Source organism: Acinetobacter sp. 778_lipA, assembly GCF_058242985.1.
In genome coordinates, this window is sequence record NZ_JBZAYT010000001.1 from 2,076,002 (window position 1) to 2,191,344 (window position 115,343).

Annotated in this window: 106 protein-coding genes and 4 pseudogenes (2 of these 110 running past the window's edge); 43 read left to right on the forward strand and 67 right to left on the reverse strand. The window is 37.2% G+C overall.

Going from position 1 to position 115,343, the window contains the following annotated elements; translation table 11 throughout:
- On the reverse strand, positions 1-587 hold the 5' portion of the coding sequence (locus AC4CUY_RS09885) for an alpha/beta fold hydrolase (protein ID WP_490774039.1). Its footprint begins 427 nt before the window's first position; 587 of the gene's 1,014 nt are visible here — the first part of the coding sequence; it begins with the start codon at positions 585-587; its stop codon lies off the left edge, out of view.
- 228 nt (positions 588-815) lie between these two features.
- On the opposite strand from AC4CUY_RS09885, the gene AC4CUY_RS09890 reads away from it, so the two are divergent.
- Both AC4CUY_RS09890 and AC4CUY_RS09895 read left to right on the forward strand, forming a co-directional pair.
- Complete coding sequence (locus AC4CUY_RS09890; protein WP_483771030.1) at positions 816-1,619, forward strand: oxidoreductase; 804 nt, start codon at positions 816-818, stop codon at positions 1,617-1,619.
- Between the two features lie 49 nt (positions 1,620-1,668).
- Positions 1,669-2,667: an NADP-dependent oxidoreductase gene (locus AC4CUY_RS09895; protein WP_490774040.1), complete on the forward strand. Its 999-nt coding sequence runs from the start codon at positions 1,669-1,671 to the stop codon at positions 2,665-2,667.
- Positions 2,668-2,784: 117 nt separating this feature from the next.
- Here AC4CUY_RS09895 and AC4CUY_RS09900 read toward each other — a convergent pair whose 3' ends face one another.
- Positions 2,785-3,486 carry an IS1 family transposase gene (locus tag AC4CUY_RS09900; protein WP_004282341.1) on the reverse strand — a complete coding sequence of 234 codons (702 nt, stop codon included), beginning with the start codon at positions 3,484-3,486 and terminating at the stop codon, positions 2,785-2,787.
- A 392-nt stretch (positions 3,487-3,878) separates the two neighbouring features.
- On the opposite strand from AC4CUY_RS09900, the gene AC4CUY_RS09905 reads away from it, so the two are divergent.
- From AC4CUY_RS09905 to AC4CUY_RS09915, 3 genes and pseudogenes are all read left to right on the forward strand, one after another.
- Positions 3,879-4,886 (forward strand): alcohol dehydrogenase catalytic domain-containing protein, encoded by a 1,008-nt coding sequence (locus tag AC4CUY_RS09905; protein ID WP_490774041.1) that lies wholly within the window; start codon positions 3,879-3,881, stop codon positions 4,884-4,886.
- A gap of 40 nt (positions 4,887-4,926) precedes the next feature.
- A complete protein-coding gene (gorA, locus tag AC4CUY_RS09910; protein ID WP_419328899.1) occupies positions 4,927-6,279 on the forward strand; it encodes a glutathione-disulfide reductase in 1,353 nt (450 codons plus the stop codon).
- Between the two features lie 67 nt (positions 6,280-6,346).
- Positions 6,347-6,457: pseudogene (locus AC4CUY_RS09915) on the forward strand (CysB family transcriptional regulator); the annotation flags it as partial.
- A gap of 300 nt (positions 6,458-6,757) precedes the next feature.
- Here the strand turns inward: AC4CUY_RS09915 and AC4CUY_RS09920 are convergent.
- Positions 6,758-7,096, reverse strand: coding sequence for a hypothetical protein (locus AC4CUY_RS09920; RefSeq protein WP_490774042.1), 339 nt, complete (start codon positions 7,094-7,096; stop codon positions 6,758-6,760).
- 414 nt (positions 7,097-7,510) lie between these two features.
- Here AC4CUY_RS09920 and AC4CUY_RS09925 point away from each other — a divergent pair, with 414 nt between their 5' ends.
- The 4 genes from AC4CUY_RS09925 to AC4CUY_RS09940 all read left to right on the forward strand — a co-directional run bounded on the left by AC4CUY_RS09925 (position 7,511) and on the right by AC4CUY_RS09940 (position 11,353).
- The gene (locus AC4CUY_RS09925; RefSeq protein WP_419359661.1) at positions 7,511-8,080 is read left to right on the forward strand and encodes a TetR/AcrR family transcriptional regulator; all 570 of its coding nucleotides are present in this window, start codon (positions 7,511-7,513) and stop codon (positions 8,078-8,080) included.
- A 144-nt stretch (positions 8,081-8,224) separates the two neighbouring features.
- On the forward strand, positions 8,225-9,244 hold the full coding sequence (locus AC4CUY_RS09930; protein ID WP_490774043.1) for an MBL fold metallo-hydrolase: 1,020 nt from the start codon (positions 8,225-8,227) through the stop codon (positions 9,242-9,244).
- A gap of 196 nt (positions 9,245-9,440) precedes the next feature.
- Positions 9,441-9,989 carry an RrF2 family transcriptional regulator gene (locus tag AC4CUY_RS09935; protein ID WP_483771024.1) on the forward strand — a complete coding sequence of 183 codons (549 nt, stop codon included), beginning with the start codon at positions 9,441-9,443 and terminating at the stop codon, positions 9,987-9,989.
- A 158-nt stretch (positions 9,990-10,147) separates the two neighbouring features.
- Positions 10,148-11,353: an NAD(P)/FAD-dependent oxidoreductase gene (locus tag AC4CUY_RS09940; RefSeq protein WP_490774044.1), complete on the forward strand. Its 1,206-nt coding sequence runs from the start codon at positions 10,148-10,150 to the stop codon at positions 11,351-11,353.
- A 428-nt stretch (positions 11,354-11,781) separates the two neighbouring features.
- Here AC4CUY_RS09940 and AC4CUY_RS09945 read toward each other — a convergent pair whose 3' ends face one another.
- The 7 genes and pseudogenes from AC4CUY_RS09945 to AC4CUY_RS09975 form a co-directional block, all read right to left on the reverse strand.
- Complete coding sequence (locus tag AC4CUY_RS09945) at positions 11,782-12,699, reverse strand: alpha/beta hydrolase (RefSeq protein WP_490774045.1); 918 nt, start codon at positions 12,697-12,699, stop codon at positions 11,782-11,784.
- Between the two features lie 37 nt (positions 12,700-12,736).
- Positions 12,737-13,663, reverse strand: coding sequence for an alpha/beta hydrolase (locus AC4CUY_RS09950; protein ID WP_490774046.1), 927 nt, complete (start codon positions 13,661-13,663; stop codon positions 12,737-12,739).
- 241 nt (positions 13,664-13,904) lie between these two features.
- A complete protein-coding gene (locus AC4CUY_RS09955) occupies positions 13,905-14,798 on the reverse strand; it encodes an AraC family transcriptional regulator N-terminal domain-containing protein (RefSeq protein ID WP_419328905.1) in 894 nt (297 codons plus the stop codon).
- 39 nt (positions 14,799-14,837) lie between these two features.
- On the reverse strand, positions 14,838-15,539 hold the full coding sequence (locus AC4CUY_RS09960; RefSeq protein ID WP_490774663.1) for an oxidoreductase: 702 nt from the start codon (positions 15,537-15,539) through the stop codon (positions 14,838-14,840).
- A complete protein-coding gene (locus AC4CUY_RS09965) occupies positions 15,533-15,973 on the reverse strand; it encodes an oxidoreductase (RefSeq protein WP_490774047.1) in 441 nt (146 codons plus the stop codon). The genes AC4CUY_RS09960 and AC4CUY_RS09965 overlap by 7 nt, the downstream gene beginning before the upstream one ends.
- A gap of 118 nt (positions 15,974-16,091) precedes the next feature.
- Complete coding sequence (locus AC4CUY_RS09970) at positions 16,092-17,006, reverse strand: AraC family transcriptional regulator (protein ID WP_336951118.1); 915 nt, start codon at positions 17,004-17,006, stop codon at positions 16,092-16,094.
- A 552-nt stretch (positions 17,007-17,558) separates the two neighbouring features.
- Positions 17,559-18,252 (reverse strand): annotated as a pseudogene (locus tag AC4CUY_RS09975) (type 1 glutamine amidotransferase domain-containing protein).
- A gap of 89 nt (positions 18,253-18,341) precedes the next feature.
- On the opposite strand from AC4CUY_RS09975, the gene AC4CUY_RS09980 reads away from it, so the two are divergent.
- The 3 genes from AC4CUY_RS09980 (at position 18,342) to AC4CUY_RS09990 (ending at position 20,845) form a co-directional block, all read left to right on the forward strand.
- A complete protein-coding gene (locus AC4CUY_RS09980; protein ID WP_419328923.1) occupies positions 18,342-18,755 on the forward strand; it encodes a MerR family transcriptional regulator in 414 nt (137 codons plus the stop codon).
- A gap of 93 nt (positions 18,756-18,848) precedes the next feature.
- Positions 18,849-19,646 carry a type 1 glutamine amidotransferase domain-containing protein gene (locus AC4CUY_RS09985; protein WP_336951117.1) on the forward strand — a complete coding sequence of 266 codons (798 nt, stop codon included), beginning with the start codon at positions 18,849-18,851 and terminating at the stop codon, positions 19,644-19,646.
- 164 nt (positions 19,647-19,810) lie between these two features.
- Positions 19,811-20,845: an acetoacetate decarboxylase family protein gene (locus tag AC4CUY_RS09990; RefSeq protein WP_336951116.1), complete on the forward strand. Its 1,035-nt coding sequence runs from the start codon at positions 19,811-19,813 to the stop codon at positions 20,843-20,845.
- Between the two features lie 295 nt (positions 20,846-21,140).
- Here AC4CUY_RS09990 and AC4CUY_RS09995 read toward each other — a convergent pair whose 3' ends face one another.
- The 3 genes and pseudogenes from AC4CUY_RS09995 to AC4CUY_RS10005 form a co-directional block, all read right to left on the reverse strand.
- Positions 21,141-22,208, reverse strand: coding sequence for a saccharopine dehydrogenase family protein (locus AC4CUY_RS09995; RefSeq protein ID WP_419359669.1), 1,068 nt, complete (start codon positions 22,206-22,208; stop codon positions 21,141-21,143).
- Between the two features lie 18 nt (positions 22,209-22,226).
- Positions 22,227-23,465, reverse strand: a complete 1,239-nt coding sequence (locus AC4CUY_RS10000) for an NADH:flavin oxidoreductase/NADH oxidase family protein (RefSeq protein ID WP_336951114.1) — start codon at positions 23,463-23,465, stop codon at positions 22,227-22,229.
- 198 nt (positions 23,466-23,663) lie between these two features.
- Positions 23,664-24,041, reverse strand: a pseudogene (locus AC4CUY_RS10005) (alpha/beta fold hydrolase); the annotation flags it as partial.
- A 404-nt stretch (positions 24,042-24,445) separates the two neighbouring features.
- Between AC4CUY_RS10005 and AC4CUY_RS10010 the strand changes: the two are divergent.
- The 3 genes from AC4CUY_RS10010 (at position 24,446) to AC4CUY_RS10020 (ending at position 29,760) form a co-directional block, all read left to right on the forward strand.
- The gene (locus AC4CUY_RS10010) at positions 24,446-25,891 is read left to right on the forward strand and encodes a coniferyl aldehyde dehydrogenase (protein ID WP_490774048.1); all 1,446 of its coding nucleotides are present in this window, start codon (positions 24,446-24,448) and stop codon (positions 25,889-25,891) included.
- A 65-nt stretch (positions 25,892-25,956) separates the two neighbouring features.
- On the forward strand, positions 25,957-26,943 hold the full coding sequence (locus AC4CUY_RS10015; protein WP_490774049.1) for an NAD(P)H-quinone oxidoreductase: 987 nt from the start codon (positions 25,957-25,959) through the stop codon (positions 26,941-26,943).
- Between the two features lie 555 nt (positions 26,944-27,498).
- Positions 27,499-29,760: an ATP-binding cassette domain-containing protein gene (locus tag AC4CUY_RS10020; RefSeq protein ID WP_490774050.1), complete on the forward strand. Its 2,262-nt coding sequence runs from the start codon at positions 27,499-27,501 to the stop codon at positions 29,758-29,760.
- 159 nt (positions 29,761-29,919) lie between these two features.
- On the opposite strand, the gene AC4CUY_RS10025 is transcribed toward AC4CUY_RS10020, so the two are convergent.
- Positions 29,920-30,549 (reverse strand): TetR/AcrR family transcriptional regulator, encoded by a 630-nt coding sequence (locus tag AC4CUY_RS10025; protein WP_490774051.1) that lies wholly within the window; start codon positions 30,547-30,549, stop codon positions 29,920-29,922.
- 59 nt (positions 30,550-30,608) lie between these two features.
- Here AC4CUY_RS10025 and AC4CUY_RS10030 point away from each other — a divergent pair, with 59 nt between their 5' ends.
- Together AC4CUY_RS10030 and AC4CUY_RS10035 are read left to right on the forward strand one after the other, a co-directional pair.
- Positions 30,609-31,481: an alpha/beta fold hydrolase gene (locus AC4CUY_RS10030; protein ID WP_490774052.1), complete on the forward strand. Its 873-nt coding sequence runs from the start codon at positions 30,609-30,611 to the stop codon at positions 31,479-31,481.
- Between the two features lie 597 nt (positions 31,482-32,078).
- Positions 32,079-34,280, forward strand: coding sequence for a TonB-dependent siderophore receptor (locus tag AC4CUY_RS10035; protein ID WP_336951108.1), 2,202 nt, complete (start codon positions 32,079-32,081; stop codon positions 34,278-34,280).
- 100 nt (positions 34,281-34,380) lie between these two features.
- Here AC4CUY_RS10035 and metC read toward each other — a convergent pair whose 3' ends face one another.
- The 8 genes from metC to AC4CUY_RS10075 form a co-directional block, all read right to left on the reverse strand.
- The gene (gene metC, locus AC4CUY_RS10040; protein WP_490774053.1) at positions 34,381-35,550 is read right to left on the reverse strand and encodes a cystathionine beta-lyase; all 1,170 of its coding nucleotides are present in this window, start codon (positions 35,548-35,550) and stop codon (positions 34,381-34,383) included.
- Between the two features lie 346 nt (positions 35,551-35,896).
- Positions 35,897-36,367: an Lrp/AsnC family transcriptional regulator gene (locus AC4CUY_RS10045; RefSeq protein ID WP_490774054.1), complete on the reverse strand. Its 471-nt coding sequence runs from the start codon at positions 36,365-36,367 to the stop codon at positions 35,897-35,899.
- Between the two features lie 181 nt (positions 36,368-36,548).
- Positions 36,549-37,442 carry a LysR family transcriptional regulator gene (locus tag AC4CUY_RS10050; RefSeq protein WP_419359674.1) on the reverse strand — a complete coding sequence of 298 codons (894 nt, stop codon included), beginning with the start codon at positions 37,440-37,442 and terminating at the stop codon, positions 36,549-36,551.
- Between the two features lie 48 nt (positions 37,443-37,490).
- A complete protein-coding gene (locus tag AC4CUY_RS10055; protein WP_419327200.1) occupies positions 37,491-38,843 on the reverse strand; it encodes an MFS transporter in 1,353 nt (450 codons plus the stop codon).
- Positions 38,844-38,888: 45 nt separating this feature from the next.
- A complete protein-coding gene (gene salA / locus AC4CUY_RS10060; RefSeq protein ID WP_490774055.1) occupies positions 38,889-40,175 on the reverse strand; it encodes a salicylate 1-monooxygenase in 1,287 nt (428 codons plus the stop codon).
- A 285-nt stretch (positions 40,176-40,460) separates the two neighbouring features.
- Positions 40,461-42,668 (reverse strand): TonB-dependent siderophore receptor, encoded by a 2,208-nt coding sequence (locus AC4CUY_RS10065; RefSeq protein ID WP_490774056.1) that lies wholly within the window; start codon positions 42,666-42,668, stop codon positions 40,461-40,463.
- A 159-nt stretch (positions 42,669-42,827) separates the two neighbouring features.
- Positions 42,828-42,938, reverse strand: a complete 111-nt coding sequence (locus AC4CUY_RS10070; protein WP_336951099.1) for a DUF6616 family protein — start codon at positions 42,936-42,938, stop codon at positions 42,828-42,830.
- A gap of 35 nt (positions 42,939-42,973) precedes the next feature.
- Positions 42,974-43,582 (reverse strand): TetR/AcrR family transcriptional regulator, encoded by a 609-nt coding sequence (locus AC4CUY_RS10075; protein WP_419327202.1) that lies wholly within the window; start codon positions 43,580-43,582, stop codon positions 42,974-42,976.
- Positions 43,583-43,760: 178 nt separating this feature from the next.
- Between AC4CUY_RS10075 and AC4CUY_RS10080 the strand changes: the two genes are divergently transcribed.
- The 3 genes from AC4CUY_RS10080 to AC4CUY_RS10090 are packed head-to-tail and all read left to right on the forward strand — an operon-like array spanning position 43,761 to position 46,632.
- A complete protein-coding gene (locus AC4CUY_RS10080) occupies positions 43,761-44,813 on the forward strand; it encodes a sugar phosphate isomerase/epimerase family protein (protein WP_490774057.1) in 1,053 nt (350 codons plus the stop codon).
- A 21-nt stretch (positions 44,814-44,834) separates the two neighbouring features.
- On the forward strand, positions 44,835-45,716 hold the full coding sequence (locus AC4CUY_RS10085; RefSeq protein WP_490774058.1) for an alpha/beta fold hydrolase: 882 nt from the start codon (positions 44,835-44,837) through the stop codon (positions 45,714-45,716).
- A 1-nt stretch (position 45,717) separates the two neighbouring features.
- Positions 45,718-46,632 (forward strand): alpha/beta hydrolase, encoded by a 915-nt coding sequence (locus AC4CUY_RS10090; RefSeq protein ID WP_419359679.1) that lies wholly within the window; start codon positions 45,718-45,720, stop codon positions 46,630-46,632.
- Positions 46,633-46,744: 112 nt separating this feature from the next.
- On the opposite strand, the gene AC4CUY_RS10095 is transcribed toward AC4CUY_RS10090, so the two are convergent.
- From AC4CUY_RS10095 to AC4CUY_RS10120, 6 genes are all read right to left on the reverse strand, one after another.
- A complete protein-coding gene (locus AC4CUY_RS10095) occupies positions 46,745-47,770 on the reverse strand; it encodes an enoyl-CoA hydratase/isomerase family protein (protein ID WP_490774059.1) in 1,026 nt (341 codons plus the stop codon).
- A gap of 15 nt (positions 47,771-47,785) precedes the next feature.
- Positions 47,786-48,559, reverse strand: coding sequence for an enoyl-CoA hydratase (locus tag AC4CUY_RS10100; protein ID WP_490774060.1), 774 nt, complete (start codon positions 48,557-48,559; stop codon positions 47,786-47,788).
- Positions 48,560-48,614: 55 nt separating this feature from the next.
- Positions 48,615-49,742 (reverse strand): acyl-CoA dehydrogenase family protein, encoded by a 1,128-nt coding sequence (locus tag AC4CUY_RS10105; protein ID WP_419820391.1) that lies wholly within the window; start codon positions 49,740-49,742, stop codon positions 48,615-48,617.
- Positions 49,743-49,815: 73 nt separating this feature from the next.
- Positions 49,816-51,468 (reverse strand): AMP-binding protein, encoded by a 1,653-nt coding sequence (locus tag AC4CUY_RS10110; protein WP_336951090.1) that lies wholly within the window; start codon positions 51,466-51,468, stop codon positions 49,816-49,818.
- A 103-nt stretch (positions 51,469-51,571) separates the two neighbouring features.
- Positions 51,572-52,462, reverse strand: a complete 891-nt coding sequence (gene mmsB / locus AC4CUY_RS10115) for a 3-hydroxyisobutyrate dehydrogenase (RefSeq protein WP_490774061.1) — start codon at positions 52,460-52,462, stop codon at positions 51,572-51,574.
- Positions 52,463-52,477: 15 nt separating this feature from the next.
- On the reverse strand, positions 52,478-53,995 hold the full coding sequence (locus AC4CUY_RS10120) for a CoA-acylating methylmalonate-semialdehyde dehydrogenase (protein WP_419327211.1): 1,518 nt from the start codon (positions 53,993-53,995) through the stop codon (positions 52,478-52,480).
- Between the two features lie 165 nt (positions 53,996-54,160).
- Here AC4CUY_RS10120 and AC4CUY_RS10125 point away from each other — a divergent pair, with 165 nt between their 5' ends.
- The gene (locus AC4CUY_RS10125; protein WP_490774062.1) at positions 54,161-55,042 is read left to right on the forward strand and encodes a LysR family transcriptional regulator; all 882 of its coding nucleotides are present in this window, start codon (positions 54,161-54,163) and stop codon (positions 55,040-55,042) included.
- A 180-nt stretch (positions 55,043-55,222) separates the two neighbouring features.
- On the opposite strand, the gene AC4CUY_RS10130 is transcribed toward AC4CUY_RS10125, so the two are convergent.
- The 12 genes from AC4CUY_RS10130 to AC4CUY_RS10185 form a co-directional block, all read right to left on the reverse strand.
- A complete protein-coding gene (locus tag AC4CUY_RS10130) occupies positions 55,223-57,127 on the reverse strand; it encodes a lipase family alpha/beta hydrolase (protein WP_490774063.1) in 1,905 nt (634 codons plus the stop codon).
- A gap of 2 nt (positions 57,128-57,129) precedes the next feature.
- Positions 57,130-58,137 (reverse strand): T6SS immunity protein Tli4 family protein, encoded by a 1,008-nt coding sequence (locus tag AC4CUY_RS10135; protein WP_490774064.1) that lies wholly within the window; start codon positions 58,135-58,137, stop codon positions 57,130-57,132.
- 55 nt (positions 58,138-58,192) lie between these two features.
- Complete coding sequence (locus tag AC4CUY_RS10140) at positions 58,193-59,200, reverse strand: T6SS immunity protein Tli4 family protein (protein WP_490774065.1); 1,008 nt, start codon at positions 59,198-59,200, stop codon at positions 58,193-58,195.
- Positions 59,193-61,934: a type VI secretion system Vgr family protein gene (locus AC4CUY_RS10145; protein ID WP_490774066.1), complete on the reverse strand. Its 2,742-nt coding sequence runs from the start codon at positions 61,932-61,934 to the stop codon at positions 59,193-59,195. Before AC4CUY_RS10145 ends, AC4CUY_RS10140 begins: the two co-directional genes overlap by 8 nt.
- A 185-nt stretch (positions 61,935-62,119) precedes the next feature.
- Positions 62,120-64,324 (reverse strand): OsmC domain/YcaO domain-containing protein, encoded by a 2,205-nt coding sequence (locus AC4CUY_RS10150; protein WP_419327215.1) that lies wholly within the window; start codon positions 64,322-64,324, stop codon positions 62,120-62,122.
- A gap of 248 nt (positions 64,325-64,572) precedes the next feature.
- Positions 64,573-65,163, reverse strand: a complete 591-nt coding sequence (locus AC4CUY_RS10155) for a TerD family protein (RefSeq protein WP_004720371.1) — start codon at positions 65,161-65,163, stop codon at positions 64,573-64,575.
- A gap of 17 nt (positions 65,164-65,180) precedes the next feature.
- On the reverse strand, positions 65,181-65,897 hold the full coding sequence (locus tag AC4CUY_RS10160) for a TIGR00266 family protein (RefSeq protein WP_336951080.1): 717 nt from the start codon (positions 65,895-65,897) through the stop codon (positions 65,181-65,183).
- Between the two features lie 14 nt (positions 65,898-65,911).
- Entirely contained in the window at positions 65,912-67,219 is a 1,308-nt protein-coding gene (locus AC4CUY_RS10165; RefSeq protein ID WP_336951079.1) for a VWA domain-containing protein, read from the reverse strand.
- 116 nt (positions 67,220-67,335) lie between these two features.
- Complete coding sequence (locus tag AC4CUY_RS10170) at positions 67,336-67,914, reverse strand: TerD family protein (RefSeq protein WP_336951078.1); 579 nt, start codon at positions 67,912-67,914, stop codon at positions 67,336-67,338.
- 2 nt (positions 67,915-67,916) lie between these two features.
- Positions 67,917-69,023 carry a DUF475 domain-containing protein gene (locus tag AC4CUY_RS10175; RefSeq protein ID WP_336951077.1) on the reverse strand — a complete coding sequence of 369 codons (1,107 nt, stop codon included), beginning with the start codon at positions 69,021-69,023 and terminating at the stop codon, positions 67,917-67,919.
- Positions 69,024-69,039: 16 nt separating this feature from the next.
- Positions 69,040-69,615, reverse strand: a complete 576-nt coding sequence (locus AC4CUY_RS10180; protein ID WP_004720366.1) for a TerD family protein — start codon at positions 69,613-69,615, stop codon at positions 69,040-69,042.
- A 57-nt stretch (positions 69,616-69,672) separates the two neighbouring features.
- Complete coding sequence (locus AC4CUY_RS10185) at positions 69,673-70,893, reverse strand: TerD family protein (protein WP_490774067.1); 1,221 nt, start codon at positions 70,891-70,893, stop codon at positions 69,673-69,675.
- Between the two features lie 363 nt (positions 70,894-71,256).
- Here AC4CUY_RS10185 and AC4CUY_RS10190 point away from each other — a divergent pair, with 363 nt between their 5' ends.
- The 5 genes from AC4CUY_RS10190 to AC4CUY_RS10210 are packed head-to-tail and all read left to right on the forward strand — an operon-like array spanning position 71,257 to position 76,190.
- Positions 71,257-72,213, forward strand: a complete 957-nt coding sequence (locus tag AC4CUY_RS10190) for an ATP-grasp domain-containing protein (protein ID WP_419359687.1) — start codon at positions 71,257-71,259, stop codon at positions 72,211-72,213.
- A 4-nt stretch (positions 72,214-72,217) separates the two neighbouring features.
- Positions 72,218-73,339: a phosphoribosyltransferase domain-containing protein gene (locus AC4CUY_RS10195; RefSeq protein WP_419327219.1), complete on the forward strand. Its 1,122-nt coding sequence runs from the start codon at positions 72,218-72,220 to the stop codon at positions 73,337-73,339.
- On the forward strand, positions 73,329-74,108 hold the full coding sequence (locus AC4CUY_RS10200) for an HAD family hydrolase (protein ID WP_490774068.1): 780 nt from the start codon (positions 73,329-73,331) through the stop codon (positions 74,106-74,108). Before AC4CUY_RS10195 ends, AC4CUY_RS10200 begins: the two co-directional genes overlap by 11 nt.
- Entirely contained in the window at positions 74,101-75,267 is a 1,167-nt protein-coding gene (locus AC4CUY_RS10205) for a cysteine protease StiP family protein (RefSeq protein WP_419359689.1), read from the forward strand. The genes AC4CUY_RS10200 and AC4CUY_RS10205 overlap by 8 nt, the downstream gene beginning before the upstream one ends.
- Positions 75,264-76,190: an HpcH/HpaI aldolase/citrate lyase family protein gene (locus AC4CUY_RS10210; RefSeq protein ID WP_336951071.1), complete on the forward strand. Its 927-nt coding sequence runs from the start codon at positions 75,264-75,266 to the stop codon at positions 76,188-76,190. The genes AC4CUY_RS10205 and AC4CUY_RS10210 overlap by 4 nt, the downstream gene beginning before the upstream one ends.
- A 27-nt stretch (positions 76,191-76,217) precedes the next feature.
- On the opposite strand, the gene AC4CUY_RS10215 is transcribed toward AC4CUY_RS10210, so the two are convergent.
- The 6 genes from AC4CUY_RS10215 to AC4CUY_RS10240 all read right to left on the reverse strand — a co-directional run bounded on the left by AC4CUY_RS10215 (position 76,218) and on the right by AC4CUY_RS10240 (position 82,920).
- Positions 76,218-77,747: a helix-hairpin-helix domain-containing protein gene (locus tag AC4CUY_RS10215; protein WP_336951070.1), complete on the reverse strand. Its 1,530-nt coding sequence runs from the start codon at positions 77,745-77,747 to the stop codon at positions 76,218-76,220.
- 43 nt (positions 77,748-77,790) lie between these two features.
- Complete coding sequence (locus AC4CUY_RS10220) at positions 77,791-79,668, reverse strand: PP2C family serine/threonine-protein phosphatase (RefSeq protein WP_490774069.1); 1,878 nt, start codon at positions 79,666-79,668, stop codon at positions 77,791-77,793.
- 146 nt (positions 79,669-79,814) lie between these two features.
- Positions 79,815-80,867: a TerY-C metal binding domain-containing protein gene (locus AC4CUY_RS10225; RefSeq protein WP_490774070.1), complete on the reverse strand. Its 1,053-nt coding sequence runs from the start codon at positions 80,865-80,867 to the stop codon at positions 79,815-79,817.
- 103 nt (positions 80,868-80,970) lie between these two features.
- Positions 80,971-81,606 carry a vWA domain-containing protein gene (locus tag AC4CUY_RS10230; protein WP_490774071.1) on the reverse strand — a complete coding sequence of 212 codons (636 nt, stop codon included), beginning with the start codon at positions 81,604-81,606 and terminating at the stop codon, positions 80,971-80,973.
- Positions 81,607-81,620: 14 nt separating this feature from the next.
- Positions 81,621-82,265: a TerD family protein gene (locus tag AC4CUY_RS10235; RefSeq protein ID WP_490774072.1), complete on the reverse strand. Its 645-nt coding sequence runs from the start codon at positions 82,263-82,265 to the stop codon at positions 81,621-81,623.
- Positions 82,266-82,281: 16 nt separating this feature from the next.
- Positions 82,282-82,920, reverse strand: coding sequence for a vWA domain-containing protein (locus AC4CUY_RS10240; protein ID WP_336951065.1), 639 nt, complete (start codon positions 82,918-82,920; stop codon positions 82,282-82,284).
- 275 nt (positions 82,921-83,195) lie between these two features.
- On the opposite strand from AC4CUY_RS10240, the gene yddG reads away from it, so the two are divergent.
- Positions 83,196-84,140, forward strand: coding sequence for an aromatic amino acid DMT transporter YddG (gene yddG, locus AC4CUY_RS10245; protein ID WP_490774073.1), 945 nt, complete (start codon positions 83,196-83,198; stop codon positions 84,138-84,140).
- Positions 84,141-84,246: 106 nt separating this feature from the next.
- Here yddG and AC4CUY_RS10250 read toward each other — a convergent pair whose 3' ends face one another.
- Positions 84,247-85,302, reverse strand: a complete 1,056-nt coding sequence (locus AC4CUY_RS10250) for a Rieske 2Fe-2S domain-containing protein (protein WP_336951063.1) — start codon at positions 85,300-85,302, stop codon at positions 84,247-84,249.
- 296 nt (positions 85,303-85,598) lie between these two features.
- Between AC4CUY_RS10250 and AC4CUY_RS10255 the strand changes: the two genes are divergently transcribed.
- On the forward strand, positions 85,599-86,531 hold the full coding sequence (locus tag AC4CUY_RS10255; RefSeq protein ID WP_490774074.1) for a LysR family transcriptional regulator: 933 nt from the start codon (positions 85,599-85,601) through the stop codon (positions 86,529-86,531).
- A 196-nt stretch (positions 86,532-86,727) separates the two neighbouring features.
- Here AC4CUY_RS10255 and hpxO read toward each other — a convergent pair whose 3' ends face one another.
- Complete coding sequence (gene hpxO / locus AC4CUY_RS10260; RefSeq protein ID WP_490774075.1) at positions 86,728-87,885, reverse strand: FAD-dependent urate hydroxylase HpxO; 1,158 nt, start codon at positions 87,883-87,885, stop codon at positions 86,728-86,730.
- Between the two features lie 213 nt (positions 87,886-88,098).
- On the opposite strand from hpxO, the gene alc reads away from it, so the two are divergent.
- Positions 88,099-89,106, forward strand: coding sequence for an allantoicase (alc, locus tag AC4CUY_RS10265; protein ID WP_419327228.1), 1,008 nt, complete (start codon positions 88,099-88,101; stop codon positions 89,104-89,106).
- Between the two features lie 4 nt (positions 89,107-89,110).
- Complete coding sequence (locus AC4CUY_RS10270) at positions 89,111-89,605, forward strand: ureidoglycolate lyase (RefSeq protein WP_336951058.1); 495 nt, start codon at positions 89,111-89,113, stop codon at positions 89,603-89,605.
- Between the two features lie 190 nt (positions 89,606-89,795).
- Here AC4CUY_RS10270 and AC4CUY_RS10275 read toward each other — a convergent pair whose 3' ends face one another.
- The 15 genes from AC4CUY_RS10275 to ureE all read right to left on the reverse strand — a co-directional run bounded on the left by AC4CUY_RS10275 (position 89,796) and on the right by ureE (position 101,083).
- On the reverse strand, positions 89,796-90,518 hold the full coding sequence (locus AC4CUY_RS10275) for an outer membrane protein OmpK (protein ID WP_490774076.1): 723 nt from the start codon (positions 90,516-90,518) through the stop codon (positions 89,796-89,798).
- Positions 90,519-90,663: 145 nt separating this feature from the next.
- Positions 90,664-90,984 carry a hydroxyisourate hydrolase gene (uraH, locus tag AC4CUY_RS10280; protein ID WP_419327229.1) on the reverse strand — a complete coding sequence of 107 codons (321 nt, stop codon included), beginning with the start codon at positions 90,982-90,984 and terminating at the stop codon, positions 90,664-90,666.
- 33 nt (positions 90,985-91,017) lie between these two features.
- Positions 91,018-91,539, reverse strand: coding sequence for a 2-oxo-4-hydroxy-4-carboxy-5-ureidoimidazoline decarboxylase (uraD, locus tag AC4CUY_RS10285; RefSeq protein ID WP_419327230.1), 522 nt, complete (start codon positions 91,537-91,539; stop codon positions 91,018-91,020).
- Positions 91,540-91,665: 126 nt separating this feature from the next.
- Complete coding sequence (puuE, locus tag AC4CUY_RS10290) at positions 91,666-92,631, reverse strand: allantoinase PuuE (protein WP_419327231.1); 966 nt, start codon at positions 92,629-92,631, stop codon at positions 91,666-91,668.
- A gap of 80 nt (positions 92,632-92,711) precedes the next feature.
- Positions 92,712-93,770: a hypothetical protein gene (locus tag AC4CUY_RS10295; RefSeq protein WP_483770994.1), complete on the reverse strand. Its 1,059-nt coding sequence runs from the start codon at positions 93,768-93,770 to the stop codon at positions 92,712-92,714.
- 15 nt (positions 93,771-93,785) lie between these two features.
- Positions 93,786-94,367, reverse strand: coding sequence for a histidine phosphatase family protein (locus AC4CUY_RS10300; RefSeq protein ID WP_490774077.1), 582 nt, complete (start codon positions 94,365-94,367; stop codon positions 93,786-93,788).
- 116 nt (positions 94,368-94,483) lie between these two features.
- The gene (locus tag AC4CUY_RS10305) at positions 94,484-95,101 is read right to left on the reverse strand and encodes a lysozyme (RefSeq protein ID WP_490774078.1); all 618 of its coding nucleotides are present in this window, start codon (positions 95,099-95,101) and stop codon (positions 94,484-94,486) included.
- Positions 95,102-95,282: 181 nt separating this feature from the next.
- Entirely contained in the window at positions 95,283-96,983 is a 1,701-nt protein-coding gene (gene ureC, locus AC4CUY_RS10310; protein WP_490774079.1) for an urease subunit alpha, read from the reverse strand.
- A 13-nt stretch (positions 96,984-96,996) separates the two neighbouring features.
- Entirely contained in the window at positions 96,997-97,305 is a 309-nt protein-coding gene (locus tag AC4CUY_RS10315; protein WP_336951050.1) for an urease subunit beta, read from the reverse strand.
- Between the two features lie 29 nt (positions 97,306-97,334).
- On the reverse strand, positions 97,335-97,637 hold the full coding sequence (ureA, locus tag AC4CUY_RS10320) for an urease subunit gamma (protein WP_336951049.1): 303 nt from the start codon (positions 97,635-97,637) through the stop codon (positions 97,335-97,337).
- A 99-nt stretch (positions 97,638-97,736) separates the two neighbouring features.
- Positions 97,737-98,606, reverse strand: coding sequence for an urease accessory protein UreD (locus tag AC4CUY_RS10325; protein WP_419820375.1), 870 nt, complete (start codon positions 98,604-98,606; stop codon positions 97,737-97,739).
- 43 nt (positions 98,607-98,649) lie between these two features.
- A complete protein-coding gene (locus tag AC4CUY_RS10330) occupies positions 98,650-99,216 on the reverse strand; it encodes a HupE/UreJ family protein (RefSeq protein ID WP_419327236.1) in 567 nt (188 codons plus the stop codon).
- Positions 99,217-99,276: 60 nt separating this feature from the next.
- Positions 99,277-99,891: an urease accessory protein UreG gene (gene ureG, locus AC4CUY_RS10335; protein WP_336951046.1), complete on the reverse strand. Its 615-nt coding sequence runs from the start codon at positions 99,889-99,891 to the stop codon at positions 99,277-99,279.
- A gap of 57 nt (positions 99,892-99,948) precedes the next feature.
- Positions 99,949-100,614 carry an urease accessory protein UreF gene (locus AC4CUY_RS10340; protein ID WP_419327237.1) on the reverse strand — a complete coding sequence of 222 codons (666 nt, stop codon included), beginning with the start codon at positions 100,612-100,614 and terminating at the stop codon, positions 99,949-99,951.
- Positions 100,601-101,083 (reverse strand): urease accessory protein UreE, encoded by a 483-nt coding sequence (gene ureE / locus AC4CUY_RS10345; protein ID WP_336951044.1) that lies wholly within the window; start codon positions 101,081-101,083, stop codon positions 100,601-100,603. The genes AC4CUY_RS10340 and ureE overlap by 14 nt, the downstream gene beginning before the upstream one ends.
- A gap of 638 nt (positions 101,084-101,721) precedes the next feature.
- On the opposite strand from ureE, the gene AC4CUY_RS10350 reads away from it, so the two are divergent.
- Together AC4CUY_RS10350 and AC4CUY_RS10355 are read left to right on the forward strand one after the other, a co-directional pair.
- Positions 101,722-102,183, forward strand: coding sequence for a universal stress protein (locus AC4CUY_RS10350; protein WP_004720286.1), 462 nt, complete (start codon positions 101,722-101,724; stop codon positions 102,181-102,183).
- Positions 102,184-102,218: 35 nt separating this feature from the next.
- Positions 102,219-102,662: a universal stress protein gene (locus AC4CUY_RS10355; protein WP_490774080.1), complete on the forward strand. Its 444-nt coding sequence runs from the start codon at positions 102,219-102,221 to the stop codon at positions 102,660-102,662.
- Between the two features lie 86 nt (positions 102,663-102,748).
- Here the strand turns inward: AC4CUY_RS10355 and AC4CUY_RS10360 are convergent, their stop codons facing one another.
- Positions 102,749-102,979 carry a hypothetical protein gene (locus AC4CUY_RS10360; RefSeq protein ID WP_336951041.1) on the reverse strand — a complete coding sequence of 77 codons (231 nt, stop codon included), beginning with the start codon at positions 102,977-102,979 and terminating at the stop codon, positions 102,749-102,751.
- 458 nt (positions 102,980-103,437) lie between these two features.
- Here AC4CUY_RS10360 and AC4CUY_RS10365 point away from each other — a divergent pair, with 458 nt between their 5' ends.
- Together AC4CUY_RS10365 and AC4CUY_RS10370 are read left to right on the forward strand one after the other, a co-directional pair.
- Positions 103,438-103,917: a CinA family protein gene (locus tag AC4CUY_RS10365; protein ID WP_490774081.1), complete on the forward strand. Its 480-nt coding sequence runs from the start codon at positions 103,438-103,440 to the stop codon at positions 103,915-103,917.
- A gap of 129 nt (positions 103,918-104,046) precedes the next feature.
- Entirely contained in the window at positions 104,047-104,520 is a 474-nt protein-coding gene (locus AC4CUY_RS10370) for a hypothetical protein (protein ID WP_004821699.1), read from the forward strand.
- Positions 104,521-104,712: 192 nt separating this feature from the next.
- On the opposite strand, the gene aroC is transcribed toward AC4CUY_RS10370, so the two are convergent.
- The 3 genes from aroC to AC4CUY_RS10385 all read right to left on the reverse strand — a co-directional run bounded on the left by aroC (position 104,713) and on the right by AC4CUY_RS10385 (position 107,238).
- Positions 104,713-105,807 (reverse strand): chorismate synthase, encoded by a 1,095-nt coding sequence (gene aroC / locus AC4CUY_RS10375; protein ID WP_336951039.1) that lies wholly within the window; start codon positions 105,805-105,807, stop codon positions 104,713-104,715.
- Between the two features lie 12 nt (positions 105,808-105,819).
- Positions 105,820-106,830: a 50S ribosomal protein L3 N(5)-glutamine methyltransferase gene (gene prmB, locus AC4CUY_RS10380; RefSeq protein WP_490774082.1), complete on the reverse strand. Its 1,011-nt coding sequence runs from the start codon at positions 106,828-106,830 to the stop codon at positions 105,820-105,822.
- A gap of 114 nt (positions 106,831-106,944) precedes the next feature.
- Positions 106,945-107,238, reverse strand: a complete 294-nt coding sequence (locus tag AC4CUY_RS10385; RefSeq protein ID WP_336951037.1) for a lysozyme inhibitor LprI family protein — start codon at positions 107,236-107,238, stop codon at positions 106,945-106,947.
- Between the two features lie 298 nt (positions 107,239-107,536).
- Between AC4CUY_RS10385 and AC4CUY_RS10390 the strand changes: the two genes are divergently transcribed.
- From AC4CUY_RS10390 to AC4CUY_RS10430, 9 genes and pseudogenes are all read left to right on the forward strand, one after another.
- Positions 107,537-107,941 (forward strand): transposase family protein, encoded by a 405-nt coding sequence (locus AC4CUY_RS10390; RefSeq protein WP_490773745.1) that lies wholly within the window; start codon positions 107,537-107,539, stop codon positions 107,939-107,941.
- 37 nt (positions 107,942-107,978) lie between these two features.
- A pseudogene (locus AC4CUY_RS10395) lies at positions 107,979-108,371 on the forward strand (transposase family protein); the annotation flags it as partial.
- Positions 108,372-108,644: 273 nt separating this feature from the next.
- Positions 108,645-108,950: a hypothetical protein gene (locus tag AC4CUY_RS10400; protein ID WP_336951036.1), complete on the forward strand. Its 306-nt coding sequence runs from the start codon at positions 108,645-108,647 to the stop codon at positions 108,948-108,950.
- 151 nt (positions 108,951-109,101) lie between these two features.
- Complete coding sequence (locus AC4CUY_RS10405) at positions 109,102-110,475, forward strand: ABC1 kinase family protein (protein ID WP_336951034.1); 1,374 nt, start codon at positions 109,102-109,104, stop codon at positions 110,473-110,475.
- Positions 110,476-110,733: 258 nt separating this feature from the next.
- Positions 110,734-112,020: an acyl-CoA dehydrogenase family protein gene (locus AC4CUY_RS10410; protein WP_483771070.1), complete on the forward strand. Its 1,287-nt coding sequence runs from the start codon at positions 110,734-110,736 to the stop codon at positions 112,018-112,020.
- 24 nt (positions 112,021-112,044) lie between these two features.
- Complete coding sequence (locus AC4CUY_RS10415; protein WP_419327243.1) at positions 112,045-113,244, forward strand: acyl-CoA dehydrogenase family protein; 1,200 nt, start codon at positions 112,045-112,047, stop codon at positions 113,242-113,244.
- A gap of 180 nt (positions 113,245-113,424) precedes the next feature.
- The gene (locus tag AC4CUY_RS10420; protein ID WP_336951032.1) at positions 113,425-113,913 is read left to right on the forward strand and encodes a GNAT family N-acetyltransferase; all 489 of its coding nucleotides are present in this window, start codon (positions 113,425-113,427) and stop codon (positions 113,911-113,913) included.
- Positions 113,914-114,169: 256 nt separating this feature from the next.
- Positions 114,170-114,619, forward strand: a complete 450-nt coding sequence (locus AC4CUY_RS10425) for a MaoC family dehydratase (protein WP_419327244.1) — start codon at positions 114,170-114,172, stop codon at positions 114,617-114,619.
- A 93-nt stretch (positions 114,620-114,712) separates the two neighbouring features.
- Positions 114,713-115,343: the 5' portion of an AraC family transcriptional regulator gene (locus tag AC4CUY_RS10430; RefSeq protein ID WP_004720255.1), read on the forward strand. Its footprint extends 401 nt past the window's final position; only the first 631 of its 1,032 coding nucleotides appear in the window; the start codon lies at positions 114,713-114,715; its stop codon lies beyond the right edge, outside the window.

The following is a 115,343-nucleotide window of genomic DNA, read 5'->3' on the forward strand; positions in this document are numbered from 1 at the left end:
ATTCCTGTTCCACCAGCGGGGCCAGTTCCCGATAGGATCATTTTTCGGATCAATTGCGGCTGTTTTAAAACAATCTCTTGCGAAATCATGCCGCCCATTGAAAAACCAAATAAATCGACTTTTTTGAATCCTTTCGCTTGAATAAAAGTAATAGCATCATCTGCCATTTGTTCAATTGACTTTGCGGGTTCACCCGTAGAAGCACCAACACCACGATTATCAAAAACCACCACGTGATGTTTCGCGGCAATTCCATCAATGATTCTTGGATCCCAATTGTCTAAGACAGCAGCTAAATGATTGAGAAAAATTATAGGCGTTCCACCATTTTGTTGACCATATTCTCGGTAAGCGAAGTTAACTCCGCCTGCATTAATAATTTGGGTCGGTACATTCTTCCAATTTGTATCTTGCTGAGGGTTCTGAGCAGCTTGCTGATTGACAACGAGGTTAGATGACACTTTATTTGCCTGAGTCACGGGGTCACGAAAAGAAATAGATGCCACCGTCTCTGCCTGAGTTAATGGGGAACTAAAGATAGAGACCACCGTTAATCCTATCGCAATTGTATTTAATAGAAATTTCATTTGTTTTGTTCCTCACATTCTATTCATTTAACTGTTTTTTATGAGCAATCTATTGAGATTAACGGCATATATTTACAGTCAGTACTTATTTAGTACTTAATATACTCCCCAAAAATTACACTGTCACTATCTTTTTAGTAGTAACTATTTTAATTTTAGATTATGATCAAAACATCAAGGTGAAATTGGTTATCCAATCACCAATATATTACAAGTGAGAAATTTGGTATGACGAGTAAAGTAGTTCTAATTACAGGTGCATCTTCTGGTATTGGTTTAGCAACAGCAGAGCTTTTACATGAGGCAGGATTTATTGTTTATGGTACGAGTCGACGTGCAAATAGTGCATCGAAATATAAATTCCATCTGATTGAGCTAGATGTAAATAATGATGATTCGGTGAATCATGCAATAGAAAAAGTAATTCAGAATGAAGGTCGAATTGATGTTTTGATCAATAATGCAGGATTTGCCATTGCACCAGCTGGCGCTGAAGAAAGTTCGATGCAACAAGCTCAAGCTATTTTTGATACCAATTTTTTTGGTGCTGTCCGAATGACCCGTGCAGTACTTCCTGTGATGCGTGAACAGAAATCTGGACTTATTCTCAATATCAGTTCAATTTTAGGGCTTTTACCAACACCGTTTGGTGCGCTTTATTCTGCTTCAAAACATGCACTTGAGGGTTATTCAGAGTCTTTAGATCATGAGTTAAGGTCTCAAGGCATTCGTGTTTCTCTTATTGAACCTGCTTACACCAAAACCTCATTAGGAATAAACTTACTTGAAGCAGATGCAAAAGTCTCAGCGTATGACCACATTCGTGAGAAGTTACATCAACAAATGATAAAATCAATTTATAAGTCAGATGATCCGAGTGTTGTTGCTAAGACCATTTTAACGGTTATCAACAGTCAAAACATATTACCCCGCTATACTTCAGGCAAGGCAGCAAAACATTTGAAAAATTTACGAAAATTTGCCCCAGTAAAGATCTTTGACACATTAATTCAACGCAGCTTGAAAGTTTAATGATGCTTATAAAACGTTAAAACAAAATTCAAAAAACAGAGGTCCTAATATGAAAGCAGCCTACATTAACCGCTACGGCAATATCAATGATGTACAACTGGATGAACAATCCAAACCAGTTCTAACAGAAAATGATGTACGCATTAAAGTTCATGCCGCAAGTATTAACCCACTTGACTTAAGAGTTTTAGAAGGTGAATTTAAGGCAATTCTGCCCGTTCAATTTCCTTTTATTTTAGGCAATGATTTTGCAGGTACGGTGGTTGAAGTTGGAGCAAATGTTACTCAGTTCAAAGTCGGTGATGAAGTGTATGCCAAGACAGATCTGAATGGTGCTTTTGCCGAATATACGGTCGTACATCAATCGTCACTTGCGCTAAAACCTAAAAATATTTCTATGGAACTCGCGGCTTCTCTTCCCCTTGTTTCTTTGACTGCATGGCAGGCTTTGGTCGAAATTGCGAAAGTTCGAGCAGGACAAAAAGTATTGATTCATGCTGGTTCAGGCGGTGTTGGCTCAATTGCTATTCAGCTTGCGAAACACTTAGGTGCAAGTGTTGCAACAACGACGAGTGGTAAAAATGCACAATGGGTCAAAGCATTAGGAGCAGATATTATCATTGATTACAAAACAACTGATTTTGAACAAGTGCTTAAAGACTATGACGTAGTCTTAGATACACAAGGTGGAAAAATTTTAGAGAAATCTCTAAATGTTCTTAAACGTGGTGGTCGAATTATCAGTATCTCTGGTCCACCTGATCGTGATTTCGTAGAAGCAATTCATGCAAATTGGTTATTAAAATGTATTATTCCTCTTTTAAGTTGGTCAATCCGGAATAAAGCCAAAAAGAGAGGAATTACTTACTCATTTTTGTTTATGCAGCCGAATGGTCAGCAGCTATCTGAAATTTCAAAATTAGTAGAGTTTGGGAAAATAAATCCAATCGTTGATAAGACATATACATTTACAGAGATTAAAGATGCTTTCCAATATGTGAATACTGGACGAGCAAAAGGTAAAGTTGTCTTAAAAATTGCAGAATAAATTCAGGGAAAAGAGAAAAAGGCATCTTTTGATGCTTTTTCCTCAATAAACGAGAGTAGGCCTCAATCGAATGAAAGAACTTATGGTTTTGGTGGTGTTTCAAAAAGTATGCTGGCATTAAACGAATCCATTATTGATATAAAAGAATACTAAATCAAAGGCTTTGAAATGATTTTCAAGCTTTTTGGAGAAGTTGCAGCTTCTCCTAAAGCCTCGCCTGATTCGATGCCGTAATCGACAATTATTGCCTTCTATACCCACAGTGAAAAATTTACCAATCAACTGTTTGCATTCTTTAAAGGTCGTAACAAAGCTATCCCAATGGTCACTTGATATACATGTATAGCTTACACCTAACTGCTTCAATTTTAATTTAAGTCGTTTTGCAGTGGCTAAATCTCGGTTACCCCATACATAAGCAACAATTTCACCTGTTTCTCGATGATAGGCATAAATTAGCCATTGTTTATTTTGCTTATGACCAACAAAAGTCCAAAACTCATCTACTTCAAGGGTTTCATAATGACTTTGCTGTGCTCGAAGTTGATATTTTGATTGGCTAAGTGTCCGTAGAACTTTACCGATACTTACTCTTTCAATTTCTGCTATATCCCTGACACCACTGCCTCGCACCATGAGGTGTAATATTTTGGTTTTGATACCTGAGTGACAGCCTTGATAACTGAGAGCATGATCACCAATAAATTGACGTCTGCATATTTTACATTGGTAATTTTGCTTACCATCTACTTTTGTGCCATTTTTCTTTATACTGTCACTTAGGCAGGCTGGACACTTGATTTCTAGAGTTATTCGCATTTCTCTATTTTATCAAAATCCAACCTGCTTTTTTTCAGCATACTTTTTGAAACACCACCATGGTTTTAAGCTTATTTTTAATAAAAATCTTAGGTTCATGAACCATCTTCTTTTAAGTAAATTAATTTATCCAAATAAACAATTGAAACTAAAAGATAAATTTTAATAATTTATTATGAACTAGAACTCAGGTGAACATAAGTTAAGTAAGATATCTAAGACTGTAGCCTACACAACACTGTTGTTGCTACAGCATTTTGCGCTTTCGCATTAGTCAATGCCTTGCTTTTTCATCGAAACATTTTCTTTCTAATCTAAAAAGAAAATATGCTTTGTTTACAAAATGGCTCAAGTCTATTTTAGATATCACTTATATTCTGAGCACATTAAATATGTATAAAGCCTTACAAGTTTCTGAAACTGGACAGCTAGAGCTGGTAAAGAAAGAAATATCTATGCCATTAAAAGATCAAGTTCTTATTAAAGTTGAAGCTTGTGGTATGTGTGGCGCAGATCTATCTGATATTTCAGGTGAAAATCAATTATTGCGTGTACCTGGTCATGAAGTTATTGGACGCATTATTGCATTAGGCGAAAATGTACCAACGATTTGGAAAATGGGACAGCGTGTCGGTGTTGGCCGATTAGGTGGACATTGCAATGAATGTGATCAATGCCGTCAAGGTGCTTTTGTCCACTGTACAAATCAAACGTATATTGGTAGCAATCAAGATGGTGGTTATGCAGAGTTAATGCTTGCAAAAGCAACAGGATTAGTTGCAATTCCTGAAGGTCTAGATTCTGTTGATGCTGCCCCCCTACTCTGTGCTGGTCTGGCAACATTCAATGCTTTAAAAAAATCTGGTGCTCAAGCTGGCGATTTAGTTGCAATTCAAGGTATCGGTGGTCTAGGTCATTTGGCACTGCAATATGCCCATAAAATGGGATTTAGAGTTGTTGCAATCGGACGTGGTGATGACATCTCAGATGATGTCAAAAAACTTGGTGCACATATTTATATTGATACCAATACCCAAGATACTATCGCCGAATTACAGAAACTAGGAGGTGCTAAGCTCATTTTAACAACCGTTGGTAATGAGTCAGTTGTTGTATCTCCTTTAATGGCTGGATTAGAACCTAAAGGAAAACTCATTCTATTAGGTGCAGGAAAAGATCCTCTTTCACTATCTTCTGGGAAATTAGTCGTTGGAGAGAATATTATTCAAGGCTCTTTAACAGGAACACCTCACGTTTCAGAAAAAACGCTCGATTTTAGTCTATTAGCAAATATTCTTCCTGAAATAGAAACTGTACCGTTAGTAGGTGTTAATGATGCTTTACAACGTTTAAGAGCAGGAGATGTTAAGTTTAGATTTGTCATTCAAATGAATGCTTAAGTCTTTAACTTTTTAAATCTAAAAAACAGGAATTTCATTTATGTCTAAACACTATGATTATATTGCGATTGGCGGAGGCAGTGGCGGTATTGCATCAGTCAATCGTGCTGCCATGTATGGTAAGAAATGTGCACTGATAGAAATGGGTGATATTGGTGGAACCTGTGTCAACGTAGGTTGTGTTCCTAAAAAAGTGATGTGGTATTCAGCTCAAATTGCCGATGCGATTCATAAATATGGTCCTGACTATGGCTTTAATACAGAATTGAAATCCTTTAACTGGAAGAAATTAGTTGAAAACAGACAAGCCTATATCAGCCGAATACATACATCGTATGACACAGGACTAGCTAAAAATAATGTTGATGTCATTCGAGGTTTTGCAAAATTTTTAGATGCTCAAACAATTGAAGTAAATGGTGAAACGTACACAGCTGACCATATTTTAATTGCTACGGGGACTCAAGCATTCAAACCTGAAATTGACGGTGCTGAATATGGTATTGATTCCAATGGTTTCTTCGAATTAGAACACTTACCGAAGCGGACTGCTATTGTTGGTTCTGGCTATATTGCTGTGGAGTTGGCAGGTGTTCTTTATGCATTGGGTTCGGATGTACAATTATTTATTCGTAAACATCAGCCTTTGCGTGGATTAGATCATTTCCTTGGTAAAACACTATTAGAGAATATGCGCAGTGAAAATATTAACGTGCATACTCATAGTCAGATTAACAAAGTGACTAAAGTTGAAGACAACTCACTTGTATTACACCTAGAAGATGGTAGAGAACATACCGTAGATTGCTTGATTTGGGCAATTGGTAGAAAACCTGCAACTGAAGCGATCAATCTTAATAAGACTCAAGTTCAATTGAACGAGAATCACTTTATTCATGTTGATGCATATCAAAATACAACACAGTCTGGCATTTATGCAGTGGGTGATATTACAGGTAAAGTCGAGTTAACTCCAGTTGCTGTGGCAGCGGGTCGAAGACTGTCTGAACGTTTATTTAACAATAAGCCAAATGAACATTTAGATTATGAAAATATTCCGACTGTGGTGTTTAGTCACCCACCTATTGGAACAGTTGGATTAACCGAAGATCAAGCGATAGAAAAATTTGGTAAAGATGCCATCAAAATTTATAGTTCTTCCTTTACATCCATGTATACAGCGATAACAGAACATCGACAACTCACAAAAATGAAATTAATTTGTGTAGGAACTGATGAGAAAGTGGTCGGAATTCATGGTATTGGATACGGTATGGATGAAATTCTGCAAGGCTTTGCTGTTGCTTTAAAAATGGGAGCAACTAAAAAAGACTTCGATAACACTTTAGCAATTCATCCGACTTCTGCTGAAGAATTCGTCACAATGCGTTAATCATTGATCATCTAAAAGAGCATTTATTTATATATTTGCTCTTATTTTTATATTCTATATCCAAATTATGAACTTTCAACAACTTAGAATTATTAGAGAACTCGCTCAACATAATCTCAATTTATCACAAACAGCACATGCTCTAAAAACATCTCAATCTGGTTTAAGTAAAAAAGTCTTCTTTCATTATTATATCTTTTTATTTTTCTGAAATATTTACTTTAAGATATTGAATAACAAAATAAAATAAATGACAGCTTATGTGTCACTAACTAATGTCATTGATTGTCACTAAATTCTATAACTCATTGATATTATTTAATCAGAAATGACAACTTATGTGTCATCTGTCGATATTGTTGCCACAGCTCAGCAACGTGAATCTAGATAATTTTATTCACGTTGCTGACTATTTTAAGCAACATAATTTAAGATATGCAGAAATCAGATCGCTACTCGACTTTGTATAGTTATGACTTCAATGTACTTTCATGTTTGCTTCAGTTAAATAAGCTTTCTTCGATGTCTTATTCCATAAACACAGTTCTTGTCCTGTTTTGTTTTTCATATGTGCTTGCGGATATTTTCCTTGAATCAAGAGTGCCGAATATCCAACACGATCATCAAAAAGCATGATATTACTCACTGTTTTGGCACTTTTAAGTTGACTGGCTTTTATACAAGCCGCTTTTATTTCCTGATCATGCTTGTTCCATGCCTTCTCGGAACTTCCGAAAGCTACGCTAGTTACAGCAGAACTTGCCATAAAACCTAAAATAGCAAGATATTTTAAAAATATACGATATCTCAATATCATGATGATTGTCCTGTAAATTTGAGTGTCTGGATCTATATTGAAACAATCTAATGAGAGAATCTAGCGATTTACACATGCTGTAACAGCAGATATTCAGGATTAAACATATCTCTGAAAAGTTGCCCGTGATTTAAATTTTAATATATAGATCAACGACTTAAAAATAGCTTTATTCAATAGAAGCATTAACTGACCATCTGATCCCCTACACTGATCAATAATTTCTCGTGTCTTATCGGTTGCGGAAACTATAATTATGAATACTCATTATAGTTCTAACTTTGCTGAGTGGATCCGTATATGTGATGCTATAGCTTATGATCTTGAAAAAGCCCATCCCTTTTAAAATATATATCTTGCGCTTTATCTATTTTTATGTATGATTGAGTAATCACTCAATTAATATATTTGTCTATGGCTCGTCCTCGTAGTGAAGATAAACGTAATGCGATTTTAAATGCTGCTATTGAAACATTGGCAGAACTTGGAGAGCGTGCATCTACTTCAAAAATAGCCAAAGTTGCTGGTGTGGCAGAAGGTACTTTATTTACTTATTTCAGTAATAAAGAGGAATTACTCAACCAATTATACCTTTCGCTAAAGGCCGAGCTGCGTCAGGTCATAATGCTGAATTATCCGAACAACTCAGGCCTACAAACCCAAATGTTTTATATATGGCAAAGCTATCTGGACTGGAGTTTAGATGCCCCACTCAAACGTAAAGTGATGGCGCAGTTGTCGACTTCAGAACAAATTACAGAACAGAGTAAACACATTGGTATGCAAACTTTTTGTGATTTTACTAAGACTATTCAAGAACATATTGATGATGGCAAATTAAGAGATTATCCACCTTTGTTTATCGGTTCAATTTTGGGTGCGCTTGCTGAAGTCACACTCAACTTTATTGCCCAAGACACTTCTCAAGCTGATCTTTATCGGAAGTCCGGTTTTGAAGCGTTTTGGCATGCAGTTTCAATCTAGATAAAGACTAAAATAAGAATGTGCAACATTCTTATTTTTAAATTAATTAATGAGTGATTAAATACTCATTTAAATAAATTAAAATAAGTACTTATCTCAAGTTCTTATTTACAGACATAGGTTATTCCACTCAAGGAAAATAAAATGACAATTTCAAATGCAACAGACTTGCCTTCTCCCTTCATGTCATCACAGCAACACAATGGGAAATTTAGCAATACACAGCCGAATTTGCATACACATTCTTTCGGAAAAACGCTAGGCTTAATGTGGAAATTTTTATTTAACAAACCCAAAAATACGGTGCCAAATCGAGAAATTCCTGTGTTAAGTTTATCAAAAGAACAACTGATGAGTGCCCCAGACCATTCTCTATTTCGTCTTGGGCATTCGACAATTTTATTAAAATTGCGTAATGAATTTTGGTTAACCGATCCTGTTTTTTCTGAGCGTGCCTCGCCTTTTCAGTGGATTGGCCCTAAGCGTTTTCACCAACCACCAATTAGTATTGTGGACTTACCTGCCATTAAAGGTGTGATTTTGTCGCATAACCACTATGACCATCTCGACTACCATGCAGTAATCCAACTCAAAGACAAAGTTGAACACTTCTTAACACCACTTGGCGTCGGTGACGCACTGATTAAATGGGGGGTGCCAGCAGAAAAGGTCCAGCAACTTGACTGGTGGGAAACAATCCATGTGGATGGTCTTGAGCTAATCGCCACCCCTGCCCATCATTTTTCAGGCCGTGGTATGAGTGATAGCAATGCAACGCTTTGGGCATCGTGGGTAATTATTGATAATGATTTACGGGTGTTTTTTAGTGGTGATACTGGTTATTTCGATGGGTTTAAAGAGATTGGAAATCGTTATGGTCCTTTCGATCTTACCATGCTAGAAACTGGGGCCTATGATCCAGAATGGCCAGATGTTCACATGCAACCTGAGCAAACATTACAAGCACATATCGATTTAAAAGGACGTCATTTGTTGCCTGTACATAATGGGACTTTTGACTTGGCGCTTCATGCTTGGGATGATCCATTTGAACGGATTGTTGCTTTGGCTCATCAAAACCAATTATCGATTAGTACGCCTCAAATGGGTGAAGTATTGAACTTAAACGAGCCAAATGTCGAAAATTATTGGTGGCGTTCATAATTTTTTCGATCATTTTTAAATTATTTACGTCCTTTAATTCTCTTTTAAATGTATTTATATTCAGTGATATAGCCTTATTATTTTCATCTATATTTTCTTTTCATAAAACTAGGACTAACTTTGTCTTAGTTCTATTGTTGACTTAAAACACAGACTACATTAGTCTGTGTTTGTAATTGATCAATTATGAAATTAAATGGCTTATATTACTAGTAGCGTCGAGTATGCGATTCACTGTCTTCTTTTTCTTGTGAACAATGAAGATAAACCTTTAAGTAGTAAGGATCTTGCTGAATTACAAGGAGTTTCTCCGAGTTTTATGGCCAAGATTTTTCCTAAACTTGAAAAGGCAGGTCTTGTTGTTGCTCAAGAAGGTATTCGCGGCGGATATTTACTCGCTCGATCTGCTCAAGAAATTACTTTTTTAGATATAGTGAATGCAATCGAAGGTGAAAAATCACTTTTTGAGTGCCAAGAAGTTCGTGGTAAATGTGCGGTCTTTAACAATGCCCCACCCGATTGGGCAACCAGTGGTGTATGTGCAGTACATGCAGTTATGTTACAGGCTGAAAAAGCCATGCGAGATGCTTTAGGTGCTCACACACTTGGTGATATTGCAGACCGTTTTGGTCGTTATGCACCCGACGTATTTTTTAGTGATGTAAATGGCTGGATTAATAAACGCATAGAAGGAAGAACAGCAAAAATGCGGAAAAGTAAAATATCACGGGATACTCCCGACTAATGAGCTTATAGGGCTTTCATCCCTAAGGTAAAACTTCTCTAAACGTTTTAAATGCCTTCTCAGATTTTTCGGACTGTCAGAGAAAGGATTCACTCACCCAAAATTTTGGGATGAGTAAGAATTTGTATGTCCGAAAAATCTATCAAAAGGATAATCAAATGAGTAAGCGTATTATTATTGCAGGTTCTGGCTTTGCTGGGTTATGGGCAGCACTTGCCGCACAACGAGCAATTTACTTGACTTCCCAACAACAAAACATTGAAGTGATGATGGTTTCCCCTAGTCCAAATGTGGATATTCGTCCTCGACTTTATGAAGCTGTACTTGAAAATATGTACCCTGATATTTCAGAGTTATTAAGTATAGTAGACGTTAAATATGTGGCTGGCTGGGTAAATGAAATTGATACTACTGCCCAAAATCTTGTAATTACCACAACTCACGGCGATAAACAGACTTTAAGCTATGAGCGTTTTATTCTGGCAACTGGAAGTACTACTTTTATGCCACCTATACTGGGGCTGACTGAATTTGGATTTAGCGTAAGTACATTAGAAGATGCTGAAAAACTTGACCAACATCTTAAAAGCTTAGCCAATAAACCTGCAAATGCAGCACGTAATACCGTCGTGGTTGCAGGCGGTGGACTGACTGGGCTTGAAACAGTGACCGAAATGCCTGAGCGCCTACGTAGCATTTTAGGTGAAACTGATATTCGTGTGGTTTTAGTCGATTCATCAGCAGAAATTGGTGCAACATTGGGTGACGAAGCTGCGGCGGTAATTCGAGAAGCGCTGAGCGAACTTGGCATTGAAGGTAAAGCTGGACTACGGGTTACTGCACTTGATGCTTTTGGGGTAACACTTTCTAACGGCGAAAGAATTGAAGCAGAAACTGTCATTTGGACTGCGGGCATGCGAGCGAACTCGCTGACCTCTCAAATTGCAGGTGAAAAAGATAATTTAGGTCGTATTTTAGGTGATGCTTATTTACATGCACCAGAGGCAAAAAATATTTTTGTGACGGGTGATACTGTAAAAGTTCCAACCGACAATATAGGTAATTTTAACGTGATGTCATGTCAGCATGCCATGAGCCTAGGCCGTGTAGCGGGTTATAATGCTGCAGCAGAATTGGTTGATTTGCCATTACATGCGTATAGCCAACCAAAGTATGTGACTTGCGTCGACTTAGGCCCATGGGGAGCACTTTACACTGAAGGATGGGATCGAAAAGTTCAATTTGTGCGCCATGAGGCGAAAAAAATTAAACAAGAAATTAATACGGTATGGATTTATCCGCCAGTTGCAGATCGTGAAGCTGTTTTTGCTATAGCAAATCCTGATTTTGTAATTGTTCCTTAAAATTAGTTTTATTAAAGCAGATCATTTTATTTAACTCTCCCAAAAGCAAAACTAGTGATGGTTTTGCTTTTAGTTTTTTTGAGACATTAAGTTATGAGTTTTTAAACTCTTTTATTATCGCTAAAGCCGTTTTTTTAGCAGAAAATGTGTTTTATCCTGTAAAACATCAATGCACCTGAAACGTTTTATCCAAATATCTACTGCTGTTCAACGCAAATATCAAGTTCAATATGATCACTGGGACGTTAACTTTGACCTCTAGCAATTACAGAGTCCCCTTGCTGAACCGCTGCTTTCACAATTTCAACACCCTTTCCGCGCGTTGTATTTATCACAAACCAAACACGTTTCCTTGCGTTACTCTAAACATTCAATAAAAAACAGGCCACTTTAAAGTGACCTATTGAATTACTTTAAATGCAGAGTAATTAAAGTTTTGTCGTAAAGAATGGAACAAGTTGACCAATTGCCTCATCAACAAAATTCAATTTGTCATACAGTGACATATGGTTTGCCCCTACAACGACATAGAGCTGTTTATCTGTACTCGCTGCACGATTAATTAGATCTTCACTCATCCACTTACTGCCCGCGTTACTCCCTGCAATTGCGAGTAAAGGTTGAGTAAAGAAGGCTTCTGCTTTGTTGTATGCATCATAAGTAATGATTTGGGTTAAACTACGTGCTGTTGCAAAACCCGGTGCATTTGGATGCTCTGCTCGTGGAGTATGGTAATACTCCCAAGCTTCACGCAATTCTTCGTTCAGTGCATCTTCTTCTTTCAATGGAGCAAGCGGAATAGTTACAATCTCTGCACCACTCGCATCTGAAGTTCGAGCATCTGTACCTGCTTGGATATAGGGAATTGCATCTGCGTCTTTGACATTGTTCTCCCATCCATTACGGAACATTTGGCCAATGTTGACTGCACTCACCATACCTACAGCTTTTATACGACGATCATTGATTGCTGCATTTGCGGTATAACCGGCACCTGCACAAATCCCCATCGCACCAATACGGTTATTGTCGACATAAGGTAATGTTGTTAAATAATCAATCACGACACTGACGTCTTCAGTACGGATATAAGGATTTTCTAACTGACGTGGTAAGCCTGTACTCGCACCTTGAAAAGATGCATCATAAGCAATTGTTACAAAGCCATGTTCAGCAATCTTACGAGCATATAAACCAGCCGTTTGCTCTTTGACACCACCGCCAGGATGGCTCACCACAACCGCAGGATAAGTTTTGCTTTCATCAAACCCTTCAGGGAAATTAATTACTGCTGCAAGTATAATTCCTTGACCATTTTGATTCTGAATACTGATTTCTTTTGACATTTTAATATTCCACTATTGAACTTTTTATATTTCAAAATTAAAGATATTCTTTAAAAAATGGGATTGCTTTCGCTAATGCTTTAGCAACAGGTTCTGGTTGGTCGTAGAATTCGTAATGTGATGTATTTTCTAAAACTAACAACTCTTTTTGTTTCGATGCTGCACGACATACAATTTCATGACCATCTCGGTAAGCTCCAAAAGCTCCTGGTTTGTCACCGATTACAACCAAAATCGGTTGGGTTAATAAGACTTCAGCTAAGTGAAATGCATCCCAACCCAAAGCCACACTCATACGAGAAAGTAATGCACTGGTTGCACCGTTTGGCTGCTGACCACGAGCAGTTTTGTAGTAGTCAGTCGCTTCTAATGGGTCAATATCGGTAATTCCAGCTTTTTTACCCTCCTCTACGGATGGAGGAAGTAAATCATTCACTAATAATTCTCCACCACGAGCTTCGGCAGTACGTTGTGATCCAATTGCCTCGAGCCCTTCAATCAAAGCCTCACCTGTTCCACCATAACCTTCACGGGTCATACGGCCAAAGTTCACGCCAGTGATTGAAGTCACTGCTTTAATACGTTTCTCTGTCATTGCCGTGTTGAGTACATAAGCACCACCACCACAGACACCTAAAGCACCAATACGATTTTCATCAACGAAATCTTGAGTGACCAAATAATCTACTGCATAACGGATATCTTCAACACGGTGATATGGATTTTCTATAAAACGTGGTTCACCGCCACTTTCACCTTGGAACGATGCATCGATTACTAGAACTACAAAACCTGCCTCAGCTAGGGCTTTACCATAAATATTGCCAGAAGTTTGTTCTTTACAACTTCCGATTGGATGAACACTGACAATGGCTGGATATTTTTTACTTTTGTCAAAGTCATTAGGAAAAAGGATATTAGCTGCTGATTCCCATGCTAGATTTTTATATTTTACAGTTTGCATATGGAGTACCTCATTCGTTAATTATGCTTAATTACCATCTACTTTAGGTTGGTTACCTATCTTTCTATGTATTCAGTATAGGATGACGAAACCTGATTGAATTGCCTAATTCAACGGATAATTTGCCTATTCTGTTATTTATATAATTTTTTTAAATTAAATATATTTTTCAATATTTTAAAAAAATAAAACCCCACTTCTTTCTTAGAAGTTGGGCGAATATAAAAAATTTTCTGTTAGTTCAAGCTAAGAGTAGGTTTTGGATATCTTTTTGGGGTGAAGAACCAAACAAGCGTGAGTATTCACGGCTAAATTGAGAGGCACTTTCATAACCTACTAAACTTGCTGCATGACCTACATCTACCTCACCATTTAACATCAAATGACGGGCTTCCTGTAAACGGAGTTGCTTTTGGTACTGTAATGGGCTCATACCCGTAATCTCCCGAAAATGTTGTCTAAACGTCGATGGACTCATAAAAACAAGATCCGCAAGATCATCCATTTGAATTTGTTTAATAAAATTATGCTTCAACCATGATACTGCTTTTTCGATCTTGCTATTCATAGAGCCAACTTTAATTAATTGACGTAGATAAACACCATTGGGCCCTGTTAATAAACGAATCATTATTTCTTGCTGAATAATAGGCGATAACTGAGATAATAAAACAGGCTCATCAATTAAATTTACCAAACGATTTATCGATTCGATTAGAGCATAGTCAATAACTTGAACACCGAAAGAGGGTTGTATTTTCTCCTTAAAATCCAATTGCCCCAGTTGAGAAACCATTTTCCTAATCATTGCTACATCAAGTGAAAGCATTAATCCCAAAAAAGGTTTATGGCCAGTAGTACAACGAGTATGACTAACAACTGGAATATCAATCGTTGTCAGCATTGATTGTCCTGATGTATATGTAAAAATTTCTTCCCCAATAATGACTTGCTTTTCGCCTTGTAGAACAATACCTAAACCTAAGTTATAAATACAATGTGTCGCACTTGGCTTGGAACGTCGATGCAAGGATAATGTAGAAATTGCTGTTTGGTGGTCGCCATCAGTTTGACTGAGGCGATCGACATTCTTTGCCAATGAAGTAATGACATCATTTGTAGTTTCATCGTACATTTTTGTCTCCTTGACCAGTCAATTCAAAATCTAGTCTGTTTAAGACTTCTCTATTTGCTTAATCGGAAACCAGCCTTTTGTTGCCTCGATCACCTGCTGTAACTTTTCAGGAATCACAAGTTCAGGCATTTTTTCTAAATCCAATTGAGTTTCAATTTCATCAGCACGATCATTTTGGGCTAACTGTACCCATTCTGGATTTATAATTAGCCCTTTACCTACAGCGACTAGGGGGAGACCCAAACCCAAAGCCTTTTCAGCTTGATCAGGAATTAGAATCATACCTGCAGCCATAATAGGTAATTGATCACCAACATAATCAATTACCTGTTTAATAATAAGTTGTTCATCAATAGTATCGACAGGTTTTGAGTTAAGTAAGTCAACTAATGAAACATGAAGATAACTAATTTCAGCATCTATTAAACGACCAATGAGCTGTAAACTATCAGCTATACCTAAGCCTTTTTCATCATATTCCTCAATAGAAATACGATTGCCTAAAACAAAAGGTTTTTTGGCACATTGCTTAATCACACGTTTTACTTCTCTAACAATCTCTAGAGGAAAATGCATACGTTTTTCTAGGGAACCACCCCATTCATCGTCACGCTGATTAAATTGTGGGGAAAAGAAATTTTGAATTAAAAACCCATGTGCTCCGTGCAATTCAACTCCATCAAATCCAGCTTCAATAGCTCGACGTGTCGTTTCACCAAAGGCATGGATTACCTCTAAAATAAAGCACGACTTTTCAGTTGACCATCATTAAATGGTCCAGCAGGTGCAGCTAAAGCGCTTGCACTTACCAAATCAGCATGAGGTATCAAACTAGGTACAGCTTTATTCCCTGCATGGAAAATCTGCAAAATGGCGGGAGCTCCTCCACTTTTAGCTGCTTGTGCAAGTGAGGTTAAACTTGGGATAAAATGATCGTCATACGCAGCAAATTCATTGGTAAAACCAATTCCATTTTCCTGAACATGCGTACAACCTGTAATAACAAGTCCTATATCTTGAGCACGATGTCTTATATATTCGAGTTCTTGCTCAGAAACCGTTGCATCTTCATTTCCAGACCACGTCGTCATAGGCGCCATGACAATTCGATTACGTAAAGAAATCCCATGAACTAACTCAAAAGGTTTAAATAAAGTAAGCTTGCTTAGCGACATCTCAACTGCCTTAAATAATAAGTTGAATATTTATAAGCAGTATAAAAAATGAGAAAACTTTAACATTGCCTAAAATGACGAGTTATTTGCCTATTATATTTAATTCGGCAAAATTCAATTATGAACTCTGCTTTAATCGCTGCACATCACGTTGAGGTGACTCTCCAAACAAACGACTATATTCTCTACTAAACTGAGAAGCACTTTCATAACCGACTAAACTCGCTGCACGTCCTGCATCCAAATTTTGATTTAACATCAAATGACGAGCTTCCTGTAAACGGAGTTGTTTTTGGTATTGTAATGGACTCATTCCTGTAATTTCGCGGAAATGTTGTCTGAAAGTTGATGGGCTCATAAATGCCCGTTCCGCCAAATCATCCATCCGAATCGGTTGTGTATAGTTATTTTTCAACCAACTCACAACTTGGTGAATCTTTTGATTTACAGATCCTGTTTTGACGAGTTGTCGTAAATAAATACCTTGTGAACTATTTAATAGTCTAACGATAATTTCTTTTTGAATTAAATGTGCTAGATGAGGAATCATAGCAGGCTCTTCGAGGACTTTAACCAATCTCAATACGGCATCTGTAAGAGGATCATCTACCCAATCTACTGAAAACGAATCATGAATATCCTCTGAAGATGAATGTTCATCTTCGATTGGCATATTTGCTACAACCTCATTCAGCATCTGAAGATCGAGTAAAAGTAAAACAGCTAAAAATGGTTTATGCGAGGAGGCTTGTACAACATGTGATGTTGCTGGTAAATCAATCGTCGTCAACATACTTTGTCCTTCAAAGCATTTATAGACTTTATCTCCAATCACAATTTCTTTTTGCCCTTGCAAGATAATACCTACACCTAAATTGTAGACACAATGAGTGCTCTCCGTTGGGCTTATTCTGTTATGAAAAGAAAGTCCTGAAATACTAGAAACATGATCCCCCTCTGTTTCAGCTAAATGTGAAACAGCGTGGATCAGTTGGGCTATATTTTTATTTCTTTTAGTAACGACGAGGGACATACATCTACAGCTCAATCAAGAATTTAAATTTTTTACCATGAATGCTTATTACAGTATATATTTTTTTAGTAACCATCAATGCTTAATTAGATATAAAAATCAATATCTTAAGTTTTATTTTATAATTTCCCCATGAATATGCTCCTTTCATCAATCTTTTAGCTGCAATAATTATTTCTTGTTGATTAGTTCCATCTCATAAAGTTAAATTTAAGTAATTAATTTAAGACCGATATTATTGAGTTATCTAAAATCACTAATTGAAAAATGAATAGTTATCAGTGTCCAATTCTTAGCCATTATTTTGGTTCAAACAGTACTTTACAGAGCAAGTTCATGAACTTAGTTTTTTATTATTTCAAATTTAAGACATTTATTATTGTTTTTTTAATATTTTTTAAAATAAAAATATGGATTCAGATTCAGGCAAACATAAGTTAAATAAATAACACGTGTCATTTTATACATTTCTTCTTATATAAATTAGTATTCATGCTTTCATCCGTCAGGCATTATCACTTTAACTCTATTGCACTATACTCAAATATAGAACTACATTTTTTGTAAATACTCGATAATTGCTCCAGCAGTAACACGTGCAGAAAATGGATTCTGACCAGTAATCAAATTTTGATCTTTAACAACATTTGGGGCAAAAGGAATGAACTTTCTTTCATAAAATGCACCATGTTCTTTTGCCCGTTGTTCTGCATTATATGGAACTTTTTTAGCCACACCTGCTAAGACTTCTTCACACCGCTCAAACCCAGTCAATTTTTTATTTCTAATTAAATATTCGCCATTCGAAAGCCGAATATTTAATAACCCGCAATAACCATGGCAAACACTAGATACTACCCCACCGTTTTCATAAATATTTTTGGTAATTTCTTGGAGTTCTAGATTATCCAAAAAATCCCACATTACCCCCATGGCCACCCGTGTAATAAATCACATCGTAATCTTGCTAATTGATTTCAGAGGGCTTCTTTGTATTCTCAAGTAATTTCATAAAGCTTGGATCATTTTTACGTTTTAATACTGATTGATCGGCAACAAAACGTCCTAATGATTTAGGTTCAATTGGTGAATTTCCACCGAGTGGACTTACAATATCTTGAACATAATGATTTTTTTCAAACTCATCGTAAGCATGAGTAAGTTCTCCCAACCATAACCCTGTAGGATAATTTATACCCTCATAGTTATCGACATTAGTGACAATATGTAATATCCGTTTTGTCATAGCAGCCTCTATTTTTCATTTTTATTGATCTTGCTTTTAACACACTATAAGTCTAAAGTTGGCTTTAATGTCAAGTGAAATTAAGTGAAATGAATATAAGCAAGCTATCAAAACAAAGTGGGTTAAGCACACCGACGATTCGCTACTATGAGCAGATTAAGCTGCTTCCAAAGGCAAAACGCAAAGCAAATGGCTATAGAGAATATAGCGAAAATGACCTTAAACAACTTTATTTAATTCAACAAGCTCAGCAAGTTGGTTTTTCTTTAGCAGAAATAAAATCATTTTTGCCATCTAACGTGACAACATGGAATCACGATATTTTGATTGGCTTACTGGAAAGCAAAATTAAAGATATTGAAGATTTAGAGCAAAAATTAGCAATGAGTAAAAATAATCTGCGTACTATGATTAATGCAATTAATAACAAACCTGATGAAATAACTTGTGAGGAAAATGCGCAACGTTTGCTGAATCTTTATTACGTTAATGATCAAGCCTAAGTATTCCATTTGTCGCTAAATCATAAAAACTATTGACCTTAAACCGAACTTTAAACATAGCATTGGAGACAGGTAATTTATGAGGAACCTGTCATGTTTAAATCTTGGACTCTTCAAAACTGGATCATTGGCTTTATTACACTAATTTTAGCCAATACTTTCGCTTATGCATCTGAACCAACTAAGCATTTAGCATCGAATGGAAAAATTTTAGTGGTGATGACAAATCACTTCGCCTATCCCAATCGTAAAGATACGACAGGCTTATGGTTGACTGAACTTACCCATTTTTATGATGTTGCACGTGCTGCTGGTTATGAAATGGATTTTGTAAGTCCTCGGGGTGGCAGTGTTCCGCTCGATGAGCGCAGTTTAAAAGTAATCTATTTAGATAACGCAGCAAAAATTCATTTAGCTAATCCTGAATTTATGCAACATCTCAAAACAACGCTCGAACCAAAAGCAATTGTGCCATCTAATTATAAAGCAGTGTATTACACAGGTGGTCACGGCACGATGTGGGATTTTCCTAATAACCAAGAACTAAAGAAGATCAGTGAGACAATTTATCAGCAAGGGGGTGTAGTATCTGCGGTGTGTCATGGAGTGGGCGGATTATTACCATTACAGGATCATAAGGGTCAATCACTAATTGCGGGGAGAACAGTAACTGGTTTTGCAAATATTGAAGAGACTCTATCAGGGATGAAATCTCAAGTCCCTTTTCTACTTCAGAACCAATTAATCGAACGCGGTGCTAAATATAAGCGTTCTTTGGTTCCGTTCACCTCTTATGTGATTGCTGATGATCGAATCATTACTGGACAAAACCCTCAATCAAGTAAAGAAATTGCGGAGGCTGTAATACAACGCTTAAAAACCATGCATTAATCCATTTTACACTCGTCATCAAAAACCAGATTATGTAAATCTGGTTTTTTTATTTTAATAACTGTAATAAACAAAAAAAAATCAATTAAAAATCATAAAAAGCTTGACCTTAAACCTTACTTTAATCTTAGCATTTAATTAATGTTAATAGGAGGAACACCATTATGTTCAATCAAATTAAATTCCGTCGCTCAACTGCTACTGCATCAATTGGTATATTCTTGAGTTTATCTGCTCATGCTACAACACCCAATACTACCTCTAGCAATGTTGAGAATAGTGATCAAAAAACCACCGTAGTTGAATTTGGACCATATAAAGTAAATGTACCTAAAGGTGGTTATTACGATCGTTTCCGCATGAATCCAGACTTGGATGAAGTTGCTAAAGACCCCGCTGCTGGAAATATCGATTATTTCCGTACTATCCCTAAAAAAATGGTAGAGACTCGTGTTGGTAAAGTTTGGTCACCAAATTTTTATTATCGTACCAGTAATGTACAACTGTTGATGCTTGCTCCAGTATCCAAGTTAAAAGCAAAACTTCCTGCTCCACTTGAGCCATTACAACCTTTCCCTGGCTATGGCTTAGTTTCTCTTACGTTCTTTTCTTATGCTGTAGGCGATGTCGATCCTTACGATGAAGTATCAGTCGCTGTAGTTGTTCGTCAACCTGGTGCGCATAAGTTTCACACTACAGAATTGTTAAGTTCAATGCGTAACCATAAATACTATGGTCATGTTTTAGCATTGCCTGTAGATACAGAAATTGCCCGTGTGCGTGGTGTGTATGGATATCAACTCCCTAAATGGCTGACAGCAATTGATATGACGATTGGTAATAAAAATGTTGAAGCTCAGATTTTGAATACTGATGGTAAACCAGATTTGAGTTTAATTGCACCGTTACCAAAGATTAAGCGTGTCAAACCACAATCTCATATCGAAACTAAAACGATGTTTAATTTAGTTGATGGCCAATGGCATAGTACATCTGTAGAATCTAATACACTTGCCTTTGGACAACAGCTATTTCCGAGAAATGTACAACTTGTTCGAAATGGCGGTCCTATAACTAACCTACTTGATGAGCTCGGTGCTGGTAAAGTATTACGTTTAGATGTGGTCAAAGATGCTCAGTTGGCTTTAAATATGCCAATACCATTGAAGTCTTTAGGTAATGAAAACAACAAAAAGTAATTCATATTCAAATTAAAGTACTTCCTAGCGAGGTACTTTTTTGTTTGATCTACCATTGATACTCATTTATTATTTTTCAACTAATAAATAGCTTTCAAGATGATTAAAATATTTTTAGTATTTTAATCATAGCGAGATAAGATAAATTTAAATAGCTATATTTAATATAAAATTTTCATCATTTAAAAACTAAAGTAATAAAAAAACCAATTCTAAATAAAATATTTGGAATTGGTTTAAATTAAGAAGGATCACAAACATTTAAGAAATATGATAGATCCTATCCCGAGTACGTCTAAGAAATTACAATATCACTTGAACCTTCGATCTGAGTCACTAGGCTGTAGCCCATTAACTTTGCTGGAGTATATGCTGCCCCCTTAACATCATGCTCAAGTAAATAACGAACGACTGTTAAAGCGCCATTTACGGTTAAGCTATAAGCATTTTGAGTTTGTATTCGTGCTGTTTTTATTACACCTTTTTCATTTCTTGCTTCGCCCCACACATAAGTCGGCAATTTAGCGCGTAATTCTTCATCAGGCCCTACCACAGATTTTTCAATAATTGATTTCATCAAGTTTTGTACTGATTTAAGTTTGAATATAGGACGTATGCAGTTCAACATTTTTGCACCAAAAATCATGGACGTTGGTGCTGGTACAAAAATCTCGATATTAGGAATACCAGTGGTATGAAAAGCTGTTGAAACATCCCCCCAAGGGACACTCATTGCGCTCTTCTTGCCATCACCAAAATCTATTTGACGTACGTGATGTGCTAAAGCTACGGTAGTGATTTTGCCATTTTTCCTTATTTTTCCGCCATCTGCCATGCCTTCTGTGCTGGTTTTGGCTGTGCCTGGTGAAAGTCCTGTTTTTGAATCAAAACCGAGTGCTAGATGAGTCGCATCGGGTAAAGCTTCTTTCAAGGCAGCAGCAACACAATCTGTTGGAATCACATCGAAACCTACACCTGGGCACAACACTATATTTGCTTGTTGTGCCTCTGACGTTAGTGATTGCGCTAATTCAAATACAGCAATTTCACCTGTAATATCCAAATAGTGAGAACCTGCTTTAATACAAGCTTTCATCATGGAATGTGAGGTTGCGGAAAAAGGGCCAGCACAATGCATGATTAGCTTAACACCATTTAATTGTTCGCTCACAGCTGTAACGTCATCTAGACCAAAAGCTTTGTATTCAAGGCCTAATTCTTGAGCAAGTTGTTGTACTTTGGCTTGTGTGCGTCCTGCTAAAATTGGCTTAAGACCTAAACGGACAGCTTCACGGGCAATTAACTCGCCCGTATAGCCATTTGCACCATAAATCATCCAATTGGAATCATTTGTATTTATCATGAAATCTGTCCTCGGTATTTAAGACGAAAATGCATAATCGCGCATTCGCTTTTTATATTGATGAGTACGACGTGCCATCGCTGCTTGTTGTATTAGTAATGCCCATAAAGGTGAGACTTTAGGGGTTGGTTTTTTGCCCAGACTTAACCTCCGTAGTTGGAATTTAACTGTCGCCATACTCGCAAGTGACGCTAAGGTTTTATTGTCCCAAGTAATTGGTTTTAATTCAGGTGCTACGTTTTGTCCTTGCCTCCATTTATTTGGTAAGTTTGGATCAATCGCCAATGCAGTCGCAATACCGACCATATCTACACCACTTTCAATTACTTTTTCAGCGACTTGTTTACGACGTATTCCGCCTGTCACCATGACAGGCATATTTGCAACTTTACCAATCTCTTGGGCAAATTCTAAGAAGTATGCTTCACGGGCTAATGTACGATCATCTCTTGATTGACCTTGCATCGCTGGTGCCTCATAACTACCACCTGAAAGCTCTACCAAATCAACAGCCAATTTATTAAGCATGCAAACGACTTGTTGTGCCTCCTCAGCACTGAAACCTCCACGTTGAAAATCAGCAGAGTTAAGTTTCACTGCAACTGTAAATGTTGGTGAAACCACAGCACGGACTGCTTTGACAATTTCAATTAGGATTCGTGCGCGATTTTCCAATGAGCCACCCCATTGGTCTTGGCGTTTATTGCTTAAAGGTGAGAGGAATTGACTCAATAGATAGCCATGTGCAGCATGGATTTCAACACCAGTGAATCCTGCTTGCTCACCTAAACGTGCAGTATTTGCAAAACGTTGGATGACTTCATCGATCATGTCTTGAGTCATTTCAATCGGAATACTAAAACGATCAGACATTTTCCCTAAATCTAGTCCTACAGCAGAGGGTGCCCATGTTTCCTGTCCTAAATTTGATTGCATTTGGCGACCGGGATGATTAATTTGCAACCAGACTTGCGCACCTTGTGAGCGCCCTATCTGTGCCCAACGTTTAAAAGTATCTATAAATTTATCATCTTCTAAAACCACACCACCTGGTCCTGTCATAGCACGACGATCAACCATAACATTTCCTGTAATGATGAGCCCTACTCCACCATTCGCCCATGCTTGATATAAATGCATCAGTTTTTCTGATGGTGCATGGTTTAAGTCAGCCATGTTTTCTTCCATGGCTGCTTTGGCAATTCGATTTTGAATTTGGGAGCCATTTGGTAAAACTAATTTATCAAACACTTTCATTTCGGTGTCCTGTTTTGGTATGGTTATACTTTAAGATTAAAGCCAACTTTAATGTCAATGGATTTTTTTGAATTAATTAATATAATTATCAAAATATTTATTAATTAATAGCTTATTAAAAAATTTGTGCTTTTAATTTAAAAAGATAGAGGCTTTATTTGCCTCTATCTTTTAACATGCTTAAGGTATGACTCATACTCACCATTCACGAATAAATGCTAATAAATCAGGATTAATAACATCTGCATTCACAGTGGGCATTCCATCTGAAAAACCTTTATAAATTTTTAAAGTTCCATTTTGTAAGAGTTTGGCAGACAAAGCCCCAGCATTTTCATAAGGTACGATTTGGTCATCATCACCATGCATTACTCATACTGGAACAGAGATCTTTTTTTAAATCTTCTGTAAAATCAGTCTGAGAGAATGCGACAATCCCATCATAGTGTGCTTTGGCCCCACTCATCATACCTTGACACCACCAATTCCAAAAATAGGTTCAGATGGGTCAACACCATCACGCTTGAACCCATAAAACGGCCCTGCTGGTAGGTTTTAATAAAACTCAGCACGATTTTTAAAAAGCTAATGATGCAAAAATTGCACAATTTGATTACTAATTTATGTTGTCGTCAATGTTGGTAAATTGGATAAATACGGCACTATCTCTTCAGATAGTTATTCAATATTAAGATTAAAGCTCACCTCAAGCTCAATGCTTTTAGTCAGTTTTGATTGCAAAAGTTTAAGTTTAAAAAATTGATTTTTTAGTCAGTGATTGTTGAATAGAAAAAGATTTATTTATTCCCCGTATTTCCTATCAAAGTTTGCTTATACATTTCCTACACCTCTACAAATTATTTTTTAATTTTTGATTTATTTCAGTTGACATTAAAGTTGACTTTAATCTTATAGTTATCTTAACGAGTTACACATTCATGTAGGCATTAATCGTTGTCTTCATATCGTGAGGTGAAAAAATGAATGCTTTAAATAAGACCCATCCAATTGAAAATTTGAATAAAATTTTGGATCAACAACGCCAAGCTTTTCTCCGATCAGAGCCAACAACTTTGTCCCAAAGAAAAGCAAATTTAAAAAAATTACGTGTTGCATTGCTTGCAAACCGCACTGAATTGCAGACCGCCGTAAGTGAAGATTTTGGACATCGTTCACATCATGAAACGGATGTGATGGAGTTGCTGGGTATCATTCAATCTATAGATTATCTGACTAAAAACTTAGGTCGTTTTATGAAAGCTGAACACCGCCATGTCAGTTTATTTTATCGTTCTGCGACTGCCCGTGTAGAATATCAACCTAAAGGTGTCATTGGTGTTATGGCACCTTGGAATTACCCAATATCATTGACATTGATTCCATTAGCGACTGCTTTAGCTGCTGGGAATCGAGTCATGTTAAAACCATCAGAATTAACGCCTCGTACCAGTGATGTCATTTATCGAATGTTGGCAGATATATTTCCACTAGATGAGGTTGCAGTTGTTCTTGGAGGGCCTGAAATTGGTGCAGAATTCAGCGCCTTGCCCTTTGATCATCTTTTATTTACAGGTAGCACACCTGTTGGTCGTAAAGTGATGAAAGCTGCAAGTGATAATCTTGTCCCTCTTACGCTTGAGTTAGGTGGGAAAAGTCCTGTGATTGTCGCTAAAGGTCATGTCAATTCAAGAACTTTGACGAGTATTACTTATGGAAAATTGTCTAATGCGGGGCAAACTTGTGTTGCACCAGATTACGCCTTGGTACATGAAGATGATCTAGAATCATTTATTAATCAATATGATAAAACAGTTAAAAAATTCTATCCAAATGGTCCTGATACCTTAGATTACACTTCCATTGTGAATGAACGACATTACAACCGTTTGCAAAATCTGATTAAAGATGCTGAGAAAAATGGTGCACGTATTGTTGAAGTAGGTATTAGACCTGAATCTGCAATTAATAGACAACGTACATTCACCCCAACTCTTGTTATCGGTGCAAAAGATGATGATGCCATTATGCGAGAAGAGATATTCGGTCCAATTCTTCCTGTTCGTACATATCGCAGTGTTGATGAAGTGATTAACTATATTAATACGAGAGATAGACCCTTAGCTCTTTACTATTTTGGTGAAAAAAATGCAGATTGCAAAAAAATACTAAGTCGTACTACATCAGGGAATGTAGGCATTAACAATACCCTTATCCATGTTGCGCAAGATGATCTTCCATTTGGTGGAGTAGGTCCAAGTGGCATGGGAGCCTATCATGGAATTGAGGGCTTTCGTTCGATGAGTCATGCCAAAGGTGTATTTGATCAAGGCCGGTGGAACTTTCCAAGTCTGCTCCATGCTCCTTTTGGTAAATTTATAGCATTTGCATTAGCGATCACTTTAGGTAAGAGACCTTCTTCAAATTAATTTTATTTAAAACGAGATTGACGATTCAAAATCCCATTTCCAACAATGATAAGGAAAAGACATTTATGAAATGTATTACATTTAATGGTGCAGGCGGTCCTGAAGTTATTACAGTAAGTGAACGTCCTATTCCTGAGCTAAGTAATGATGGCGTCTTAATTGAAGTGGTTGCTGCTGGTATTAACGGGCCAGATGTAATGCAGCGACAAGGTTTATATGCTCCGCCTCCAGGTGTGACAGACATCCCTGGTTTAGAGGTCTCAGGTGTAGTGAAAGCAGTAGGTTCATCTGTACGTAAGTTGAAAGTTGGTGATGAAGTATGTGCTTTGGTACAAGGCGGTGGTTATGCTGAATATGTGATTGCACATCAAGATAATGTTTTGTTTATTCCTGAGGGTTTAACCTTAATAGAGGGTGGAATTCTGCTGGAAACATTTATGACAGTTTGGTCTCATCTATTTCAACATGCAAAATTTAGAGAAAACAGTTCTATTCTAATTCATGGTGGCACTTCTGGCATTGGAACTACCGCAACTATGCTGACGCGAGCCTTTGGTGCTACACAAATTTTTACTACAGTTTCTAGTACTGCTCACCAACGAGCAAGTCTAGAACTTGGCGCTGATGTTGCGATGAATTATAAAGAACAGGATTTTGTTGAAGAAATAAAAAAACATACCAATGGCCAAGGTGTAGATTTTGTCTTAGATATTATTGCAGGCGATTACATTCAGAAAAACTATGAGGTTGCAGCTATGAATGGCACTATTTTACAAGTTGGTGTCCTAAAAGGGCTTGCAGAAAAAGTCAATATTTTCCCAATGTTGGCAAAACGTCTTACTCATACTGGCGCAACGTTACGTTCCCAATCTGCTACAGCCAAAGCTGAAGTTATGGCTGCCCTTCAGGAAAAAGTTTGGCCTTTAATTTCAAAAGAACAACTCAAACCGATACTTTATCAATCCTTTGATCTTGAAAATGCGCGGCAAGCTCATGAATTGTTACAGCAAGGAAAACATGTTGGGAAGTTAGCATTAGTTATCAAAAGATAATTTAAAAAAGGGAGTTAAGAGAAGATTCTCATAACTCCTTTAATGATCTTAGTCTAAGTGGCAGAGTGTGTTGAGCTCGTTATCGATGGATCAAAAATATCATAAATTATGTCGAATCAATGTTTAACTACAATCCGTTTTGAGTATTGTTAAATCATAGTATTAATATTTTAAAAAACTGATGGTATAAAATTTCTCTCACCTAAATAGATACTACAGTTCATGAACTTTGGTTTTTAATTTAAGGTATATTTTGTTATAAGCAATTGAATTAAAATGATATATATGGTTTTTAGCCTATAAAGTAGATTTTAGGTGAACATAAGTTAAATAAGCTTTCTTCCAAGTCTTATTCCATATACAAAACTCTTGCCCCATTTTGTTTTTCGTATGTGCTTGTTGATACATTAACTTTATTGAACACTTGTGTATCATTAATGTGGAGGAAAGATCAAAATTTTTAATATTTAAACTTTTTATTTAATAAACATATACATCCTTTTTATAAATTTTGTCTTATCTTTATTATAAATCCTTAACTTCAAGTGATCTCATATGACTAAAAGAACAATAAATATTTACGGAGCTAGGCAAAATAATCTAAAAAATCTTTCTTTGAAGATTCCCAAACATGAAATTGTTGTTTTTACTGGAGTCTCAGGTTCAGGAAAATCATCATTAGTTTTTGAAACTATTGGTGCTGAAGCGCAAAGACAGATCAATGAAACTCAAGACAGCTTTGTTCGCAACCGTCTGCAGCATTTTGGAGTTGCGGATGTTGACAAAATCGAGAATCTCAATGTTCCTGTGATTATCAACCAAAAACCATTAACAGGAAATATCCGATCAACCGTTGCAACAATTACAGACATTTATGCAAATCTTCGCCTATTATTTTCACGTATGGGTGAACCTTTTGTTGGTTATTCAAATGTTTTTTCTTTTAATCATCCCAATGGTATGTGCCCACAATGCGAAGGCATAGGTCTAGAGCAAATAATTGATATTTATAAAATATTAGATTTAAATAAATCCTTGAATGAAGAAGGTGCTATCAACTTCCCTACCTATCAACCCACTGCTTGGCGTTGGACGAGATATGCTGATTCTGGTTATTTCGATTTAGATAAAAAATTAAAAGATTATAGTGAAAAAGAATGGGATTTGTTTTTGAACGCTCCCCAGCATAAACCTTTAAATCCAAAAAGTGAATGGAAAAAAACGGCCCTTTATGAAGGACTGATTACCCGATTTGAACGTAACTTTTTAAAAGGTGAAGCACAAGAACGAAATCGTTATCGAGAAAAACTTGAGCAGATTATTAGCACCAAACCATGTTCTTTATGCCATGGACAACGGCTTAATCAAAAATCTTTATCTTGTAAAATTCATGGTAAAAATATTGCTGATTGTACTGCCCTATCTGTGTCAGCGCTTTTAGCGTTTATAGAGTCGATAAAAAGTGAGAAATTTGAAACTGTTTTATATGAGATCATTAACAAATTAATGAACTTAAACTTGGTCGGCCTCAGCTATTTAAATCTTAATCGTGTAAGCAACACCTTGTCTGGTGGTGAGTCTCAACGAATCAAGATGGTCAAACATTTAGGGAATAGCTTAGTCGACTTACTGTATATTTTTGATGAGCCAAGTGTGGGGCTGCATCCAAAAGATTTAGATAATATTATTAAAATCATTCAAAAAATTAGAGATAAAGGAAATAGCGTATTGCTTGTTGAACATGATCCTGATCTTATTAGAACTGCTGATCATGTTATTGATATGGGACCACTTTCTGGCGCAAACGGTGGTCAGATTATTTACCAAGGAACATTTGCGGAATTAAAAAACTCGTCTGGTTTAACAGGTCAATTTTTTAGAAGACCCAATACCTATAAGAAAATCCCACGTGTCAGTCATGAATGGATTTCGATTAAGAATGCCCATTTATTCAATTTGAAAAATATTGATGTAGCTATCCCTAAAAATTGCTTCACTGTTGTTACAGGAGTTGCAGGTTCAGGAAAAAGTACTTTAATAAGTAAAGTATTACCGCAACAATACCCTGAAACGAAAGTCATTGATCAATCTGCAATTACTGCAAGTATTCGGTCAAATTTACTTACCTATCTAGACCTTCTTGATCCGATTCGTCAACTATTTGCAAAAGCAAATAAAGTTAGCGTTAAGCTGTTTAGTTTTAATAGTGAAGGGGCTTGCCCTCAATGCAAAGGATCAGGTATCGAGAGAATTGAGTTGGCATTTTTAGATGATGTAGAAATGACGTGTGACTTATGCCATGGCTCGGGATATAAACCAGAGGTGTTAAAATATTATTATAAAGATAAGAATATTGCTGAACTTATGAAAATGACTGTCAGTGAAGCTAGTCATTTTTTTGAAGATTACAATTTACAGCAGCAATTTAATTCTCTAGTGAGCTTGGGTTTAGACTATATTGCAATTGGCCAACGCTTAAATACTTTCTCTGGAGGTGAGCGTCAAAGACTAAAACTCACAAAGCAGCTCAATGAAACAGATAATGTTTTTGTATTAGATGAACCAAGCACAGGCTTACATCCTTCTGATACTGAACGATTGATCGAGTTATTAAATAACTTAGTTGAAAAAGGCAATACCGTCATTGTTGTTGAACATAATTTAGATATCATGACTCAAGCAGATTGGGTGATCGATATTGGCCCATTGGCTGGAGATAACGGCGGTGAATTGGTATTCTCTGGAACAATTAGCGACTTACTCTCATTTGAAAAATCCTTAACGGGGCTCTATTTAAAAAAATATCTAGAGCTGTAAAAATATGAATAGTCACTTTCCAAATGTATGGTTTATATAGAATTTAGCTAACTAACACCATAAAGCCTTTAGGTGATGAACTAAACTTAGGTAAACATAAGTTAGATACTGTATGCCTAACTTATTAATTAATAGATTGTTATTTCGATTTAGCAAACATCACTCATTATTTTTATGTAGCATATTGGTCAGAAGCATGTTTAAACCTAACTCAAAAATTTGATCCTGATCTTCTATTGTCCAATAAGATTTAGCATCTTCCAGTAAAGTATATTTGTCTAATTTTAGATTTTTACCTGCTAGCTGATATCCCTTAGCTTCATCAATTCCTACACCTATTAAGTAATAATTTAAAATTCTTAAAAAATAACTCGCATTTTTTACACCTAAATTGGCATTCTTGAAAACAAGCAAAATACTATTCATAAAGTTATATCCAATATCTGTATTCAATGGATGAACAGCTAAGATAGGAAAAAATTTTGGATATTCATTAGATAATTTTCTCCATTGTTTTGCTATATACATCAATTGTTCTTTTGGATCGTCTACTTGCTTTTTTAAATTAATTTTTGAAATCAAAAAATCTACGATTTGATCAAGAATTTGTTCTTTATTCTTCATGTGATAATAAATACTCATAGCTTCACAATTGAGCATTTGAGCAAGTTTACGCAGACTGAAACCTTCTATACCGTTCGTTTCTATCATCTGTAAAGAGGTTTGAATAATTAAATCTCTCGACAAATTGACTCTTGTTTTTTTATGGTTCTCTGTTCGATTTGACATAATAGTGTTTACCTTATAATCTACCTTACAGTGTAAGTTTAGCAAAAAAAGGAATAAAAATGAAGTACACATTACATCGCTGGGAGTATGAAGGGAATTATTTGTCCTTTAAAAATTATAAAATCTTTTACAAGTTTTCACCTAAACTGAATGCCCAAACGATTTTATTAATTCATGGTTATCCCACAAGCTCATTTGACTGGGCTAAAATCTGGGATACTCTAGCTGAGAACTATCAAATACTTGCTATCGATTTACTTGGATTAGGATTCTCTGATAAACCAAGTAAATATATATATTCTGTTCAAGATCATGCCGATCAAGCTATTGCCTTGATTGAGTATTTGAAGCTAGAGGAAATTCATTTAGTCGGTCATGATTTAGGTGTAGGAATCATTCAGGAATTGCTCGATCGACAGCAGAACAACCTTTTAGCATTTAAAGTTAAATCTTCTATTTTTATGAATGGTAGTTTATTTCCTGAAGTATATCGCCCTCGCCTAATCCAAAAACTTATGGCGTCTATTCTTGGGCATATAATAATATATTTCTTATCTTTTCGTGTTTTCTCAAAAAATATGAAAAATATGTTTGATCAAAAGAATCAGCCAAGTGAGTTAGATTTAGAACAATGGTATCAACAATTAATTATGAATCATGGGAAAAAGAGCCTAGTTCAATTAAACCGTTCAATTTTCGAGAGGTTTAAACACCGTGATAGACTTGTCAATGCTTTGATTAATAGCCAGATTCCTTTATTACTCATCAATGGGAAAAGTGATCCTAATTCTGGTGAACATATGGCGCAAAGATATATAGAAATCATTCCTAATCTCAAAGTAATTGAAATTGAAGATTGCGGACACTGGACTCCTTGGGAGCAGCCAACCATCGTAGGAAAAGAAATAAAAACTTTCTTAGCTTCATTTTGAATATCGATTGATTGTTTGAGCTGCTTATCTGAAATCAATATTATCAAATGGTTATTTATTTTTTATACTGAGTATCTTCTTTATTGGAAGATACTCAATTTACAGTGTAAATTTATGAAATGTTAAGAGTATTATTAAGTTAATTCTTTGAAAGAACTCATCATAAAAGTAAGAAAGTAGATTTGAGCTAAACTTAAGTTAACTAAGTCTTTGGTAGCATCTTGTTTTATCAGTTTTTAATCGTTTTTAAATCTTATCTTAATTTAACTTTGCCATCAGTATCCAAGGCATTCGGATACTGATCATTTTCTAAAATATCCTTTACATATTACTATTATCTAATTTTTTCTATAATTACTTTATCTATATCAAAAATTCAAAATATCTCCGATTGCATTGTTTATAACCCAAAATCAAATGTAACTATTATCTTGCAAATAGTAATGATAAAAATTCCACTAAATAAATGAGAATGATTATTGATAATTAATTGTGCATATGTTACTTTTTGTAACGCTTTTTTGCCCGTAACAGGTTTAAAGCAATAGAAAGACAGAAAACCCGATAGCGCGCATTTTTTATTATGGAATTTATCTTATGTACACCTTCTTCCCTCTAAGACATGCATTCAAAATGCATCCTTTAGTACTTTCTATGGCTTTAACTATTCCATCTGTTGTTTATGCAGAAGAAAAAACAGAAACAGTGGCTTTACCAACAATCAAAGTACAAGCAGAAAGCGAAAATTCAGCTATTACAGAAGGAACTCAAAGCTATACAGCCAAAAAGACAAATACTTCAACAAAATTAAATTTGTCTCTTCGTGAAACACCTCAATCTGTCAAAGTTTTAACACGTGAATATTTAGATGACCGAAACATTGATTCTTTTCAAGATTTAATGAATACGATTACAGGTGTTTCAACATCGCGTACCGATGAACGTCAGTCTGTTTATGCTCGAGGATTTCAGGTCGATTACTATTTAATAGATGGAATGCCGAGTACCACAAACTTAGGTGCAGGTGATCTTGATTTAGATATTTATGATCGTGTAGAAGTTGTTAAAGGTGCAAATGGGCTTACCACAGGTGCTGGTAATCCTGCAATGGGACTAAATATGGTCCGTAAACATGCCAATGCAAAAGAGTTGACGGGTAATCTGAGCACTTCACTCGGTTCTTGGAATGCATGGAGTAGCTCTGCGGATATCTCTACGCCACTGAACGAAGATGGTTCACTTCGTGGACGTATGTTCGTCAAACATACTGATGAAAAATCCTTTATGGATTTTTATGAAAAAGAACGCAATGTATTTTATGGTGCGATTGATTACGATTTGAGTGATAAAACTAGTATGTCACTTGGTGCAACTTATCAAGAGTTACAACGTGATGGCATTCGCTGGGGAGGCACTCCAGCATTTTATGATGATGGAAGTCGTACTAACTTTGATCGAAGCTTAACGGTAACTGCACCTTGGACATTTTGGGATGTAAATACCACAGCAGTATTCGCCAATTTAAAACAGAATTTATTCAATGATGTTAATTTAAATGTTGCATATACCTTTCGTAAAGAAGATGTAAATACCCTTCTGCTTTACACTGGCGGTCAAGTAAACAAAGCAACCAATACCAGCCCACTAAAAAATAAACCTGATCCTAAGACAGGTAAAATCACAGATAATGTTTCAGTATATGGCTCAGAAGCAAGCAATGAAGAAAATAATATTGATCTTTTCATCAACGTGCCTTTTACACTATTTAACCGCCCACAAGAAATAATTATTGGTGGTTCATGGAACAAAAACGAGAAGACCAAGGATATTTTTGGGGGATCCAATACTAAAAATGAAGTCGAGAAGTATTTAGGCGGTCCGCTCGACTATAACAATATGGCACAACCACTACTTCAATCCGTCATTTTGAATGGTGTAAATGCTCTGAATCAAACGACTCAAACTTCGGCTTATATTTCTGGTAAATTTCAAATTCTCGATCCATTAAAAGTGATTGTAGGTACACGTTTATCTAATTGGAAATATGAGTCTGAAAATGGTGTAGGCAATCGTGAATTTAACAACGAAGTCACGCCTTATATTGGCGCTATTTACGATTTTGCAAAAGATCACTCAGTCTATGTCAGCTATACAGACATATTTAAACCGCAAAGCCGTAAAGATGTAAATGATCAATATCTAGATCCTGCGAACGGTAAAAACTATGAAACAGGATTAAAAAGTGAATGGTTTGGCGGACGTTTAAACACAGCTTTATCAGTATTCCGCATTGAACAATCTAATTTTGCTGAAGCGATACCAGGAGGATTTATTGTTCGTAATGGTGCACTAACCACTGATCAAGCTTATCGTGGTGTAGATGGAGTTGAAAGTAAAGGTTTTGAGTTCGAAGCAGATGGTGAAATTAATGATCACTGGGGCGTTAATTTTGGTATTGCTAATTTTGAAGCAAAAGATGCAAAAGGTGTAAAGGTTAATACAACGAATTCACGCACAACATCTAATCTATTTGTGAAATATAAAGTAGATCTATGGAGTGCTGGACTCGGTTTAAATTACAAGAGTAAATACTATACGGGTACTGGAAATACACGTATAGATCAAGATGCTTTTGTACTTGCTAGTGCGATGTTAGGTTATCAAGTTGATAAAAATATTAAGCTTCAGCTGAACGTTGACAATATTTTTGACAAGAAATACTACGAAGGTATTGGTGCAAACTCAATGAATTGGGGTACACCAAGAAATGCCACATTAAGTGTCCGCTATAATTTTTAATACATTTTAAATTAAACCCTCTATTTTATTAGAGGGTTTCTTCTATAGTCTTGCTATATTGGATATTTAAGGTCTCATTTTACTATAATGTATAATGAAATTAAGCTATCGCACGCTGAGCAATAGTTAGTGCCTCCTCCAAATCCGCTTTTAAATCGTCTACATGTTCAAGTCCAGCATGTAGACGTACCAAATATCCACGACTAGGCAAATGACTTTGAGTTCGATAAGGCGTTCCAACTGGCAAAATCAAACTTTCAAATCCACCCCATGACAAGCCAATGTGGAAAAGCCTTAAAGAATCAAAGAAAGCCTCAACAAAACATGGATTGTTTTGTTTTAAATAAAAAGAAAATAAGCCTGTAGACCCAGAAAAGCTCTGTTGCCATAGTTTGTGATATGGATTCATTGCTAAAGCAGGATGATTTACCACATCAATTGCTGGATGTTCATTTAGATAATGAGCAAGTATCACGCCATTCTCTTCATGTTGTTTTAAGCGGACAGCTAAACTCCTTAATCCACGTGAAGCTAAATAAATATCATCTGGACTTGTCGTTTCACCAAAAAAATGCACAACTTTGTTTAATTGCTCAATCGATGCTGCATTTGCTGTTGCAGTTCCCATGAGAATGTCAGAATGCCCACCAATATATTTTGTGACAGCCTGAATTGAGACATCGGCACCATGTTTTAAAGGTTGAAAAAACAATGGCGTTGCCCAAGAGTTATCTACTAAAACCTTGGCATTCATAGCATGGCTTATTTCTGAGATTGCAGCAATATCACTAATTTCAAAAGTAATTGAACCCGGTGACTCTACAAAGACCACGCTGGTTTTTTGATTAATTTTGCTCTTTAACTCGTTTAAATCACATGAGTTAAAGTATTCAACATGGATTCCCAGTTTGGGCAACATACTGTCTGCAAAACTTCGTGTTGGCCCATAAATATTATCAGCAATCAGAACGTGATCACCTGCTGCAACGAATGCCATTAATGCATGTGTACAAGCCGATAGTCCAGATGGAAAAACCATGCATCCTGCCCCACCTTCTAATGCATTAATTGCACTTTCAAAAGACTTTGCTGTAGCAGCACCAAAACGGCCATAATGTTTATAAACACCGCCATTTTGCTTATGATCTTCCCATTCTTTAAAACTATCGACAACAATAGTTGAGCCTCGATAAACAGGTGTATTCACCAAACCATCAAAACGCTGAGGGGTTCTTCCCAAATTTATGACTTGTGTACAAAAATGATTCATAGCAGCACCAGCATGATTTCTAAGAAATATTTCTACAACCAATGATAGATAAAATGCATAGAATTTTTATTTTAAATAAATCACTATTTTTTAAAAAATATAGAATATAAATCCGTATTTTAACATTTACTGGGAATTTTATTCCCTTAATGACATGATAAGGTAAATACTGATAATCTGGCTGAGTGATATGTTCAGTGCTTTATTGAATAATTTTTAAGGCTTATTTACCTTTCTATAGTCATTGAGATAGTTCGATTCCTTTGTAAAAAGCATTTCACAGATCAAAGCCTAAAAGAAATATAGACTATTGAGGACTTTGGTTTTTATGGAAAAAAATCAATGCTCAAAGAAAATTTAAAGGTAATTCAGTTGTATACTTAATTTGCTCCATTGCAAAACTCGAACTCACATCAGTAAGACCAGAAATTTGAATTATTTTTTTATAGACTTTGTCATACTCAAGAACATCGGGTACAGCGACTTTTAACAAATAATCAGTCTCTCCAGCCATCCGATACACTTCTATAACTTCATCGATTGTGTGGATATGATTGTGAAATTTTTGAATCCATTCTGCATTATGTTGTGCTGTTTTAATAAAAACCATAACAATCACGTTGATATTTAACTTTTTATGATCTAATAAAGCAACTTTAGCGCGAATAATTCCTTCTTCTTCCATTTTATGAATGCGTCGCCAACAGGCGGTATTACTTAATCCAATACGATCTGCGATATCACCAATTGCACAGGTACAGTCTTTTTGCAAGAGTTCCAAAATTCCACGATCATATTTATCTAGCTGTAATTTCATGTAGTTCACTTAAGTAAATTAAAAATAGTGACTGATTTATCGATGATTGGAATCGTATTCTATTTTTGACCAGATAAATAGATTTTTAATCCTAAATGATTACGCAAAAGCATAGTTTAAATAATGAATAGTTCTGACTCTATCCACTAATTTTTAACGCATTGTTCATAAGAATACGGCGTTACAACGCTTGGAAAAGTTCTTGTAACGTTTGTATAAACCAAGTTCGGGCTTCTATATCATCTCGATGGTTATACCAATTGGTACTCACATTAAAGGGTTTAACTGAAAATGGTAATTCAAAAATGTTCACATCACCATTACGTGCATATACTTTTGCTGCTCGTGAAGGCAAGGTCACCAATAATTCAGAACTGGTCACCACATCTTGTAAAACACTAAAATGAGGAAGCTCAAGCATGATTTTTCTTTTTAAGCCCAATTCCTTCAGCCTTTGATCAATTTCAATGTGACCCGTTGAAGACTTAATAGCAGCATGATTTTCTTGAAAATATTGTTCTAAACTCAGTGTATCCCTGATACGTGGATGGTACTTATGCGCAATGCACATATAGCGTTCTTCAAATAAATTACGTGATTCAATTTTAGGCATAACGGTATAACTACTATTGAATACAGCAACATCTAAAAAACCTTCAGTCAGCCAGTCTTCTACTTTATGCGATTGAATTTCTTCAATTTCCACCTTAATAAATGGTGCTTCTTTAGAAAGGTATTGAATTAAAGAAGGTAGTAAACATATTTCACCCAAATCAGATAAGCCTAAACGAAATATCCGAGTTGACGTTTTTGGGTCAAAGTATTTAGAAGCTGTAATTGCCATTTCAATATCGGTAATTGCTTGCCTAAAGCTCGGGTATAAACTTTGTGCCAACTTGGTCGGTTTGACTCCAAATTTGTCTCGTTCAAATAAAGGATCATTTAAAAATTTACGTAGGCGATTTAGATTGTAGGTGACAGATGGCTGGCTTAAATTGAGGCGCTCAGCTGCATGACTAATATTTTTAGTTTCAAAAACGATAATAAAAACTTTAATAAGACTTAGATCAATCAATTGTCATATCTCTATTGAATGAGGGAGGTAGACCTCCCTGCTCTACTTTTAGATTTGTACCGCTTTCACCGCCAATTTTGTTTTTTTCAACTGTAAGCGAATCATTGAAACACTCATTACCGCAATAATACAAGGGATTGATAATGCGATAAAATTATAATTAATGGGCAGACTTAAGCTTAACAGCCAACCACATAAGATTGGCCCTAAAATTGCGCCTAAGCGCCCCACACCTAAAGCCATTCCTAAGCCTGTTGCACGAATATTGGATGAATAAAATTGGGACATATACGCCAATAATAAGATTTGCCCACCAATTGATGCAGCTCCTGCAACCGCAATACAAAAATAAAGAATGACCATTGGTAAATTATAACTCAGTAAGATTAATGCGATCGCGCCACTTAAAAACAGTGAGCATAATACCTTTGCCAGATTAAAACGATCCGCTAAGTAGCCACCACAAATTGCACCAAGCATTCCACCAATATTTAAAGCCAATAGAAAAACCAGACTGGTCGATAAGTCATAGCCTGCTTCTACCATTAATTTAGGCAACCAATTACCTAAAGCATAGACCAGTACAAGCGCCATAAATACGCTGCCCCAGAATAAGAGTGTCACCATCCCACGATTTTCTGCAAATAAATCCTTGATTGGGGTTTTAGAGGTAGATTGATTGTCTTGATGAAGACCAATTTGAGTCTGAGACGTATAGGTAATATTGCCGTCAATTTGTTTAAGGATCTCAATGGCTTGGTCAGTTTTATCACGGCGCACCAAATAATCAATCGATTCGGGTAACAGCTTCCAGATTATCGGAATGAGTAAAAGTGGCGTTCCTCCTAGAATAAACATGATTTTCCAACCAAATTGCGGGACTAACCACATTCCTAATAAAGCTGAACACATCCCACCGACTGCATAACCACTAAACATTAAGGAAACCAAGGTTGAACGTAGTTTTTTAGGTGCGTATTCAGTCATCAAGGCGATTACATTTGGCATGACCCCGCCTAACCCCAAACCAGCCAAAAACCGAAAAACTCCAAAACTTTGTGGATTATTGGCATAACCACAAACTAAAGTAAAACCACTGAATAAACAGATACATAAAATAATTAATTTTTTGCGGCTAAATCCATAGCTTTCTAATTTATCACTCAGGCTACCGAAAATAATTGCACCAAACATCATCCCAAATAAAGCGACACTGCCCAGAAATCCAGCCGTAATACTGTCAATTTTCCATTCTGCCATTAACTTGGGTAAAGCAACACCGTAAATCACTAAATCATAACCATCAAAGATAATGATCAATGCACTGAGTAAAATCACCCGCCAATGAATGGCTTTTAATTTGGCATGATCAATAATTTCATTTGCATTTATGCTTTGCATAATAGACCTCCCTGGTCATATTGTCCTGTTTGTAATCTTTGTTGTTTAAGTCGTCATTTCAGTGTGCTGTAGTTGTTTTGCTAATGCTGCTTTGGCTGTCTGAATATCATTTTCAAGCGAATGCTGCCACAACCAGTCAAAACGCTGTGTCAAATGTTGGCCTATTGATTCAAAATCAGGATATTTCGATGAATATAGCTCATAGATTTCACCTGATTCACGCGAGGTATTTTGAACTTTCACGGCGCGCGCTAATCGAACTTGCTCATAGATTTCCGATACAGCTTTGATAGATTCAGATGTCAACCTAGGGTTTTCTAATAATTTAGCTAAAATCAAAGCATCCTCTAAACCTTGTCCAGCACCAGCACCTTGATGCGGTAACATGGCATGAGCAGCATCGCCAATCAAAATCACATTATTGTTTTTGTTTATATAGGTTTCTAAAGGTTGAATTTCATGTAATGCCCAAATGGTTGGTGAGTCGATCAGATCCAATAATGCCTTACAACTCTCGCTCCAGTCTGCAAAATCAGCCAGCATGGCTTGTTTTGAAACAGGAGATGTCCATGGTGTATTCTCTGCTAATACAGTTTGCGTGCGATCTGACTTAAACGCAACAATGTTAATTTCTTCACCCTGACGGATTGGGAAAGTTAAGATATGTTTATCTTTCCCTAAAAGCATTTGTGGTACATCGGCAATTTCTGCATCATTTCCCAGTTTTGCAATGGCTTGCTTAAAATCTTGAAATTTAATAATTCCACGATATGCCCAAGTCCCTGAAAACTGAGGTTCAACACGCGCTAATTGATTAGAGTCAAGCACATGATTTCGAACAACTGACCGAATTCCATCACAACCAATCACATAATCAAATGTAATATGTTGACCATCGATAAAGTGAATTGTCGCTTGTTCTTCATCTGCCTCAATTTCTTGTACACGTTTATTAAAATGTACATTTGTTAAAGGCACCAACGGAATTAAACGATCGAGAAAATCTGCACGATGTACCGAAGATTGTCCGACTTGTGGCGCAATCGATGCAGATAGATACTCATCGGTATAACCATTACGCCATTGAAACCAAATATCGGTGTATGGTGCCTTTACCTGATCGGCAATAGATTCATACTCTTGGCTTAAACCTAATAATTGAATGGCTTTAACTGCGTTGGCACCAAACGAAATCCCTGCGCCAATCTCGGAAAACTGTGATGCGGACTCAAAGAGATGTACATCCAAATGTTTATTTTTGACCAATTGAGTCGTGAGTGCTAATCCCGCAATACCGCCACCAATCACAGCAACTCTAATTTTTTTGTCCATTTTTAGCATTCCTTACTAAATTGCTTAGAATTCTATAATTGGTTATTTTTTAGAATAAATCCAATTTATATTTTTAGGTTTGTACTATCTATTTTTTTGATATTTATTTAAATAAATCTCTTTCATAAATGAAAAAGTGATCATGTAGCGTGAATCATATTGCGATTGAAAATCCCTTCTCCCTTTGGGAGAAGGCTAGGATGAGGGGGATTTTATGTTGATTTTTAGCTTTAAAAAAGTCTTATGAAATAATATTAAAATATTGATATAACTAAATTAGTTTAGTTAAAAACCCACAGTCCACGAGAGTTGCGCTGTACGTGGTGCACCAAGAAATAAATAGTCATCGCCTAAGAAACTCCCCGCATCGCGCCAGTATTTTTTATTAAACACGTTATCAACATTAAATCGAAGCGTATTGTCATAACCATAAGCACGGAAGTTATAAGCTGTACCTACATCAAACACGCTATAGCCTGATACTTTTACTGTACCTGTTTTATTGGCATATTTACTGCTGCTGTATTGCATGCCAGCCAATAAACGTAAGCCATCTACTTGTGGTACTCGATAAGATAGATGATTAGCAAAACGAACACTTGGTACATTCTGAGTTTGATGACCTTGATAATCAGCCACTTGTATTTCTTTTAAACGTGAACGAATTAAAGCTAAAGAAGAAGTCATATCTAAATTTTGCCCTAAGCGTCCTTGTAAGCCCAATTCCAAACCAAGATTATGTTGCTTACCATCCGTGACAAAGTATTTGTCTGCGTTGGTGTATTGATTGTCTTGGGTTAAATCGAACAACGCCGCGGTAAACAGTAATGTTTGCCACTGCTGCTTAAGACCCAATTCATACTGAGTTGAATTTATCGGTGCTAACGTTTTAAAAGCATTACCTTCAATACCTTGATCAGGAATACCAGTAGCAAACCAAGGGGCTTGTCCGCCATCCCTTAATCCTTTGGCATAAGAAGCATAGAGATGAGTCTGTTCCCAAGGTTGATACATCAACGCAAACTGCGGTAAGAAACGATTGAAATTGGTTTCTCGGATGTTGTTTGCATCTTCATCATAGGCATTTTCATTTAAGTGCATTAGTTTGCCGCCCAACAATACTGACCATTCAGCGTTAAAGTCAATCTGGTCAAGTAAGTTCAATGCAGTTTGTTGACTGTCTAATGATTTATAATGTTTACCTAAAGTTTTGTCAGTAGGCGCATACGTTATAGGATCATTATAAATATTTCCTGTACCGACCCATTCATTGATTGCATTATATTGTATATGCCGTTTCCCTGTATGTGACAGTTCTAAACTTAGCTTATGTTGCCAAGCCCCTGTGCTAAACTTGCCGTTTAAGCCTGCTTTAAATTGATTGGTTAAGAAGCTGTCGTCTGGATTACGGAAATCATAAATATCATAGTTACCATTTTGGTCAAAGGTATTACCTAAACTTGTCGTTTGACAAATACTGCTACCACAACCCCACGGAAATGCTGAATAATCATCAATCACGACACGGCTTTGTGAAGCAGACAGATTTGTTGTCCAGTGGTCATTGACTTGGTAAATATATTTTAAGCTGGCATTTAGACTTTCATTGGTCACTGGTTTACTCCAGCTTTGATAACCAAGTAAATGGTCCCATTTGACGCCAGTGGGTACAGTGGTACCATCCAGTAACTGATAACCTGCGACTGAGCGCTGACGTTGATGCTGTGATTCAATATCAAATTCTAATTTTGACTGATCTGAAATTTCCCAATCTAAAGCCAAAGCACCAAACAAACGCTTCCCATCTGCATGCTCAACATAAGGATGAATTTCTTCTTTGGCCAGATTCAGTCGATAACCAAACTGCTGATCGTCTCCGAACAAACCACCCAAGTCAGTTGCGACACGATTTCCACCATGACTATCCACTTCAACGGTGATAGCACGAATGTCTTCTGGACGTTTAGTGACATAATTGATAACACCACCCGGTGTTGACATCCCACTTTGGATTGCACTTATACCCTTTAGAATTTCAACTTGTGCCTTGTTCTCTAGTGCCACATTTTGCTCGCCACGCAACAAATGACCATTGAGTAAATAACTTGACCCTAAATTCAGGTTAAAGCCACGCATAATAAAGTTTGGATAATAACCAATGGGTGCATAGCCATCGCCGATGGCTGCATCATTTTTAACAACATCCGTCAGGGTTTTTGCATGTTGGTCAGCGATACGTTCCGCGGTGACTGTACTGATAGATGCAGGAATCTCAGCAAGATTTTGCTGAGTAAATCCTGATAAATTTACCTTGGGTTGATAATAAGCAGTTGGTGTTGTTTCTATTGTTTGAACGCTTACTTTAATCGTTTTAAGTTGTTGGGTATCTTTTTCAGTATCAGCATGTGCCAATGCTGAACTTAGCCCTAGACATGAAAATGAACCAACTGCCAATAATGCTTTTTGTAAACGAGAAAATGGATACGTTTTCACAGTAATTGTCTAACCCCAAAAGATAATTTTACAGCCTAAATTTATGCGCATGAGTATTCACAATTTTCTTCGATTGAACAAGCATTTCTATAAGATATTTAAGCTTTAAAGAACACCTTGATATGACCTTAAAAATAAATATGCATCTTAGAAGAAAAATTAAAACTTTGCTAAAGCATCAAGATGTTGCTGGAAATCACCTTCCGTCCCCGCAGCATTTACATGTTCGAAGTAATCATACCAACCACTTGCTTCAATACCTGTTAACAATGCATCACTTATACATTGTTACTGCTGATCTATGCCTAAGCTTTTGAAGATGAAACCAGATATTGATCTAAATTTTTAAGGGAAAAATCGATGATTTGCAAAAGCATTTGTTCTGAATAACCATCTCTAGCTTGAACAGATAATCCATGTAGCACTAGTCCGTAATATTGCCCTAATATTTCAGGTTCGGCATGTTCTAATAATTGTCCATCTGCTTTCGCCTGTTTAAAGCGCTTAACCAGACTTTGACCACGTTCAATACGTTGTTGCTTCATCCAGTCTAAAAGACCTTGATTTTCCTGACTTAATACACTTGCAGATGATACAACCATACAGCCATATGAATGATTATTCTGGGTATAAAGTTTGATTGCATCTTGAAATAATTGGCTGATCGCATCCTTAATATTTGCTTGTTGTAAAGCGTGGATCGCAAAGCCGCCTTCATTTTCTTCGTAATGTATAACAGCTTCTCGAAACAACGCCTCTTTCGAGCCAAAGGCTTTATAAATACGCGCTGAAGCAATACCTAAGACCTCGACTAAATCTGACATCGAAGTCCCTTCATAGCCATGTTGCCAGAAAAAATCACGCGCTTGAATCAGTGCTTTTTCTCTATCAAATTCTCTTGGTCTACCAGCCATAACGACGCTTCAATCCGATTTAGTATTTTTTATTATCATTCGAAAAAATAAATTTCGCAAATAAATCAATAGGATTTGTTGGAGAGGCTGCCCTTTTTCAGATTCTTTTTAAAAACTTGTTGTTTTTATTCAAAAGAAAGCCTATTGTTTGTCGATCGACAACTAATTGAGTTTAGCTATGCAAACCATCAAAGGTCCAAGTATTCATCTCGCACAATTCAGTGATGATATTTTCCCGTTTAATAATTTAGAGAGCATTGCCGCATGGGTTTCCGATAAAGGCTTTAAAGCTGTACAACTGCCAGCATGGGATAAGCGTTTATTTGATGTTAATTTAGCAGCCACAAGCCAAGATTATTGCGATGAAATACAAGGGGTTTTACAAAATAATGGTTTAGAAATTAGTGAGTTGACAACGCATATTTTTGGTCAACTTATGGCTGTGCATCCGGCTTATGATGCTTTATGTGATGGTTTTGCACCTTCACATTTACATGGAAATTCAGTAGCTAGAACTCAATGGGCTGAACAACAAATGTTGGCTTCTGTTCAAGCATCTGCCCGTTTAGGTTTACAAGATATGGGAACTTTTTCCGGTTCACTGGCATGGCCTTATATCTTTCCTTTTCCTCAACGCCCTGCTGGACTTATTGAAACCGCTTTTGATGAACTTGCACGTCGTTGGATGCCGATCCTCAATGCTTGTGATGAACATAATGTCAATTTGTGTTACGAAATTCATCCTGGTGAAGACTTACATGATGGTATTTCCTTTGAAATGTTCTTAGAACGAACACAACACCACCCACGTTGTCAGATTCTTTTTGACCCGAGTCATTTTATTCTGCAACAACTGAATTATGTGGAATACATCGATATCTATAAAGATTTTATTCGAATGTTCCATGTCAAAGATGCTGAGTTTAACCCGACAGGTCGCCAAGGGATGTATGGGGGCTATCAAAATTGGGGAGATCGTGCAGGTCGATTCCGTTCTACTGGAGATGGTCACGTTGATTTTAAAGCAATTTTCTCAAAATTGGCACATAACGACTATCAGGGCTGGGCAACTTTAGAGTGGGAGTGTTGTTTAAAAAATAAAGAGGATGGCGCAAGTGAAGGTGCTGAGTTTATTCAACAACATATTATTCATGTTACTGATAAAACCTTTGATGATTTTGCCGCAGCGCCTGTCAATCAATTGCAAATCAATCAACTTTTGGGTATCTAAGGCAGAGATTGAGAATTTACTATGACAACCATTACAACACATGAAAATTTGGTCGATCAATTTCAGCATCATTACATTCATATTGACGGTAAAAAACTTCATTATGTTTCTACAGGTCGTGGTCCTGTCGTATTACTTATCCCCGGTTGGCCACAAACATGGTACGCATGGCGAAATGTGATGCGTGTCTTGGCGGCCAACGGTTATCAGGCAATTGCTGTAGATCCACCGGGAACGGGATATTCTGTTCCGCTGAATGGGAGTTATGATACCGGGCGAATTGCGACAATTTTATCCAGCTTAATGTCAAAACTTGGACATGATACTTATTCAATGATTGGTCACGATATCGGGATGTGGGTTGCTTATGCACTTGCAGCTGATTTTCCCCAATCTGTCACTTCTCTGGCCGTGACTGAAGCTGTTATTCCCGGATTGGCAACACCACCGCCTATTTTTGTTTCACCTGATGAAAATATTTTTCTATGGCATTTCATGTTTAATCAAGTGATGGATTTACCTGAAGCTTTAGTCAGTGGCCGTGAAGAAACTTATCTTAATTATATTTTTGATAAGTGGTCATGGCATAGAGATAGAGTTGCCACTGAGACTTATATTGAGGCTTATAAAGTATCAGGGCGTTTAACGGCAGGTTTTAACTACTATCGTTCAATCCCGGAAACTATTCGTCAAAATAAAATCCGAGCAGCTAAAAATCTAGAAATGCCTGTATTGGCGATTGGTGCAGAACAGGCAACCAATGATGCACCTTATGAAACCATGAAAAAAGTTGCACCATATTTAAGCAGTGCAATTGTTAAAGATTGTGGTCATTTTATTATGGAGGAACAACCCGAAGCATTTTGTTCCCTGATTTTAGAATTTCTACAATTGGAGCAATAGGATGTCCTTAGATCATCAAATTGCAGACTGGCTTAACACTAGACCTGTTGTTACAGCAGTTGCAAATACACTTTGTGAATTAAGAGCGCAGGTAAATCATGACATCATACAACAGCAAGGTATTGAGCAAGATTCCAGCTATCAAACCAGTTTTTGGGTCACAACCTCTGATCAAGCTCAAATCCAAGTTCGGGTATATACGCCCTATGCTATGGTGCAGCTACAAAGCAATCCAGCTTTAGTATTTGCCCACGGCGGTGGATGGTGTTTGGGGAGTTTAGATGCATGGGATCGTTCATGCCGTTTACTGGCAGAATCAACACAGCATGTTATCTTTTCAGTGGATTATCGCCTAGCGCCTGAATTCAAATTTCCAGTACCGCTGACAGATTTTTTTACAGCACTTCGTTATATTCAAGAACATGCTTTAAGTTTAGGGCTTGATCAAAATCGTATTGCTGTGGGTGGTGATAGTGCGGGCGCCAATCTTGCAGCGGCTGCATGCTTACTCGCTAATGCGCATCCAGAAATCCAGATTAGTCAACAACTGCTATTTTATCCAGCCTTAGATGCTACGATGCATGGCACATCCTATGAAACTTATGCAGATGGCTATGGCTTAACCACTGCAACAATGACATATTGTTGGGATCAATATCTAAATAGTGATTCTGACAAAACCAATGAGTTGGTGAGCCCCCTACTGGCACAGTCATTACAAGGCTTACCAGAGGCAAAAATTTTTGTCTGTGAATATGATCCACTGCGTCATGATGGCGAACAATATGCTGAAAGATTGAGAAATGCTGGTGTCTCGGTGAAATTTCATTTTCTAGCAGGAATGATTCATGGTGCAATCCATATGACTGCAATCACAGATAAAGCCAATGCTATATATGATAAGATTGATTTATAGTTGGTTTTTGATCATTGTAAAATAAAAAGGAAATCACATGATTTCCTTTTTTGTTGCCATTAAAAGTACCTGAATGTTTGTAAAAACAAAACTGATATACGCATTAAAAATATTAACCTAATTCAGCCAAGATTTTATCTAGCGTTGCATTCTGTTGTTGCCATTTCGGCTGTTTATCTTTGTCAATAATTAATGCACGTACACCTTCAAGAATATCACCATGTTCAAACCAGATATCCTGTAAATTTCGTTCCAGTTGCATACATTGTTGTAATGACAATCCCCGTCCTAAGTATTGCAGTCTTAAACTGGTCTTTTTCGCCAACCAAGAACGTTGTTGCAAAGTGCTTAGTACTTTATTTGCCCAAGCTTTATGCTGTTGATCTTTTTCATTTTCAAGACTTTTTTCAATATCTTGCAAATTTTCAAAGCCAAAATGCTTCCGAATGTTTTCAACCGATGCACTGAGTTCACTTGCTACAGGACGGGTAATAAATTTAGAAATTATCTGTTCGATATTATCTTTGCTTAAGTTGCTTGATTGACTCAGGGCATCGAATAAAGCATTAAACTGTTGGCTAGGAACATGATAATCAATTAAATCTAAATACAAGGCATCACTGCTGCTGATCTGATCGCCTGTGGTTGCCAGATAAACCCCAATATCATCTAAACGCGACAAGAAATGGGTTGCGGCAACATCAGGAAAGAAACCAATCGCCGTTTCAGGCATGGCAAAACGTGATTTTTCACTGCTGACAATAATATGACAGGCTTGTGCCAGACCAAAACCGCCACCTAAGACATAACCATCTAACAATACCACAACTGGTTTTTTTGACGCGCGAATGCTATTCAACATGTCATATTCAGCGATAAAATAGCTCTTATGTCCATCTGTACCATTTTGATAACAATCGTAAAGATAACGAATATCACCACCTGCACAAAATGCTTTTGGGCTATTGGATTTGATCAGTATCGCTTGAATGCCAGCATCATTTTGCCAAGTTTCAACTTGTGTACGGATACCATTGATCATATCCAAAGTCAGTGCATTCAGGCTGGACACTCGATCTAAGGTAATCACACCCAGAGCTGCGTGCTGTTCGACGATTAAATGATTTTCAGTATTCATCCCATCTCCGTCCTGTTATTGGTTTTTAAAGTTGGCTTGGCGTTTATCAACAAAGGCTTGCATGCCTTCTTTTTGATCCAAAGTAGCAAAAATTGAATGAAAGGTTCGTCGTTCAAAACGTAAACCTTCCGCCAAACTCACTTCAAAGGCACGATTAATTGATTCTTTGATCATCATGGTCGCCACCAATGATTTTTCAGCAATTTTTTCAGCTGTACTTAAAGTCTGGGTTAAAAGATCTTCAGGGCTAAACACGCCGGCAACTAAACCACTCAGTTCTGCCTCAATTGCCCCCATTTGTCGTGCGGTTAAACACATTTCCATCGCTTTGGCTTTACCTATGGCAAGAGTTAAACGTTGGGTACCACCAATACCTGGAATCACGCCTAAAGTGACTTCAGGTAAGCCAAACTTGGCATTGTCTGCACAATAAATAAAGTCACACATCAATGCCAACTCACAACCGCCACCCAAAGCATAGCCACTGACAGCAGCGATTAAAGGTTTACGGCGTTGTGCAATACGATCTGCGAGATTGAAAAAATCATCAAAATAAATATTGGGAAAGTTCAATCCCGCCATTTCTTTAATATCAGCACCTGCTGCAAAGGCTTTTTCTGAACCAGTCAGCACCATACAGCCAATATCCTGATCTTTTTCTAAATCATCTAAAGCTAAATTTACTTCTTGGATTAATTTTGAATTTAATGCGTTTAAAGCCTTTGGACGATTGAGTCTAATTAAGCCTACGCCTTTGTGTTTTTCCAGTAAAATCGTTTCAAATTGCATATTCATTTCCTTATCTGTTTTATCCCATCATCTGATACACAGCGATTAACTCTATTTATAAACTTCGCGCAATCACTAAACGCTGGATGTCACTGGTGCCTTCATAGATTTGACAAATACGTGCATCACGATAAATTCGTTCAATTGGAAAATCTTTTAAATAACCATAGCCACCGAAGACCTGTAAAGCTGCTGAACACACACGCTCTGCCATTTCTGAGGCAAATAATTTTGCCATTGAGGCTTCATTAAGACAGGGCTTGCCTGCTTCTTTCAATCGTGCGGCATGATGAACCAATTGACGAGCTGCTTCGATTTCTGTTGCCATACTGGCCAAACGAAAAGCGATTGCCTGATGTTCAAAAATCGGTTTTCCAAAAGTAATCCGTTCTTTGGCATATTTGCTGGCTTCTTCTAAGGCAGCACGTGCCAAACCCACTGCTTGCGCAGCAATACCAATACGACCGCCTTCAAGATTAGACAGTGCTATTTTAAGCCCTTCACCTTCTTGACCTAACATTAAGCTTTTGTGTACACGCACATCAGTCAATGCAATTTGGCAGGTATCTGAAGCATGCAATCCCAGTTTTTCTTCAGTCCGAATCACTTCATAGCCCGCAGTTTCCCGTGGCACGATAAAGGCACTGATACCTTTTTTACCAGCATTTGGATCGGTGACTGCAAATACAATAATTGCACCAGCATTATTTCCTGAAGTAATAAATTGTTTTGCACCGTTAATAATCCAATCATCACCATCTTTGACAGCTCGGGTTTTCAGCGCTGCTGCATCAGAGCCTGTATGCGGTTCGGTCAATGCAAAAGCACCAATCATTTCACCTTGCGCCAAAGGTAATAAATATTTTTGTTTTTGTTCTTCACTACCAAATTTAGCAATCGGAACACAACCGACTGAGTTATGTACACTCATAATGGTGGAGGTTGCGCCATCGGCCGCCGCAATTTCTTCAAGTGCAAGGACATAGGCTAAGTTGCCGGTATCTGAACCACCCCATTGCTCTGAAATCAGCATCCCCATAAAACCTAATTGCCCCATTTGTGACAAGGTCTCTTTTGGGAAAATACTATGTTTATCCCATTCTGCTGCATTCGGTTTAATTTGTTTTTTGGCAAAGCTTTTCGCCATGTCCTGAATCAATAATTGTTCTTCAGTAAATTGCATTTCAGATTCCTTAGCATCATTAAACGTCCTACATTCGGCAAGATTGCTCTATATAGGACTCTACTCACCAGCTTTATGCGTTTAATTGTTGTTTAGCAATCTCTTGATTACGCAGTAAAAAGCGTTGAATTTTGCCACTTGGTGTTTTTGGCAGTTCATTGACAAATTCTACTTGTCTTGGATAAGCATGGGCAGACAGACGTTTTTTGACAAATTGTCCAAGTTGTTCAGCCAATTCCTCAGATGGTATTTTATTTTCTGCCAAAATCACAAAAGCTTTAACGATTTCCGTTCGCTCTGGATCTGGTACTCCAACAACAGCGGCTTCAATCACTGCTTCATGTTCAAGTAATGCACTTTCTACATCAAAAGGTCCAATACGATATCCAGAGGTGGTAATCACATCATCACTACGTCCAACAAAGCTCATACTCCCATCTGTATGTAATTCAGCAGTATCACCGGTCAAATAATAATTTTTGATAAACGGTGATTTACGACTTTCTTTATAGCCACCAAACCACATCATCGGTGATTGACTGATATCTACCGCTAAAATTCCAGCGGTATCGGCAGGCAACTCATTCCCTTGATCATCTACCACAGCGACACGATAACCTGGACTGGCAAAACCAGCAGCGCCAGCACGGACGTCATGGTTTAAACCATGATGGTTGCACACCACCATGCCCACCTCAGTCTGTCCATAATGATCAAAAATAGGTGCATCAAGCACTTGCTTAAACCAACGAAAAACTTCTGGATTTAAAGGTTCTCCTGCACTGCTCACAACACGAAATTTACCCTTTAGTTGTGCCATTTGAGTGGAATCTGCGGCCATCATCATCCGATATGCTGTAGGTGCACCTGCCAAATTGGTAATTTTATAATCATCAATAATTTGACATAAACTGTCTATGCTAAAACCACCTTCATAAAACAAAGTGGCATGACCTAACAACAAAGGTCCTGTGATACCGTAATAAAGTCCATACGCCCAACCTGGATCAGCAATATTCCAAAATGCATCATCTGCGCGTAAGCCGATCGCATCTTTCATATAGTTACCAAAAGCAATTAATGCTTTGAGTGGGACTTCTAAAGGTTTTGCAGGTCCAGTGGTGCCTGAGGTAAACATCAGTAAAAATGGATCCTGAATGCTTTGCATGACTAGATCACAGTGCTCAGCGTGTTGATTGAGTTCTTTCCAAAAATCTAAATCGCCTTGTTGTACACCATGACCCTGTTGATCAGCGACGGTCATAATTTGTGGACACTGTGCAACTTCATCCAGTTTGCTACGATTGCCGATATCAGTCACGACTAATTTACTTTTTGCCAGCTGAACTCGATGTTCAATCGCCTTTGGCCCAAATGCAGTAAACAGCGGTTGATAGACTGCACCAATTCTCCAAGCAGCTAGAATCACCACCAATAATTCGGGAGTTCTTGGTAATAAACCCGAAATACGATCACCAGCTTGAATACCCTGTGACTTTAAAAAATTGGCAAACTGACTCGACCATTTTTTCAGTTGAGTAAAGGTATATTGTTCTTTACGACCATCTTTACCTTGCCAATATAGCGCAACTTTTTCATGATCTGCTTCCGCATGTCGGTCACAGCATTCATAACAGGCATTCAATTGATCAACTGATCCTGAGAGCATTTCTTTAACAACACTATCTAAATCAAATTTTTTAGCAACATCCTGATAATTCAACATATTATATACTCCGGCCTGGATTTATTGTTATTCATGACACGAGTGAATCTATGGATTTTTCACCACCCATTGGTGGTGAAATTAACTATGCTTCGACTGATGATCAAGCTTCTTTAGGCAAATATTGCTGAATGATGCTTGAGAAGTCGAGTTGAGCATTGCCTTGCATACACAATTGCTGATAAAGCTGCTGTACCAAACCGCCTAAAAGCAAAGGTTGTTTGACTTGACCTGCGGCTTCTACAGCCAAACCCAAATCTTTAAGCATCAGTTGAGAGGCAAATCCATCACTATAACCGCGTCCAGCGGGTGCATTGGCTGAAATACCCGGCCACGGGTTGCACACTTCCGAGCTCCAGCAACGACCGCTGGAACTATTGATTACACCTGCCAACGCCTGTGCATCGATACCGAGTTTAGCCCCTAGCGCCATGCCTTCAGCCACTGCGGCCATTGAAATGCCTAAAATGAGATTATTACAAATTTTAGCAATTTGCCCTGCACCCACTTCACCACAGTGCACGATGTTCTTGCCCATGGGTGCAAGCACAGATTTTACTTGTTCAAAGGCTTTATCATCAGTTCCCACCATAAAGGTCAGTGTACCTGCTTGAGCGCCGATCGTGCCACCTGAAACAGGTGCATCGCAAATTTGAATCCCTTGATCTATACCAATTGCAGCAATGTCTTTAATGGTTTGCGGATCAATGGTACTACTGTCAATACATAAGCTACCTTGTTTAAGGACAGCAAGTATCCCATTTTCCCCCAAATACACTTCTTTAACATGCTTTGCTGCTGGCAGCATGGTGATTACGACATCTGCATTTTCTGCTGCTGCCTGCGGACTATCACAGGCGATTCCACCTGCTTCGGTGAAATGTGTGATTGCAATATCACTTAAATCAAAGCCATAAACTGTCAAGCCTGATTTGAGTAAATTATGGGCCATTTTACCGCCCATATTACCTAAACCAATAAATGCAATATTCATCCTTGAACTCCTGTATTAACGCAAGCTGATGGTGGTATTCACTTCACCTTTTTCTTGTGTGTCTTCGAACCAACGACTGGTAATGGTTTTGGTTTGAGTATAGAACTGTACTGCTTGTTTACCATAAGGTCCTAAGTCCCCTAATTTTGAACCTCTTGACCCTGTAAAGCTAAAGAATGGAACCGGCACGGGAATTGGAATATTAATGCCCACTTGACCAATATCAATGGTGCTTTGGAAAGTACGTGCTGTTGCACCACTTTGAGTAAACAATCCTACACCATTCCCAAATGGGTTGGCATTAACCAATTCAATGGCTTGTTCAAGCGTATCGACATGAATAATGGCTAAAACAGGGCCAAAAATTTCTTCAGTATAGATACGCATATCGGTAGTGACTTGGTTGAATATGGTTGCACCAACAAAATTGCCCTTTTCATAGCCATGTACTTGCACATCTCGACCATCAAGTAAGAGTTGTGCACCTTGTTCAATACCACTATTAATCAAATCTATAACACGAGCTTTTGCACGTGGAGAGATCACAGGACCAATATCTGTTTGCGGTTCATGCCCTGCATTCACTTTGAGTGTTTTGGCTTTTTCAACCAACTCATCCACCCAGTGTTTAGTTTCACCGACCATGACAGCAACTGACAATGCCATGCAACGTTGTCCAGCTGCACCAAAAGCAGCGCCGACTAAAGCATTTAACGTTTGTTCTTTATTGGCATCTGGCATTACCACAACATGGTTTTTTGCTCCCATCATCGATTGCACACGTTTACCATGCTGACCTGCTAAGTTATAGACATGCGTTCCTACTGCTGTTGAACCTACAAATGAAATGGCTTTAATGTCTGGATGCGTACATAGACGATCAACCACTTGTTTGCCACCATGTACTACATTGAGTACACCAGCAGGTACACCAGCTTGTAATGCCAACTCAACTAGCATCATGGTTGATAATGGATCTTGTTCAGACGGTTTAAGAACAAAGGTATTACCGCAAACGATCGCCATTGGAAACATCCATAGTGGAATCATGGCAGGAAAATTAAATGGGGTAATTCCAGCACATACCCCCAATGGCTGTTGCAAGGTATAAGTATCTACACCACGAGCTACACCTTCAGTATATTCACCCATTTGCAAGGTACCAATCGAGCAAGCATGTTCAACTACCTCTAAACCACGTTGAATATCACCTTCTGCATCAGCTAAAGTTTTACCTTGTTCTGCGGTCAAGACACGTGCGATATCTTTCATATTGTCACGAATCAAATCTTGCAGTTTCAGCATAATCCGCATACGAGCTTGAATTGGTGTGAAACGCCAAGTTTTAAATGCTTCTTGTGCAGCAGCAATAGCAGCATCAACTTCGTCTAGAGTTGCCATCGGGACACGACCAAGTACCTCTTGGGTCGCGGGATTTAGAATGTCTTGCCACTCAGTAGTATTTGATTCGGTAAATTTTCCATGAATTAATAATTTAGCCGTCGTCGAATGAATATTTGACATTGTGTTCATAACCTCTCCATAGGCAATATTTTTTGTTGTTACATTCTTAGAAAATAGCCTAAAGCAGTATTTTCATCAGTGCTGTTTCAAATCAAACTAACAAAGAAAATATAGATGACCAATAGAAATTAACGCACAATGAATGTGCAAATATGCACAAGGATGTTATACACAATGAAAGTCGATTGGGATCACCTACATTTTTTTTTAGTTTTAGCGCGTGCCAAGACTTTAACCAATGCAGCCCGTATTATTGGAGTTGAACACAGTACTGTATCTAGACGAATACAAGCGCTAGAGCTGTCTTTAGGAACGCCGTTGTTTAGACGAGAAGCCACAGGTTATGAACTAACTATGGAGGGCTTAGCGTTAGTTCCTCGTGTTGAGCAAATGGAACAAGCGTTTTTGCAAATTGAAAAGCCCAACTTACCATTACAGGGGCATGTGCGAATTGGCACACCTGAGGGTTTTGGAACAGCGTTTTTAGCACAGCTATTGGCACAACTGTCTAAACAATACCCTTTACTTACAATTGATCTTATCCCAGTTCCAAAAATGATTAAGCTGTCGCATCGTGAAGCTGATATTGTGATTTCTATTGACCGTCCTAAGTCAGGACCTTATATCATTACTCGTTTAACCGATTATTGTCTTAAAATTTATGGTAGCAAAAGCTATTTAGAAAGCACTCAAGCGATTAAAAAACTTGAAGATTTAAAAAACCATCAGTTTGTAAACTACATTGATGATCTAATTTATAGTCCTGAACTGTATTGTTTAGAACGTCTACCCTTACAGCTCAATGCAAATTTTAGAAGCAGCAGTATATTGGCCCAACAAGTTGCTGTGAGTGCAGGTGCTGGATTGGCAATTTTGCCGAAGTTTTTGGCAGAAAATAAATCAGAACTTAAACAGGTGTTACAAGATGAAGTTCGTTTTATTCATACTTTTTGGATGTTGACTTTAGTTGATTTACAGCATGAACCACGGATTAAATTGGTCTGGGATTTTTTAAGAACACAAGCTGATAAATATCAAAATTTATTGATGGATTAAGCATTTTGGACGAATTTAACTTTGTTCAAGTTATTCATTTCATAAAATACATACTAGATCTTAAATTTATTTTTTTCCAAAAGTATTATCTGATAATTTCATCTTCATTGAGAATAATAAAACTCCTATAGAATTAGAACTTCTATTATTCACCCGAAAAGTCCTTAAAATCATATAAATTTATAGATTTTTTATTTTACTCTCACATCCCTCTGATGCTGAAGATTTCTTGATCATATCCACTATATTTGCAATACAGTAGATGGTATTTAATTGAACATGCGCATTATCATAACTACTCGCATGTTCATAGCCATTAATTATAAATGTTTCAATTGGACTACGACCATCAGCACGCACATCCTGTCCAGACTGATAACAAACCGTTCCATCTCCCTTTGAGGTTGGCTTAATATCTAAATAAAACGTGGCTTTATTGGTTTTAGAAATTTTTGACTTTTCATCTAGCAAGACTTCCCTTATGCCATCTTTTTTATAGGCATTGTCTAATAAATTATGAATTTTCGAACCTTTTATGCTTAATTCAGCATCATTTTCCTGAACACGTGTTACATCATCTTCTTTTCTATCACTTCGATCTTTTATATCTGGGAGTTCAATTAAATTTTTTTTGCCATATAAAGTCATTAATTCAATTAGTTCATTTTCACTGCTAATATTTAACTCTTCTTTGCAACGCCACACCACTTGACCAAATGCTTTATACCCTTCGTCAGCACCATAGCTTGCATAAGTATTGGCATGATAAGTATCTTTTATATGATCATGTAATTCTTTAACTATTACAATATTATTTATATAAGCATCAAAAATGCTGGCTAATTTATCCTTCTTCACAGCTTCGGCAACTAAACCAGCTGGGTCAATAAAATCAGGATTGATCATCGCCCACCAACAGTCTTTTCTTTTATAGAGATCATTATAAGGATCATTACTTTTTGGCAATGTGGCAGTCATTTCACCTGTAGGCGTTTTAGCTTTAATGACCAACCATGCTTGAGGATTTTTGGGAAAATCCCCAACATTGGAATAATTTGAAAAAGGTAATAACTCTAAGCCACCGGGCGCATTTGCCAATGTTGCGGTGAGACGTTCAGAAGTATTCCCAAACATAAATTTGGTTGCCCAAGCCACAGCACTTTTGAAAAGTCCTGTTGAGGCTTTCCAACCATCCCAGCCTACAGTGAGGCGTTGATATACTGCTGGCGCACCACTGGCAGGCATCGCACCATGTATCACACCAGCAATCTTATCTTTAACCTTAGCATTTTGGATCAAGGCGCGAGTCACTAAGCCCCCCATAGAGTGGCTAACGATAATAAATTTTTTAAATTTTGCTGTAGGAAATTCTTTTTTAACTTGCGCCATAACTTGATTATTCAGTCGGTCTGCGACATGATCTGCTGACTTCATATTACTTTGTAACCAGTTATAGCCACAGGCAAACACTGGAAAAGCATAATCTGCCAATTCCTCATGCTGTTCTAGACCTAATAATTCAACAGTTTTTAGCGACGACCAATTTTTAAGTATTTTTTCCGTGTCTGTATTGCCGGGTTGGACAATTTTTTCCCATTCAGCGGTACCATTAAACTTATCCTTCTCTTGATCTTTTAATTTCTTGAAGGGTTGATTTAAATTACTCTCCAAATAAATCAGTAAATTTGCATAACCCATGGTAATCACTGAACCCCAACCGCGTGCCAAAGCCAAGTCTTTGGTCATATGCGGAATTACTTTTTTACTTATTTTTACATCGCCATCGTACCCAACCTGAGTTGTTGCTGGGTTCAGGGCAATCTGTCGTTCTCGTGCATCTCGTTTACTGTATTCAATAATCGTAGACAGTGATATTCGGGGATACCAAACTTTATTTTTCTTTGCATCTTTGAGATTTGACCCCATAATCCCTGGAATAAAAATAATCGGCACGACATATTTGACAGGTGCAGGAATTACACACTCGGAATTAACACTCTCTGGTGTGGTATATGAAACATAAGACACACTTCCAGATTCGTAAAGTATTTCATAGGCTTCATGACGATGGACATTATTTGACATTATTATTCTCCGAATTTACGGATGGTTTTTAGAATCGATTCATATAGTTTTAAGGCATCATATTGTTCTAGGCTACTGCTCTGTGTAAGAGGTGAAGAACGTGCCGTATCTACCTCAAAACTAATCAATGGATCTTGGTTATTATTGGCACTGCCTGTATGTTCCCATAAGGCACTAATGCCATTTTTCCCTTTCATTTTTTCTACTGAAATCCATTCTTGTCCCGTTAAATGCCCAGTATTTTTTTCACCTTTACGAATATTGCCTTTATCAATTTGACGCTGGCTTTGCCCGACCTCTTTAAACTTTTTTTCTATCCGTGGAATCATTGGCAAGACATATTCATCATTTGTTTCTGCCTCAAAACGTAACACTACTGTTGGATAGTTTTTAAAGTCAAAAGCAAGAGTTTGGATGCTATAGCGGTACTGTTTAGTTTGATCTTTGATAAAGCCTAGGTAAATACATTGTCCTGCTTCCTTAGGAATCTCATGTTCATTACGATAGCGTAAGTTTTTCACTAAATTATGAATCGCTTCATTACTTTCGGCTGTCAACTGTGGTGTATCACTATGCATTCCCTCTATTAAAAATAAAGTATTTTTATCCCATACAAAGGCAGCTAATATAAAAGGAAGTCTTTTGTCATCCTCTAATTTCCCTTTAAAAATCTTAGTCAGTCGACCATCGAATACTTGTTCTTGTGGGTCTTCAAAAATTTTTCGATTACCTTTGGAATAATCATTTCTCCATTTTTGAACTGCTTCATCAAAATCTTGACGTGTTGCTTTAGTTTGAGCCTTAATAGTAAAAGAATCATATTTATCATAACGTTCTAATGGATTAGCCTCAGCAGGAATATCAACCACATAACGCCCAATACAATAAGTTTTAGTTTTTTCTAAATTGATCATATTATTTCCAGTATTTTTTATTGCTGATTGTGCAAAAGCGCAACTTGTCGTGATCATGCAAGTGGTGAGTAATAAAGAAGAAAATAGTTTATTCATTAATATTTCCTTTTTAGATAAGCGTTATCAGATCTATAAGCATTGTTTAAAATTATTATTCTCCGAATTTACGGATGGTTTTTAGAATCGATTCATATAGTTTTAAGGCATCATATTGTTCTAGGCTACTGCTCTGTGTAAGAGGTGAAGAACGTGCCGTATCTACCTCAAAACTAATCAATGGATCTTGGTTATTATTGGCACTGCCTGTATGTTCCCATAAGGCACTAATGCCATTTTTCCCTTTCATTTTTTCTACTGAAATCCATTCTTGTCCCGTTAAATGCCCAGTATTTTTTTCACCTTTACGAATATTGCCTTTATCAATTTGACGCTGGCTTTGCCCGACCTCTTTAAACTTTTTTTCTATCCGTGGAATCATTGGCAAGACATATTCATCATTTGTTTCTGCCTCAAAACGTAACACCACTGTTGGATAGTCCTTAAATCTAAAACCAAGCTTTTGGATACTATAGCGGTACTGTTTGGTTTGATCTTTGATAAAGCCTTGGTAAATACATTGTCCTGCTTCCTTAGGAATCTCATGTTCATTACGATAGCGTAAGTTTTTCACTAAATTATGAATCGCTTCATTACTTTCGGCTGTCAACTGTGGTGTATCACTATGCATTCCCTCTATTAAAAATAAAGTATTTTTATCCCATACAAAGGCAGCTAATATAAAAGGAAGTCTTTTGTCATCCTCTAATTTCCCTTTAAAAATCTTAGTCAGTCGACCATCGAATACTTGTTCTTGTGGGTCTTCAAAAATTTTTCGATTACCTTTGGAATAATCATTTCTCCATTTTTGAACTGCTTCATCAAAATCTTGACGTGTTGCTTTAGTTTGAGCCTTAATAGTAAAAGAATCATATTTATCATAACGTTCTAATGGATTAGCCTCAGCAGGAATATCCACCACATAACGCCCAATACAATAAGTTTTAGTTTTTTCTAAATTGATCATATTATTTCCAGTATTTTTTATTGCTGATTGTGCAAATGCGCAACTTGTCGTGATCATGCAAGCGGTGAGTAATAAAGAAGAAAATAGTTTATTCATCAACATATCCTAATAATGAAATAACGGCTTTTGTCATAGCCAGTGAGGTTATTTTCTCGGTTCTACCTTCAGTATCTGTAACACCCTCAATGGTTTTTCCATCTTCTGTTTTTATTTTATATTTCATATTCGATATGGCTTTATCCGCTTTATTACGCAATACAAAGTGTTCACCATAATCCATTTGAAGTTTTGGCATCGCGGCTAAATCAGAGCTTATCGTAGCGCCTGACATGGTTTTAATTTGCCCTGCTTTTAAAGAAAGCAACCCAGGGCAAACGATATCGATATTGCCATCTTCAATTTTGATAAAACCACCACCAGATGAGATCATTATGCCTTTACCACTTTCGACTTTAACAAAATCGTTAACTGCATAAACGTGCATCAGTTCTTGTGAGGCGATTTTCATGGTGCTTGCTTGCGACTCAATTTCGACTGGACCTTGTCCAGCTTTGATCTTGATACCGGCTGCTTTGGCGAAGAGTGAAATTTTGTCTAAAACATTGGCTAGAAAACCACGCCCTGAAAAAACTTGAATATTTCGTTCTGAGCTTATATCAATATTTTGCTTGGCTTGAGCAATAATTCCTTTATCTGCATCAAAAATAAGTGAATCCTTGGCATCGATTGCAATGAAAGGGGTTGAATCTGATTCATTCCAATTTGGAAGATCTGTTTTTACGGCTTCTTGTAATTCAAGTTCAGGCTCAATGGTTTGGTGGCCTTTAGCTGCATCTTGAATAGCCTTATTAGTTCCTAAGAATTTTTCGATATTCTGTTGAAGCTTACTACGCTCAAGTTGGTTTCCTGAGGCATGACCTGCGATTTCAGTTGTAATCAATATCCCTTTAGGCGCACGTATTGCCCCCCAATCATCCGTCCTTAACTCAAACCCTTCACCACGACCTTCACTTACTGAGGTTTCTTTAGGATGACTTAAATTTCCCAAATTCAATTGGCTCGCACCATGACTCGACTGTAACTGCGTACTGATTTGCGCGGTAGTATCATCAAATCTAAGCTGGCCAAAGCCTTCACCTGCCACTTCTTTTGATCGGATACCACTCAGCTTTTTGGTCTCAGGCAGTTTACCTTTATTATCAAACATGGTTGGACTTCGATGTCCTTCATGAATTCGTCCTGTAACAAATGGACGATCAAGATTACCATCAAAAAAATCAACCGCGACAATCTCATCTTTACGAGGCAAGAATCTTACACCGTAGCCTGCACCAGCCCAAGATGTAAGCACATCCACCCATGCTGAATCAGTATCTGTATCATTCGATCCTGCACCACCATCATGGGTATGATCTTCAGTTCGCGTAAATAGGAAGCGAACTTTAATCCTTCCCCATTCATCAACATAAATTTCTTCGCCATCACTGACCACTTTAGCGCGTTGTACATGGGCAATCGGGCGATGCTGCAACGGATCGTATTTTGGAACAAGCTCAATATTACGACGAACTAAAGTGAGTAAATTGGCTTGACGCTCTTGTTCACTATCTTTACTACTTTGCCAATGACTCAAAATTAAGAGTTTTTCAATTTGGTTTTGAATATCTTTGGGAAAATTATTTTGATTATAAAAATGTTTACTAATTATTAAGAACTCCTTATCACTGCCACTATGATTTTTCTCTAGTTCTGGATGATCCACCAACTGAAACCAATAGCCAACCTGGGTATCTCGGACACTACTATGTGCTGTAAAGTATTTTGCTTGCAAAGCTTGATGCAGATTCAGTTGATTATTCAGTTTATCAAGTTGGCTATTTCCAGACATTGTCGCTTGGTCTTCGCCCTTAAGATCACGAATCCATGCAGGAGATATACTCCAAGCTTGTTCTAGGCTTAAGCTTTCATTATCACGTTGAGCACTATGCTTATGTGAACTGAGGACTGAACCGCTAGCATCTTGCTGAGTTAAACTGTCCGCTTGCCAACGTTGTACATGGATCGCTGTCGATTGTAATTGTCTATTTGCGATAAAGCTGGTGATACTGTCGGACTGTTCCGTTGCATTTGAACGATGATAACGAATAGTCCTACGTTCACTGGCTTTAAATTGAAAATTACTATCGACCAAGCGTAACTTTTGTGGTTCAACGTTTTGGCTACTGTTAGAAACCAAATAATTTGATTCATCAACCAGCCAATTAATTGATTCCTCACGCATTAATCGAGTTAAATAGGAGTAATCACTTTCATTTGATTGCATTGAAAATGGACGTACATCATAATCTTTGGTTAAACCACTTGTATCCAGTTTTAAGCTTGAAGCAAATAAACTACTCTTAAGCTGCCATTCCTTGAAAATTATTTCACAAATTTCTACAACGCTTTTATCCATAAACACACGGCTATTCAGTCTTTTATGCCATAGACTGGTAGCATCTTGCATGGTTAGACGATAAAGACTCAAAGCGCCATCTGACTGTCCTTGGCTAGCGCCCGTAATTATGCCAGTGGTTCTGAATAAATTGCCTGAATCTATAACTTGATCCACTGCCACTTGACAACCAATGAATTGTTTTAATTCTATGAATGGGTTTGATGACAGGCAAATGAGTTCTGCTGATAAGCCATCGTTGACACCATGATAGCCATCAATACGCTGTAACATGATGTGGGAATTGAGTTGAAAATTTAAAAGCTGGACATGAATTGAACGGTTTTCAGTTCCCAAGCCAAACTTATCTAAGCGTGTAAAAATATTGTTCAACATTTATTATTATGCCCCTTTACTAATAAGAAAAACTTAACATAAATTTTAGTATGTCTCAAACTTACTGGATTGTTGTCGTTTTAGAACGAAGTATTTATATGGCAATTTAATTTGAATTATTAATTTATTTTTAAAATAAAAACCCAAGACGAATCTTGGGTTTTAGCTTTTGTTGTAAAAAATTTTTAACTTGCTAAGCCAACAGCTTTTGCTCGTGCTTTATGTAACTTCTTATAACTGTCAATAAGTCTTAAATGACGATCAAGCCCTTCAAGCTTCATACTTGTTTCAGTCAAGCCATAAAAACGCATACTACCATCTAAAGAGCCAATGACTGCATCCATTCTTTCATCACCAAACATACGACGGAAATTGACTTCATAATCATCTAAATCCATGTCGTCGTCTAGTTCAACTTCAAGCATCACATTCATACACTGATAGAACAGACCACGTTCTACGGTATTGGTGTTGTATTGAAGGAACTGTTCAACTAAATCTTTTGCCTCTTCAAACTGTTGTAACGCAAGATAAATCAACAATTTTAATTCAAGGATCGTCAATTGTCCCCATACAGTATTATCATCAAACTCAATACCAATTAATGTTACGATATCGGTGTAATCATCCACTTCAACTTCTTCAAGACGCTCAACTAAAGCTTCAAGCTGATCATCTTCCAAACGATGAATATTTAAGATATCTTCACGGAATAACAATGCTTTGTTGGTGTTGTCCCAAATTAAGTCTTCAACCAAATAAATCTCAGAATAATCAGGAACGATGATTCGACAAGCTGTCGCGTCTAAATGCTCATAGACAGCCATATAAACTTCTTTACCCATTTCTTCAAGAATGTTGAGCATCGTTTTAGCTTCTTCAGCATTGGCATTTTCACCTGCATGGCTAAAATCCCATTCGACAAAGTCATGATCTGATTTTGCACTAAAGAAACGCCAAGACACGACACCACTGGAATCGATAAAATGCTCAACAAAATTGTTTGGTTCTGTCACAGCATTACTGCTAAAGGTCGGTTTTGGTAAATCATTTAAACCTTCAAAACTACGGCCTTGTAACAACTCGGTCAAACTGCGTTCTAAAGCAACTTCAAGCTTAGGGTGTGCGCCAAATGATGCAAATACACCACCTGTACGTGGGTTCATCAGCGTAACGCACATCACAGGAAACTCACCACCCAATGATGCATCTTTAACCAATACTGGGAAGCCCTGTTCTTCTAAGCCTTTAATGCCTTCAACGATACGGGGGTATTTTGCTAAAACTTCCTCAGGCACATCTGGAAGTGCAATTTCTCCCTCTAAAATCTCACGTTTAACCGCACGTTCAAAAATTTCAGATAAACACTGTACTTGAGCTTCAGCTAAAGTATTTCCTGCACTCATACCATTACTTAGGTATAAATTTTCAATCAAATTTGATGGAAAATATACAATTTCTTGATCAGATTGGCGTACAAAAGGTAATGAACAAATACCACGCTCAGTATTGCCTGAGTTGGTATCATATAAATGTGTACCTAACAATTCATTGTCTGGGTTATATACCTCTAATGTATATTCATCCAATATTTGTTTAGGTAGTTCTCCATTTGGTCCAGGTTTAAACCATCTTTCATCTGGATAATGTACAAATTCAGCATTGGCAATTTCTTCACCCCAAAACTGGTCGTTATAGAAGAAATTACAGTTTAAACGCTCAATAAATTCTCCCAATGCAGAAGCCAAAGCGCTTTCTTTGGTCGAGCCTTTACCATTGGTAAAACACATTGGAGATTGAGCATCACGAATATGTAATGACCACACATTTGGGACAATATTTCGCCATGATGCAATTTCAATTTTCATTCCCAATCCTGCCAAAATCTCAGACATATTGGCAATGGTTTCCTCTAAAGGCAGATCTTTACCTTCAATAAAAGTTAAGCTTTCTTGTGCCAAGTTAGGCATGAGCAACGCTTGTGCATCTGCATCAATACTCTCAACTTCTTCGATAACAAACTCAGGACCAGTTTGGATGACTTTTTTAACGGTACAACGGTCAATCGAACGTAAAATACCTTGACGATCTTTATCTGAAATATCTGCAGGAAGTTCAACCTGAATTTTAAAAATTTGTTTATAACGATTTTCAGGATCTACAATATTGTTTTGAGATAGCCGAATATTATCGGTCGGGATATCACGAGCTGCACAATACACTTTCACAAAGTAAGCGGCACACAAAGCAGATGAGGCAAGGAAATAATCGAAAGGACCCGGCGCAGAACCATCACCTTTATAGCGAATGGGTTGATCAGCAATTACTGTAAAGTCATCGAACTTGGCTTCTTGTCGAAGATTATCGAGATAATTGACTTTGATTTCCATGTGGGCACCTAAATATTCTTACGTGTAAACATAAACACATAAAATTTAAATATTGAAAAATAAGCCGAATCACGGAGAAGAAATTGACTTAAAAACGAACCAACCCCAACTGAGGTCAGTAATAATGGTTGCTATTATAGAATTATTTTACAGAATTGATAACTTTAGAATGGAAAGATTGAAAATACTTTAAGTAAAAGCCATTCCTAAGAATGGCTTTGTTGATTAAAATTTTTTTATGGCTACCCTTATAGCACTGGAATGATCGAAGGAAGCATGTCATGAATGGTCTTACCATTACAGGTATCGCCAATCGCAGACATTTTCCATGCGCCATTGTGGCGATAGACTTTAGCGATAATCAAGGCAGTATAATTGCCTTTTGCTGAAAGGTTGTATTTTGCGATTTCAGTATTGGTATTCGAGTCAACTAAACGACAAAAAGCATTTTCAACTTTTTCAAAAGTTTGACCACGAAAACTACTGATTGTAAAAACCAGTGCTTTAACTTGAGGAGGGATTTTAGTTAGATCAACATGGATCACTTCATCATCGCCATCACCAGCACCCGTACGGTTATCACCTGAATGCCAAATACTGCCATCCTTACTTTTTAATTGTCCAAACCATACTGCATCGAGCGGTTGGTTGTTTTCATCAAAAATAATGACAGATGCATCAAGGTCGATTGAATCACCACCGCCGCCCCCAAAAAGACCACCTAAAAATCCGCCACTCTTAGCCACATCCCAACCTGCACCAAGATAAATTTTGGTCAAAGATGAGCCATCACCTTTTTCTAAAGAGATTTTTTGACCTTTTACTAAACTAATACTCATGTGTTTCCCTCATAGATTTAATTGTTTCTATTTAAATTTAAAGCTGAAGATAACCAGGTGAGGTAGCTCTTGCGATTTCGGGAACAAATAATGACTTTGCCATTGCCCCTAAACTTAAGCACCATACCTTCACCACTGGTAAAACTGTTTAAAAGATTTCCAACAATTCCGCGGTTTTGTGAACTCGGCATACCAATGTTGTAACTTAAAGATGAATCCCATGCCACAACATGACCATTATCAATGGTGGTTTCGCCGTTCTGAGTGCTTACATCGACTTCCATCAAAGTACCACAACCAGAAATACACAATTGACCTTGTCCTGATGATTCCATCACCACAAAGCCCCCTGTATCACCAAAGAATCCACCACCTAAATTTGCTTGAATCTTGGCTTTGACATTGACATGTTCTGTTGCTGCAACAAAAGCACCATCAGATAAAGTGTATTGCTGAGGACCTATGTTAAGAATTTGCATATCACCATCTATGTTTGGAGAAAGTAAACACTGTCCATGACCCAATGATGCTTTGATTTCTTGCTGAAACAGCGATTCACCTGTAGTAAATCTACGCATAAATGACTGAAATAAACCGCCGCGTAAGTTCCCAGCTAATTCTAGATTCTGCTCAATCATGACCATTGCATCAGATTCACAAAATATTTTTTCTCCCTGTACCAAATCAACCAACAGAAATGGTTCTGGACTGCCTACAAGTTCAAATTTAGCCATCGATTGCCCTCTCTTTATCGAATAATGTTTTTATTTTTCGCTTCTTTTAACCACAGTGGAAATTCTTGAAGCAGTGCATCATACAGTTGTGCTTCAGGCATACTTTGAATATTACTCATTTCAAAAAAATTGCAATTATCCACCACTCGCCCTTCCATCGTATCGAGTTGTTCCAACACACCGTAGTTACGACCGCCAATACCCACGAATTGCCAAAAAATAGGGAAACTAGATGCGCTTTTAAGGATATTTTTAATCTTTTTACTTTCATTGACCCCACCATCTGAAACAAATACCACGTAAACAGGTAAATGAGATGGATTTTCTTGGGTAAAATATTTAATCACAGCTTCAAGTACAACAGGTTCATTATTATAACGTGCACCAGCTTTCCACTTTGGATGACCGCCTTGATCTGTATTGACAAAATTTTGTAAGTTGTTCAAGGTTACATCACTTAAACGCAATGATTTTTCTGCAAAAGCCCAACATTCAAAACTACCATCATCATCAAAATTGACTGCCAAAGGCATAATTCGATCGAGGACTTTTTGAACATCACCTTTAATATATTGTTGGTGCATTGAACCTGAATAATCAAGGACTAAAGCTACTCGGGCTTTTACATCAAGCAAATTATTTTTTTCTAAGCTGATTAAAGACTTTTTCGTAATATCCACTAAATGTGGAGCGGCGTCTTGAATTTTATCTAGTACCACTTTCTTTTTTAGATCAATTGTAACCGCTGCATTACTGATCGATGGGTTTGCTGTTGGGGGTGCAACTGTAACACTTTCTTCAACCTCTCCCCCAAAGTGTTCAACCAAAGCCTGTAAGCCACCATTAAAACCTTGACCAATTGCAGCGATACGCCAAGTATCACTTTTAAAGTAAATCTCAGTCAGCATCACAGCTTTTTCTTGGCTAAAATTAGAACCATTTAAACGATAAGTCGCAAGAATCTGTTCGTCTTGATTACATAACTCGACCTGAATCGATTGTATATTGTGGATTTGAGACTGCTCATTGGCTAAGGTTGCACAGATCACAAAACGTGGCGTTCGTGTTGTATCTATCTTTTTTAAATCAAAGGTAAAACTATGGATGTTGCCACGAAGCAGATATTGAACTTCGCCTTTCGGTGTTTGTGGTTGATTATAGAAGGTCATATAATCATCATGGAAAAGTTTATCGTTTGGCGCAATACCAAAGCTAGAAATATCGATTTCAAAAGGTGCTTGAACCTGTACACGTACTTTAAACTGTGTATTAGTCTGCAACAATTGGTGCAGAGCCAGTTTTTGTCCAGTGATGAATTGCATTGTTGTTCTCTATTTAGTACTTGAAAATAATTTTTACTGTGTTCATAAATAAACCAATTTAAACCGAATCACTTTCAAGTACTAAAAGATAAATCTTTTAGTACTGATTTTAAAAATTAAACTGCAACACCATAACTTGCAGCCAAAGCGCCTAAGCCACCGTTAAAGCCTTGGCCAACTGCTTTGAATTTCCACTCGCCACTATGACGGTATAACTCACCAAAAATCATGGCAACTTCTGTACTGCCGTCTTCAGACAAGTCAAAACGTGCAAGTTCTTCAGCATTGTTATCCTGATTAATTACACGGATATATGCTTTATCTACCATACCGAAGTTTTGACCATTCTGTTGGCCTTCATGAATGGTTACAGCAAATACAATTTTAGCCACATCTGCTGGAACTTTAGATAAATCAACTGAAATTGTTTCGTCATCACCATCACCGTCACCTGTACGGTTATCACCGTTATGGTTCACAGAACCACAAGGAGAAGTTTTTTGGTTAAAGAAGATGAAGTCGCCATCTAAACGGACTTTGCCATTTTCACCAGTTAGAAAAGCAACAGCATCCAAATCAAAAGCTTTACCATCTGTAACACGAGGATTCCAGCCTAAACCTAAGTCTACTTTATTCATTGTAGGCGCTGTTTTAGACAGGTTGATGTTACCGCCTTTTGATAAATTAATAGCCATTTTTAATTTCCTTTTTCAGTTGTTTCAAGAGATTGTTTTTTACTATATGAAATTGATGAAATTACTGCCCAAACAATAAATGCGACACCAATCAAACCAGTCACGACTTCAGGTACATGTAAGCCAGTCCCACTTGCAAGCATGATGAATGCAAGTGCACCAATCGCATAATGCGCGCCATGTTCTAAATAAACATAAGCATCGAGCGTACCTTTTTCTACAAGATAAACGGTCATAGAACGCACGAAGATCGCACCTATAGCAAGGCCAAGCATAATAATTACCACATCACTGGTAATTGCAAAAGCGCCGATTACACCATCGAAACTAAAAGACGCATCAAGTACTTCAAGATACAAGAAGCCACCGATACCGCCTTTAATGATTGTGCCCGTTACAGGTGCACCATTATTTGAAGTCGTTTGTTCTGATGCTTCTTCCTCATCATCATGTGAACCGCCTTCAAGTAAGTGTCCAATCACCTGAACACCAACATAAACCACAATTCCCCAAATCCCTGCCATCGTTACAACCAGACGAGAAGTTTCAGGTACAAAATTAGCCATAACCAATAATGCACATAATGAAATAAACACTGAAATCGCTTGAATATTGCCTAGATCAGCGAGTTTTGACTCCAACCAATGGAACCAATGCTCATCTTTTTCATCATCAAATAAAAAGTTAAGAAAAACTAAGAGCAAGAACATACCACCGAACGCTGCAATTTCAGCATGGTGTGCCATGAGCTTTTCAGAGTAGGTTTTTGGATCGTTCAGCGCAAGTTTTGCAACCTCTATCATGCCCATGTCTGCAGTGACGCCAACAATGAGTAATGGAAAGATTAAACGCATACCAAATACAGCGATAACAATACCGACTGTTAAAAATAAGGTTCGCCAGAAATGATTCCAGTGTTTGAGTACCGAAGCATTTACTACAGCATTATCAAACGATAAAGAAACTTCCATCACTGCAAGAATGGCAGTAATTGCCAATGCCTTGAACATGGTCATTAGACCGGCTTGGGGACCATGTGTAAAACCCCAATACGCAGAAATTGCTAGACAAATGATGGTAAAAAGAATCGAAAAGCGAAAATGTTTCATCCATTGAACTCTTATATTAGATGCTTATACCGAACTGTTGGCACATTGCGCTTAAACCGCCAGCATAACCTTGTCCTACAGCTCTAAACTTCCATTCACCATTGTGGCGATATAATTCACCAAAAATCATGGCAGTTTCTGTTGAATAATCTTCATTCAAATCGAAACGAACAATTTCAGTATTGCTTTGATCATTGACTACACGAATAAACGCATTTTGAACTTGACCAAAATTTTGACCACGACTTTCACCTTCATGAATGGTGACTGTAATTGCAATCTTTTGAACATCTGCAGGTACTTGTGCCAGATTAATGCGGACTGCTTCATCATCACCATCGCCCGCACCGGTACGGTTATCACCTGTATGTTCAACAGAACCTTCAGGTGAACGTGTTTGGTTATAGAAAATGAAATCGTGTTCACCACGAACTTTACCGTTTTCACTTAATAAAAATGCTGAAGCATCTAAGTCAAAATCTGTTCCGTCAGTTGCACGCGCATCCCAACCTAAGCCGACCAAAACTTGGTTTAAACTTGGGTCAGTTTTGCTTAAAGATAAGTTGCCACCTTTGTTTAATGAAATTGCCATTTATATTTCCTCTACTTTATTGCAGTGTGCATTCATTGTTTAAATACATGCAGTCAATTAATTTTTAGAACCATGTGTCCATCGGAACCCAAAACCATAATGTTCATCTAAATATTTTTGATCTTTAAAATAACGAACTTCTCGGTTGGCTTGTATAGTGCCATTGTTATTCTTTAATTCTACAATAGAACATGTTGTCAATTGATTACCATCCGTCAAATGAACTTCAATTTCAGGTTGGTCTGGGATCTTAATGGTGACAACACCATCCGTTGCTGCCCATTGTGCAGCACCCTGATAAATATAAGCATAAATCACAATGCGTTCAATTTGATCCCATTGATTCCCATTAATATGAAGATTTTCACCTTGTACAGATGAACCTGTACGATCATCACCATCAAGCTGAATAAACGGTTTGATTTCAAAACGCCCAAAACGATTACCCAGCGGTTGTACTAAATCAATTTCACCATTTTTAAGTTGCACCATCGCACCAAGGTCTAGATCTATTGCACTTGATCCCGATAGTTTCTGAAAAAATGATTGGGATTTAGGCTGGCTTTTATTCCAGTTTAAATTGACTGATATTTTTCCAAAACCATTACCTTTCTTGGTTAAGTTGATGGTTGAATTGTTTTTATCCAGTCGGATTTTAGATAAATTAATATTTGAGTTTGTAGGTGTAGGTGTAGGTGTAGGTTTAGGTGTAGGTGTAGGTGTAGGTGTAGGTGTAGGTGTAGTATTTTTCACTTCATCAGCAATCACAACACCAAAGTTTTCAGCCAATGGTTTTAATCCACCATTAAATCCTTGACCGACAAAGCGAAACTTCCATTGGCTGTTATGAAAATAAATCTCTGCAAGGATTAAAGCTTTTTCAGTTCTATTTTGGGTATCTAAATGTGCGGTCGCAATATGCTGTTGCCCTGCATAAAGCTCAATATCAATCGGAATAATATTGCCAATGGTATTTGGTTCATTGATCGTGACACAAATAGCGATTTTTTGAATTTGTGCATCTAGACGTGCAGTATTGATTTTTAATTTGGTGAGATTTGGGTTCTTAGATGATGATTCTAGCAAAACCACACTTTGATTGGAGGTTTGACGTTGCCCATAAAAAATCATGTCCTGATCACCACGCACTTTAAGCGTGCCTTGGGCCAGTAAATATGCTGTAACATCTAATTCAATGTCAGATGAAAACCCTGTTTTTATACAAATTTCAATATCCTGAGCAGGTATTTGAATATTTCCACCAGCAACCAGCTGCATAAACCCTCCACTTTATAGGTATATTATCGCTTTTTGATAAAATGAATTTAAAATCATGCGTTATTGAAATAAAGTTTTTAAATTAACTTTCTTTATAAAAAACAAATAAAAAATAGATATGTTATGTTTTACCATAAAAATTCCGAATCTCAAGTGTTTCAGTGTTTTTTTCTTTGTGTTTCATTACTTTTACAAAATATTAAAATTAAATATTGTATCACTGTGGGGAATTGTTATATTTTCCAGCGCATCAGATAGTCGCTTTAAAATCTTCGTTATTCTTTATAAAAATTTGAGATTAAATTACCCGTGCTACAGCAATATAAAATTTGGATCGCCGAGTGTTATTCCTGTCAAAATGATATGATTCAATTACTGAAAAGTTCTAGTATATCAAAACAACTGACTATATTTTGTTCTCACAGCCGTAACCGTCCCGAACTTGCATTGAGTGCTGATGTTTATCTACAGCAACCTGCTATTTCAAAGAGTGCTGAATGGTTATTAGAACAATGTATTGAACATAATATCCAACTGCTCTTTTGTGGTAAACACAGTCAACATATTGAACCGTATAGAACCCAATTTGAACAATATGGTATTCAGTTGATTACTGGTACACTCAGCTCAGAACAACATGAGTTGATGAACAATAAATACCAATTTACCTTACATTGTGAAGCGCAAAATTTATCTGTCATTCCTGCATTATTAGCCAATTCCACAGAAACACTGAAAGCATCCATTGAAACATTACAGCAGCAACATAGTGAAATCTGTGCTAAGCCTGTTTATGGGGTTTATGGTGCGGGTTTTGTGCGGTTACAGAATCATGTATCGTACTTTAAAAACTTTAGTTCACCGACCAAATGTAATACTCAGCAATTTATAGAGGCATATAGTCAACAGGAAGAGCCAGTTGAATATCTGATTATGCCTTATTTAGCCGGGCAAGAATGTTCAGTTGATATTGCTTGTAGTCAAGGAAAGATCATTACTCAAGTAACCAGAATAAAACATGTTTATTTTCAAGAGTGTTTTTTGCAACATCCTTGTCATCAAATTTGTATAGATTTAGTCGATTATTTTCAATGTGATGGACTAATTAATATCCAATTTAAACAAGATGAAAGCTTGCAATGGCATATTCTTGAGATCAATCCACGCCCTGCTGGTGGTTTTGCCTATACACAACATACGGGAGTCAATTTGATTGCTGAATTGATTGCTGAAAAATTAAATTTGAATTTAGTTCGAGCAGCACACCAATCGCCTGTAAAAGCTTTACCGATTGCCCATAGTATAAAATTGGATTTGTAATTAGATGAAGCATATAGATTTAAGTCGTGGGCGAATCACTGTTCAAGTTAACCAACAACATAGCCACTGGGCTTTAGATGATTTATTAGATTTTGCAGAAAGAATTAATCCTAAAAGAGCATTTTTATTTGTTTCCAAAGTATTGGGGAAACATATCCCTGTCCCACCTTCTGTTATGCAGCGTAGCTATAGCGATTTGGCCAGTTTAGTGCCTACAGATTTGGCTGGTCCAATCTGTGTCATTGGTATGGCCGAAACAGCAGTCGGTTTGGGCGCTGGAATTTATCGTGAATTAAAAAAACAACATGGCAAAAATGCGATTTTCTTAACTACAACACGACACCCTGTATCGACTTTACCCACATTGGGGCTTTTTCTAGAAGAACATAGCCATGCTCAGGATCAGTTTATTTTAAGCAGTCATGATTTAGCCAAACATCAGCAAGTGATTGATTCAAAGACTTTGATTTTAGTTGATGATGAAATTTCGACTGGAAAAACCTTCAAAAACCTGATCAATAGTTTAACAAATTCTGGTTTGCAGCAAGTTGAACGCGTGATCTTGGTCACATTGGTTAACTGGGCTGAGCAGAGTCTTGCAACGGATGAGCTTGATATCCCTGTGGAAGTGGTTTCATTATTGCAAGGAAATTGGCAGTGGCAAGCGAATCAACACAATATTCAGATTAATATGCCCAATGTCAGCTCCACTGAGCAACAGGCACAGAAAATTATTGCACCAAATGATTGGGGACGTGAGCCAGGTTATTTAGAATGTACAGCATGGGAAGATATTCACATAAATCATCCCGGCGAAAAAATACTCGTACTTGGTTCAGGTGAATTTAGTTGGATTCCTTTTCTTATTGCTGAACAGTTAGAACAACAAGGGGCGGAAACTTATTTCAGTTCAACAACACGTTCACCGATCATGCAAGGACATGCGATAAAAAGTATTTGCCAGTTTCATGATAATTATGGGCTCAATATCCAAAACTTTGCTTATAACGTTAAACATCAAGAGTTTGACCGGGTGCTTTTGGTGATTGAAACACATCAAGATAGTGTAGACCCAAGCTTGTTTGAACAAATCAAAAATTTGGAAGTGATCAGTTATGAACCCTAAACCTTTGGTCTTTGTCGACTTGGATGACACTTTATTTCAAACTTATCGAAAACAGCAACCGACACCACAACATCAAATAGTGACTACAGATATTTCAGGACAACCGCTTTCATATATGAGTCCAAAACAGCAGTCTTTTTTGAATTGGTTGCTTGAATCTGCTGAGGTTGTGCCTGTAACTGCTCGCTCAGTTGAAGGATTTAAACGTGTACAAATCCCCTTTAAATATGGTGCGATTTGTTCCCACGGGGGCACAATTCTAGATCAGAATTTAGCTGTAGATACAGACTGGTTTGATCTTCAAAAACAACATGAAATTCAACTCAATGGCATACTGACTGACTTGCCAGATGCTTTGCATGACTACGCCAAAGATTTGGGTGAAGTCAGAACTTGGACTTTGATTGAAAATGAACTGAGTATTTATTCTGTTGCAAAGCAAAAACAAACTGGTGCCTTATTTTTAGATCAGCTTGTTGAAAAATTACCTAAAACGCTACTGGAACAGTGCTATATCCATATCAATGGCAATAATCTGGCGATTATTCCACATCATGTCAGCAAACAAAGCGCCGTTGAGTTTTATATTCAAAAACATGATCCGCAACGAGAACGTATTATTTTAGGTTGGGGCGATAGTCTATCAGATGCTGGATTCCTCAGCTGTTGCGACTGGTTTGGAATGCCGAAAAGTAGTCAGTTGGATAAGTTTCTCAATATACATTTAAGCCATGATTTTGACACTAAAGGATATTTAGGTCATGTCTAATTCATTGATCACACTACTCAATCCAACATTGAGCGAGCTTGGCTTTCACGGTTCATACCGTCCCGAAGATGTCACTTTTTTGATGCAGATTGATAATATTCAACCCACTGCCGTTGAAGAAAAAGAATATCTGATCCAGTCAGGAAAAATGCACTATTCACAAATGATCAGTGCTGAACATCCGCCAACAGATGAACAAATGCAACATTATCAACATGCCTTTGAGCAAGGTGCACAACGTCTTGCCGAAGAAGTTCAAAAAATTGGTAACAGTTTGGTGCAACGCTTTCCCAATCAAGAGATTGTTTTGGTAAGTTTGGTTCGAGCTGGTGTACCTTTAGGTGTTTTACTGAAGCATTATCTTGAAAAATACCAGTCTTGCTATCACTATGGTATTAGTATAATTCGTGATCGAGGCGTCGACTTTGCTGCATTGCAAGCAATTATTGAACAACATGGTGCTCAAAATATCGTTTTTGTAGATGGCTGGACAGGTAAAGGTGCGATATGCAAAGAACTCACAAAAAATTTACAAGAGATTCCTGAGCTCTTTGATCAAAATTGGCAGATCCCACGTTTAGTTACCCTTTCTGATTTGGGGGGGTATTCTTGGTTAAGTGCAAGTACAGATGATTGGTTGATTCCGTTTGGGATATTGGGTTCTGTAATCTCTGGATTGACTTCTCGGACGATTTTAAAAGAAAGCATAGAACAGCAAGATGCTCGAAATAATTGCTATCAGACACAAAAATGGCACAGTTGTTTGATCTATGATCAGCTAAAACCTTACGACCTTTCAGTAATTTTTGTCGAAAAAATACGCGAGTTGATTGAACAAAATCCCACAGATATGCAGGTAAGCTGGAACGATCAGATTCGTTTAGCGCAACAGCAACAATGTGCAACAACGATTGACTGGATTGCAACAGAGTATGCGATTCAAAATATTAACCATATAAAACCTAGTATTGCTGAAGCAACCCGTGCAGTTTTAAGACGAGTACCTGAACGAATCTTATTGAAAGATGAATCTAACCCTCATGTACAATTATTATTGCACTTTGCACGTGAACGAAATATTCCGGTTGATATTTTGGGAACAAAATTAGGCCCTTATCACGCAGCAACATTGATAAAAAAAGTAGAGAAGAAAAAATGAAACCACTTTTACACGCTATTGAACTTGGCGCAACCATGTATATTCCTGCAACACATGAACAATTGTGGGAAGTTACCCAAGGACTTAAATTTCCTCAGATTAAATCAATTGCGGTATGTCTTGAAGACGCTGTACTTGAATCAGATGTTCAAACAGCAATGGTGAATTTAAAACTTTTATTGCAAAGACGGCTGGATGAACCGAGTTTAAAAGCCCCTGCCATTTTTATCCGCCCAAGAAATATGGAAATGGCAAAACACATTGTCGACTGGGATCTAAATCAAACATTTAATGGCATGATTTTGCCTAAGTTTAATGTGTTTAATCTAAAGAATTGGATGAATGTATTACCAGCTAATTTACAATATATGCCAACGCTTGAAACTAAAGAAATCTTTGATGTGGCACACAATATTGAGCTTTACCAAGCGCTTAAATATGACTTTCATAAAACTTTATGTTTAAGAATTGGTGGTAATGATCTGTTGTCTTGTCTAAATCTGCGTAGACCCAAAAATACCACGATTTATCAAACTCCAGTAGGCATTCTAATTTCACAATTGGCAGGATTATTTATTCCAAATGGTTTTCAGTTGAGTTCACCTGTCTGCGAACATTTTGAAAATACACAGTTATTGATGCAAGAACTTGCACAAGACATGAATAATGGAATTTATACCAAAACTGCAATTCATCCTGCGCAAATTGCTCATATTCATCATGCCTTACAAGTTCAACCTGAAGATTTCCATGAGGCTCAATTAATCTTGGCCCACGACGCTAAAAGTGTATTTAAAAGTCACGGTTCAATGATCGAACCTGCCACCCATAAAAATTGGGCTGAAATGATTTTACTCAGATATAAAACTTTTGGTTTGGTCAAATCCTCTTGTTCAACACACGACAAAATATTGGTGGTATAGGCCCTATTTAGAGGTTGAAGCATCACATTATGCTTCAACCATTTGTACCACAGCTAAACGACCGCCATCTTGTTTAGAAAATAAAATTTGAACACCATCTTTTAACTCAATTTTACCACCAATCGGGATCTGTATTTTATTGGCAACATCGGTAAGATCAGGCATATCTTCATTGACCAACCACCACACATCATGATGTAAAACAAAATACCCTTTCCGCTTGGTCTGTTCTGCGGTCAATCGTTCATTCGGTGCAATCATATTATTGGTATGCCATGCGTAAATAGATTGACCTGTCCATACCATTAAACGATGATTATCGGGTCTAAAATTACCTTGCTGCCGTGCTGAGTACAGATTGAGAATAGGTAATTTACCTTTAAACGGCGTATGGCAAAATGGACACTCAGGTTTAGTTGAATTATCAAAGACATACCACTTTTGACCACAACGGTGATTATGACAAGGCTGAATCAAATCCACTGTTTTGACCAAAGCTGTTTCCCAATCATTGGCTGAAGGACGCTTGGCCGGATCATGTAAACCTTCGACAAAGCTTTTGATAAAGAGCTCAGACAAATACGGTCCAGTCACTGTAAAAGGTACTTTTGCAGGATCACCCCATGGTTGCTGGCTCACTTTAAGTTGAGTTGGTTTCACCTGATTACTATGATCTGTTGGGTGTTCAATAAACAGCGCTTTTTCACCCATCCCCAGTGTTTCATCCTTTTGCGGATCATTCATATCATGAATTTTTCCACCACGTAACGGATGTCGATACAATAAATACATATAAATCAATACTGCCAAAGCGTGTTTATCAGTCGCAATACTGGGTAAATAACGATCAGGATTGTCTTTGGATAAATGACTAGTGCGTACCACTTCTGGCGCAATAAAATCAGGAGTACCGACAACGTCCGGTGGGTATTTTCCAGGTACTACCAAACCATCAACGTCGATAACGCTGGCACTCCCAGAAACAGGATCGACCAAAATATTTTTATAAGATAAATCTGAATGGGCCAAACCCGCAGCATGCATACGGCGTACTGCGCGGGAAATTAGAATTCCTATTTTAAGGTAATTTAGCCAAGTACCTTTTTCTTTGTCGTCGAGAAATCTGTTTTGGTTGTTTGCACTTGCAAACCATTTCCCTTCTTTTTCTTTGCCTTTGATTTGCAGAAAATCATTATTTTTTGAACCATATTCAAAGAAAAATTGTTTTCTATAGGTTGGGGCGGTAATCCCAAGCAAATTATTATATTCAACTAAACCATCTGGCCAGCAGAAAATATTCTTCCAATAATCCCCACCAATCCCATTAAAGATACTTTGCCACTTATTGCCTACAATTTCTTTTAAACGATCTTTTTGCTGCTCAAAGGTGGCTTTAGATTCATAAAACTTATTCTTTTCTTTACTGAAAAAGCACACCACATAACTACGATCAGGTGAAAAATATACATCTTTCATTGCACCTGAACCGATAATTTCATCTACAAATTCTATTTCACGTCCATCAACGGTGGTACATTTAATAATTTTTGCTGACATATTTGCCACCTTACATTATATTCTTCAAATACTTAGATATTATTTATACAGATGTTGTTGAATGCTTATTCCATAATACGGCCATAGTACGATCATCATGATGGCCAGCTGTAAAGAAATGCATCCACTCCAACAATGCAGTGTCGGCTGCTTCATTCTGTAGCAACGGATCTAGTTCACGGTATAAACTTTGCCATTTATCAAAATTGGATAAACCAGAATCTGTTTCAAATTTTGGATCTGAAATACCGTCTGTCATCAACATAATGGCATTGGTATCTTTAAAACAGCCTATTTTTAAACGGTTTGGAAATTCTGTAGCAATACTCAGATCTAGGAACTTAGTCTGTCCTGCATATTCACCACCATCTGGAACATTCATCAGGCGCACGTTGTTATCGCTATATACTGCGATTGCACCGTCTCCCACTGAGAATGCACTGATAAAGGTTTTATCAGCTAATTTACATACGACCGCAACCAGCAATGTGGTTGAAAAATCTTTAGTATTTGCCTCAATCTGTTCTGCTTGTAATCGGATTTGGTTAATAATTGATTTGTATATTTCATAATATACATGATGAAACTGCTCATTTAACTTCTTGGCAACTTCAACAGTTTCAGCATCTTGACTGCCCACTTTCCACTTTTCTAAATCAGAAATCAGGCTTTCAACCGTTTGTGGGTTTAAATAGTTTTTCAAGTTATTTTCAACAATCTCAACCGCAATTCGAGAACCTTCTCTTGAGTATTGCGCACTGCCTGCACCATCTGCCACAGTCAAAACCGACCAAGGTGTATTCTCGATTAAGGTAATTGAGAAATCATCATCTCTAAATAAGCCTGCGTGTTCATGTGAACGGCCTCGACGACTTGCAGCGATAATTTTATAGTCCACCGCATCAATCAAAGCTTGATCCAAATGTGGCTTGCTAAATTTTTGCCCAGACTCAGGTTCAATGACTTTCCATAAACTGCGTGGGTCTGCAATGACATTCAACCGACACTGGGCGGAGCGTGTTTCTCCATCAGCAATAAACTGAAAAGAAAATTCGATTGAATCTGCTAGTTGTGGCTCACCATGAATACGTTGTGTGGCTTCATCGAAATAAAAGCTGGTATCTGGAAATTTAAAGCTTTCAGGTTTGAATACTAATTGATTGACATCATGTTGAGAAATCACTGAAATTCGAGATTGATAGTGTTGTCCAACTCGGGCATTTTCAACCTGAAATTTAATGTCTTCATATTTACTTCGTCTAAACACAGATTCGATCTCTAATCTATTCTTCTCAGTTTCAGAAGAAATTATTTCAGGGGTTGAGCTTATATTTTTAGCATCAATCGTCAACTTATTTTCTAAATTAGGTTCAATTGTAAAGGCTGACATTTTCTCGGCTTGATCTACAACAATTTGCTTTTCAACTTGTAAGATCGGCGCGAGTTCCAATGTTGTGTGAAGATCTAAAGTGATATTTTGCGTATCAGAAATTGCCCCAACTGAGTTGATGTTTTCAGATGATGTATCGAGTTGATCTACATTCACTAAAGGATCATCACAATTTTGTTGAATACTTTCATCAAAGTTGACTTGTTCATCCACTCTAGCATGTTGATTGGTTCCAGTTTGCTGATTAAAACAGGCTTGCTCTTGAACATTATTTTGTACAGTGACTTGGGGTTTATCCGAGCTTATAGTTTTATGCTGGGACTCTGTAGCTGATGCATTATCCAATGAATCAGCTTCATTGATTTTGTTCAAACACGGCGAAGCTATCTTAACTTTTTCCAATTCGTTGATGAGTTTTGAAAGTTGTTTGAGATTTTGCGGATCACTTAATAGAAATTGAGAAAATGTTTCACTGAAATCAGCGGAATTATGTTCCAAAATCTGCTTTAATTTGCATACATGACTATCCATTTTACCCTCTACCCATTTTTCTATTCTATTCGCTTGGCCATTTGGTCACTCACCAATCACAATGCATTTAAGCGTTTAGCCCTATAGATTTTTAATATTCGTCAATACAGCAATGCTTTAATAATGTATTCATCAACAGATAAAGCCTAACCTTGACCACGGGTTAAATCGAAATCTCCCTCACCAGACGAGAAACTGATTTGTCGACGACACCACGGGCAAACCACAGATTCCCGATAGCCGTCATAGCACATCAAATTACCACAACCACACACGGCAAAAGCGGTCTCAGAAAAACAATGTGGACATTCAGGGAAACCATCGAGCTCAGCTGTATTGATCTGCTTATTTGATGCATTATGATCTGACCAAGTAAAATACTCCTCAGATATCGCGCTACAGGTATCTAACTTAAAATTATAGATATTGATATTTAAATCAGCTGGACCTTTGTACTGTAAATTTCGTATATATTTGATGATATAAGGTTTATTCATCTTTTGGCAGCGACCCACAAATATCGCACAATGATCATCGGCTTTATTTTTTTGCAGGGACAATGCATCTTTTGCCAAGCGCATATAACGCTCATCAATCGGCAACAGTTCATCTTTTTGTTGATGACTACCAATACTAATACTTTGTGAGACCACAGAGGCCGTGATCCACTTACACAAACCTTTGACATATTCTTGATTGATTTGATCAATTGAAATGGTATTTTCAGTGATCTTACTCAGCACAGAAAAATCAACATCTGCACCTAAACCAATGGCGACGACTGTTGCTTTATGCGCATATTTAGCATTCCAGCGTTGAATTGCCTGATCATATTCATCGGTTGGACGACCATCGGTAAATATATAGACCATTGGCTTCCAGTCGCCTTTGACTTCACTGGTGGTTTTCATCACATAACGATCAATTTCCTGACCCAAATGATCTAAAGCTTTACCCAAATGTGTCCCACCACCCAAGGGCAAATTAAAATGATTAAAGGCAAATAACTCAGTTAAAGGGACCAATGTTCTGACAATCCCTGCATATGCAATCAAGGAAATAAATACAGTTTCAAGCGCATAAGGATCTTTTCTTAAACTGCTTAAAATAAACTCCACACCCTCTTGAACTGATTCAAGCGGTTGCCCGACCATTGATTCAGAACAATCAAGAACAAAAAATACCGGTAAACGACGCATAACTTCACCTACATTATTTTTATCATATTATTCAAAAATCTAAATCAAACAGATAAGTGCTGACCTGTTTGATTTAACATTTTTAACGTCAAGTAATATCCAGTTATAAAACCAACTGAATTTCGGCAGGTGGTGGTGGTAAAGAAATTGAATCGGATACCCCTGCGCTACTGCTACCAGCGACCACGCTTGCAGAAACCCACTTAAAGAAGCTAGCAAAACTATTTGAATCCATGGTGTCTAACACAACCACTTGGTCCGTTAGTTGCAGCAAGGATTCGGTTTTCGCTTTTGGCCCCGCAGCACAAGCGACAATCGTGGCAAAATTAAGCTGTTTAATTGTGGGAACGATTTGCTGATAAGCATAGACATCTGAGGGTGAACCATCTGTCATCAAAAATAATAACGGGCGCCAATCCCCTTTAACCTCATTACTACTTTTTTGCACATTCTGTTGTACTTGCTGTGCCAGTAATTCCAATGCAGCACCCATAAATGTTGCTCCCACATTGGGCACATCTAGATCTGGAATTTGAACTTGATCCAAAGGGGTAAGCGGTAAATAAACTTTTGCATTAATATCAAAGGTAATCACACTTAAATACACGCTTTCAAGCGCATAAGGATCTTGTCTTAATGCACTGAGCATTGACTGCAAGCCAACATTCACCGAGTGAATTGGCTCACCACGCATAGAGCCAGATGTATCTAATAAAATATATACAGGTAAACGGCGCATTATATTCTCATTCTTTAACTATATTTTTTTAACCATTCCACGAAATTATCCGTGGGTGATGCATTACCGACCGCATTAAATTTCCAACCAGTATTTTCTCTGACCAGTTCAGCAAATAATAATGAACGTTGTTGATCATATTGACCAATGCCTGATAAATCAAAACGCACCATTTCTTTACCAGTACCATCGACAGCACGAATAAAGGCATTTTTCACCTGACCAAAATGCTGATTGTTTTTTGCACCATTGTAAATTTGAACAATAAAAACAATCTTGTGATATTCAGCTGCCAAGCTATTTAATTTGACAATAATTTGCTCATCATCCCCGTCACCAGCACCAGTACGGTTATCTCCAGTCAGCCAGATTTGCCCTGAACGATGTTTTAAATTATTAAAAAAGATTACATCACTATTTTCGAGTGTGGCTTGACCTGCGGCATTCCAACCTAGATCTTTTACTTTTCCACTAGCATCACATAAAAATGCCACCACATCTAGATCGTGTTCCTCACTCTTAGCGCCTGAAAATAATCCGCCTAAAAAGCCTTTCTTTTGCTCAGTGATATCCCAACCGAGTCCAATCGTCACTCGTTCTAAATCATGTTTAGATTTTTCAAGACTGAGTCCTTGACCTTTTACTAATGTAATTGCCATGCATTTTCCTTTATTTTTATAAAACCACATTCACTTCAGGTGGTGGTGGTGGAAGATCATTTAAGCCTGTGACTTCTTTTTGACCTGCATCTACTTTTTGGCTACCTGTAGAAATACTTGCAGAAACCCATTTAAAGAAGGCTTTAATGGTATTTGAATCTGCGGTTGCAAGTTCTACTACAACCTCTGTAATTTGTTTGAGAATACTACTATCAGCATTATGTCCCGCTGCACAAGCAATGATCATCCCCGTCTTAGCTTGTTTGAGTTTTGCAAAACCTTTGGTCCAGTCATCCGTTGGTGCACCATCTGTCATAATAAAAACTAAGGGTTTCCAGTCACCACGGGTATCAGGTGTGGTTTTTTGCACTTCTTGATCAATTTTATCTGCCAATAATCCAAGCGCTTCGCCCAACTGTGTAGTTCCCGTTGCCTGTAATTGAGGCGGTTGAAACAGCGCAATTTCAGTTAAGGGAATCAACTGCTTGGCTTGAGTATCAAAAGTAATAATAGATAAATAGGCTGTTTCAAGCGCGTAAGGATCTTGTCTGAGTGAAGAAACCAGTATTTCAACACCATTTTTAACGGCTTCAATCGGTTCACCATGCATCGAACCTGATGTATCTAATAATAAATATACGGGTAATCTTCTCATTTGTTTATCTCTGTTTAATGTCTCGTTAATTTTTAATCTTTATGTATATGTTTATATAAAAAATTGAACTAAAAACAAAGCTTTTTATCATTTTTAATACTTAATTTTTTATCCAAATATCAAATTTTGCTTAAATACTCTATTTTTTAATTGATCTGATTCTGACATATTATTTGTTTTATGCTGGGTAATATTTTAAAAATAATTGCAGAGTTCTAAGCTATAATTGTTTTATTATTTACCTTAATCTGAATCCTCAGATTTTAAAGCCCAATATGTCAAAAAATCTCGCTACGTTGATTGGTTTAAGTGCCATTTTACAATGGTCTTCCATCGTCGGTTTATTGAAAAAAATTAGTTTTAGTTTGGGCGCTGAGTTAGCTGTGCTGCTGATGTATACACTGAGTACTTGTATTTTATTAATATTTTTTAAAATACCAAATTTAAAATTAATTTCAAAAAAATATCTGATTTTTTCTACCTTATTATTTGTTATTTATGAATTATGTTTTTCTTATGCTATTGCACTGGCACAAACTGCTCAACAGGCCATCGAAGTCAGTCTAGTCAATTACCTCTGGCCAGGATTAACTGTTGCCATGCTGATCCTATTTAAAGAAATTAAATTTAATGTCTTTGTTATTGTTGGATTAGCCATCAGCTTGAGTGGAATTATTTTAATTCAAACTGGGCAAGGTGCTTTAACTTGGTCTAATATTTTATCCAATATTCTCGAAAATCCAATCAGTTATATTTTGGCACTTGTTGGGGCAACGCTGTGGTCCTTATATTGTGTAATTACCAAAAAATATAGCGATGGGCATAATCCAATTTCATTTTTCTTTGTTTCGATCAGTATTGTACTGTGGACTAAATACCTATGGTCACATGGGTTGAGTCTAAATATAATTCCACAAGTTAAACTTACAACAATTGGATTGTTAGGTATTGTTTCAGTGGTGATGGCCTTGGGTTATGCTGCTTGGAATATTGGCATTATCAAAGGCAATATTACGATTTTGTTGACTTTATCTTATTTTAGTCCAGTCATCTCCACTGTGATTTCAATGTTTATCTTACAAACCGACCTACCACCAGAGTTTTGGTATGGTGTGATGTTGGTAACTTCAGGCTCTTTGGTGTGTTGGATTTCGACAAATTGGCAACAATTAAAAGAAAAATTATTAGCTAAACTAACGAAGTCAAACTCTTTTTTATAAGAAGATCTATGTTGTTAAGATCAGCTTTAATCATATATTGATCATTCATCATCAATATATGATTAATTATGTTACCTCCAGACGCTGGGGATGGAAAAATGAAAATTTACACAATATAGCGTTTGCTTAGTCCCCATTCTGCCAATATCCTGCGATAGGTTGTAGATGAACGATCTGCTTCAAAATGTGCTTCCATTGTAATATCCAATGGAAGCTCTTCTGGTTTTTGACTCTCTACCATGTCCTGATCTTCTGCAAAAATTTGTGCATTAAAATCATAAACTGCCTGCAAATCGCCTGTGGTATCAAAATTACGGGTGAGTGGTACAAATAATCGAGTTTGGTTATGTGATACAGGACAACAGGCATTTAAAATTTTTAATACGCCCTCACGTGGAAATTCAACTTTTAACACTGCTGAAAATGGCGGGTAAACGTCAAAAATTCGCTTCCATAAAAAACCTTCTGGTGCCAGATGCTGTAAACCATGTGGATAGTTGCTCACATTGCTGACATATTCAGTATGTAAACCATAATCTGTACGTTCAGTGGTGTATTTGGGTACAACAGGATTTTCAGCATCGGCAAAAGACTGCTGATGTACCCAAGCAAAATGTGCAACATCAATAAAACCTTCCAATTGCCGCCCGCTTGAACCAGCAATATCAACAAATGGTGGCAAAATGGGCTGATGATCAGGATGATCCCAAGTATCCAATATTGGAAAGTTTGCGAGGCTTTCATCACGGCTAAATAAACTCGTCCAAACCAAACCATATTTTAAAACTACAGGAAATTTGGTGAGGCTAAAGCGCTCTGAAATATTTGTCAGTTCTGGCTGTGCTGGAATTTTTGTACATTGACCTGCTGTGTTGTAATGCAATCCATGGTATGGACAAACAATCTCTTCACCTTGCACCCAACCTTTGCTGAGTGGTACACCACGGTGCGGGCAAATATCACGCACCAACTGAATCGCACCACTTGCCGTTTGATAAAGCGCCATTTTCACATCGAGGAGTTGTACTTGTTGTGGGGCTGTTGTGACATCTTGCACACGTGCGACAGGATACCAATGCTGAGCGAGTATTTCCCAGTCTTTAGGCTCAAAACCACTACATTGTGGTTGACTAAACAAGTTCAGAACTGGAATTGCATTCATACAAAACTCACAGAATATATATTTAATGTCATGATCTTATGCTGTGATTTCAGCATAGCGCTCAGCTAAAATCATGGCTGAGTTTTAAATTACGAATTTTGTCTAATTCTGTCTATTAGAATGTTTTACTTATCTCATTCTAAAAAATAGAACACCTATCTGAAAATTATTTTTAGAAAAAACTCATCATTGGCATAAAAATCGCTTAGTGATCTGTGATTTTAGCGAGTTTCAAATTTCCTTGATTTTCATTGCTTAGGAATAAGTCCGTGAAATATAAATAATGGACAGCCCATATGCCTGTGAATACAACTTTTTCACGATTTTCAGATTATTTTATTGCCGTTGCCAAGACAGGTAGCTTAAGAAAAGCAGCAGATCAACTCTATATTTCAGTATCTGCAGTACATTGTCAAATCGCACTCGCTGAGGAAGAGTTTGGAATTGATCTGTTTGAACGTTTACCCAGTGGTTTAAAACTGACCCTTGCTGGAGAGTTACTCTATGCGGATTTGATTAAGTGGCAAAAAGAATTTCAATTAACTCGTAATCGTTTTGATGAAATTCAAGGGCTTTCTCGGGGAACCATTAATTGTGGGCTTATTTCAGCACTGAGTGATGGTTTTGTCTTAGATTCAATTCAATATATGTATGACAACTATCCTTGGATCAACTTTAATTTTCATATCCAAGACAGTGAAACTGTGTCAAATATGATTATGGAGGCTGAAATTGACTTTGGGATTTTATTAAACCCTAAAGGACATCATCAATTAGAGGTTCTCTCTTTTGTAGAAATCCCAATCGGTTTTATTTTACCTAAAGATCACCCTTTAACAAAAAATAAGAAAGTCTATCTATCAGATAGTGTCAACTATAAGCACTTGATTCCTGGCGCACCTTTAATTATTCATGATTACGCACAGACCTTGTATGAGCATCATAAGTTTAGCCCTCAGTATCACTTACATTGTAATGACATCCGAATGATGATGTCATTAATTCAAAAGAACTTGGGCATTGGTTTATTGTCATTTATTGATGCTTATCCTTATTTAGAGCGCGACGAGCTGGTTTTTAAGCCAATTCGAGAAAAACGTTTATATCCATTAACACTAGCTTTATGTGTTGCACCAAAACGACAACTTTCACGCGTATCGCAAATTATGATTAAGCATCTTATTGAACAAATCGAAGCATTTAAGCTCAAGTTGATCCCTTATCAATAATCAGGTTTGGGTATGTTGTAATACAAATCATTGATTTAAAGAAATGAACAACAGCCCCTTAAGCAACAAAGCAATGACGTGTAGCTGAGTGATGACTAGCAATAACTCCCTAAACATATATATGAATCAAAAGTGTTAAATTTCCAATGCTGAATTTAGATTGAGTAATTTAAATTCAGCATCGACCTAGCAACATTTAATCTAAAGGATTTCCGATAATATTACTGATAATACCACGCATAATATGTGGACCTTGTTCTTGACGTAAATCTTGATACCACGCTTCGGTCACAGCCTCATCTTTCATATGGGTCACATCACAGCGCTTACGGGCACGTAATACCAACTCATTGGCGCGCTCATTACGTTTATTTTGATATCGTTTTAAGGCATCCTCTACACCTAATGTATTGATTTGCAAAGCGCGTGCTAAGTAAATTGCATCTTCCATGGCTTGGCAACCGCCTTGACCAATATCAGGTGTGGTACTATGAGCCGCATCCCCCATAATTACCACTCTGCCTTTATAAAACTGGGTAAAAGGTTCAATATCATGAATTTCTACTCGATTGGTTTTTTGCTCATCAATCGCTTCAATTAAGTTTTGAACAGGCTGGCACCAGTCCTTAAAATATTGTTTAAATAGTATTTTATATTGGGCTTTACTGTTTTCCAAACCTACAGGTAATGGCACATCAAAGAAGAAGTAAAAACGTTGATCTGCCACCGGCATAAGCGAAACACGTTTTCCCTCTCCAACAAATGTTGTCCATTGATCTGCTTGGGCTAAATTATCTGAAATTTCCACTAAACCATTCCAATTGACATAACCAGCATAACGACGTTCAACCTGTTCACCCAATACATATTTGCGCGTTAGCGAATGTGTTCCATCCGCACCAATTAACAATGCTGTGGTGACTTCACTGCCATCTGCAAACTGAACTTTTATATGTTGATCTACTTGTTCTAGTGCAACCATTTTTTTCCCAAGATGAATATCGTCACGGCCAAATTCATCCATTAACATGTTTTGTAAATCTGCACGGGAAACAGGATAAGGTCGTTGTCCGACCTCTTCAATCAAAGGCATTAAACTAAACTGAGTCATGTGCTCACCAGTTAGTCCATCGATATAGGCTAAATGATCCATTTGACCACCGAGTTTGGCAACTTGATCCGTTAAGCCTAAATAATTCAAGCACTTAACACCATTTGACCATAAAGAAATAGCAGCACCTACAGCTAGAATTTGTTCAGTTTGTTCATAGATGGTGACCGTATGTCCGAATTTTTTTAGTGCAATACCTGCGGTTAATCCCCCCATACCTGCACCAATAATAGTAATCTCCATCTATTTCTCCTCTGTCTGTATCTTTAACACTTATGACTAAAATGCTAAAAACGTGCCATTTATTTAAAAATCACAACATTCGTCAAGCAAAGTTGGCATAGGCTATGCATGATGAGGACGGTAAGATATTGTTTTTATGAGTGCTTATTGAACTTTAAGCACCCATATCAATGAATAAAATGATATAAATCGCAATATGAATGGTAAATAAATATGGCAACTTTACTTGCACCAAGTTTTGAGCTTCCTGCACATTTACAACAATGCACCAATTTGGCAGATCCCCGAATTGGTACAAAAGTACTTGAATGTTCAGATGATTTTTTTGCAGAAGCACAACGAATGTTGCAATTTAATCCACCCATTTTTGTAGAAGATAAATTTGATGATCACGGCAAATGGATGGATGGATGGGAAACCCGTCGTAAACGACATGCAGGCTATGACTGGGCAATTATTAAATTAGGCGTTGCTGGAAAAATTACAGCATTTGATATTGATACCACTTTTTTTACTGGGAATTACCCTGCTTCTGCTTCAATTGAAGCCTGTTATGCACCAAATGGGGACTTAAGCAATGCACTTTGGCAACCCATTCTAAATAATTCTATTCTTGGCCCAAGCCAACACCATATTTTTAACATTAAAAATTCAGCAGTCTTTACCCATGTCCGCTTAAATATTTTTCCTGATGGTGGTATTGCACGTTTTCGCGTCTATGGCGAAGTGCAAATACAGATTCAAGATCATCAAAAAACATTAGATTTACTAGCACTAGAAAATGGTGGACGCGTGATTGCCTATAGCGACGCCCACTTTGGTCATCCTCGTAATTTGATCAATCCGAATCGTGGAATTAATATGGGAGATGGTTGGGAAACCAAACGTCGCCGTGCGCCTGGATTTGATTGGTGTATTTTAGCACTCGGTCAAAGTGGTGTAATTGAAAAAATTGAAATTGATACTGCACATTTCAAAGGAAATTTCCCTGCTCAAGTTTCTATTCAGGCGATATATATTGAAAATGCGACTGATCCACAACTAATTCCACAAAGTATGTTTTGGCCATTTCTACTCAATGCTCAGGATATGCAAATGGATCATATTCATGATTATGTAGCCGACATTTTAAAGCATGAAAAAATTTCACATATTCGTGTCAATATGATTCCAGACGGTGGTATTAGTCGTATCCGATTATGGGGTAAAATTATAGAGTGATTTTATGAAATATATTCAAATTCAACCTTTAACAGCTGAAGCTTTTGCCCCATTTGGTGAGGTCATTGCTTGTACTGGCAATGATTTTTTCCATATCAATAGTGCGCATACGGAACGTTATCATGCTTTATCCTTGGCTCAAGCGACCAACGCTGAAATCGGATTGAGTATTTTTCGAAATATTCAAAAAACCCAAGTGCCTTGTGAAATTCAAATGCTTGAACGACATCCGATTGGTTCACAGGCATTTATCCCGATGCAAGGTCAATCTTTCTTGGTTGTTGTTGCAGCCGCTTTGGACCAAGACCAACCTGATCTTGAACATATTTACGCCTTTATTAGCAATGGTCTACAGGCTGTAAACTATCGCGCAGGCACTTGGCATCATCCGTTATTGACACTAGAAGCACCCAGTGATTTTACGGTAATCGATCGGATCGGTGAGGGTCACAATTGTGATGTTTTTCAGTTTAATGAAAATATTGTCCTGACTTTATAAGGAATAAGCATCATTTCATAACATGAATTCAAAATGCTAATGGGGCGAAATTAGCTTTAAAAGTATTGATTAAAAACTTTTTTTGTATGTTCTTAAACTTCAGAGCAACATTGTTTTGTGTTGCTCTGATTGGAAAATTTATTCTGAGTTTAACTTAATCAAATAAAATCATGATCAGATAAAAATCGTTTTAAAAATGATATTTAATCAACGCACTGACATTGTTTTCATCTTTGCCAGAGATTCCATATTTATTATTCCAAACTGAATACTCAACGCCTAAATACAATTTAGTATCTGGTGAAATATGTTTACCCGCATTCCATTTCCATTGTGTAGTCCAGTTTAACTCACTGGCATGGTCATCTTCTGCAGTTGACCAATCAAGAAAACCATCGACAAGAAAATCTTCTGATGCGATTTTAAATGGTACACCAAAGACAAAAGTCAGCTGATAATCGTCATCCGTATTCTTATAATTGTCTGCTTTATAGAAGTTTAATTGTGCATACTGGAAATATGGAATTGCTAAATCTACCCCGATCCCATACAGATAATTGTTAAAACCTTCACCACCTTCCCATGTTGTGGCAATGAGAACGTCTTTGATTGGACCCACTTCCAACTTATGCCCTGAAATAGCACCCAAGCTCAATCGTGGTGACACTTCAAAATACGTCTCATTACCTGAAACATCATTATTGGTACGATCCGCAAATGCAAAGAAATCCCCATATTTTAATTTGGCTGCATATTCAAAAGTTATGGTCGATTGGTCGTCTTCCCGAGCAATCAGTTCATAGTTTTTTCCATATAAACCTGTAATGCTAAAGTCTTGCCAAATAGGTGCAGCATGAGTGCTAAAAGCAGTGCAAACTAAAGTTGAAAGCGCAGCAAATTGTGTTAAGTTCATTTTATAAATTCCCCATCAGAAATAACGGTAAACACTTGTGTGAATAAGCAAAAACAAAGCCAATTTTTACACTTGGTCAAAATTTATTAAAAAAAACCCAAATCAATGGGCTTTAAAATCATAAAATAATCTAATTCTATAAAAGCTAGCTACCACGATACGTGGAATAAGCAAATGGGCTGATTAATAAAGGAATATGATAATGTTGTGCCAAATCAAGGACTGAAAAATGAATCACAACTTTTGGGAAAAACGTTGCTAAGGCTAAACGGTCAAAATATTCAGCAGTATAAAAAACCAAACTATAATCCCCTGTTTTAATTTCACTTAAATTAAAATCTGCTACCCGTCCATCTTCATTGGTCCTTGATTCTGCAACAATATTGTCTTGGCTATCCAATAATTTTATCAGAACATTTACGGCAGGCTTGCCAAGATGCGTGTCTAAGATATGGGTACTGATCATGTTATTTCCTTTCTAAACATTATTTTAATGCAATCAATCATTTAAGCTTTCATTTTCACTCAGTTCTTGATTGAGTCTTAACATTGCAATTTCACCAAGTTGTTGTTTAACAATACGCTGTTCTGTTTCAGGATCATTTAATAAACGATATTTCAGTGCTTGTAGAATTTCAGTCTGATCTAAGCCCATAGCACGAATTAAAAAAATATGACCAAATTTCTTTTCATAAGCAATATTGCCTTGCAATAAAGCATGTTGTGTTTCAGTGTTCTGTTTTATTGCTGATTGCTCTTGATGAGAAAATGCTTGCTCTTTTTCACTCAGCACTGCCTGAGCCTTTTTTTCACCGATCCGTGGGTGTGTCGCTAATGCATTTACAATTTCTAACCATGTCCAAGTTGAGGCTTGTATTTTTGCAAAATCCATTAACGCTTGAGTGTTGACAAATGGACGTTGTGACAAAATTTCATCTGACCAACGTTGAATGTGCACACAATGCTTGAGCAAGCTTGTAAGCTCTTCTGATGATGCTTGATTAAATTCTTCTATTTTCACGAATAATACCTATGCTTGAGTTCGCTAAAATTTTCAAACACTTTTATATAAACTTTGCTGCGCGCTTTACTGCATTCAATTAAAAATAAAGTGCTTACCTTAAAAGCCACATCCTCATAGCGACAATTATGCGGCTGGATGGTGTTTAAACCAATGTTCAGCGATATCACCGCGACGACAGATCCAGACTTTTTCATGTGCCTGTATATAATCTAAAAAACGCTGTAATGCTTTAAAACGACCGGGACGTCCCAGGATACGACAATGCATTCCAATCGATAGCATTTTCGGCTCAGTTTCACCTTCTGCATAAAGCACATCAAAGGCATCTTTTAAATATTGGTAAAATTGCTCGCCACTGTTAAAACCAGCAGGCGCGCAGAACTTCATATCATTACTTTCTAAAGTATATGGAATGATCAGGTGCGGGCGGCTTTGGCCTTGTAAATCGGTTAAGTTTGTCCAAAATGGCAAATCATCACCATAGTAATCGCAGTCATATTTAATCTGTGGAAATTCAGCCAATAATTTACGAGTATTTGGGCTATCCCGCCCTGTATACCAACCCATTGGTGTAGCGCCAAATAAGGTTTCTAAAATGCTGATTGCTTGATCAATATGCTGACGTTCCGTTTCAATATCTATATTTTGGTAATTTAGCCAACGCTGTCCATGTGAAACCACATCGTAATGGGCTTGTTGAATGGCTTCCACAATATATGGATTACGTGCCAGCGCCATACCCACTCCAAATATGGTCATGGGTAAGTTACGCTTTTTAAACTCATGATGAATACGCCAGAATCCTGCACGAGCGCCATATTCATACATCGAATCCATCGACATATGCTTGTCAGGAAAACTTGCTGCTCCCACGATATCAGATAAAAACTGCTCAGAACCGGCATCACCATGTTCGATATGGTTTTCAGCACCTTCTTCATAGTTAAGAACAAACTGTACCGCTATTTGGGCTTGATTTGGCCATGCTACTTTGGGTACTTCACCGTGATAGCCAATGAGATCTCGTGAATAGGGAGTATTTTGGATTTGGTCTATTAAGTCTTGCCCACGTAAATAAGTTTTATTCACTCAAACCGCCTTTAAACTTTTCAATCACCATTTTTTAGTGTGAATGATCAAGCAGTTTTTATGCCAATCTCACTCATGCTTTAGTCAACGGGTTGGAAAATTAACTGCACGTGATGACTTGTTCCCTTGAAAATATAGTGGTGTTTTCCAATTTGAAAACTTAGATTAGGTTGAAGAGCACTTTCCTGCTGAGTACGTACAATCATCGAATTATTTTCATTCGATTCTTTTAACAAGAATTGATAAATTTTATCCGTCATCTCTGCATCTAATAATTTATGCTGGATTCTATTTTGTAGATATTGATCTAAACGTTTTATATAAAATTCTATAAGTTTTTTATCACCAGAACTAAAAACAGTCTCAAAATTATTTAAAGAAGCCACTTCATTATTGACTGAGCTTAATCCTGTGGTTTTAATTGCGCCCACTTCAAATTGATCAGTCCGTTCAAAAACTAGATTAAGGCTTTCAAGACTATCTGAGAAATTTGCATCTTGTTGTGAATATTGTTCATAAATATCATGAAAAAGTTTTTGATATTCCTTAGATATAGAAGCGTAATCATAGAGATTAAAGTATTGCACCTTACTCACATCGGCTAAGTATTCTGCACATTTTTTCCCACATTGATCTTTTTGTTGTTGACTGATTGCATTGGTCATTAAGTACTGTGTATAAAATTGATGTGCATCATCTAGATATTGAATCTTATGAGTCCATTTATATTTCACTAAACTTGCATCGCCTGCTGCAAGGTAGGTTTCGTATCTCAGAACATTTCTCTCTTTAGGTAAATCTTTCTCCCATAAATCATGATATTGATTCAAAATTTTAACACCTGATATTGTGAAGTCAGAAGCTGCTAAAGCACAATTTTTATCTTCCAAATAACCCAAAAGATCTGAAACAAAAATTACATCCATCGAATACACATCTATTTTTTCAGAATTTGGGCGATTTAAAAATTGATGTAACATGTTAAGAGGCATATAGCGATCAAGCCCCTTACATTGTGTTTCAAGAGGTTGCGCAAATTGAGTTAAATCTGACTTTAAAGCCGCAATATCTGCATATATCGATACAGGTATAAAAGTAAAAACCGTCAATAGCGCAATTTTTCTTATTATAAAATTCATAATTTTATTCTCATTTTATTTAAAAATAAAAAACTCTGTATTGTTTAATTGATGATTTAACAATGCATAACGAAAATCATGCATTAATTGTGATGATAACTCTCGCTTTTGCTCAACCAGCATTTTAAATAACTGTAAAAACTGACCATGACTAAATACCAGTAAATGATCATGTTGATAATGCGCTTTTAGGGAATCCAAGTGCACAATAAAGTCCGTAACGCGATAATAAAAATTTGCAAAAGATTCAGCACCTTCACTTGTAACTAAATTGACATCTGCTTGATTCCAATAATCATCTACCCAAGGTTTTCGTTCCTCTAAAGTGGTATTTTTACATCGCATATCGGATAAGTAAGAAAACTCATGGATATCCAAAATTTGAGGTGTAATCTGATCACGTAATAAAATTGGGTCAGCTGTTAGACGTGTACGGATAAATGGAGAGACATAAATCTGCTTTGCTGGAGGTAAAACATCAATAAGTTTTTGCGCCTGTTCATGTCCATATTCGGTTAAGGGAATACTTGCATGGGACTCAGTTTTACCATTTACATTCCCTAAACTTTGCGCATGGCGAATTAAATAAATGCTCATATCAACCTTGACTATTTTAATTTTTAGACAACATTTTAAAAAGAATGATAATTCAAAATGAATCATCTGGAATTAACACACGTTTTCAGAACAACATTTGAAAAAGCAAGTCATATTTAGTGCTTAAGAAACAAAGTTTTCTCTACTGCTCTTCGATTTACTAAACCTTGTACCGTTTTGCCACCTGCCTTGATCCAAACATCAAATTGATGACTGGCAGCGTGATAATCAGAGGTATTCAATAATTTTAATAAGGTTGAGTTTTTAAAAGCACCGATACCTATGTTATAGCTCAATGAAACCAACGCATCAAACTGATTTTGATTTAAAGGAACGTTTACAGCAGCAGTTACTGCTTGTTCAAAACGCCTAAGATCATGTTGCATATAGTTTTTTGCTTGTTCAATGGTACAAGTATCCCCATACTGAACAGCTTTTCCATGCGGGTAAATCGTTGTTCCATAACCGATAGTACAAACCCCGACGCCATCATCATAGGCTTTGAGCTCTAATCCCTCAAAACCACAAATCAAATCTACACCTTGAGGGCTGACTTGAGTAATTTGATCTTGTGCAAAGCCAATCTCCGTAGCACATGTATCCACGGCCACTGCAACGTCTGAACGAGAATAAGCTTGATGATGTTTATTCAAATCGCGCTGTTTTTCATTCAATAGTTTTGAAAACAAAGTAGAAAATAACTTGGAAAAAAATTTAGACCAAAATTGCGTCATCAATAAAACTCAAAAAAAGAAAAGGGTTGTATCGCTGTACCTATACCAACCAATATTAAACATAGCTTTTTAAATTAATAAAGTTGTCTTTGGTTGCATTACGTAGAGACATATTGATTTCAAATAAAATAGTGCCTCTCTTATCATAAGAAAGGCATTTTCAAATTCGAATTATCTTGAATTAAAACAAGAAATAACGCTGTGCCATGGGTAATACTTCAGCAGCTTCACAAGTTAGATGTACACCATCGGCACGAACTTCATAGGTTTCAGGATGCACATCCATCACAGGACAATAGCTATTATGCTTCATGTCTTGTTTAGTGATGTTTCTGGTATTTTTACAAGGTGAAATTAACTTCCTTAATTGTAATTTTTCAGCAACACCTAGTTCAATTGCGGCCTGTGACAAGAAAGTAATACAGGTATTGTGCACGCCTCTTGGATATGCCCCAAACATTGGACGGTAATGTACCGGCTGTGGTGTTGGAATTGAGGCATTAATATCTCCCATTGGCGCTGCCGCAATCATTCCACCTTTAATGATCATTGATGGCTTTACCCCAAAAAACTCGGGTTTCCACAACACCAAATCAGCAAGTTTCCCTTCTTCTATAGAACCAATTTCGTGGCTTAAACCATGAGTAATGGCAGGATTTATTGTATATTTTGCAATATAACGCTTCACCCGATTATTATCATGATACTGATTATCGCCTTCTAATGGTCCTCGTTGCACTTTCATTTTATGCGCCGTTTGCCAAGTACGTAAAATCACCTCACCCACACGCCCCATGGCTTGAGAGTCAGAAGACATCATTGAAATTGCGCCGAGATCTTGCAATATATCTTCTGCGGCAATCGTTTCACGACGAATACGGCTCTCAGCAAATGCGACATCTTCAGCTATCGCTGGATCTAAATGGTGGCAGACCATGAGCATGTCTAAGTGTTCATCAATGGTATTGATAGTATATGGGCGGGTTGGATTGGTTGAAGATGGCAAAACATTTGCCTGACCAATGGCTTTTAAAATATCAGGCGCATGACCGCCACCCGCGCCCTCAGTATGATAAGTGTGAATAGTACGATTTTTAAATGCCCCCAGTGTTTCTTCAAGAAAACCACTTTCATTTAAAGTATCGGTATGAATCGCAACTTGTACATCATATTCATCTGCCACAGTTAGACAATTATCAATTGCAGCAGGGGTAGAACCCCAGTCTTCATGCAATTTCAGCCCCACCACACCTGCTTTAATCTGCTCCGCAATCGGTTCAGGTTGACTTAAATTACCTTTACCCAATAAGCCAATATTCATAGGTAAATCATCAATGGCTTGCAGCATGGTTGAAATATGCCATGGCCCTGGTGTTACCGTTGTTGCCGATGTTCCTGCAGCGGGACCAGTACCACCACCAATCATGGTTGTTGTTCCTGACATTAACGCTGTTTCAACTTGTTGTGGGCAAATCCAGTGAATATGGGTATCTATTCCACCTGCTGTAAGTATTTGCCCTTCACCGGCAATCACCTCAGTGGCCGCACCTAATGGAATGGTAATATCGGGTTGAATATCCGGATTGCCAGCTTTACCTATTTTCCAAATTCGCCCATTTTTCAATCCTACATCGGCTTTAATAATTCCCCACCAATCGACAATCAATGCATTGGTAATCACCGTATCTGCAACATCTACTGCAAGTAATTGAGATTGCCCCATCCCATCGCGAATAACTTTGCCACCCCCAAATTTAACTTCTTCACCATAGGTGGTGAGATCTTGTTCAACTTCTATAAAAAGTTCGGTATCTGCTAAACGTAATCGATCCCCAACGGTAGGACCAAACATTTCAGCATAAGCTCGACGTGACATTTTCATTTTGATTATCCTTTTAGTCCAACTTACCCATCACACGCCCTGCGAAACCATAGACTTCACGTTTTCCGACCAGTGCAACGATTTCAACATCACGTCGCTGCCCCGGCTCAAACCGAACCGCTGTACCCGCTGCAATATTTAAACGAAAACCTTTGGCACGTTCACGATCAAATTGCAAAGCATCATTGGCTTCATAAAAATGAAAATGTGAACCCACCTGAATCGGTCGATCACCTAAATTTGACACTGAAATTTTCAGTACTTCACGACCGACATTCATTTCAATATCACAATCAGGTGTAATAATTTCACCAGGGATCATGTGCTTATCCTAATTTTTTAAAAAGTATTCTATATAATCGGTTGGTGGACTGTGACGAGCTTCGAGCCATCTGGAAAAGTAGCCTCTACCTGCACTTCGGCAATCATCTCAGGCACACCCTCCATCACATCATCACGACTGAGCAAGGTAGTGCCAAAATGCATCAACTCACTGACAGTCATTCCATCTCGCGCACCTTCAAGCAGTGCTGCGGAAATAAATGCAATAGATTCAGGATAATTGAGTTTTAGTCCACGTGCTTTACGACGTTCTGCAACCAAACCCGCTGTAAAAATCAGCAGTTTGTCTTTTTCAGTAGGATTGAGTTCCATATGTGTTTCCTAAAGTTCTTGCATTTTTTATGCAAAATATGTGCTCAGTTTTAAATTAAACACGCAGATTTTATTTCTAAAAGACGAACTTTAAATGAATCAAGTTCGCCAAATTCGTGGAAATGCTTCATCCAAATCAAACCAATATCGCCTCAATCTGGCACGAATTGCTGCAAAAGCATCATGACAATGTCGAACATCATCACCTAAAAAACGTGCACTGATGACATCACCCAATAAGGTTAACCTGACAGGCATATCCATTCGCATCATCAACTCACGAATTAAATCGATATGTGCCTCTAAATAAATGTTTGCTCGGAATTTTTCAGGAGGAACTGCCCATAAACTTCCCATAACGGCATGATTATTCATGCCTAGACAAGAACTTAGCCAACGATCATTGCCTTTAAAACTCAATGTGTCTGCCACCAGTAATTGCTGATTTCGCCATAATTTTAAATGACTGTGATAAGCACCAGATTGGAATTTTTCATTTCGAGCTTGTCGACCAATCACCAACATATCCCAACCGATAAAGCTTGCTGTCTGATCAAGCTGAATCAAGGTTTCTGAGTGAGCATTGGCACCATCAAATAACATGGTTTCTTGAGGAAGCCATTCAAACACAGCATTGTGTTTAACTGAGATATGGATATGTTGATAAGCTTGTTTGCCATTGGTTCGATACCATTTACCTGCACCAGGGGTCGTGACTAAGGCATGGGCAGCAACATCAACATTAATCTCAAATGTTAAATGATCGCCACCTGCAATACCCGCAGGCGGATGGACAATAATCGCATGACAAATCCCAGTTTTTTCAGGCCAAAGCATCTTTTGCACACGTACAGGTCCAAAATGTCTACGATGGGCTAGTACTGTCCGCTCAGTTTGAGCCTGAAAACCCAATTCTAGTTTTGCATACCAAAGGCGCTGATCAGGAAGATGTTCCACTAAACTTATCATGGCCGCCTTTATAAATGGATATCAGCAATTAAGCGCTTAAACATTAAGCCAAACCAATAACTGCAACGACCGCAGCCAAAGTACCAATAATTTTCTTGCCATATGGAACGTACTTTTTAATAAAAGCACCAATGCCTAAACCACCCGCATAGATCAATGCCATTGCTGTCACCATGCCTAAAATCAGTAAGCTGGCATGACCGGATTGGCCTAGTTCAGTTCCATGCGCAACACCATGAAAACTTGCCAATAAAACTGCTGCAATAGGTAAAACTTGATTTGTTTTTGTCCAAAGCGCTACAGCCAGTAAAACCAATGAAGCAATGATGCCGTATTCAGCAATTGCTGCTGGAATAAATCCTTGGCTACCGATCATAAAACCAACCACCATCGCTGAAGCTAAGCCTATCAAGCCAAAAAGCTTCCAGCGTTGATTTGCTGTCCACATCAATACACCAAATGCGATTGCCATCATCAAATGATCTAAACCTGTAAATGGATGAATAAAGCCCGCCCAAAACCCAGTATGGTGATCATGTCCAGGATGAGCCAAAGCCAATACAGGTAAATATGCAGCACATGCCATCAGAGTTTTTTTTAAAATACGCATTCAAATTCTCCTTTGATTATTTTTAAATTCAAATAGTTACAATTATTTTTAATATCGCGACTAAGCTTTAAATAAACCTTGTTTTTCAATAAACTCAATGATTTGGTTTAAACCAGCTTGAGTTTTCATATTTGAAAATAGAAAAGGTTTATCACCACGCATGCGTTTTGCATCTTGATCCATCACATCGAGATTTGCACCGACCATTGGGGCTAAATCTGTTTTGTTAATAATCAATAAATCCGACTTGGTAATTCCTGGACCACCTTTACGTGGGATCTTTTCACCACCTGCAACATCAATCACATAAAGGGTTAAATCAGATAATTCGGGACTAAACGTAGCGGCTAGATTATCTCCACCACTTTCGATAATAATCAGCTCTAAACCATTAAATTTTTCACAAAGATCATCAATTGCAGCCAAATTAATTGAAGCATCTTCACGAATTGCAGTATGCGGACAACCACCTGTCTCAACACCAACAATACGTTCTGGTGACATCGCTTCATGACGAGTTAAAAAATTAGAATCTTCTTTGGTATAGATATCGTTGGTCACAACCGCCATATTATATTTGTTGCGTAAAGCAAGGCATAAATTTAGGGTTAATGCTGTTTTACCTGAACCAACAGGACCACCTATTCCAACACGTAAAGGGCTACGTTCTGTCATCATTTTTTCCTTTTCTATACTTCATTCTCTATAAAAGTAGGGAATGAACCGTGTCATTTATGATCTAAATAATCGTGAATATAAAGTTTCATGCGACATACTTAACATCGCATAATTGGGCAAGGCACTACTTAACGCATCATCTTCTAAGGCCAAGGCACGTACTACCGCTTGAGGAATTAGGCCATGTAAGTGCCACAAAATTCTTTGACCACTCATTTGCCCTAAAGGGACAGTTTTAACTGCACCTAGCACTTGATTTTCTAAAACAGTAAAGCTATATGCTGTTAGGACATCCACCAGATTAAGCTTCAACGTTCCGCATAAATGTGCGTAAACTGGTACAAAACCAAACTGCTTTTTAATCTCAGGTTGCTGTTTTAAAACATCACGAATCCAAGCATTCAAAGAAAATGCCAACTGCTGAGATTCAGCCCGTAATTCTTTTGATTCACGGCTTGCTTTATAAAAGTTAGCCCAATTTAAAAATTCTACCTCGTCTAAATAATGTTGCATTAAACGTTTTAAAATGGGTAGTTCAAACCTAACCAGCAACATTTCCAGTACTTCTTCAAAATAAGCGATACTGCTTGCTTCATCATGAATCAAACCCTGATCAATCGCACTTTCCACCCCTTGCGAATAGCAATATGCACCGATGGGTAAGGCTGTCGATGACAAGGTCAATAGACTTAGTAGTTGCGATGCGTTAGTGATGGACATGATGTAAAGCCTTAATTGGGCTTAAACGATGATCATGCTGATGTTGGGCATATGCCCCACTTTCAGGTTCAAATGGATGTTCTACTTCATCTACTGTCAACCCTAAACCTTGGATCATTTCTGCAAGGACATGATCAGGTTCAAAATAAAGTGCAGTTGGGGAAAGCATTAACGGAACATGGCGATTTCCCAGATGATATGCAGCTTTAAGTAAATCAAAACTATCCAGTGCAGAAACTCGCATTAATTTTTCAGCTTTGGCATCTACACGTAACACCTCACCTTGTTCAGTTGCAATATAAGAACCACTACGCAAAATGCCCGTACGCGGCAAATCTGCACCAATATCGTGCCCATTATTTAAAGTTGCACGAAAACGGCTCTTTTGGCGAGTATCAAAAGTCAATTCAATACTTTCAGCCTCAATGTTTGACTCTATATGGTCTAGACGTTGCGTATAAATTTTCATACTGATCCACTTTTCTATGGCACTTGATTTAAAATGTTCCAAATTGATGCCAAAATTTTATTCATAAATATTGGTTTGCATTAAATTAAAGCATTTATCATGCCAGTTTTTAGAATCTTAAGAATTCAAAATACATCTTATTTAGAACACCAACCTAAAACCTGAGATCAAATTTATATGAATAAAATTTCAATAAAAAATAAGGACAATTAAACGTTACAAAATAAAACCATAATAAAATTATGTGTATTTCACAAAAGCTTGAAATAACACACTTTTGATCAACTAAAATTCCTATCGACAATTTGCGACTAACAGCGCAATGTGGTATCAATGAATAAATAATGACGGGGTCTGTTGACAATTCGTCTAGATTTGCGACTACGTGTGTTTTTTTGGTGATACTAGGCACGAAGTATGAAATTTAGTCATTCTAAATGAATATTTCGTAACGACGTAGCGGCAAAAAAAACACGCTAGTCCCGAAGGGTTGTGGCTAAAATTATCTCAGTCTGCGTTATGAAACTCGAAAATAGTCTCGCTATTCTCTTCGTTTCCTGCCTTGTCTGCTCAATTTTAGCTTACAACGCAAACCCTTTATGAAATGTCAACAGCCCCCTTAAAAGGAGAAACTTATAATGGCTTATCAACACATACTGCTTGCTGTAGATGACTCTCCTATTTCTTATGCTGCACTTGAACATGCAGAGAAACTTGCACTTGCTTTTAACTGTAAAATTACTGTGATGAGTGTAATCGCAGTTGATCCTTTTAAAGGCGTCGATTTTTATAAAATAGCGCCTGCTGTAACTCAATATTTATTTGAAGCTGAAAAAAATGCTTTAGCACGTTTAAAAGATATTCAAGAAACTTTAGTTCACCATGGTGTAACAACAGTAGATACCAAAGTGGTACGTGAAGTTCCTCCTGCTACTGGAATTTTAGATGTTGCAGATGAACTAAATGTGGACCTTATTGTAATGGGCTCCCATGGACGTACTGGTCTGAAAAAATTCTTCTTAGGGAGTGTTGCACAAGAAGTGTTGTCTATTTCTCCACTGCCTGTGTTGATTATTAAATCTACCCAAGAAGAAGCTTAGTTTTTATTTGAAATCTTAATTAAAAAGGTGTGATTATGAGTTATCAAAATATTCTTGTCCCAGTTGACGGTTCTGACATTTCTTTTTCTGCATTAAAACATGCTGCTGCGATTGCAAAAGCCTTTGGAAGCAAAGTCACTGCGATCAGTGTCGTTGCTGAAGACCCTTTTGCAGCTGCTGATTTTTACTATTCGCCAGATATGTTAAAAGATTACATTGAAGAAGCAATTAAAAATGCGGAAGAAGGTTTGGGCAAAGCCAAACAATTGGCTGAACAGCAAGGTGTTCAGATTGATGCACAAGTCGTGAGAGACTCGGTTGCAGCAGAAACCATCATTAAAACTGCTGAATCATTAAATACAGATTTAATTATCATGGGATCACATGGGCGTAAAGGCTTCCAGAAATTTTTCTTGGGTAGCTTTGCGCAAGACGTACTAGGTCAAACTAAACTCCCTGTATTGATTGTCAAACAGTGATTGATTAAATTATCAGATAAATAAAACCCAGTTTAGCTGGGTTTTAATTATGCAATGTCCATAGCAAAGACAACTTGGGAAAATTATTAAATCGCGATAACTTTGACTAAAATGGTTTGAGATTCTTCAAAATCATCAAAAATTTGCTTACGGCTAAGTTCTTTGGACTTTACTTTAAAATTATGATTTTGATAGTGAATGATATCGGGAATTTGATCAAAATAATTTCCTTCGGCTTCAATACTTTCTTCAAATAAAGCGGTGCCAAGCTGATATTCTCTACTTTTTAGGACAACATACTTAACTGTCGTTTTCATGATTCGTACTCCATTTTCATATGCACTTTATTTTTATTTATATCATCTTTTGGCAGGTTTGAAATATATAAATTCACCATATTGCACAGTAATTCTACGATTGGCCCAAAAAAGGAAAACCCACCTGTTGAAGAGTGGGTTGACTGCATATTTACAGACTTTACGCTGATTATTCTTTTAAACTTTTTTTGATTGTTATTTAATGCTTATTCTTGGTTTTTGTTGTTTGTGCAGACATTATGGCAAATAAATATGACAAACCTATTTCAACCACAATTTCTTTTTAGTTATTTTATTATTATTGATAAAAATCAATCTAACATATTAATTTTTATAATTAATTAAATAAATAAATACACGATGAGTATGCCTACTTTCCACATAGTTTTCTTGCAAATTTTTTCAATTTACTTATAGTTAAATTATTGAATATCAATAATTATTTTAGAGTCATACTTATGCTTTTAAAACAATGTTGTGATCTGCTTGAAAGAAAGAATTTAACAATCGCATTTATTGAAAGTGCAAGTTCTGGTTATTTATCCAGCCAATTTTCGATCTATAAAAACAGTGGTGCAGATATTTTATTAGGCGGTTTAGTCAGTTACGCCCCCTCTATTAAAATTTCAATTTTACAAGTTGATCCATCCCTCATCGAAAAATATAGTGCTGAATCAGTTGAAGTTACTCAAGCAATGGCAATTCAAGGAAAAAAGCTCTTTACAGCTGCAGATATCATTGTCAGTTGTACGGGCTTACTTAAACCAGGTGGTAGTGCGAGTCTTGAAAAACCAGAAGGTACTTTCTTTATCTCAATCTATTATCAAAACAGGTTATCAAATTTTAAATATTTTATTGAAGCTGAGCCGTTGACTCGACTAAATCAATTGACTGAAAATATTGCAAAGGAAATATTAAAAATCTTAAATATTGTTTAAGATTTATGCTACGCCTTAACTAAAATACAAATTACTGAAATATTTAATTCACTTTTTAACTAAAAAGCGTTAAATTTTACCTAGATTATCAACATATCAATAACACAAATGAACTTATTAGGAAGCGGTATGAAACTTCAATTTGCAGTAATTTCTTCTTTAGCATGTTTAACTTTGGCGGGTTGTGCTGGCTCTTATCCAGAAAGAGTTGTTACAAAAGGCCCTTTAATCTGTGAAGCAAATGAAGTTTGCCCTGAACTATCTATGCGTTGGAAAGATGAAGTCCGTGATGGCTTTAAAATCACAGCAGAAATTAACAACCCAACAAAATATGATATTACCCAATTTGTTTTCTTAGTGGATGGCCAGCCGTATACATATTCAACCATTAACACGACCCAATATGCGGGTACAGTTTCATCAAACTCGATTAATGTTCCAGTCAGTTTTCTTAACTCATTCCGTAATGGTAAAGAAATTTCACTTAAATTGGTCACCAATCAGGGCGATGTTGAACGTTCAATCTTAAAGGCAGATGGTCAACAATCTTCTGCGTACCTAACGTTCTTAAAGGGTTATACAGGTCAAATTGTTACTCAATAAGACTGAGCAGAATAGATATAAAAAAACCAGACAAAATGTCTGGTTTTTTTAACTGAAAATCTTTAACTTAAAATAATGAATCCATTCGCATTGACCTAAATTTGTTAAGTAAAGACAAATCATTTGAAATTTGCTCTCATAATTAAAGATATTTCAAAACTAAAATACCCTCTCTTATCTCAAATATATTTGCTATTTAGGTTCAATTGGGGCAAATGGTGCAACCACATCCGCATTTTGTGCACGGTGACGCATAAAATGATCCATCAATACAATGGCAAGCATGGCTTCAGCAATAGGTGTCGCACGCACGCCCACACAAGGATCATGCCGACCTTTGGTGAGGACATCTGTATCTTCACGATCTAGATTGATGGTTTTTCCTGGTGTGGTAATACTTGCGGTTGGTTTTAACGCAATCGCTACGCGAATGGTTTGACCTGAAGAAATACCCCCGAGAATACCACCAGCATGATTGGCTAAAAACCCATCGGTGCTAAGTTCATCACGTGTTTGATGACCAAATTGTTCTGCAACTGCAAAACCATCACCAATTTCAACACCTTTCACCGCATTGATTGACATCATGGCATGGGCAATATCAGCATCTAAACGATCAAATACGGGTTCACCCCAACCTACAGGTACTTTTTCTGCAAGGATTTCAAGCTTTGCACCACAACTGGTACCCTGTTCACGCAATGATGTCACCAGCGCTTCAAAACGTTGAACTGCATTGACATCACCACAGAAGAATGGATTATTGGGAACTTCATTCCAATCTAAAGCTTGTGCTTTTTCTGTACCAATTTGCGTCACATGCCCACGAATCACAATCGCAAATTTCTCAAAAAGAAATTTCTTTGCAATCGCACCCGCTGCCACACGCATCGCCGTTTCACGTGCACTTGAACGACCACCACCACGATAATCACGGAAACCATACTTTTGCGTATAGGTGTAATCTGCATGGCCTGGACGGAAAGTTTGCGCAATATTGCCATAATCTTTAGATTTTTGATCTGTATTACGGATCAATAAACCAATCGAAGTTCCTGTCGTTTTACCTTCAAAAACTCCAGAAATGATTTCAACCTCATCTGGCTCTTTACGCTGAGTAGCAAACTTAGACGTTCCCGGTTTACGACGATCTAAATCAATTTGTAAATCTTCAGCAGATAATTCAAGACCCGGTGGCACACCATCAACAATTGCCATCAAGCCTACGCCGTGAGATTCACCACAAGTCGTTACACGGAAGAGTTGTCCAATACTGTTACCTGCCATGCTTACGACTCCTTAAGCTTGAATAGATTGAATAAATAAATCACGGAATGTACGACATTGTTCAGCAGTCAAAGCAAAAATACCTGTACCGCCTTTTTGGAACTGTAACCAGTAAAAATCAATCGTATTAAAATTCTGTTTCATTGCCCATTCTGAGTTACCTACTTCAATCACGATTAAACCGTCTTCAGTTAAATAATCAGTAGCTTGAGCCAACATTTTTCGAACTAAATCCAAACCATCTTGACCAGCAGCTAAAGCAAGTTCAGGTTCATGATGGAATTCATCCGGGAGATCTGCCATATCTTCGGCATCCACATACGGTGGATTTGAAACGATCAAATCATATTGATTTTCAGCTGGAATTTTGGCAAACAAATCTGACTCAAGCAAAGCCACCTGATATTGCTTATTGTGGTGCTCCGCATTAATAGAAGCCACTTCTAATGCTTCTTTAGAAATATCAGTTGCATCTACTTCTGAATCAGGGAATGCATATGCCAGCGCGATCGCAATACAACCTGAACCCGTACACATATCTAAGATACGCTGTGGTGTTTTTGGATTTGGGTTTTCAGGTAAATTATTCACGCCTGCACGTGTTTGTCCATTTTCATCTAAACAATAAGGTGCAAAACGGTTTTCGATCAATTCAGCAATCGGTGAACGAGGAATTAACACACGCTCATCAACATAGAATGGCTTACCAAAGAAATAAGCGAGGTTAAGTAAATAAGAGGTTGGAATTCTTTCATTTACACGACGTTCGAGTAAATTTAAAAACTCAGCTTTTTCACTTGGCAATAATTTTGAATCTAAAATTTCAGCATCCGCCTTCCATTCTAAAGAAAGCGTTTGTAACACCAAGGCAGAACTTTCTGCAAAATAATCTTCTGTACCTTGACCCAAATGTGCATCGTATTGACGTAAAGCTGTAACCCCAAAACGAATAAAATCACGAATTGTTGATAGGTTTTCAGCAGCTTCCTGTAAATGTTCAGGGCTAATAGTCGGTCGATCCACTTAAGGTTTCTCCAAGGTCATATTTTTAAACGCCTTATGATACCTTGTTTTGCATGACATTTATAATGCTTTACGACAATTTACTTAGCAATTATTTTATAGCGCAATAAAGCACTATAAACGATAGCTTTGTTTCTCTAAGATATTGGCTCTATTGACTGTTTGTTTAAGCGCACAATTGTAATACTTCATTTTATAATCATCTGAAACTGATTTATTCGACTCATCACACTGCTGTTCTCGAAGTTTAAGCCATTGTTTCTGATATTTCTTTTGAACTTTCTGTTGCTTATCTGTATACAGGTCCAGTGTCTGTTTAAATAATGATTTCAAACGATCATCTTGTTTACTCAACTCTGTTTTCATACAACTGGCAAGTGTTGCTGAGCTCGAACCTGCCGAATTCATACAGTTTAAATACTCTGAACTATAGCCGATCGCCTGTATTTACATCGGCAATAATACAACTAAACTGATACCCCAATATTTTAAATACATCCAATTCCCTATCCCAAAATCATTATTTTAATTCAAAAACTCTTAATCCAAAGAACTAAGGCGCTAATTTTAAATAATCAGCTATGTAGAAGAGTGTAAAAGATTTGAAACTAAATACAATAGACTTCCGTCATAAATCAAAAAACGTACAATTTATTTGATCTTAAATTAATCAGCAAAATTATTTAATTCAAGAGATAATCCTTGGATGAAATTCAAAGATATTCAAAAATTATCAGACGTTAAGTTTCGTAGGCTTACCGGTGTTAGTTGGGCTACATTTAACCTGATGTTGGCCGAGCTAAATAAGCATTTACCTCGTCATATTGGTAAAGGACGACCGCATAAATTACCGTTGGAAGATCGTTTGCTCTTATGTATAGAATATTGGAGAGAATATCGAACATTTTTCCATCTTGGTATGAGTTACGGTGTATCTGAAACGAGTGCAATTCGTATCATACGTGTTATTGAAGATACCTTAATCCGTTCTGGAAAATTTAACTTGCCAAAACAACTTCCTAATCGAGATGAAGTGGATTGGGAAGTTGTTGTGATTGATGCAACTGAAATATTAGTTCAACGTCCAAAAAAAACAGAAGAAATGGTATAGCGGTAAAAAAAAGCGACATACCTTTAAATTTCAGTTATCTATGCACTATACAACAGGTGAAATACTGAGTGTATGTGGAAGTCATGGAAGCATGCATGATTTTAAAATATTTAAAAAAAGCATGAGGAAATTAAAATTTAAGCCCTTTTTTATCGTTGATAAGGGGTATTTAGGGATAAAGAAATTGGGTTTTGGATGCCTCATGCCATCTAAAGCAAAGAAAACTGAAAAACTAGATTCTGAATTAAAAAAGTTAAATAGAGAGATTGGTCGTAGACGAATTCAAGTAGAGCATGTATTTGGAAGGATGAAATGTTTTAAGATTTTATCTTGTGTATATAGAAATCGTCGTAAAAGATTAAACCTGCGGTTTAATTTACTTGCTGGCATATACAATTTAGATTGGGTGAAAGATAAACAATTAAATTGATTGAAAAATGATTTATGAAGGAAGTCTAATCATTGTAGATAAATTGTGGTTAAAAATTGATTTAAAGCAATCAACTTTGTTACACCATATCACTAATTTTTCAGATTTATTTTCAAGCTATTATTATATGTTTTAAAAAATCGATCTTCATGGTTATAAAATATCAACTTATTTGTGGCTAAATTGCTGAGATTGAGCACTTAACTTGAAATTAGGTCATTTCACCTTTATATATACAATAAGTTTTTAAATATTTATGAATTTAGTTAATTTATGAGCTACAAACATAATAACCTCATGGCAATGCGTCAGTCATGGTGGGATGATGAATCCACTCCAAATGTCAAAATTGAAAAGCAATTTTTTCAACAAACCCTTACAGAACAAGGTGTTTATGAACCGGCTTCTCTAGATGATGTAAAATATTTTTTCTTTAGCTTGCCAAGCATAATCATTGTTAAAGGTTATGCACTGGGTTTTACCAATCAAAGTGTTAAGGATCTGATCATTAATTACATTGCTTCTAATAAGCAAGGTTTAATACTTCGGAAAGAGCTCAAAATCCAATTTAGAATGTAAATTTTAATATTGCTTAGGCTATTTTGATAAAATTAATTTAATTCCCCCATTCAGCGAATTGAACTGTTTAAATACAGTCATTCCATGTAATATTCCTTACAATTAGTCATCTTTTTATCTTTTCGAATCTCTTTTAAAGGATTTTATCTTCATGTCAGATCAGAACGAAAAGCTCAAACAGTTAAAAACCTCATCAATGGATCGTCGCTTATCAATCGCAAAAGCATCATTATTGGCAGGTACACGCTGGGCAGCTTCAAGTGCGAGTTCAATCTTTTCAAGTGAAGAAGAAAAAGAAAAAAAACGTAAACAAGCGATGAAGGAACAAGCCAATTACCTTGTTCAAGAAATTGGTAAGCTAAAAGGCTCAATTGTTAAAATCGGTCAAATGATGGCGCTTTATGGCGAGCATTTTTTACCTGAAGAAATTACTCAAGCATTAAACACCCTCAATAATCAAACAGTTGCCCTTGCATGGCCTGCGATTAAAGAGCAATTGGTCAGTCAATTGGGTTCAAAACTCAACGATCTCACCATTGATCATGAGCCGATTGGTACAGCTTCTCTGGCTCAGGTTCACCGCGCAACACGTAAGTCAGATGGATTAGAGTTGGTTCTTAAAATCCAATATCCAGGTGTAGCTGACGCCATAGACTCAGATATGAGCCTATTTCGAAATATGCTTAAATTGACACGTATGGTGCCACAAACCCGTGAGTTCGATCAGTGGTTTGATGAAGTTCGTGAAATGATGCATCGTGAAGTTGATTATAAAGTTGAAGCGGCAACAACCCGTCGTTTTGGCCAGCGACTTAAAGAAGATCCACGTTATGGCGTGCCACAAATTATTGATGACTATTGTACCAATCAAGTCCTGTGCATGACCTTTGAACGTGGTGTCCCCATCAACAGCCCTGTCATGTTATCTTTACCGCAAGAGCGCCGAAATCTTTTAGGTGAAGCATCACTTGAAATCGCAGTCCGTGAATTGTTTGAGTGGGGCGAAATGCAAACCGATCCTAACTTTGGTAATTACCTTGTTCGCTTGGGTAATGGTGAAGATATAAAAGACAAAATTATTTTATTAGATTTTGGTGCAATACGTCAGTTTGATGATCAACTCCTTGGTGTTGCCTGTAATTTAATTAAAGCCGGTTATAACCACGATGCTGAAGCTATGGTTAAGGCAATGTCAGGCTATGAGTTCTTTGATGCCATGCCCCTAAGCATTAAACCCGATATGGCAAAAGTATTTTTATTGGCAACAGAAGCCTTTAGTACACCTTTAAATAATCCAGATTTACCCGCTGGCGTGATGGATCAACATAATCGTTATGACTGGAAAAAAAGCCAGTTGCATAGCCGTGTGATGCAACGTGCTTCAAAATCAATGGCTTCACGTTACTTCAGTATTCCACCAAAAGAATTTATGTTTATCAGTCGTAAATTTATTGGTGCTTATACATTTATGACGGTGATTGAAGCAAAGACTAATGTTCGTAAAATGATTGTACCTTTTGTTTAATCTTTTTAGTTTTCATACAAGTTAAAAGAGATTTTAAAAGTTTTTAAAATGTCACTTTTACCAATACCCAACAAATGTTGGGTATTTTTATTTTAAAATAATTTATAAAAATCAAAATATTAAAAACTTATAAACCCTTAACTCTACCATTCATCTATGGTCAATCAGTTTGTCAGCTTTGACATGGTTTTTTATATTTATGCATGTCAGGATTGATGTATACCGACACTAAAATACAGGGACTTCGGCATGACCAATATGGTAAATAAAGCTCAAGGTTTGGGTTTAAATCTAATTACAAAAATTGCAGGTAGTGATTTACTTGATCAGTTTAAATTGCGCAAATTTATTGAAAGATCTCTTTATCAAGGGTCTAAAGCAGGTTTTAAAACCTTAAGTGCTACACAAAAAGCCTTTAAATCAGATTCAAATGTAACCAAACAACGTTTACCCAACCAACAAAAGTCCCTATTTGATCTGAGCTTGACTGAAGAACAGCAAATGACTGTGGATGCCATGGATCAATTTGCTTCCGAAGTACTTTATCAATTGGCTCATCAAGCGGATCACGACGAAAAGTTTCCAGCTGAGCTTTGGCAACACAGTACCGATTTAGGTCTAAATTACTATGCACTGCCTGAAGCTTTAGGTGGTGTCGCATCTGAAAAAAATATTGTGAGTAATATTTTAATTGCTGAACGCTTAGCTAAAGGTGATTTTTCACTTGCTGCAGGTCTGCTCTCTACTTTTAGTGTCATCAATGCAATTACGCAATGGGGTTCTGAACAAGTTCAATCTGTTTATTTGCCAAATTTTGCCAATGATACCGATATTCAAGCCACTTTTGCAGTACAAGAAGCAACCCCTGCGTTTAATCCCTTACGCTTAAAAACTAAAGCAACTGCCAACAATGGACAATTCAGCATTACTGGAGAAAAAACTTTAGTGCTGTTGGGTGCAACAGCAGATTTATTCCTTGTTAGTGCAGACTTTAAGGGTCAAGCGGACGTTTTCGTTGTAAAGCGAGATCCAAGTATTACAGTGAAAAAATCACCGGCAATGGGCTTAAAAGCAACTGAAACGGTAACTTTGAAGTTTGACAATACCCCTGCCCAACGTTTGGGTGATGATGATTTTAATTACGCTGCATTTTTAGATTTAGGCAATCTAATGTGGTGTGCAATGGCTGTTGGTAGCTGTGAAGCGGTTAAAGAATACAGCATCAAATATGCCAATGAACGTACTGCATTTGGTGAGCCTATTTCACACCGCCAAAGCGTGGCATTTATGATCGCAGATATGGCGATTGAAATTGATGCAATGCGTATGCTGATTTTAAATGCTGCCAGTCTTGCAGAAGCAGGACAACCCTTCCATAGAGAAGCGTATTTAGCCCGTCTACTTTGTGCAGAAAAATCCATGAAAATTGGTACAGATGGTGTGCAAATTTTAGGTGGACATGGTTTTACTAAGGAACATCCAGCTGAGCGTTGGTACCGTGACTTACGTGCAACTGCCGTTCTACATTCTGGCTTACACGCTTAACTTAGAAGATAAAGGATAAAAATCATGAATTTACAAAATCCAAAAAAATTCCAAATGCTTTTAGATCAAGCACACGAAACTGCATTAAATGTTTTACGCCCAATTTCTCGTAAATACGACAAAGCGGAACATGCCTATCCAAAAGAACTCGATATGCTCGCATCGTTACTAGATGGCATGAACGATGGTGGCGATGGACTCAACGCTGGTGCTGCGATTAATAAACGTGGCGATACAGACAGTAATAATAAAAATGGCACAAATATGTCTACCGCATTGGGTGTGATTGAAATGTGTTATGGCGATACAGGCCTATTGCTGACCATGCCACGTCAAGGACTGGGAAATTCAGCCATTGCTGCCGTCGCCAATGATGAACAGCTTGAGCGTTTTAAAGGAACATGGGCTGCGATGGCCATCACTGAACCTGGTTGTGGTTCTGACTCTGCTGCGATTCGTACAACCGCAACCAAAGATGGTGATGATTACATTCTGAACGGTGAAAAAATATTTGTCACCTCTGGGGAACGTGCTGACTCAGTCGTGGTTTGGGCAACTTTGGATAAGAAATTGGGGCGTGCTGCGATTAAATCTTTTGTAGTACCAAAAGGCACACCTGGTATGAAGGTAGAACGTCTTGAACATAAACTAGGTATTAAAGCATCCGATACAGCAGCAATTAGTTTTATTGACTGTCGTGTACCTGGAGTCAACTTACTCGGTAATGCAGAAATTGATGTAGCCAAAGGTTTTGCGGGTGTGATGGAAACTTTTGATAATACCCGCCCACTAGTTGCAGCTATGGCAGTAGGCTGTGCCAAAGCTTCTCTAGAGCGCATCAAAGAAATCTTTAAAGATGAGCTAGATCCCGACTATGCAACCCCATATTTGCAAACCTCAAATTTGGCTGCGCAAATCTATCGGATGGAGGCAGAATGGGAAGCTGCACGTTTACTCACCATAAAAGCTACATGGATGGCGGATAATAAAAAACCCAACTCTCGTGAAGCTTCTATCGCCAAAGCAAAAGCTGGGCGTATTTGCAATGAAATCACTTTAAAATGTGTAGAGCTGGCTGCTAGTATGGGTTATAACGAAGATGAATTATTAGAAAAATGGGCGCGTGATTCAAAAATTCTAGATATTTTTGAGGGAACGCAACAGATTCAACAGCTGATTATTGCCCGTCGAGAATTGGGTAAATCTTCAAGTGAATTAAAATAGCCTAGTAGCAAAACTTGTAAATTTACTTAGGGTTTGTTGGCATTTCATAACTAGACAAATTGTCAACAGACCCTATACAACTATTCAAGTGGTAAAGTTTTGATCAGTTGAATTTTTAACTGATCACAAAAGGTAGAATTTTTGTTATAAAAATTCTACCTTTTTTATTTTCATTTACTTATGTACCAAATTAGAACGATACAAATACAAGACAATCCATCGATCGCACAAGTCATTCGTGAAGTATCTAAAGAATTTGGCTTAGCCCCTGAATCAGGCTTCGCAGTGGCCGATCCGATTTTAGATGATTTATATCAGGTATACGCTCAACCTAATGCTCAATACTGGGTCATTGAGGATATAAATGGTCGAGTTGTTGGCGGTGGAGGACTTTCACCATTACAAGGAGATGCAAGCATATTAGAGATTCAAAAGATGTATTTTTTGCCTGAACTTCGTGGTTTAGGCTTTGCCAAACTAATTCTTGAAAAGTGTTTCGAATTTGCACAACAACAAGGCTTTCAATCCTGTTATTTAGAAACTACACAAGATTTATGGCAAGCCATTAAACTCTATGAAAAGTTAGGCTTTAAGCATTTATCGGAACCTAAAGGTAATACTGGTCATAGCCATGTTTGTGAAGTTTGGATGCTTAAAACATTGCTTTAACGCGTCTTGAGCTTGCTCAATTCACTTTGGTCGTATTTTCATTACTTTCAGGACATTAGACAATGTTATTATGATCTGAATCATTCTATATTTTGATTGATATTTCAATACGACTTAAAAAAATGATGACTGGCAAAAACAGTCATTGAAATTGCTTAATGGTGACTTACAATGAAAGAGTTTAGATAATTTAATTTTTATGCGTAGAACATCATTATTTATGAGTATTGTGTGAAATTAAGGGAATGTATAAACAATGTTGTACTTGGAAGATTTAAATATAGGCGATCGTTTTAAAAGTCGTGAGTACGAAATGACTTTGGATGAGGTTTTAGAGTTTGCGCATAAGTATGATCCGCAAATTTTCCATACTGATGCTGAAAAAGCCAAAGATCACCCGATTTTTAAAGGACTTGCTGCAAGTGGATGGCATACGTCTGCAGTTACTATGCGTCTTTGGACAGAATGCTTCCCTGTTGCTTATGGCTTAATTGGTTCAGAATCAAGTTTAAGATGGCCAAAACCCACACGTGTGGGCGATAAAATACATGTTGATGTCGAAGTTGTGGCTATCCTGCCGTCTAAAACCAAAAATGATCGCGCAATTGTGACCTATGTAACACAAGCAAAAAATCAAGATGATGATGTATTGTTGATTTCAACCACTAAAATTGTGGTCTTTAAACGCAATTTTGATGCACATTAATCCTAAATTTGTCTTACAATATTTAAGGGTTTTTCCATATCATGACAATATGATTAAACAAGTAAAAACAATGTTCAGAGCAATGGAAAGCACATGAAAACAGTCTCAGCTCGCCAAGATCAGGGAATTCCTGGTGTTTATGGACTATTATTACTAGATATTGTTTCTCGTTGGGGATATAGCGCAGAAACACTTTTCGCACCCTTTAATTTTACCAGTGAACAGTTAGCAGATCCTGAGTGTCGGATCCCAACACCGCTTGCCAATGAATTGATTAAACATGCATTAAAACTTACCGGTGAAAGCACCTTAGGCTTTCATCTCGGTACACAAATGCGTATTTCCATTCATGGCTTTATTGGTTATGCTATCATGACAGCACACGATATTACCGATGCGCTTGTTTTAGCCAACCGTTTTATCCAGTTGCGTATGCCCTTTCTACAATTGTATTTCTCGACTTTTGGTGAAAAAGCCACACTTCAATTGCAATGTGATATCGAAATCGAACCTTTGCGCACAGAAATTGTGATGGGGCTAACCTTTGGTATCATGACCATGGCAAAAGCCTTAACCGGCATTGATTATTTGCATGGCGATATCGATTTTGATTTTCCCAAACCTGATGGTTTTGACAAATACATCGAGAAACTGGCAAAGCAATACAATATGCGTTTTGAACAGCCACATCTCATTGCAAGTTTTGACAAATCCTACTTGGGCT

What these genes read in the sequence shown, in the direction of transcription:
- AC4CUY_RS09890 (WP_483771030.1), top strand. Translation starts at nt 816, where the DNA reads ATGACGAGTAAAGTAGTTCTAATTACAGGTGCATCTTCTGGTATTGGT.
- AC4CUY_RS09895 (WP_490774040.1), top strand. Translation starts at nt 1,669, where the DNA reads ATGAAAGCAGCCTACATTAACCGCTACGGCAATATCAATGATGTACAA.
- AC4CUY_RS09900 (WP_004282341.1), bottom strand. Translation starts at nt 3,486, where the DNA reads ATGCGAATAACTCTAGAAATCAAGTGTCCAGCCTGCCTAAGTGACAGT.
- AC4CUY_RS09905 (WP_490774041.1), top strand. Translation starts at nt 3,879, where the DNA reads ATGTATAAAGCCTTACAAGTTTCTGAAACTGGACAGCTAGAGCTGGTA.
- gorA (WP_419328899.1), top strand. Translation starts at nt 4,927, where the DNA reads ATGTCTAAACACTATGATTATATTGCGATTGGCGGAGGCAGTGGCGGT.
- AC4CUY_RS09920 (WP_490774042.1), bottom strand. Translation starts at nt 7,096, where the DNA reads ATGATATTGAGATATCGTATATTTTTAAAATATCTTGCTATTTTAGGT.
- AC4CUY_RS09925 (WP_419359661.1), top strand. Translation starts at nt 7,511, where the DNA reads ATGGCTCGTCCTCGTAGTGAAGATAAACGTAATGCGATTTTAAATGCT.
- AC4CUY_RS09930 (WP_490774043.1), top strand. Translation starts at nt 8,225, where the DNA reads ATGACAATTTCAAATGCAACAGACTTGCCTTCTCCCTTCATGTCATCA.
- AC4CUY_RS09935 (WP_483771024.1), top strand. Translation starts at nt 9,441, where the DNA reads ATGGCTTATATTACTAGTAGCGTCGAGTATGCGATTCACTGTCTTCTT.
- AC4CUY_RS09940 (WP_490774044.1), top strand. Translation starts at nt 10,148, where the DNA reads ATGAGTAAGCGTATTATTATTGCAGGTTCTGGCTTTGCTGGGTTATGG.
- AC4CUY_RS09945 (WP_490774045.1), bottom strand. Translation starts at nt 12,699, where the DNA reads ATGTCAAAAGAAATCAGTATTCAGAATCAAAATGGTCAAGGAATTATA.
- AC4CUY_RS09950 (WP_490774046.1), bottom strand. Translation starts at nt 13,663, where the DNA reads ATGCAAACTGTAAAATATAAAAATCTAGCATGGGAATCAGCAGCTAAT.
- AC4CUY_RS09955 (WP_419328905.1), bottom strand. Translation starts at nt 14,798, where the DNA reads ATGTACGATGAAACTACAAATGATGTCATTACTTCATTGGCAAAGAAT.
- AC4CUY_RS09965 (WP_490774047.1), bottom strand. Translation starts at nt 15,973, where the DNA reads ATGTCGCTAAGCAAGCTTACTTTATTTAAACCTTTTGAGTTAGTTCAT.
- AC4CUY_RS09970 (WP_336951118.1), bottom strand. Translation starts at nt 17,006, where the DNA reads ATGTCCCTCGTCGTTACTAAAAGAAATAAAAATATAGCCCAACTGATC.
- AC4CUY_RS09980 (WP_419328923.1), top strand. Translation starts at nt 18,342, where the DNA reads ATGAATATAAGCAAGCTATCAAAACAAAGTGGGTTAAGCACACCGACG.
- AC4CUY_RS09985 (WP_336951117.1), top strand. Translation starts at nt 18,849, where the DNA reads ATGTTTAAATCTTGGACTCTTCAAAACTGGATCATTGGCTTTATTACA.
- AC4CUY_RS09990 (WP_336951116.1), top strand. Translation starts at nt 19,811, where the DNA reads ATGTTCAATCAAATTAAATTCCGTCGCTCAACTGCTACTGCATCAATT.
- AC4CUY_RS09995 (WP_419359669.1), bottom strand. Translation starts at nt 22,208, where the DNA reads ATGATAAATACAAATGATTCCAATTGGATGATTTATGGTGCAAATGGC.
- AC4CUY_RS10000 (WP_336951114.1), bottom strand. Translation starts at nt 23,465, where the DNA reads ATGAAAGTGTTTGATAAATTAGTTTTACCAAATGGCTCCCAAATTCAA.
- AC4CUY_RS10010 (WP_490774048.1), top strand. Translation starts at nt 24,446, where the DNA reads ATGAATGCTTTAAATAAGACCCATCCAATTGAAAATTTGAATAAAATT.
- AC4CUY_RS10015 (WP_490774049.1), top strand. Translation starts at nt 25,957, where the DNA reads ATGAAATGTATTACATTTAATGGTGCAGGCGGTCCTGAAGTTATTACA.
- AC4CUY_RS10020 (WP_490774050.1), top strand. Translation starts at nt 27,499, where the DNA reads ATGACTAAAAGAACAATAAATATTTACGGAGCTAGGCAAAATAATCTA.
- AC4CUY_RS10025 (WP_490774051.1), bottom strand. Translation starts at nt 30,549, where the DNA reads ATGTCAAATCGAACAGAGAACCATAAAAAAACAAGAGTCAATTTGTCG.
- AC4CUY_RS10030 (WP_490774052.1), top strand. Translation starts at nt 30,609, where the DNA reads ATGAAGTACACATTACATCGCTGGGAGTATGAAGGGAATTATTTGTCC.
- AC4CUY_RS10035 (WP_336951108.1), top strand. Translation starts at nt 32,079, where the DNA reads ATGTACACCTTCTTCCCTCTAAGACATGCATTCAAAATGCATCCTTTA.
- metC (WP_490774053.1), bottom strand. Translation starts at nt 35,550, where the DNA reads ATGAATCATTTTTGTACACAAGTCATAAATTTGGGAAGAACCCCTCAG.
- AC4CUY_RS10045 (WP_490774054.1), bottom strand. Translation starts at nt 36,367, where the DNA reads ATGAAATTACAGCTAGATAAATATGATCGTGGAATTTTGGAACTCTTG.
- AC4CUY_RS10055 (WP_419327200.1), bottom strand. Translation starts at nt 38,843, where the DNA reads ATGCAAAGCATAAATGCAAATGAAATTATTGATCATGCCAAATTAAAA.
- salA (WP_490774055.1), bottom strand. Translation starts at nt 40,175, where the DNA reads ATGGACAAAAAAATTAGAGTTGCTGTGATTGGTGGCGGTATTGCGGGA.
- AC4CUY_RS10075 (WP_419327202.1), bottom strand. Translation starts at nt 43,582, where the DNA reads ATGGCTGGTAGACCAAGAGAATTTGATAGAGAAAAAGCACTGATTCAA.
- AC4CUY_RS10080 (WP_490774057.1), top strand. Translation starts at nt 43,761, where the DNA reads ATGCAAACCATCAAAGGTCCAAGTATTCATCTCGCACAATTCAGTGAT.
- AC4CUY_RS10085 (WP_490774058.1), top strand. Translation starts at nt 44,835, where the DNA reads ATGACAACCATTACAACACATGAAAATTTGGTCGATCAATTTCAGCAT.
- AC4CUY_RS10090 (WP_419359679.1), top strand. Translation starts at nt 45,718, where the DNA reads ATGTCCTTAGATCATCAAATTGCAGACTGGCTTAACACTAGACCTGTT.
- AC4CUY_RS10095 (WP_490774059.1), bottom strand. Translation starts at nt 47,770, where the DNA reads ATGAATACTGAAAATCATTTAATCGTCGAACAGCACGCAGCTCTGGGT.
- AC4CUY_RS10100 (WP_490774060.1), bottom strand. Translation starts at nt 48,559, where the DNA reads ATGCAATTTGAAACGATTTTACTGGAAAAACACAAAGGCGTAGGCTTA.
- AC4CUY_RS10105 (WP_419820391.1), bottom strand. Translation starts at nt 49,742, where the DNA reads ATGCAATTTACTGAAGAACAATTATTGATTCAGGACATGGCGAAAAGC.
- AC4CUY_RS10110 (WP_336951090.1), bottom strand. Translation starts at nt 51,468, where the DNA reads ATGTTGAATTATCAGGATGTTGCTAAAAAATTTGATTTAGATAGTGTT.
- mmsB (WP_490774061.1), bottom strand. Translation starts at nt 52,462, where the DNA reads ATGAATATTGCATTTATTGGTTTAGGTAATATGGGCGGTAAAATGGCC.
- AC4CUY_RS10120 (WP_419327211.1), bottom strand. Translation starts at nt 53,995, where the DNA reads ATGAACACAATGTCAAATATTCATTCGACGACGGCTAAATTATTAATT.
- AC4CUY_RS10125 (WP_490774062.1), top strand. Translation starts at nt 54,161, where the DNA reads ATGAAAGTCGATTGGGATCACCTACATTTTTTTTTAGTTTTAGCGCGT.
- AC4CUY_RS10130 (WP_490774063.1), bottom strand. Translation starts at nt 57,127, where the DNA reads ATGTCAAATAATGTCCATCGTCATGAAGCCTATGAAATACTTTACGAA.
- AC4CUY_RS10135 (WP_490774064.1), bottom strand. Translation starts at nt 58,137, where the DNA reads ATGAATAAACTATTTTCTTCTTTATTACTCACCACTTGCATGATCACG.
- AC4CUY_RS10140 (WP_490774065.1), bottom strand. Translation starts at nt 59,200, where the DNA reads ATGAATAAACTATTTTCTTCTTTATTACTCACCGCTTGCATGATCACG.
- AC4CUY_RS10145 (WP_490774066.1), bottom strand. Translation starts at nt 61,934, where the DNA reads ATGTTGAACAATATTTTTACACGCTTAGATAAGTTTGGCTTGGGAACT.
- AC4CUY_RS10150 (WP_419327215.1), bottom strand. Translation starts at nt 64,324, where the DNA reads ATGGAAATCAAAGTCAATTATCTCGATAATCTTCGACAAGAAGCCAAG.
- AC4CUY_RS10155 (WP_004720371.1), bottom strand. Translation starts at nt 65,163, where the DNA reads ATGAGTATTAGTTTAGTAAAAGGTCAAAAAATCTCTTTAGAAAAAGGT.
- AC4CUY_RS10160 (WP_336951080.1), bottom strand. Translation starts at nt 65,897, where the DNA reads ATGGCTAAATTTGAACTTGTAGGCAGTCCAGAACCATTTCTGTTGGTT.
- AC4CUY_RS10165 (WP_336951079.1), bottom strand. Translation starts at nt 67,219, where the DNA reads ATGCAATTCATCACTGGACAAAAACTGGCTCTGCACCAATTGTTGCAG.
- AC4CUY_RS10170 (WP_336951078.1), bottom strand. Translation starts at nt 67,914, where the DNA reads ATGGCTATTAATTTATCAAAAGGCGGTAACATCAACCTGTCTAAAACA.
- AC4CUY_RS10175 (WP_336951077.1), bottom strand. Translation starts at nt 69,023, where the DNA reads ATGAAACATTTTCGCTTTTCGATTCTTTTTACCATCATTTGTCTAGCA.
- AC4CUY_RS10180 (WP_004720366.1), bottom strand. Translation starts at nt 69,615, where the DNA reads ATGGCAATTTCATTAAACAAAGGTGGCAACTTATCTTTAAGCAAAACT.
- AC4CUY_RS10185 (WP_490774067.1), bottom strand. Translation starts at nt 70,893, where the DNA reads ATGCAGCTGGTTGCTGGTGGAAATATTCAAATACCTGCTCAGGATATT.
- AC4CUY_RS10190 (WP_419359687.1), top strand. Translation starts at nt 71,257, where the DNA reads ATGATTCAATTACTGAAAAGTTCTAGTATATCAAAACAACTGACTATA.
- AC4CUY_RS10195 (WP_419327219.1), top strand. Translation starts at nt 72,218, where the DNA reads ATGAAGCATATAGATTTAAGTCGTGGGCGAATCACTGTTCAAGTTAAC.
- AC4CUY_RS10200 (WP_490774068.1), top strand. Translation starts at nt 73,329, where the DNA reads ATGAACCCTAAACCTTTGGTCTTTGTCGACTTGGATGACACTTTATTT.
- AC4CUY_RS10205 (WP_419359689.1), top strand. Translation starts at nt 74,101, where the DNA reads ATGTCTAATTCATTGATCACACTACTCAATCCAACATTGAGCGAGCTT.
- AC4CUY_RS10210 (WP_336951071.1), top strand. Translation starts at nt 75,264, where the DNA reads ATGAAACCACTTTTACACGCTATTGAACTTGGCGCAACCATGTATATT.
- AC4CUY_RS10215 (WP_336951070.1), bottom strand. Translation starts at nt 77,747, where the DNA reads ATGTCAGCAAAAATTATTAAATGTACCACCGTTGATGGACGTGAAATA.
- AC4CUY_RS10220 (WP_490774069.1), bottom strand. Translation starts at nt 79,668, where the DNA reads ATGGATAGTCATGTATGCAAATTAAAGCAGATTTTGGAACATAATTCC.
- AC4CUY_RS10225 (WP_490774070.1), bottom strand. Translation starts at nt 80,867, where the DNA reads ATGCGTCGTTTACCGGTATTTTTTGTTCTTGATTGTTCTGAATCAATG.
- AC4CUY_RS10230 (WP_490774071.1), bottom strand. Translation starts at nt 81,606, where the DNA reads ATGCGCCGTTTACCTGTATATATTTTATTAGATACATCTGGCTCTATG.
- AC4CUY_RS10235 (WP_490774072.1), bottom strand. Translation starts at nt 82,265, where the DNA reads ATGGCAATTACATTAGTAAAAGGTCAAGGACTCAGTCTTGAAAAATCT.
- AC4CUY_RS10240 (WP_336951065.1), bottom strand. Translation starts at nt 82,920, where the DNA reads ATGAGAAGATTACCCGTATATTTATTATTAGATACATCAGGTTCGATG.
- yddG (WP_490774073.1), top strand. Translation starts at nt 83,196, where the DNA reads ATGTCAAAAAATCTCGCTACGTTGATTGGTTTAAGTGCCATTTTACAA.
- AC4CUY_RS10250 (WP_336951063.1), bottom strand. Translation starts at nt 85,302, where the DNA reads ATGAATGCAATTCCAGTTCTGAACTTGTTTAGTCAACCACAATGTAGT.
- AC4CUY_RS10255 (WP_490774074.1), top strand. Translation starts at nt 85,599, where the DNA reads ATGCCTGTGAATACAACTTTTTCACGATTTTCAGATTATTTTATTGCC.
- hpxO (WP_490774075.1), bottom strand. Translation starts at nt 87,885, where the DNA reads ATGGAGATTACTATTATTGGTGCAGGTATGGGGGGATTAACCGCAGGT.
- alc (WP_419327228.1), top strand. Translation starts at nt 88,099, where the DNA reads ATGGCAACTTTACTTGCACCAAGTTTTGAGCTTCCTGCACATTTACAA.
- AC4CUY_RS10270 (WP_336951058.1), top strand. Translation starts at nt 89,111, where the DNA reads ATGAAATATATTCAAATTCAACCTTTAACAGCTGAAGCTTTTGCCCCA.
- AC4CUY_RS10275 (WP_490774076.1), bottom strand. Translation starts at nt 90,518, where the DNA reads ATGAACTTAACACAATTTGCTGCGCTTTCAACTTTAGTTTGCACTGCT.
- uraH (WP_419327229.1), bottom strand. Translation starts at nt 90,984, where the DNA reads ATGATCAGTACCCATATCTTAGACACGCATCTTGGCAAGCCTGCCGTA.
- AC4CUY_RS10295 (WP_483770994.1), bottom strand. Translation starts at nt 93,770, where the DNA reads ATGAATTTTATAATAAGAAAAATTGCGCTATTGACGGTTTTTACTTTT.
- AC4CUY_RS10300 (WP_490774077.1), bottom strand. Translation starts at nt 94,367, where the DNA reads ATGAGCATTTATTTAATTCGCCATGCGCAAAGTTTAGGGAATGTAAAT.
- AC4CUY_RS10305 (WP_490774078.1), bottom strand. Translation starts at nt 95,101, where the DNA reads ATGACGCAATTTTGGTCTAAATTTTTTTCCAAGTTATTTTCTACTTTG.
- ureC (WP_490774079.1), bottom strand. Translation starts at nt 96,983, where the DNA reads ATGAAAATGTCACGTCGAGCTTATGCTGAAATGTTTGGTCCTACCGTT.
- AC4CUY_RS10315 (WP_336951050.1), bottom strand. Translation starts at nt 97,305, where the DNA reads ATGATCCCTGGTGAAATTATTACACCTGATTGTGATATTGAAATGAAT.
- ureA (WP_336951049.1), bottom strand. Translation starts at nt 97,637, where the DNA reads ATGGAACTCAATCCTACTGAAAAAGACAAACTGCTGATTTTTACAGCG.
- AC4CUY_RS10325 (WP_419820375.1), bottom strand. Translation starts at nt 98,606, where the DNA reads ATGATAAGTTTAGTGGAACATCTTCCTGATCAGCGCCTTTGGTATGCA.
- AC4CUY_RS10330 (WP_419327236.1), bottom strand. Translation starts at nt 99,216, where the DNA reads ATGCGTATTTTAAAAAAAACTCTGATGGCATGTGCTGCATATTTACCT.
- ureG (WP_336951046.1), bottom strand. Translation starts at nt 99,891, where the DNA reads ATGACAGAACGTAGCCCTTTACGTGTTGGAATAGGTGGTCCTGTTGGT.
- AC4CUY_RS10340 (WP_419327237.1), bottom strand. Translation starts at nt 100,614, where the DNA reads ATGTCCATCACTAACGCATCGCAACTACTAAGTCTATTGACCTTGTCA.
- ureE (WP_336951044.1), bottom strand. Translation starts at nt 101,083, where the DNA reads ATGAAAATTTATACGCAACGTCTAGACCATATAGAGTCAAACATTGAG.
- AC4CUY_RS10350 (WP_004720286.1), top strand. Translation starts at nt 101,722, where the DNA reads ATGGCTTATCAACACATACTGCTTGCTGTAGATGACTCTCCTATTTCT.
- AC4CUY_RS10355 (WP_490774080.1), top strand. Translation starts at nt 102,219, where the DNA reads ATGAGTTATCAAAATATTCTTGTCCCAGTTGACGGTTCTGACATTTCT.
- AC4CUY_RS10360 (WP_336951041.1), bottom strand. Translation starts at nt 102,979, where the DNA reads ATGAAAACGACAGTTAAGTATGTTGTCCTAAAAAGTAGAGAATATCAG.
- AC4CUY_RS10365 (WP_490774081.1), top strand. Translation starts at nt 103,438, where the DNA reads ATGCTTTTAAAACAATGTTGTGATCTGCTTGAAAGAAAGAATTTAACA.
- AC4CUY_RS10370 (WP_004821699.1), top strand. Translation starts at nt 104,047, where the DNA reads ATGAAACTTCAATTTGCAGTAATTTCTTCTTTAGCATGTTTAACTTTG.
- aroC (WP_336951039.1), bottom strand. Translation starts at nt 105,807, where the DNA reads ATGGCAGGTAACAGTATTGGACAACTCTTCCGTGTAACGACTTGTGGT.
- AC4CUY_RS10385 (WP_336951037.1), bottom strand. Translation starts at nt 107,238, where the DNA reads ATGAATTCGGCAGGTTCGAGCTCAGCAACACTTGCCAGTTGTATGAAA.
- AC4CUY_RS10390 (WP_490773745.1), top strand. Translation starts at nt 107,537, where the DNA reads ATGAAATTCAAAGATATTCAAAAATTATCAGACGTTAAGTTTCGTAGG.
- AC4CUY_RS10400 (WP_336951036.1), top strand. Translation starts at nt 108,645, where the DNA reads ATGAGCTACAAACATAATAACCTCATGGCAATGCGTCAGTCATGGTGG.
- AC4CUY_RS10405 (WP_336951034.1), top strand. Translation starts at nt 109,102, where the DNA reads ATGTCAGATCAGAACGAAAAGCTCAAACAGTTAAAAACCTCATCAATG.
- AC4CUY_RS10410 (WP_483771070.1), top strand. Translation starts at nt 110,734, where the DNA reads ATGGTAAATAAAGCTCAAGGTTTGGGTTTAAATCTAATTACAAAAATT.
- AC4CUY_RS10415 (WP_419327243.1), top strand. Translation starts at nt 112,045, where the DNA reads ATGAATTTACAAAATCCAAAAAAATTCCAAATGCTTTTAGATCAAGCA.
- AC4CUY_RS10420 (WP_336951032.1), top strand. Translation starts at nt 113,425, where the DNA reads ATGTACCAAATTAGAACGATACAAATACAAGACAATCCATCGATCGCA.
- AC4CUY_RS10425 (WP_419327244.1), top strand. Translation starts at nt 114,170, where the DNA reads ATGTTGTACTTGGAAGATTTAAATATAGGCGATCGTTTTAAAAGTCGT.